This window comes from Embleya sp. NBC_00896 (assembly GCF_045207785.1).
Lineage (GTDB): Bacteria > Actinomycetota > Actinomycetes > Streptomycetales > Streptomycetaceae > Embleya.
Map to the genome: position 1 here is coordinate 6,470,444 of NZ_CP108776.1, position 115,343 is coordinate 6,585,786.

The 115,343-nt window shown below is 70.2% G+C and carries 65 protein-coding genes and 2 pseudogenes (2 of these 67 running past the window's edge); 32 read left to right on the forward strand and 35 right to left on the reverse strand.

What is annotated here, in order from left to right; translation table 11 throughout:
* Nucleotides 1-16,580, forward strand: partial view of a non-ribosomal peptide synthase/polyketide synthase gene (locus OG928_RS29185; RefSeq protein WP_406289191.1) — the 3' portion only. 9,370 nt of this gene lie to the left of the window's left edge; the window shows 16,580 of its 25,950 coding nt (coding positions 9,371-25,950); its start codon lies beyond the left edge, outside the window; the stop codon is at nt 16,578-16,580.
* The gene (locus tag OG928_RS29190) at nt 16,580-40,147 is read left to right on the forward strand and encodes a non-ribosomal peptide synthase/polyketide synthase (RefSeq protein WP_406289194.1); all 23,568 of its coding nucleotides are present in this window, start codon (nt 16,580-16,582) and stop codon (nt 40,145-40,147) included. The genes OG928_RS29185 and OG928_RS29190 overlap by 1 nt, the downstream gene beginning before the upstream one ends.
* A gap of 147 nt (nt 40,148-40,294) precedes the next feature.
* On the opposite strand, the gene dpgD is transcribed toward OG928_RS29190, so the two are convergent.
* The 8 genes from dpgD to OG928_RS29230 form a co-directional block, all read right to left on the reverse strand.
* On the reverse strand, nt 40,295-41,101 hold the full coding sequence (gene dpgD, locus OG928_RS29195) for an enoyl-CoA-hydratase DpgD (protein ID WP_406289197.1): 807 nt from the start codon (nt 41,099-41,101) through the stop codon (nt 40,295-40,297).
* Nucleotides 41,098-42,447 (reverse strand): (3,5-dihydroxyphenyl)acetyl-CoA 1,2-dioxygenase DpgC, encoded by a 1,350-nt coding sequence (gene dpgC, locus OG928_RS29200; RefSeq protein WP_406289199.1) that lies wholly within the window; start codon nt 42,445-42,447, stop codon nt 41,098-41,100. Before dpgC ends, dpgD begins: the two co-directional genes overlap by 4 nt.
* Nucleotides 42,444-43,106, reverse strand: a complete 663-nt coding sequence (dpgB, locus tag OG928_RS29205) for an enoyl-CoA-hydratase DpgB (RefSeq protein ID WP_406289203.1) — start codon at nt 43,104-43,106, stop codon at nt 42,444-42,446. The genes dpgC and dpgB overlap by 4 nt, the downstream gene beginning before the upstream one ends.
* 11 nt (nt 43,107-43,117) lie before the next feature.
* Nucleotides 43,118-44,287 carry a 3,5-dihydroxyphenylacetyl-CoA synthase DpgA gene (gene dpgA / locus OG928_RS29210; RefSeq protein ID WP_406289205.1) on the reverse strand — a complete coding sequence of 390 codons (1,170 nt, stop codon included), beginning with the start codon at nt 44,285-44,287 and terminating at the stop codon, nt 43,118-43,120.
* A 60-nt stretch (nt 44,288-44,347) separates the two neighbouring features.
* On the reverse strand, nt 44,348-47,011 hold the full coding sequence (locus OG928_RS29215; RefSeq protein ID WP_406289207.1) for an aminotransferase class I/II-fold pyridoxal phosphate-dependent enzyme: 2,664 nt from the start codon (nt 47,009-47,011) through the stop codon (nt 44,348-44,350).
* Nucleotides 47,008-47,139, reverse strand: coding sequence for a hypothetical protein (locus OG928_RS29220; protein ID WP_406289210.1), 132 nt, complete (start codon nt 47,137-47,139; stop codon nt 47,008-47,010). The genes OG928_RS29215 and OG928_RS29220 overlap by 4 nt, the downstream gene beginning before the upstream one ends.
* 550 nt (nt 47,140-47,689) lie before the next feature.
* Nucleotides 47,690-48,823 (reverse strand): transcriptional regulator, encoded by a 1,134-nt coding sequence (locus tag OG928_RS29225; RefSeq protein ID WP_406289212.1) that lies wholly within the window; start codon nt 48,821-48,823, stop codon nt 47,690-47,692.
* Nucleotides 48,824-49,470: 647 nt separating this feature from the next.
* Nucleotides 49,471-51,690, reverse strand: a complete 2,220-nt coding sequence (locus OG928_RS29230) for an NADP-dependent isocitrate dehydrogenase (protein WP_406289214.1) — start codon at nt 51,688-51,690, stop codon at nt 49,471-49,473.
* Nucleotides 51,691-51,903: 213 nt separating this feature from the next.
* Between OG928_RS29230 and OG928_RS29235 the strand changes: the two genes are divergently transcribed.
* Together OG928_RS29235 and OG928_RS29240 are read left to right on the forward strand one after the other, a co-directional pair.
* On the forward strand, nt 51,904-53,355 hold the full coding sequence (locus tag OG928_RS29235; RefSeq protein ID WP_406289216.1) for an aminopeptidase P family protein: 1,452 nt from the start codon (nt 51,904-51,906) through the stop codon (nt 53,353-53,355).
* Between the two features lie 93 nt (nt 53,356-53,448).
* On the forward strand, nt 53,449-55,473 hold the full coding sequence (locus OG928_RS29240; protein WP_406289217.1) for an NADPH-dependent 2,4-dienoyl-CoA reductase: 2,025 nt from the start codon (nt 53,449-53,451) through the stop codon (nt 55,471-55,473).
* 145 nt (nt 55,474-55,618) lie between these two features.
* Here OG928_RS29240 and OG928_RS29245 read toward each other — a convergent pair whose 3' ends face one another.
* From OG928_RS29245 to OG928_RS29265, 5 genes are all read right to left on the reverse strand, one after another.
* Entirely contained in the window at nt 55,619-56,740 is a 1,122-nt protein-coding gene (locus tag OG928_RS29245) for a glycerophosphodiester phosphodiesterase (protein ID WP_406289219.1), read from the reverse strand.
* Between the two features lie 210 nt (nt 56,741-56,950).
* Nucleotides 56,951-58,588: an alpha/beta fold hydrolase gene (locus OG928_RS29250; protein WP_406289221.1), complete on the reverse strand. Its 1,638-nt coding sequence runs from the start codon at nt 58,586-58,588 to the stop codon at nt 56,951-56,953.
* Between the two features lie 196 nt (nt 58,589-58,784).
* A complete protein-coding gene (locus OG928_RS29255; protein ID WP_406289224.1) occupies nt 58,785-59,513 on the reverse strand; it encodes a gamma-glutamyl-gamma-aminobutyrate hydrolase family protein in 729 nt (242 codons plus the stop codon).
* 120 nt (nt 59,514-59,633) lie between these two features.
* Nucleotides 59,634-61,028 carry an ethanolamine permease gene (gene eat, locus OG928_RS29260; protein ID WP_406291282.1) on the reverse strand — a complete coding sequence of 465 codons (1,395 nt, stop codon included), beginning with the start codon at nt 61,026-61,028 and terminating at the stop codon, nt 59,634-59,636.
* 237 nt (nt 61,029-61,265) lie between these two features.
* A complete protein-coding gene (locus OG928_RS29265; RefSeq protein WP_406291283.1) occupies nt 61,266-61,991 on the reverse strand; it encodes a FadR/GntR family transcriptional regulator in 726 nt (241 codons plus the stop codon).
* Nucleotides 61,992-62,146: 155 nt separating this feature from the next.
* Here OG928_RS29265 and OG928_RS29270 point away from each other — a divergent pair, with 155 nt between their 5' ends.
* Genes OG928_RS29270 through OG928_RS29285 form a run of 4 tightly spaced genes read left to right on the forward strand, consistent with a single transcriptional unit; the run spans nt 62,147 to nt 67,212 of the window.
* The gene (locus OG928_RS29270; protein ID WP_406289226.1) at nt 62,147-63,514 is read left to right on the forward strand and encodes a glutamine synthetase family protein; all 1,368 of its coding nucleotides are present in this window, start codon (nt 62,147-62,149) and stop codon (nt 63,512-63,514) included.
* Nucleotides 63,515-63,525: 11 nt separating this feature from the next.
* On the forward strand, nt 63,526-64,920 hold the full coding sequence (locus OG928_RS29275; protein WP_406289229.1) for an aldehyde dehydrogenase family protein: 1,395 nt from the start codon (nt 63,526-63,528) through the stop codon (nt 64,918-64,920).
* Nucleotides 64,921-65,706 (forward strand): 3-oxoacyl-ACP reductase, encoded by a 786-nt coding sequence (locus OG928_RS29280; RefSeq protein ID WP_406289231.1) that lies wholly within the window; start codon nt 64,921-64,923, stop codon nt 65,704-65,706. It begins immediately after the preceding gene.
* 42 nt (nt 65,707-65,748) lie between these two features.
* Nucleotides 65,749-67,212 (forward strand): NAD(P)/FAD-dependent oxidoreductase, encoded by a 1,464-nt coding sequence (locus tag OG928_RS29285; protein ID WP_406291285.1) that lies wholly within the window; start codon nt 65,749-65,751, stop codon nt 67,210-67,212.
* Between the two features lie 172 nt (nt 67,213-67,384).
* On the opposite strand, the gene OG928_RS29290 is transcribed toward OG928_RS29285, so the two are convergent.
* Entirely contained in the window at nt 67,385-69,088 is a 1,704-nt protein-coding gene (locus OG928_RS29290) for a flavin monoamine oxidase family protein (RefSeq protein WP_406289232.1), read from the reverse strand.
* Between the two features lie 192 nt (nt 69,089-69,280).
* Complete coding sequence (locus OG928_RS29295) at nt 69,281-69,976, reverse strand: TetR/AcrR family transcriptional regulator (protein ID WP_406289235.1); 696 nt, start codon at nt 69,974-69,976, stop codon at nt 69,281-69,283.
* A 128-nt stretch (nt 69,977-70,104) separates the two neighbouring features.
* On the opposite strand from OG928_RS29295, the gene OG928_RS29300 reads away from it, so the two are divergent.
* From OG928_RS29300 to OG928_RS29325, 6 genes are all read left to right on the forward strand, one after another.
* Nucleotides 70,105-71,790 carry an amidohydrolase gene (locus OG928_RS29300; RefSeq protein ID WP_406289238.1) on the forward strand — a complete coding sequence of 562 codons (1,686 nt, stop codon included), beginning with the start codon at nt 70,105-70,107 and terminating at the stop codon, nt 71,788-71,790.
* Between the two features lie 81 nt (nt 71,791-71,871).
* Nucleotides 71,872-73,524 carry an ABC transporter substrate-binding protein gene (locus OG928_RS29305; RefSeq protein ID WP_406289240.1) on the forward strand — a complete coding sequence of 551 codons (1,653 nt, stop codon included), beginning with the start codon at nt 71,872-71,874 and terminating at the stop codon, nt 73,522-73,524.
* The gene (locus tag OG928_RS29310; protein WP_406289241.1) at nt 73,521-74,528 is read left to right on the forward strand and encodes an ABC transporter permease; all 1,008 of its coding nucleotides are present in this window, start codon (nt 73,521-73,523) and stop codon (nt 74,526-74,528) included. The genes OG928_RS29305 and OG928_RS29310 overlap by 4 nt, the downstream gene beginning before the upstream one ends.
* A gap of 98 nt (nt 74,529-74,626) precedes the next feature.
* A complete protein-coding gene (locus tag OG928_RS29315) occupies nt 74,627-75,457 on the forward strand; it encodes an ABC transporter permease (RefSeq protein WP_406289243.1) in 831 nt (276 codons plus the stop codon).
* On the forward strand, nt 75,457-76,449 hold the full coding sequence (locus tag OG928_RS29320) for an ABC transporter ATP-binding protein (protein WP_406289246.1): 993 nt from the start codon (nt 75,457-75,459) through the stop codon (nt 76,447-76,449). Before OG928_RS29315 ends, OG928_RS29320 begins: the two co-directional genes overlap by 1 nt.
* Complete coding sequence (locus tag OG928_RS29325) at nt 76,446-77,321, forward strand: ABC transporter ATP-binding protein (protein ID WP_406289249.1); 876 nt, start codon at nt 76,446-76,448, stop codon at nt 77,319-77,321. Before OG928_RS29320 ends, OG928_RS29325 begins: the two co-directional genes overlap by 4 nt.
* Before the next feature lie 178 nt (nt 77,322-77,499).
* On the opposite strand, the gene OG928_RS29330 is transcribed toward OG928_RS29325, so the two are convergent.
* The gene (locus OG928_RS29330; RefSeq protein WP_406289251.1) at nt 77,500-78,555 is read right to left on the reverse strand and encodes a saccharopine dehydrogenase family protein; all 1,056 of its coding nucleotides are present in this window, start codon (nt 78,553-78,555) and stop codon (nt 77,500-77,502) included.
* A 212-nt stretch (nt 78,556-78,767) separates the two neighbouring features.
* Entirely contained in the window at nt 78,768-79,052 is a 285-nt protein-coding gene (locus OG928_RS29335; protein ID WP_406291287.1) for a hypothetical protein, read from the reverse strand.
* A gap of 65 nt (nt 79,053-79,117) precedes the next feature.
* Between OG928_RS29335 and OG928_RS29340 the strand changes: the two genes are divergently transcribed.
* Nucleotides 79,118-79,753 carry a hypothetical protein gene (locus OG928_RS29340; RefSeq protein WP_406289254.1) on the forward strand — a complete coding sequence of 212 codons (636 nt, stop codon included), beginning with the start codon at nt 79,118-79,120 and terminating at the stop codon, nt 79,751-79,753.
* On the forward strand, nt 79,750-80,631 hold the full coding sequence (locus OG928_RS29345) for a hypothetical protein (protein ID WP_406289255.1): 882 nt from the start codon (nt 79,750-79,752) through the stop codon (nt 80,629-80,631). The genes OG928_RS29340 and OG928_RS29345 overlap by 4 nt, the downstream gene beginning before the upstream one ends.
* 90 nt (nt 80,632-80,721) lie before the next feature.
* On the opposite strand, the gene OG928_RS29350 is transcribed toward OG928_RS29345, so the two are convergent.
* Nucleotides 80,722-82,200: an amino acid permease gene (locus OG928_RS29350; protein WP_406289257.1), complete on the reverse strand. Its 1,479-nt coding sequence runs from the start codon at nt 82,198-82,200 to the stop codon at nt 80,722-80,724.
* Nucleotides 82,201-82,629: 429 nt separating this feature from the next.
* Nucleotides 82,630-84,327: a PucR family transcriptional regulator gene (locus OG928_RS29355; RefSeq protein ID WP_406289259.1), complete on the reverse strand. Its 1,698-nt coding sequence runs from the start codon at nt 84,325-84,327 to the stop codon at nt 82,630-82,632.
* Nucleotides 84,328-84,514: 187 nt separating this feature from the next.
* On the opposite strand from OG928_RS29355, the gene OG928_RS29360 reads away from it, so the two are divergent.
* Genes OG928_RS29360 through OG928_RS29370 form a run of 3 tightly spaced genes read left to right on the forward strand, consistent with a single transcriptional unit; the run spans nt 84,515 to nt 86,038 of the window.
* Nucleotides 84,515-84,838 carry a hypothetical protein gene (locus OG928_RS29360; protein ID WP_406289262.1) on the forward strand — a complete coding sequence of 108 codons (324 nt, stop codon included), beginning with the start codon at nt 84,515-84,517 and terminating at the stop codon, nt 84,836-84,838.
* Between the two features lie 10 nt (nt 84,839-84,848).
* The gene (locus OG928_RS29365) at nt 84,849-85,490 is read left to right on the forward strand and encodes a nucleotidyl transferase AbiEii/AbiGii toxin family protein (RefSeq protein WP_406289264.1); all 642 of its coding nucleotides are present in this window, start codon (nt 84,849-84,851) and stop codon (nt 85,488-85,490) included.
* A 2-nt stretch (nt 85,491-85,492) separates the two neighbouring features.
* Entirely contained in the window at nt 85,493-86,038 is a 546-nt protein-coding gene (locus tag OG928_RS29370) for a DUF6461 domain-containing protein (protein WP_406289266.1), read from the forward strand.
* Between the two features lie 20 nt (nt 86,039-86,058).
* Here OG928_RS29370 and OG928_RS29375 read toward each other — a convergent pair whose 3' ends face one another.
* Both OG928_RS29375 and OG928_RS29380 read right to left on the reverse strand, forming a co-directional pair.
* Complete coding sequence (locus tag OG928_RS29375; protein WP_406289268.1) at nt 86,059-86,571, reverse strand: universal stress protein; 513 nt, start codon at nt 86,569-86,571, stop codon at nt 86,059-86,061.
* Nucleotides 86,572-86,658: 87 nt separating this feature from the next.
* Nucleotides 86,659-87,189, reverse strand: coding sequence for an HPP family protein (locus OG928_RS29380; RefSeq protein ID WP_406289271.1), 531 nt, complete (start codon nt 87,187-87,189; stop codon nt 86,659-86,661).
* Between the two features lie 360 nt (nt 87,190-87,549).
* Here OG928_RS29380 and OG928_RS29385 point away from each other — a divergent pair, with 360 nt between their 5' ends.
* Nucleotides 87,550-87,969, forward strand: a complete 420-nt coding sequence (locus tag OG928_RS29385; RefSeq protein WP_406289274.1) for a universal stress protein — start codon at nt 87,550-87,552, stop codon at nt 87,967-87,969.
* A 178-nt stretch (nt 87,970-88,147) separates the two neighbouring features.
* On the opposite strand, the gene OG928_RS29390 is transcribed toward OG928_RS29385, so the two are convergent.
* Nucleotides 88,148-88,480 (reverse strand): SHOCT domain-containing protein, encoded by a 333-nt coding sequence (locus OG928_RS29390; protein ID WP_406289275.1) that lies wholly within the window; start codon nt 88,478-88,480, stop codon nt 88,148-88,150.
* A gap of 225 nt (nt 88,481-88,705) precedes the next feature.
* Between OG928_RS29390 and OG928_RS29395 the strand changes: the two genes are divergently transcribed.
* On the forward strand, nt 88,706-91,402 hold the full coding sequence (locus OG928_RS29395) for a GNAT family N-acetyltransferase (RefSeq protein WP_406289277.1): 2,697 nt from the start codon (nt 88,706-88,708) through the stop codon (nt 91,400-91,402).
* 143 nt (nt 91,403-91,545) lie between these two features.
* On the opposite strand, the gene OG928_RS29400 is transcribed toward OG928_RS29395, so the two are convergent.
* The 4 genes and pseudogenes from OG928_RS29400 to OG928_RS29415 form a co-directional block, all read right to left on the reverse strand.
* Nucleotides 91,546-91,956 carry a pyridoxamine 5'-phosphate oxidase family protein gene (locus tag OG928_RS29400; protein ID WP_406289279.1) on the reverse strand — a complete coding sequence of 137 codons (411 nt, stop codon included), beginning with the start codon at nt 91,954-91,956 and terminating at the stop codon, nt 91,546-91,548.
* Nucleotides 91,957-92,058: 102 nt separating this feature from the next.
* Nucleotides 92,059-92,781, reverse strand: coding sequence for a DUF6544 family protein (locus OG928_RS29405; protein ID WP_406289282.1), 723 nt, complete (start codon nt 92,779-92,781; stop codon nt 92,059-92,061).
* On the reverse strand, nt 92,778-94,457 hold the full coding sequence (locus OG928_RS29410; protein ID WP_406289284.1) for a GAF domain-containing protein: 1,680 nt from the start codon (nt 94,455-94,457) through the stop codon (nt 92,778-92,780). The genes OG928_RS29405 and OG928_RS29410 overlap by 4 nt, the downstream gene beginning before the upstream one ends.
* Before the next feature lie 188 nt (nt 94,458-94,645).
* Nucleotides 94,646-94,813, reverse strand: a pseudogene (locus tag OG928_RS29415) (hypothetical protein); the annotation flags it as partial.
* Nucleotides 94,814-94,972: 159 nt separating this feature from the next.
* Here OG928_RS29415 and OG928_RS29420 point away from each other — a divergent pair.
* The 6 genes and pseudogenes from OG928_RS29420 to ppdK all read left to right on the forward strand — a co-directional run bounded on the left by OG928_RS29420 (nt 94,973) and on the right by ppdK (nt 101,954).
* The gene (locus OG928_RS29420) at nt 94,973-95,638 is read left to right on the forward strand and encodes a response regulator (protein ID WP_406289285.1); all 666 of its coding nucleotides are present in this window, start codon (nt 94,973-94,975) and stop codon (nt 95,636-95,638) included.
* A gap of 97 nt (nt 95,639-95,735) precedes the next feature.
* Entirely contained in the window at nt 95,736-96,770 is a 1,035-nt protein-coding gene (locus OG928_RS29425) for a zinc-dependent alcohol dehydrogenase family protein (protein ID WP_406289286.1), read from the forward strand.
* A gap of 202 nt (nt 96,771-96,972) precedes the next feature.
* The gene (locus tag OG928_RS29430; protein WP_406289288.1) at nt 96,973-97,452 is read left to right on the forward strand and encodes a CBS domain-containing protein; all 480 of its coding nucleotides are present in this window, start codon (nt 96,973-96,975) and stop codon (nt 97,450-97,452) included.
* Nucleotides 97,453-97,605: 153 nt separating this feature from the next.
* Complete coding sequence (locus OG928_RS29435) at nt 97,606-98,856, forward strand: acetate/propionate family kinase (protein ID WP_406289290.1); 1,251 nt, start codon at nt 97,606-97,608, stop codon at nt 98,854-98,856.
* A gap of 27 nt (nt 98,857-98,883) precedes the next feature.
* Nucleotides 98,884-99,163, forward strand: a pseudogene (locus OG928_RS29440) (alcohol dehydrogenase); the annotation flags it as partial.
* A gap of 100 nt (nt 99,164-99,263) precedes the next feature.
* Nucleotides 99,264-101,954 (forward strand): pyruvate, phosphate dikinase, encoded by a 2,691-nt coding sequence (gene ppdK, locus OG928_RS29445; RefSeq protein ID WP_406289292.1) that lies wholly within the window; start codon nt 99,264-99,266, stop codon nt 101,952-101,954.
* Nucleotides 101,955-102,004: 50 nt separating this feature from the next.
* Here ppdK and OG928_RS29450 read toward each other — a convergent pair whose 3' ends face one another.
* The 9 genes from OG928_RS29450 to OG928_RS29490 all read right to left on the reverse strand — a co-directional run bounded on the left by OG928_RS29450 (nt 102,005) and on the right by OG928_RS29490 (nt 110,356).
* Complete coding sequence (locus tag OG928_RS29450) at nt 102,005-102,706, reverse strand: CBS domain-containing protein (RefSeq protein WP_406289295.1); 702 nt, start codon at nt 102,704-102,706, stop codon at nt 102,005-102,007.
* 232 nt (nt 102,707-102,938) lie between these two features.
* Nucleotides 102,939-104,120: a serine hydrolase domain-containing protein gene (locus OG928_RS29455; RefSeq protein WP_406289298.1), complete on the reverse strand. Its 1,182-nt coding sequence runs from the start codon at nt 104,118-104,120 to the stop codon at nt 102,939-102,941.
* A gap of 64 nt (nt 104,121-104,184) precedes the next feature.
* On the reverse strand, nt 104,185-105,696 hold the full coding sequence (locus OG928_RS29460) for an FAD-dependent monooxygenase (RefSeq protein ID WP_406289300.1): 1,512 nt from the start codon (nt 105,694-105,696) through the stop codon (nt 104,185-104,187).
* A gap of 144 nt (nt 105,697-105,840) precedes the next feature.
* Nucleotides 105,841-106,974, reverse strand: coding sequence for a zinc-binding alcohol dehydrogenase family protein (locus OG928_RS29465; protein ID WP_406289303.1), 1,134 nt, complete (start codon nt 106,972-106,974; stop codon nt 105,841-105,843).
* An 83-nt stretch (nt 106,975-107,057) separates the two neighbouring features.
* A complete protein-coding gene (locus tag OG928_RS29470; RefSeq protein WP_406289304.1) occupies nt 107,058-107,996 on the reverse strand; it encodes a ketoacyl-ACP synthase III in 939 nt (312 codons plus the stop codon).
* A complete protein-coding gene (locus tag OG928_RS29475) occupies nt 107,993-108,241 on the reverse strand; it encodes a hypothetical protein (RefSeq protein ID WP_406289307.1) in 249 nt (82 codons plus the stop codon). Before OG928_RS29475 ends, OG928_RS29470 begins: the two co-directional genes overlap by 4 nt.
* A 50-nt stretch (nt 108,242-108,291) precedes the next feature.
* Nucleotides 108,292-108,540 (reverse strand): biotin/lipoyl-containing protein, encoded by a 249-nt coding sequence (locus OG928_RS29480; protein ID WP_406289309.1) that lies wholly within the window; start codon nt 108,538-108,540, stop codon nt 108,292-108,294.
* Nucleotides 108,537-109,517 (reverse strand): alpha-ketoacid dehydrogenase subunit beta, encoded by a 981-nt coding sequence (locus OG928_RS29485; RefSeq protein ID WP_406289312.1) that lies wholly within the window; start codon nt 109,515-109,517, stop codon nt 108,537-108,539. The genes OG928_RS29480 and OG928_RS29485 overlap by 4 nt, the downstream gene beginning before the upstream one ends.
* Entirely contained in the window at nt 109,517-110,356 is an 840-nt protein-coding gene (locus OG928_RS29490) for a thiamine pyrophosphate-dependent dehydrogenase E1 component subunit alpha (protein WP_406289314.1), read from the reverse strand. Before OG928_RS29490 ends, OG928_RS29485 begins: the two co-directional genes overlap by 1 nt.
* A gap of 789 nt (nt 110,357-111,145) precedes the next feature.
* On the opposite strand from OG928_RS29490, the gene OG928_RS29495 reads away from it, so the two are divergent.
* The 5 genes from OG928_RS29495 to OG928_RS29515 form a co-directional block, all read left to right on the forward strand.
* On the forward strand, nt 111,146-111,361 hold the full coding sequence (locus OG928_RS29495; RefSeq protein ID WP_349792142.1) for an MbtH family protein: 216 nt from the start codon (nt 111,146-111,148) through the stop codon (nt 111,359-111,361).
* 258 nt (nt 111,362-111,619) lie between these two features.
* Nucleotides 111,620-113,206, forward strand: coding sequence for an amino acid adenylation domain-containing protein (locus tag OG928_RS29500; protein WP_406289316.1), 1,587 nt, complete (start codon nt 111,620-111,622; stop codon nt 113,204-113,206).
* A 34-nt stretch (nt 113,207-113,240) separates the two neighbouring features.
* Nucleotides 113,241-113,471 carry an acyl carrier protein gene (locus OG928_RS29505; RefSeq protein ID WP_406289319.1) on the forward strand — a complete coding sequence of 77 codons (231 nt, stop codon included), beginning with the start codon at nt 113,241-113,243 and terminating at the stop codon, nt 113,469-113,471.
* Nucleotides 113,472-113,606: 135 nt separating this feature from the next.
* Nucleotides 113,607-114,794, forward strand: coding sequence for an NAD(P)/FAD-dependent oxidoreductase (locus OG928_RS29510; RefSeq protein WP_406289321.1), 1,188 nt, complete (start codon nt 113,607-113,609; stop codon nt 114,792-114,794).
* A 38-nt stretch (nt 114,795-114,832) separates the two neighbouring features.
* On the forward strand, nt 114,833-115,343 hold the 5' portion of the coding sequence (locus tag OG928_RS29515) for an amino acid adenylation domain-containing protein (protein ID WP_406289322.1). 7,271 nt of this gene lie beyond the right edge of the window; 511 of the gene's 7,782 nt are visible here — the first part of the coding sequence; its start codon is at nt 114,833-114,835; its stop codon lies off the right edge, out of view.

The following is a 115,343-nucleotide window of genomic DNA, read 5'->3' on the forward strand; positions in this document are numbered from 1 at the left end:
TGCGCCAATTCGTGGGCCGGCGGTTGCCGGACCACATGGTCCCGTCGGCGATCGTCGTGCTGACCGCGCTGCCGATGACCGCCAACGGGAAGCTGGACCGCAGGGCGCTGCCGGCCCCGCACTACACCCCGGGTACGGGTCGAGGCCCGGCCACCGCGCGTGAGGAGATCCTCTGCGGGGCCTTCGCGCAGGTCCTGGGACTGGAGGGCGTCGGGGTCGACGACAACTTCTTCGAGTTGGGCGGCCATTCGCTCCTGGCGACCCGGTTGGTGTCGCGGGTCCGTGCGGTGCTGCGCGTGGAGCTGGATATCCGAACCCTGTTCGAGGCCCCCACGGTGGCCGGGTTGGCCGCCGCCCTGGCTCGGTCGGGTGAGGCCCGGACGGCGTTGTCGGCACGGGAGCGGCCGGAGCGCATTCCGTTGTCGTTCGCCCAGCGGCGTTTGTGGTTCCTGGGCGAGCTGGAAGGTCGAAGCTCCACGTACAACTCCCCGAACGTGGTGCGACTGTCCGGACGAGTGGACCGCGACGCGTTGTCGGCCGCTGTGCGGGATGTCATCGGTCGGCATGAGGTGTTGCGGACGGTTTTCGCGGTGGAGGACGGTGAGCCGTTCCAGCGGATTCTTGGTCTCGACGAACTTGCGTGGGAGCTGCGGGTCGATCGGGTGGCGCCGGCGGAGCTTGCGGATGCGGTTGCGCGGGCGGCGGGTCATGCCTTCGATCTGGCGGCGGAGGTGCCGATTCGGGCGTGGTTGTTCTCGACCGGGCCCGAGGATCATGTGCTGGTCGTGGTGGTGCATCACATCGCGGGCGACGGCTGGTCGATGGGACCGCTCGGCCGGGACATCTCCACCGCCTACGCGGCGCGGTGCGCGGGTGGTGCGCCGGGTTGGGAGCCGTTGCCGGTGCAGTACGCGGACTATGCGCTGTGGCAGCGGGAATTGCTCGGTGACGAGAACGACCCGGACAGTGTGCTGTCCAGGCAAGTCGCCTATTGGCACGCGGAGTTGGCTGGTGCTCCCGAGGAGTTGGAGCTTCCGGTGGATCGCACGCGTCCGGCGGTCGCGAGCCACCGCGGTCACAGCGTTCCGCTGGATATCCCCGCCGATGTGCATGCGCGGTTGGTGGAGTTGGCGCGGGCCGAGGGCGTGACCGTGTTCATGGTGTTGCAGGCGGGGTTGGCGGTGTTGTTGTCCCGGCTCGGTGCCGGTACGGACATTCCGATCGGTGCCGCGGTGGCCGGGCGCACTGACGAGGGTCTGGACGATCTGGTCGGGTTCTTCGTGAACACGTTGGTGCTGCGGACGGACCTGTCCGGGGATCCGAGCTTCCGGGAGGTGCTGGGTCGGGTCCGTGACACGGGGCTCGGCGCGTTCGGGAACCAGGATGTGCCGTTCGAGCGCCTGGTGGAGGAACTCGCGCCGGCCCGATCCTTGGCGCGGCACCCGCTGTTCCAGGTGATGCTCACCCTCCAGAACACGAGTCGGGCCGCGCTGGATCTGCCCGGTATAGGAAGCGGCGCGCCGGCGGCGGAGGTGGCGGCTGGTTTGTCGGCGGCGCAGGCGGCGAAGTTCGATGTGGATGTGTCGTTGGCCGAGGTCTTCGACGACGAGGGGCGGCCGGCCGGGCTTCGGGGTGGGTTGGTCGGGGCGGTGGATCTGTTCGATCACGGTTCGGTCGAAGCGATTGCCGGGCGTTGGATCCGGGTGCTGGAGGCGTTGGCCACTCGTCCCGAGACCCGCCTGAGCGCCGTCGACCTTCTCGACGAAGCCGAGCGGTCGCGCGTGCTGGTGGAGTGGAACGACACCGCCGTCGCGGATACGACGGCGCTGACCGTGCCGGGGCTGTTCGGCGCTCAGGCCATGCGGACACCGGATGCGGTGGCGGTCGTTCACGACGGCCTCGAGGTGTCCTACGCGGAGTTGGAGGCGCGCGCCAATCAGCTGGCTCGGTACCTGATCGGTACGGGGGTGGGGCCCGAGTCGCTGGTGGGGCTGTGCCTGCCGCGTGGGATCGAGATGGTCACCGCGATTCTGGGCGTGTGGAAGGCCGGCGCGGCCTATCTGCCGATCGACCCGGAATACCCGCGTGAGCGGGTCGAGTTCGTGCTCACGGACAGTCGGATCGTCGCACTGATCAGCACACGCGAGTTGCTGACGCGGCTGCCGGACGGGGGCGTGCCGACGATCGCGCTCGACGATCCCGCTGTCGCGGCCGAGCCGGCAGCGACTGTCCGGACGGCCCCGGTGGTGGAGCCGGCTCCGGATGGGCTCGCCTATGTGATCTATACGTCGGGTTCGACGGGGACGCCGAAGGCGGTGGCGGGGACTCGGGCGGGGTTGGCCAATCTGGTCTCGGTATTCGCGCCGATGATGGGCAGTGCGCCGGGGACGGCCGTTTTGCAGTTCGCGTCGTTCAGCTTCGACGCGTCGGTTCTGGACTTGGCCGTGACGTTGTCCTTCGGTAGCACCCTGGTGGTCGCGAGCGCCGAGGAACGGACTCAGCCGGAACTGCTGCGGCGACTGGTGAGCTCCACGGACGTACGGGCGGCCAGTCTGGTGCCCTCGCTGCTGGGCGTCCTGGAACCCAAGGATCTCGCCGGGGTCCAGACCCTCTTGGTCGGCGCGGAACCCATCAGTGAGCAGCTGGCCCAGGCATGGTCCGCGGGTCGGCGGCTGATCAACACGTACGGGCCGACCGAGGCCACCGTGATGGTCGCGTCCACGCCCCTCGACCCACCCGTGGACAGGCCGATTCCGTTCGGTGCCCCGATCGCCAACACCCGGCTCTATGTGCTGGACGATCACCTCGGTCCGGTACCGCCCGGCGTGCGCGGCGAGCTGTACATCGCCGGTGCGGGATTGGCCCGCGGCTATCTCGGCCGGCCGGCCCTGACCGGTGAGCGGTTCGTGGCCTGCCCGTTCGGTTCCGGTGAGCGGATGTACCGGACCGGGGACCGGGCCCGTTGGACGCTCGACGGGCAGTTGGTGTTCGCGGGGCGTGCGGACGACCAGGTCAAGATCCGCGGTTTCCGGATCGAGCCCGGCGAGATCCGGACCGTCCTGGAAGCCCACCCCGACGTGGCTCAGGCCGCCGTGGTGACCCGCGACGACGCCCCTGCGGCGGACACTGGCGGAGACAAGCGCCTGGTCGCGTACATCGTCCTGCCCGAGGGCAGCGCCGCCGATGGGGTGAGCCTGCCCGAACCGCTCAGGCGGTTCGTGGCGCAGCGACTGCCGGACCACATGGTTCCGTCGGCGATCGTCGTGCTGGACATGCTGCCGCTGACCGCCAACGGGAAGCTGGACCACGCTGCCCTTCCCGCTCCCGACTACGCCACCGGCACGGGTCGCGGTCCGGCCACCGCGCGGGAGGAGATCCTGTGCGGGGCGTTCGCGCAGGTTCTCGGGTTGGACAGGGTCGGGGTCGACGACAACTTCTTCGACCTTGGCGGCCACTCCCTTCTGGCTACTCGACTGGTCTCCCGCGTCCGCGCGTTGCTGGGCGTCGAGCTCCGGGTCCGCGCCCTGTTCGAGGCGCCGACGGTGGCGGGGTTGGCCGCTCGGCTGGCCGCGCCGGGCGCGGATGTCACCGGAACGCGGGACGCGTTGTCGGTGTGGGAGCGGCCGGAGCGCGTGCCGCTGTCCTTCGCACAGCGCCGGCTGTGGTTCCTGGAGCAGCTCGACGGTCTGAGCACGACGTACAACCTGCCGGTGGTGGTGCGGTTGTCCGGTGGAGTGGACCGGGCCGCGCTGTCGACCGCGCTGCGGGATGTCGTGGGCCGGCACGAGGTGTTGCGGACGGTGTTCGCGGCCGAGGGTGGTGAGCCGTTCCAGCGAGTGCTCGACCTGGACGATCTGGACTGGGAGCTTCAGGTCGATCAGGTTGCGCCTGGGGAGATGGCCGGTGCGGTGGCGCGGGCAACGGGCCACGTTTTCGACCTGGCTGCCGAAGTACCCGTCCGGGCTCGGCTGTTGTCGTGCGGGGCCGAGGACCATGTGTTGGTCGTGGTGGTGCATCACATCGCGGGTGATGGTTGGTCGATGGGTCCGTTGGGTCGGGACATCTCGGCCGCGTATGCGGCGCGGTGTGCGGGCGAGGCCCCCGACTGGGCGCCGTTGCCGGTGCAGTACGCGGATTACGCGCTGTGGCAACGGCAGTTGCTCGGTGACGAGGACGACCCGGCCAGTGTGCTGTCGACTCAGGTGGCTTATTGGCGCGATGCCTTGGCCGGTGCTCCCGAGGAGTTGGAGCTGCCGGTCGATCGCACGCGTCCGGTGGTCGCGAGTCACCGCGGTCATCGTGTGCCGCTGGAGATCCCTGCCGATGTGCATGCGCGGTTGGTGGAGGTTGCGCGGGCCGAGGGTGTGACGGTGTTCATGGTGTTGCAGACGGGGTTGGCGGTGTTGTTGTCCCGGCTTGGTGCCGGTAAGGACATTCCGATCGGTGCCGCGGTGGCCGGTCGTACCGATGAGGGTCTGGACGATCTGGTCGGGTTCTTCGTGAATACGTTGGTGATGCGGACCGATCTGTCCGGGGATCCGACGTTCCGGGAGGTGCTGGGTCGGGTTCGTGAGGCGGGCATGGGGGCCTTCGAGAACCAGGATGTGCCGTTCGAGCGCTTGGTGGAGGAGTTGGCTCCGGCTCGGTCCTTGGCGCGGCATCCGTTGTTCCAGGTGATGCTGACCGTGCAGAACACCGGTCGGGCGTTGCTGGATCTGCCCGGTGTCGAAGTCGGCGCGCCGGCGGCGGAGGTGGCGGCTGGTTTGTCGGCGGCGCAGGCGGCGAAGTTCGATGTGGATGTGTCGTTGGCCGAGGTCTTCGACGACGAGGGGCGGCCGGCCGGGCTTCGGGGTGGGTTGGTCGGGGCCGTGGATCTGTTCGACCATGGTTCGGTCGAAGCGATCGCGGGGCGTTGGATCCGGGTGCTGGAGGCGTTGGCCACTCGTCCCGAGACCCGCCTGAGCGCCGTCGACGTTCTCGACCGGGACGAGCGGTCGCGCGTGCTGGTGGAGTGGAACGACACCGCGGTCGACGTATCGGCCGCGACCGTAGCCGAGATGTTCGGCGCCCAGGCCGCCCGCACGCCGGATGCGGTGGCGGTCGTTCACGACGGCCTCAAGCTGTCCTACGCGGAGTTGGCGGCGCGTGCCGATCAACTGGCCCGCCATCTCCTGGAGTTGGGCGTCGGGCCGGAGTCGCTGGTCGGGGTGTGTCTGCCGCGGGGCGTCGAGATGGTGACCGCGATTCTCGGTGTGTGGAGGATCGGGGCGGCCTATGTACCGATCGATCCGGAGTATTCGCGTGAGCGGGTCGAGTTCATGCTCACCGACAGCCGAGCCGGCACCTTGATCGGTACGCGGGAAACCCTGTCCGAGTTGCCCGTCGAGGGCGTGTCGACGGTCGCGCTCGACGATCCGGCTGCGGCGGCGGGGTTCGCTGCGGTGGGGCGGACAATGCCGGTGGTGGAGCCGGCTCCGGATGGGCTCGCCTATGTGATCTATACGTCGGGTTCGACGGGGACGCCGAAGGCGGTGGCGGGGACTCGGGCGGGGTTGGCGAATCTGGTCTCGGTGTTCGCGCCGATGATGGGCAGTGCGCCGGGGACGGCCGTGTTGCAGTTCGCGTCGTTCAGCTTCGACGCGTCGGTCCTGGATCTGGCCGTGACGTTGTCCTTCGGTAGCACCCTGGTGGTCGCGAGCGCCGAGGAACGGACTCAGCCGGAACTGCTGCGGCGCCTGGTCGGCTCGACCGAGGTACGCGCCGCGAGCCTCGTGCCCTCGTTGTTGGGCGTCCTGGAGCCGGCCGACCTGGCCGGCATCCAAACCCTGCTGGTCGGGGCCGAGGCGATCAGCGAACAGCTGGCCCGGACCTGGTCCGCGGGTCGGCGGCTGATCAACACGTACGGGCCGACCGAGGCCACCGTGATGGTCGCGTCCACGCCCCTCGACCCACCGGTGCACGGCCCGATTCCGTTCGGAGCTCCGATCGCCAACACCCGGCTCTATGTGCTGGACGATCATCTCGGTCCGGTACCGCCCGGGGTGAGCGGTGAACTGTACATCGGCGGAGCCGGACTGGCCCGCGGCTATCTCGGTCGGCCCGCCCTTACGGGTGAGCGGTTCGTGGCCTGCCCGTTCGGTTCCGGTGAGCGGATGTACCGGACCGGGGACCGGGCCCGTTGGAATGCCGCCGGTGAGCTCGTGTTCGCCGGTCGTGTGGACGACCAGGTCAAGATCCGCGGGTTCCGGATCGAGCCCGGTGAGGTCCGGAGCGTCCTGGAGGCCCACCCCGACGTGGCTCAGGCGGCCGTCGTGGCACGGGACGACGCGCCTGCGGGGGATCAGGCAGGTGGTAAGCGGCTGGTGGCGTACGTCGTCACCTCCGAGGGCGGCTCGGCCGCGGGTGCGGGCGGTCTGGCCGAGCAGCTCAGGCAGTTCGCCGCTGGGCGGTTGCCGGAGTACATGGTGCCGTCTGCGGTGGTTGTGTTGGATGTGTTGCCGTTGACGGTGAATGGGAAGTTGGATCGGGGTGCTTTGCCGGCGCCCGATTTCGTGGCTGGTGTGGGTCGTGGGCCGTCGTCGGTGCGTGAGGAGGTGTTGTGCGCGGCTTTTGCCGATGTGTTGGGTCTGGTGTCGGTGGGGGTGGACGACAACTTCTTTGCTTTGGGTGGGCATTCGTTGCTGGCGGTGACGCTGGTGGAGCGGTTGCGTGCGCAAGGGGTTTCGGTGTCGGTGCGGGCGTTGTTCGAGTCGCCGACGGTGGCCGGTCTGGCGGTGGCGGCGGGTCCGGTGCAGGTGCAGGTTCCCGCGAATCGCATTCCGGTCGGCAGCACGGTGATCACGGCGGACATGTTGCCGCTGGTGGATCTGTCGGATGCCGAGGTTGAGAACGTCGTCGGGTCGGTTCAGGGTGGGGCCGCGAATATCGCCGACGTCTATCCGTTGGCGCCGTTGCAGGAGGGCATCCTCTTCCACCACCTGATGGCGGGCGATCAAGAGCTCAACGTGTATGTGACGCCGTTCGTGCTGGAGTTCGATTCACGTGAGCGTCTCGACGGCTTCCTGTGGGCCTTGCAGCAGGTCATCGATCGGCATGACGTGTATCGCACCGCCATCGTCTGGGAGGGCCTCCACGATCCGGTCCAGGTGGTCCAGCGGCACGCGCCGCTGACGGTCCGCGAGATCGTCCTCGGTCCCGACGACACCGATCCGGTGGCCGAGTTGCTCGCCGTCGGCGGGCTGACGATGGACATCACGCGCGCGCCTTTGCTCGACGCCCACATCACAGCCGCGTCCGACGGCGAGAAGTGGCTGGGCATGCTGCGGGTGCATCACATGGTTCAGGACCACATCGGCATGGAGGTGCTGCTCGAGGAGGTGCGGGCGTTCCTGGCCGGGCGGGGCGACGAGCTCGTGCCGGCGCTGCCGTTCCGCGATTTCGTGGTGCAGTCGCGGGAGAGCTTGCGCCGCGGGAAGCACGAAGAGTACTTCGCCGAGCTGCTCGGCGATGTCACCGAGTCCACGGCCCCGTTCGGTCTCCTCGACGTGCGCGGTGACGGAACCGGGGTGCGGCGCGCCGAGTTGCCGGTCGAGGACGCGGTCGGGGCGCGGATCCGTGAGGTCGCCCGCCGGCTCGGCGTCAGTCCCGCGACGCTCTTGCATGTGGCATGGGCCCGGGTCCTGTCGGTGCTTTCCGGTCGTGACGACGTGGTGTTCGGGACGGTGTTGTTCGGGCGGATGAACGCCGGGGCGGGCGCCGACCGGGCGTTGGGCCTGTTCATCAACACCCTGCCCGTGCGCGTGCGCACCGATCGGCTGGGCGCGTTGGAGGCCGTCGCGGCGATGCGGGCCCAGTTGGCCGCGCTCTTGGAACACGAACACGCCTCCCTGGCACTGGCTCAGCAGGCCAGTGCCATTACCGGGGACGCGCCGCTGTTCACCTCCTTCTTCAACTATCGCTACAGCGGCGAGGGTTCCAGCCCGGATCCCGACGACCTCCAGGGCAGCGGAGACATGGAGGGGATCCGAAGCGTCTTCATGCGGGACCTCACCAACTTCCCGTTGGCCGTATCCGTCGACGACCTGGGTTCCGACGGCTTCGTACTGACCGTGGACGCCGTCGCGCCGGGCGACCCGCACGTGGTCACGAGCCTCCTCCACACCACCATCGAGAACTTCCTCGCCGCAGTGGTGGAGGGGCTCGACCGCGCCGACGACATCGGCGTCCCGCTCGGCGCGGTGGATGTGTTGGGTGGGGATGAGCGTCGGCGGGTGTTGGTGGAGTGGAACGACACTGCGGTCGGGTTGCCGGCGGTGATGGTGCCGGAGTTGGTGGCGGCGCAGGTGGTGCGGGTGCCGGACGCGGTCGCGGTGGTGTGTGGCGGTGAGCGGGTTTCGTTTGCGGAGTTGGATGCGCGTGCGGAGCGGTTGGCTCGGGTGTTGTGTGGGTGTGGGGTTGGTGCGGGGTCTGTGGTGGGTTTGTGTCTGCCGCGTGGGGTGGATTCGGTCGCGGGGATTTTGGGTGTGTGGAAGGCGGGTGCGGCGTATCTGCCGATTGATTCGGAGTATCCGTCGGAGCGGATCGCTTTCATGTTGGCGGACAGTCGGGCCGTGGCGTTGGTGAGTACGGAGGAGTTGCTTGAGGAGTTGCCGGCTGGTCGTTTGCCCACGGTGGCGATCGACGACCTGGATGCGGCCTCCGAGTGGGTGGCCGGTGGCGGTGCCGATGGCGGCGCGGTGGCGTCGGTGGATCCGGCCGAGTTGGCCTATGTGATCTACACGTCGGGTTCGACGGGGAAGCCGAAGGGTGTCGCGGTTACCCATGGTGGGTTGGCGAACTATGTGGTGTGGGCGGCGGATGCGTATGACGTCGGCTCGCTGGGTGGTGCGCCGCTGCATTCGTCGTTGGCCTTCGATCTGACCGTGACGAGCGTGTTTTTGCCGCTGGTGTCGGGTTCGGCGGTGGTGGTCAGCCCCGAGGGTGGTGCCGAGGGCCTCGCGGAACTGTTGGGGACTGGGGGTGGTTTCGACCTGGTCAAGGTTGTGCCGGCGCATCTTCCGCTGCTGGGCGAAGTGTTGTCGGGGGATGAAGTCGCCGGTGCGGCACGGCGGTTGGTGGTCGGTGGTGAGGCGCTGTCCGGTGCCGATGTGGGTGCGTGGTTGGAGCGGGCGCCCGGGTCGGTGGTGGTCAACGAGTATGGGCCGACCGAGACGGTGGTCGGGTGCTGTGTGTTCGAGGTGCGGGCCGGGGAGGAGATCGTCGGGCCGGTGCCGATCGGTCGTCCGATCGCCAACACCCGGCTGTTCGTGCTGGGGGAGGATCTGGGTCCGGTGCCGGTCGGGGTGATCGGTGAGTTGTACATCGCCGGTGCCGGTCTGGCTCGTGGCTACATTGCCCGCCCGGCTCTGACCGGTGAGCGGTTCGTGGCCTGCCCGTTCGGTTCGGGTGAGCGGATGTACCGCACCGGAGACCGGGCCAGGTGGACCTCGGATGGGCAACTGGTCTTTGTCGGCCGGGTGGACGAGCAGGTCAAGGTGCGTGGGTTCCGGATCGAGCCGGCCGAGGTCGAGGCTGTGTTGGTGGCTCATCCCGGGGTGGACCGGGCGGTGGTGATCGCCCGTGAGGATTCCCCTGGTGATACGCGGCTGTTGGCGTATGTCGTGCCTGCCGAGGGTGACGACGGTGACGACGGCTTGCCGGGGGTGTTGCGGGACTTCGCCGGTCGACGTTTGCCGGAGTACATGGTGCCCAGCGCGATCGTGGTTTTGGAGGCGTTCCCGCTGACGGCCAACGGGAAGCTCGATCGCGCGGCGTTGCCGAGCCCTGGCGGGGCGGGATCGGCGGATGCGGATCGGATCGCTTCGACGCCGCAGGAGGAGATCCTGTGTGGCATGTTTGCTCAGGTCCTGGGTCTGGACTCGGTCGGGGTGAACGAGAGCTTCTTCGAACTGGGCGGGCATTCGCTGCTGGCGACCCGACTGGTGTCGCGGGTGCGTGCGGTGTTGGGGATGGAGCTGGAGATCCGCGCCCTGTTCGAGACGCCGACCGTGGCCGGGTTGGCCGCCGCGCTGGCTCGGTCGGGGGAGGCCCGGAGGGCGCTGTCGGTGTGGGAGCGGCCGGAGCGGATTCCGTTGTCGTTCGCGCAGCAGCGGCTGTGGTTCCTGGGGCAGCTCGAAGGCCGGAGCACCGTGCACAACACCCCGACAGTGGTGCGGCTGTCCGGGACGCTGGATTCGGATGCGCTGTCGGTTGCGCTGCGGGATGTCATCGGTCGGCATGAGGTGTTGCGGACGGTTATCGCGGTGGAGGACGGTGAGCCGTTCCAGCGGATCCTTGGTCTCGACGAACTGGCGTGGGAGCTGCGGGTCGATCGGGTGGCGCCGGCGGAGCTTGCGGATGCGGTTGCGCGGGCGGCGGGTCATGCCTTTGATCTGGCGGCGGAGGTGCCGATTCGGGCGTGGTTGTTCTCGACCGGGCCCGAGGATCATGTGTTGGTTGTGGTGGTGCATCACATCGCGGGCGACGGCTGGTCGATGGGACCGCTCGGCCGGGACATCTCCACCGCCTACGTGGCGCGGTGCGCGGATGAAGCACCGGAGTGGGCACCCCTGCCGGTCCAGTACGCGGACTACGCGCTGTGGCAGCGGGAGGTCCTGGGCGCCGAGGACGATCCGGAGAGTCTGCTGTCGACTCAGGTGGCCTATTGGCGCGATGCCTTGGCCGGTGCTCCCGAGGAGTTGGAGCTGCCGATCGATCGCACGCGTCCGGCGGTCGCGAGCCACCGCGGTCACAGCGTTCCGCTCGATATCCCCGCCGATGTGCATGCGCGGTTGGTGGAGGTTGCCCGGGCCGAGGGTGTGACGGTGTTCATGGTGTTGCAGGCGGGGTTGGCGGTGTTGTTGTCCCGGCTCGGTGCCGGTAAGGACATTCCGATCGGTGCCGCGGTGGCGGGTCGTACCGATGAGGGTCTGGACGATCTGGTCGGGTTCTTCGTGAACACGTTGGTGATGCGGACGGACCTGTCCGGGGATCCGAGCTTCCGGGAGGTGCTGGGTCGGGTCCGCGATACCGGGCTCGGCGCGTTCGGGAACCAGGATGTGCCGTTCGAGCGCCTGGTGGAGGAGCTGGCTCCCGCTCGGTCCTTGGCGCGGCATCCGTTGTTCCAGGTGATGCTGACCGTGCAGAACACCGCTCGGGCGGCCCTGGACCTGCCCGGCATCCAGGCCGGCGCACCGGTGGACGGCAGCACGGCCGGCCTCTCCCTGGCCGCGAGGCTGGACCTCGAAGTGACCGTTGGTGAGGTCTTCGACGACCACGCCCATCCGGCCGGGATGCGCGGCGTGGTCACCGCAGCGGCTGATCTGTTCGACCCGGGGTCGGTTCGGACGATGACCGACCGGCTGGTGCGGGTGCTGCGGATGATGACCGCCGACCCGACGTCCCGGCTCGGTGCGGTGGATGTGTTGGACGCCGATGAGCGGTCTCGGGTGTTGGTCGGGTGGAACGACACGGCTGTCGATGTGGCGGCGGTGACGGTGCCCGGGTTGTTCGAGGCGCGGGTGGTGCAAGCGCCGGATGCGGTCGCGGTTGTGTTCGAGGGTGTCGAGCTGACGTACGCGGAGTTGGACGCGCGGGCGAATCGGCTGGCTCGGTATCTGGTGGGCCTGGGGGTGGGTCCGGAGTCGGTTGTCGCGGTGGTGATGGATCGTGGGATCGATCTGGTTGTTGCGTTGTTGGGTGTGTTGAAGGCCGGTGGGGCGTATTTGCCGATCGACCCGCAGTACCCGGCGGAGCGGATCGCGTTCTTGGTGGGCGATGCGGCACCGGCCTTGGTGATCACCGATCTCGGGTCGGCGTCGAGTGTCTCGGTGCCGGTGCCGGTGCTGGTCGTTGATGAGCCGGGCGTTACGGCGGAACTGGGTCGTCTCGACGGTGGGGCGCTGAGTGATGCCGAGCGCCGTGGTGCGCTGACGGGTTCGAGCCCGGCATATGTCATCTACACCTCGGGCTCGACCGGGGTACCGAAGGGTGTCGTCGTCCCGCACGCGGGGGTCGTGAACCGACTGGTGTGGATGCAGGACCGTCATCGCATCGGTGTCGGCGATCGGGTGATGCAGAAGACGCCGTTCGTCTTCGACGTGTCGGTGTGGGAGTTCTTCTGCACCCTGGCGGCGGGCGCGACGTTGGTCGTCGCTTCTCCCGGGGACCACAGGGATCCGCGTTGCGTCGCGTCGCTGGCGCGGGAACAGCGGGTGAGCGTCATGCACTTCGTACCGTCGATGCTGGATGCGTTCCTGCAGGAGCCGACCGCCGCGGACTGTGTCGACCTGCGGCAGGTGATCTGCAGCGGCGAGGCGCTCTCACCGGAGACGCAGAGCCGGTTCCTTGCCACCTTTACCGGTGTCGAGCTGCACAACCTCTACGGTCCCACCGAAGCTTCGGTGGACGTCACGGCGTGGCTGTGCCGTCCGGGCGGGGGCGAGGGTGGTTCGGTGCCGATCGGTGCGCCGGTCCACAACACCCGTGTGTTCGTTCTGGACGAGCGTTTGGCTCCGGTGCCGCCGGGGGTCACGGGCGAGTTGTATCTGGCCGGGGTGCAGTTGGCCCGTGGCTACATCGGCCGGCCGGGGTTGACGGGTGAGCGGTTCGTGGCGTGCCCGTTCGGTTCCGGTGAGCGGATGTACCGCACCGGAGACCGGGCCCGGTGGACGGTCGATGGTCAGGTCGTGTTCGCGGGCCGGGTCGACGACCAGGTCAAGATCCGCGGGTTCCGGATCGAACCCGCGGAGATCCAAGCCGTGCTGAGCGCTCATCCCGACGTGGCTCAGGCGGTTGTGGTCGCGCGGCGGGACGAGGCCACGGACACTCACCTCGTCGCCTACGTTGTCGGCGCCGGTGGAACCGGCGTCAGTGCTGAAGAATTGCCGGACGCACTACGGCAGTTCGCCTCGCGCAGCCTGCCGGAGTACATGGTGCCTGCCGCAGTGGTCGTGCTGGAGCGGTTGCCCCTGACGGTCAACGGCAAGCTGGATCGCAAGGCGTTGCCCGCGCCGGACTACTCCGCGGCCGGAGGTTCGGGCCGGGGGCCGACCGATGCGCGGGAGGAGCTTCTTTGCGGGGCGTTCGCGCAGGTTCTCGGCGTGGACAGCGTTGGTGTCGACGACAGCTTCTTTGCTCTGGGCGGGCATTCGCTGTTGGCGACCCGGCTGGTGTCGCGGGTGCGTGCGGTGCTGGGCGTGGAACTCGCGATCCGAACCGTGTTCGAGGCGCCGACGGTGGCCGGGCTCGCGGCACGGCTCGCGGACGACGGTTTGCGGCAGGCACGGGCGCCGTTGTCGGTGTGGGAGCGGCCGGAGCGGATTCCCCTGTCGTTCGCGCAGCGGCGGTTGTGGTTCCTGGGACAGCTCGAAGACCGGAACGCGACGTACAACCTGCCGGTGGTGGTGCGGTTGTCCGGGACGCTGGATGCCGATGCGCTGTCGGCTGCCCTGCGGGATGTCGTGGGTCGGCACGAGGTGTTGCGGACGGTGTTCGCCGTCGAGGGTGGTGAGCCGTTCCAGCGGGTGCTCGGTCTCGACGAACTCGATTGGGAGCTTCAGGTTGCTCGGGTGGCGCCCGTGGAGATTCCGGGGGCGGTCGCGCGGGCGGCGGGCTACGCGTTCGATCTGGCGGCCGAGGCGCCGATTCGGGCGTGGTTGTTCTCGGACGGGGCCGAGGACCATGTGTTGGTCGTGGTGGTGCATCACATCGCGGGTGATGGTTGGTCGATGGGTCCGTTGGGTCGGGACATCTCGGCCGCGTATGCGGCGCGGTGTGCGGGCGAGGCCCCCGACTGGGCGCCGTTGCCGGTGCAGTACGCGGACTATGCGCTGTGGCAGCGCGATCTGCTCGGCGACGCGGACGACCCGGAGAGTGTGCTCTCGGCTCAGGTGGCGTACTGGCGCGATGCATTGGCCGGCGCTCCCGAGGAATTGGATCTGCCGGTGGATCGGACGCGTCCGGCGGTCGCGAGCAATCGTGGTCACAGCGTTCCGCTCGTGGTTCCCGCCGATGTGCATGCGCGGTTGGTGGAGGTCGCGCGGGCCGAGGGTGTGACGGTGTTCATGGTGTTGCAGGCGGGGTTGGCGGTGTTGTTGTCCCGGCTCGGTGCCGGTACGGATGTGCCGATCGGTGCCGCGGTGGCGGGTCGTACCGATGAGGGTCTGGACGATCTGGTCGGGTTCTTCGTGAATACGTTGGTGATGCGGACGGACCTGTCCGGGGATCCGACGTTCCGGGAGGTGCTGGGTCGGGTTCGTGAGGCGGGCCTGGGGGCTTTCGAGAACCAGGATGTGCCGTTCGAGCGCCTGGTGGAGGAGTTGGCTCCCGCTCGGTCCTTGGCGCGGCATCCGTTGTTCCAGGTGATGCTGACCGTGCAGAACACCGGTCGGGCGGCACTGGACCTGCCCGGTGTCGAAACCGGTGCGTCGGTGGCCGAGGTGACGGCGGGTGTGTCCGCGACCCAGCCGGCCAAGTTCGACCTGGACGTGGCCCTCACCGAGGTCTTCGACGAGCACGGGCGACCCGCCGGGATGCGTGGTGTGGTCACGGCTGCGGCTGATCTGTTCGATCAGGGTTCGGTTGAGGTGGTGGCTGCGCGGTGGGTGCGGGTGTTGGGGGCGGTGAGTGCTGATCCGGGGGTTCGGGTCGGTGTGGTGGATGTGTTGGACGCGGATGAGCGTTCGCGGGTGTTGGTGGAGTGGAACGACACGGCCGTGCCGGCGGGTGATGTGTCGGTGGTCGATGGGTTCGGTGCTCAGGTGGTGCGGGCGCCGGATGCGGTCGCTGTGGTGTGTGATGGCGTCGAGGTGTCGTATGGGGAGTTGGATGCTCGGGCGAATGGGCTGGCTCGGCATCTGATCGGGTTGGGTGTGGGTTCGGAGTCGGTGGTCGCGGTCGTGATGGACCGGGGTCCCGAGTTGATGACGGCCCTGTTGGGCGTGCTTACGGCGGGTGGTGCCTATTTGGCGGTGGATCCGCAACTGCCTGCCGAGCGGATCGCGTTCATGCTCGCGGATGCCGCTCCCGCGCTGATCATCACGGACGCGGCCTGCGTGCCGCTCGTGCCCGCGCCGTGGTCCGATTCCGCGGGTTCGGTGCTGGTTCTCGATTCGCCGGTGGTCGCGGCCGCGTTGGAGGGCATGGCTTCCGGGCGGGTCGAGGACGATGAACGCCTGATGGCCCCGTCGGGGCAGCATCCGGCGTACGTGGTCTACACCTCGGGGTCGACGGGGCGCCCCAAGGGTGTGTTGGTTTCGCAGGCCGGGTTCGCGAACACGGCGGCGGCGGGACGGGCTCGGTTCGGGACGGGGGCGGACTCCAGGGTCGCGCAGTTCATGTCGGTCGGGTTCGACGTCTTCTGCCTGGAGTGGGCGCTGGCGCTGCTGTCCGGGGCGGCTCTGGTGATCGTGCCCGCGGAGCAGCGCCTCGGTGAGGATCTCGCCGGGTTCCTCGTCGACCAGGCGATCACGCATGCGTCGCTGCCGCCGGCTGTACTGGCCGGTCTGCGGACCGAGCAGATTCCGGCGCACGTCGTCCTGGAGGTGGGTGGCGAGGCGTGCCCGCCGGAGTTGGTGGCACGTTGGGCGCCGGGTCGGGTCATGTTCAACACGTACGGCCCCACGGAAACGACGGTGGATGCCTCGGCTTGGCGTTGCCGACCCGGGCTGGACGAGACGCCGATCGGCACCCCGATCGCCAACACCCGCACCTACGTGTTGGACGAGTTCCTCAAGCCCGTCCCGCCCGGGGTGACCGGCGAACTGTACGTCGCCGGCGCGGGGTTGGCTCGCGGCTACCTGGGCCGGGCGGCCCTGACCGGTGAGCGGTTCGTGGCCTGCCCGTTCGGCTCCGGGGAGCGGATGTACCGCACCGGGGACCGGGCCCGTTGGACCCTCGACGGGCAGTTGATGTTCGCCGGACGTGCGGACGACCAGGTCAAGATTCGTGGGTTCCGCATCGAGCCGGGCGAGGTCGAGGCGGCGCTGGTTGCGCATCCCGGAGTGGGCTGGGCGGCGGTGATCGCCGACGAGCAAACCCCCGGCGATACCCGACTGTTGGCCTACGTCGTACCGGTCGACGCAGGCTCCGATGGCGTCCCGAAGGACGAACTTCCGAAGCTGTTGCGCGACTTCGCCGGTCATCGGCTGCCCGATTACATGCTCCCGGCCGCGATCGTCGTGCTGGACGCCATCCCGCTCACCGTCAACGGCAAGCTCGATCGCGCGGCCCTCCCCGCGCCGAAGTACATGGGACGCCCGAGCCGCGAGCCCGCCACCGAACGAGAAGAAACGCTCTGCGGAGTGTTTGCCGAAGTCCTCGGCCTGGACACCGTCGGCGTCGACGACAACTTCTTCCACCTCGGCGGGCACTCGCTGCTCGCCATCCAATTGGTCACCCGGATCCGGGAAGTCCTCGGCACCGAGATTCGGATCAGGGATGTGTTCGAGACGCCCACCGTGGCCGGGCTCGCCGAGCACGTGGGAGATCAACCTTCAGCTAGGCCGCCGCTGCGGCCGATGCGCGGATCTGAGGAGTACTGATGATTCCCTTGTCGTACGCGCAGCGGCGGCTCTGGTTCCTCGGCCAGTTGTCGGGCCCGAACCCGACCTACAACAGCCCGGTGGTGCTCCGCTTGTCGGGGGACTTGAACCGAGAGGCCCTGGGCGAGGCATTACGGGACGTCATCGGCCGCCATGAAGTGCTGCGCACCGTCTACGCCATGACGGACGGTGAGCCGTATCAGCAAATCCTCGATCCGGACGCCACGGCCTGGGAGCTTCGGTACGAGGAGATCGGCTCGGGGCAGCTGGTGCAGGCGGTCGCGACGGCCACGGAATACGCGTTCGACCTCGCCCGCGAGATACCCATCCGAGCCTGGCTCTTCCGGTCCGACGGGGAGCATGTGCTGGTCGTGGTGGTGCATCACATCGCGGGTGACGGCTGGTCGATGCGGCCGTTGGGCCGGGACATCTCGACCGCCTACGCGGCCCGGTGCGCGGGCCACGCACCGGACTGGCCGCCGTTGCCGGTCCAGTACGCCGATTACGCGTTGTGGCAACGGGAGTTGCTGGGCAGCGACGACGACCCGAACAGCGTGGTGCACACACAGCTCGCCTACTGGCGTGCCGCGCTCGCCGGGATTCCGGTGGAGCTGGAGTTGCCGATCGATCGTTCTCGGCCGGCGGTCACCACCCACCGCGGACACGTCGCCCCGGTCGAGCTTTCGGCCGAACTGCACAGCAAGTTGCTGGAGTTGGCCCGGGCCGAGCGGGTCACGGTGTTCATGGTCCTGCAGGCCGGGTTGGCGGTGCTGCTGTCCCGGCTCGGAGCCGGCAGGGACATCCCGATCGGGACCGCGGTCGCGGGGCGTACCGATACGGCTATGCACGACATGGTCGGGTTCTTCGTGAACACGTTGGTGATGCGGACCGACCTGTCCGGGGATCCGACGTTCCGGGAGCTGCTGGGTCGGGTTCGTGAGACGGGTCTGGAAGCCTTCGAGAACCAGGACGTGCCGTTCGAGCGGTTGGTGGAGGAGCTGGCCCCGGCCCGATCCTTGGCGCGTCACCCGTTGTTCCAGGTGATGTTGACCCTTCAGAACACCGCGCGCGCGGCGCTGGATCTGTCGGGTGTGCGGACCGGGGGTGCCGTCGACGGCGTCGCGGCGCAGCTGTCGGCCGCCGCGGCGGCGAAGTTCGATCTCGACGTGACCGCCGGGGAAGCCTTCGACGGCCAGGGTGAGCCGGCCGGGATCCGCGGCTCGATCACCGCGTCGGCCGACCTCTTCGATCGGGGTTCGGTCGAGGGGATGGCCGCACGATGGGTGCGGGTGTTGGAGGCGTTGATCGCCGATCCGGGTGTCCGACTCGGCGCGGTGGATGTGTTGGGTGGGGATGAGCGTCGGCGGGTGTTGGTGGAGTGGAACGACACTGCGGTGGGGCTGCCGGCGGTGATGGTGCCGGAGTTGGTGGCGGCGCAGGTGGTGCGGGCGCCGGACGCGGTGGCGGTGGTGTGTGGCGGTGAGCGGGTTTCGTTTGCGGAGTTGGATGCGCGTGCGGAGCGGTTGGCTCGGGTGTTGTGTGGGTGTGGGGTTGGTGCGGGGTCTGTGGTGGGTTTGTGTCTGCCGCGTGGGGTGGATTCGGTCGCGGGGATTTTGGGTGTGTGGAAGGCGGGTGCGGCGTATCTGCCGATTGATCCGGAGTATCCGTCGGAGCGGATCGCTTTCATGTTGGCGGACAGTCGGGCCGTGACGTTGGTGAGTACGGAGGAGTTGCTTGAGGAGTTGCCGGCTGGTCGTTTGCCCACGGTGGCGATCGACGACCTGGACACGAGCACCGAATGGGTGGCCGGCGGCGGCGCGATGACGTCGGTGGATCCAGCTGAAGTGGCGTATGTGATCTACACGTCGGGTTCGACGGGGAAGCCGAAGGGTGTCGCGGTTACCCATGGTGGGTTGGCGAACTATGTGGTGTGGGCGGCGGATGCGTATGACGTCGGCTCGCTGGGTGGTGCGCCGCTGCATTCGTCGTTGGCCTTCGATCTGACCGTGACGAGCGTGTTGTTGCCGCTGGTGTCGGGTTCGGCGGTGGTCGTCAGCCCCGAGGGAGGCGCCGAGGGTCTGGCGGGGTTGGTGCGTGACGGCGGTGGTTTCGACCTGGTCAAGGTCGTGCCGGCGCACCTTCCGCTGTTGGGTGAGGCGCTTGCGCCAAACGAAATCGCGGGTGCGGCACGGCGGTTGGTGGTCGGTGGTGAGGCGCTGTCCGGTGCCGATGTGGGTGCGTGGTTGGAGCGGGCGCCGGGGTCGGTGGTGGTCAACGAGTATGGGCCGACCGAGACGGTGGTCGGGTGCTGTGTGTTCGAGGTGCGGGCCGGGGAGGAGATTGCCGGGCCGGTGCCGATCGGTCGTCCGATCGCCAACACCCGGCTGTTCGTGCTGGGTGACGATCTGGGTCCGGTGCCGGTCGGAGTGATCGGTGAGTTGTACATCGCCGGGTCGAGTCTCGCCCGCGGATATCTCGGTCGGGCCGGTCTGACCGGTGAGCGGTTCGTGGCCTGCCCGTTCGCGGTGGGTGAGCGGATGTACCGCACCGGAGACCGCGCCCGATGGACCTTGGACGGGCAGCTCGTGTTCGTCGGTCGGGTCGATGATCAGGTCAAGGTGCGTGGGTTCCGGATCGAGCCCGCCGAGGTCGAGGCTGTGTTGGTGGCTCATCCCGGGGTGGACCGGGCGGTGGTGATCGCCCGTGAGGATTCCCCTGGTGATACGCGGCTGTTGGCGTATGTCGTGCCTGCCGACGGTGAAGACGTCGACGACGGCTTGCCCGAGTTGTTGCGCGATTTCGCCGGTCGACGTTTGCCGGAGTACATGGTGCCCAGCGCGATCGTGGTTTTGGAGGCGTTCCCGCTGACGGCCAACGGGAAGCTCGATCGCGCGGCGTTGCCGAGCCCTGGCGGGGCGGGATCGGCGGATGCGGGTCGGATCGCTTCGACGCCGCAGGAGGAGATCCTGTGTGGCATGTTTGCTCAGGTCCTGGGTCTGGACTCGGTCGGGGTGAACGAGAGCTTCTTCGAACTGGGCGGGCATTCGCTGCTGGCCACCCGGCTGGTGTCGCGGGTACGTGCCGTACTGGGGATAGAGCTGGAGATCCGGGCCCTGTTCGAGACGCCGACCGTGGCCGGGTTGGCGGCGAGTCTTGCGGATGTACGGGCGGGTGAGGTTCGGGCGCAGTTGGTGAGCGGGGTTCGTCCGGAACGGGTTCCGTTGTCGTTCGCGCAACGGCGGTTGTGGTTCCTCGGTCAGTTGGAGGGGCCGAGTCCGAGCTACAACATTCCGGTGGTTCTTCGTTTGTCGGGGGATCTGGATCGCGCCGCGTTGTCGGCCGCTCTTCGGGACGTCATCGGCCGGCACGAGGTGTTGCGGACCGTCTTCCCGATGATCGACGGCGAGCCGTATCAGCGGATCCTCGATCCGGACACCCTGGACTGGGACCTCCAACAGCAGGAGGTCGCGCCCGCGGAGTTGGCGCAGGCCGTGGTGCGGGCGACGGAGTATGCCGTTGATCTCGCGGTGGAGACGCCGATCAAGGCGTGGCTGCTCTCGGCCGGTGTCGGGGAGCACATCCTGGTCGTGGTGGTGCATCACATCGCGGGCGACGGTTGGTCGATGGGCCCGTTGGGTCGGGACATCTCCACCGCCTACGCGGCGCGGTGCGCGGGTGATGTGCCGGAGTGGGCGCCGTTGCCGGTGCAGTACGCGGACTACGCGTTGTGGCAGCGGGAGTTGCTTGGCAGTGGTGACGACCCGGACAGCATGTTGTCGGCGCAGGTCGCCTATTGGCGGAGCGCGCTCGCGGGTATTCCCGAGGAACTCGATCTGCCCGTCGACCGTCCGCGCACGGCGCTCGCGGGCGACCTGGGGCGGGCGGCTCCGCTGCGGACTTCCGCCGAGCTCCACGCTCATTTGGTGGAGTTGGCGCGCGCCGAGGGCGTCACGGTCTTCATGGTCCTCCAGGCGGCCTTGGGGGTGCTGTTGTCCCGGTTGGGTGCGGGCACCGACATTCCGATCGGCACCACGGTCGCCGGTCGTACCGACGAGGATCTGGACGATCTGGTCGGGTTCTTCGTGAATACGTTGGTGATGCGGACGGACCTGTCCGGGGATCCGATGTTCCGGGACATGCTCGGTCGAGTCCGTGACACCGGGCTCGGTGCGTTCGGAAACCAGGATGTGCCGTTCGAGCGGCTGGTCGAAGAGCTCGCTCCCACTCGGTCGCTGGCTCACCATCCGCTGTTCCAAGTCATGCTCACCGTTCAGAACACCGCGAGGGCGGCGCTCGATCTCCAGGCTGTGCACATCGGCGCACCGGCCGCGGACCTCATGGCGGGCCTGTCGACGGGGGCGAAGTTCGATCTGGATGTCACGGTCGAAGAGGTCTTCGACGACGAAGGGCACCCCGCGGGGTTGCTGGGCGGGTTCATCGGAGCCGCCGACCTGTTCGATGCCGGCTCGGTCGAGGCGATGGCCGACCGATGGATACGGGTGCTCGAACAGGTGGTCGCGGACCCGCAGATGCACGTCGGTGCTGTCGACGTCTTCGACGAGGATGAGCGTTCGCGGGTGTTGGTGGAGTGGAACGACACGGCCGTGCCGGCGGGTGATGTGTCGGTGGTCGATGGGTTCCGCGCCGGGGTGGTGCGGGCGCCGGATGCGGTCGCTGTGGTGTGTGACGGCGTCGAGGTGTCGTATGGGGAGTTGGATGCTCGGGCGAATGGGCTGGCTCGGCATCTGATCGGGTTGGGTGTGGGTCCGGAGTCGGTGGTCGCGGTCGTGATGGACCGGGGTCCCGAGTTGATGACGGCCTTGTTGGGCGTGCTTACGGCGGGTGGTGCCTATCTTGCGGTGGATCCCCAGCTGCCTGCCGAGCGGATCGCGTTCATGCTCGCGGATGCCGCTCCTGCGCTGATCATCACGGACGCGATCTGCGCGCCGCTCCTGCCCGATTCCGGGAGTCCGGTGCTGGTCCTTGATTCGCCGGCCGTCATTGCCGAGTTGGCGGGTTTGGCGTCGGCGAGTGTCGACGACGGCGACCGACGGGTGCCTTTGTCGGGGCAGCATCCGGCGTATGTGGTCTACACCTCGGGTTCGACGGGGCGTCCCAAGGGTGTGCTGGTTTCGCAGGCGGGGTTCGTGAACACGGCGGCGGCGGGGCGTGCGCGGTTCGGGACTGGGTCGGGGTCCAGGGTGGCGCAGTTCGCGTCGGTGGGGTTCGACAACTTCTGCCTGGAGTGGACGCTGGCCCTGCTGTCCGGGGCCGCCTTGGTGGTCGTGCCTGGGGAACGGCGGCTCGGCGAGGACTTCGCCCGGTTCGTGGTCGACCAGCGGATCACGCATGCGACGTTGCCGCCGGCGGTGTTGGCCGGTCTGCGGGCCGAGGAGATTCCGGCGCAGGTCGTTCTGGAGGTGGGTGGTGAGGCGTGCCCGCCGGAGTTGGTGGCTCGTTGGGCGCCGGGTCGGGTCATGTTCAACACGTATGGGCCCACGGAGACGACCGTCGACGCGGTCGCCTGGCGTTGCCGGCCCGGGCTGGACGAGACGCCGATCGGCACCCCTATCGCCAACACCCGCGCCTACGTCTTGGACGAGTTCCTCAAGCCCGTCCCGCCCGGTGTGACGGGTGAGCTGTACGTCGCCGGAGCGGGGTTGGCTCGCGGCTACCTCGGCCGGGCGGCCCTTACGGGTGAGCGGTTCGTGGCCTGCCCGTTCGGTTCCGGTGAGCGGATGTACCGGACCGGGGACCGCGCCCGCTGGAGTGCCGCAGGTGAGCTCGTGTTCGCCGGACGTGTGGACGACCAGGTCAAGATCCGCGGGTTCCGGATCGAGCCCGGCGAGATCCGGACCGTCCTGGTAGCCCACCCCGACGTGGCCCAGGCCGCCGTCGTGACCCGCGACGACACCACCACGGATCAGGCCGCTGACAAGCGTCTGGTCGCCTACATCGTCCCTGCCCATACGGATGGTGAGGACGACAGGATCCTCGCGGATACCCTGCGTCGGTTCGCCGCTGGGCGGTTGCCGGAGTACATGGTGCCGTCTGCGGTGGTTGTGTTGGATGTGTTGCCGTTGACGGTGAATGGGAAGTTGGATCGGGGTGCTTTGCCGGCGCCCGATTTCGTGGTCGGTGTGGGTCGTGGGCCGTCGTCGGTGCGTGAGGAGGTGTTGTGCGCGGCGTTTGCCGATGTGTTGGGTCTGGTGTCGGTGGGGGTGGACGACAACTTCTTTGCTTTGGGTGGGCATTCGTTGCTGGCGGTGACGCTGGTGGAGCGGTTGCGTGCGCAAGGGGTCTCGGTGTCGGTGCGGGCGTTGTTCGAGTCGCCGACGGTGGCCGGTCTGGCGGTGGCGGCGGGTCCGGTTCAGGTGCAGGTTCCCGCGAATCGGATTCCGGTCGGCAGCACGGTGATCACGGCGGACATGTTGCCGCTGGTGGATCTGTCGGATGCCGAGGTCGAGAACGTCGTCGGGTCGGTTCAGGGTGGGGCCGCGAATATCGCCGACGTCTATCCGTTGGCGCCGTTGCAGGAGGGCATCCTCTTCCACCACCTGGTGGCAGGTGAACGTGAACGCGACGTGTATGTCACGTCGTTCGTCCTGGAGTTCGATTCGCGAGAGCGCATCGACGGTTTCTTGCGCGCGCTGCAACAGGTCATCGATCGGCACGACATCTACCGCACCGCCATCGTCTGGGAGGGCGTGCGCGAGGCGGTCCAGGTCGTTCAGCGGGATGCACCCCTGAGCGTTCGGGAGATCACTCTCACCCCTGCCAACGGTGACCCGGCCGGCGAGCCGGTCGCGCAACTCCTTGCCGCCGGCGGGCTGAGTATGGACATCACGCGGGCGCCCTTGATCGATGCCCACATCGCGGCCGCCCCCGAAGAGGGCAGGTGGCTCGGGATGCTGCGCGTGCATCACATGATTCAGGACCACACCGGCATGGAGGTCCTGCTCCAGGAGGTCCAGTCCTTCCTGGCCGGACGTGGCGACGAACTCGCGCCAGCGCTGCCGTTCCGCGACTTCATGGTGCAGTCGCGCGAGAGCCTGCGTCATGGGCGGCACGAACAGTACTTCGCCGATCTGCTCGGCGATGTCACCGAGCCGACGACACCTTTCGGTCTGGTCGATGTGCGCGGTGACGGGACCGGTGTCCACCGAGCCGATCTGCCGATCCGGGAGGAGGTGGGAACGCGGATCCGTACGGTCGCTCGTGAGCTCGGCGTCAGCCCGGCCACCATCCTGCACGTGGCCTGGGCGCGGGTGTTGTCGGTGTTGTCCGGGCGTGACGACGTCGTGTTCGGGACGGTGCTGTCCGGGCGGATGAACGCCGGCGCCGGCGGGGACCGGGCCATGGGCCTGTTCATGAACACGCTGCCGGTGCGGGTGCGTCTCGAGAGCGCCGGCACCCGAGACGCGATCTCGGCCATGCGCGATCAGTTGGCCGCCCTCCTGGAACATGAACACGCACCCTTGGCGGTGGCCCAGCAGGCCGCCGGAATCGCCGGGGACGCACCGCTGTTCACCGCCCTGTTCAACTACCGCCACAACGGGGTTCAAGGGGCCGGCGGCCGGGCTTCCGACAACCTCCAGACCAGCGGAGGCATGGACGGGATCCGCACGGTCTTCATGCTGGATCTCACCAACTTCCCGTTGGCCGTATCCGTCGACGACCTGGGCACCGACGGGTTCGCCCTGACCGTGGACGCGGTCGCTCCGGGCGACCCGCACGTGGTCACGCGTCTGCTGCACACCACCATCGAGAACGTTCTCGTCGCTCTGGTGGAGAGCCTCGACCGCGATGGGAACTTCGACATTCCGCTTGGCACCGTTGAGGTGTTGGACGATGCCGAGCGGTCGCGGGTGTTGGTGGAGTGGAACGACACCGGGGCCGAGGTCCCGGCGTCGACCGTGGCGGGGTTGTTCGCCGAGCAGGTGGATCGGACCCCGGACGCGGTGGCGCTTGTCGCTGCCGGCGCGCAGGTGTCGTACGCGGATCTCGCCGCGCGTGCCGATCGGCTGGCCGGATATCTGAGCGGTCTCGGCGTGGGGCCCGGATCTGTGGTCGCGGTCGTGATGGAGCGCGGTGTCGATCTGGTCGTGACGTTGTTGGCGGTGTTGAAGGCGGGTGCGGCGTATCTTCCGATCGATCCGCAGCAGCCTGTCGATCGGATCGCGTTCATGCTGTCCGACAGTCGGGCGGTGGCGTTGGTGGGTACGGAGGACGTGCTCGACGAGCTGCCGGTGCGCGGCGTGCTGACGGTTGCTCTCGATGATCCTCGGGTCACGGATGTTGTCGCGACACACGCACCTGCCCCGGTGGGGGTCTTCGGGTCGTTGGATGCGTTGGCGTATGTGATCTATACGTCGGGTTCGACGGGTCGGCCCAAGGGTGTGGGGGTTTCGCATCGTGGGGTGTCGAGTCTGGTGGTGGCGCAGGCGGATCGGTTCGCGGTGGATGTGGACAGTCGGGTTTTGCAGTTCGCGTCGATCGGGTTCGATGCGGCGGGTGCCGAGACGTGGGTGACGTTGTGCAGTGGGGCGACTCTGGTTCTTGCTCCGGCGGGTGATCTGTTGCCCGGGGCGGGTCTGGCGGAGGTGATCGCCCGGCACGGGGTCACCCACGCGACGTTGCCGCCGGCGGTGCTGAGTGTCCTGGGCGATCGAGACCTCGACACGGTGCGGACGTTGGTCTCCGCGGGCGAGGCTCTGAGCGCGGACCTGGCCGAACGGTGGGGTGTGGGGCGGCGGTTGATCAACGCTTACGGGCCGACCGAGACGACGGTCTGCGCGACCATGTCGGGGCCGTTGGGTTCGGGTATGGAGCCGGTGATCGGTGGTCCGATCGTCAACACCAGGGCGTATGTTCTGGACGATCGGCTGAGTCCGGTTCCGCCGGGTGTGACCGGTGAACTCTACGTTGCGGGAGCGGGGTTGGCCCGGGGCTATCTCGGCCGGGCCGTCCTCACGGGTGAGCGGTTCGTGGCCTGTCCGTTCGGTGCCGGTGAGCGGATGTACCGGACCGGGGACCGCGCCCGCTGGACCCCCAACGGACAGTTGGTGTTCGTCGGTCGGGTGGACGACCAGGTCAAGGTGCGCGGTTTCCGGATCGAGCCGGCCGAGGTAGAGGCCGTCCTCGTGGCCCATCCCGAAGTGGGTCGCGCGGTGGTGATCGCCCGGGAGGAATCGCCGGGCGACACCCGGCTGTCGGCGTATGTGATCCCGGCCGACGGGAACGGCGTCGAGGACGATCTCCCCGAACAGTTGCGGCAGTTCGCCGGGGTACGTTTGCCGGAGTACATGCTGCCCAGCACGATCATGGTCCTGGAGGCGCTCCCGCTCACCGCGAATGGCAAGCTCGATCGCGCGGCTCTTCCCCGCCCGGACCGGGCCGCTCCCGCTGCGGCGGACGGCGTTGCCTCGACGCCTCAGGAGGAGATCCTGTGTGGCATGTTCGCTCAGATCCTGGGTCTGGACTCGGTCGGGGTGAACGAGAGCTTCTTCGAACTGGGCGGGCATTCGCTGTTGGCGACCCGGCTGGTGTCGCGGGTGCGTGCCGTACTGGGGATAGAGCTGGAGATCCGGGCCCTGTTCGAGACGCCGACCGTGGCCGGATTGGTCGCCCGACTCGCGGATGTGCGAGCGGGTGAGGTCCGGACACCCCTGGCCAGAGGGCTTCGTCCCGAGCGGCTTCCCCTGTCCTTCGCGCAGCAACGGCTTTGGTTTCTCGGTCAGTTGGAGGGGCCGAACCCGAGCTACAACATTCCGGTGGTTCTTCGTTTGTCGGGGGATCTGGATCGCGCCGCGCTGTCGGCCGCTCTCCGGGACGTCATCGGCCGGCATGAGGTGTTGCGGACCGTCTTCCCGATGATCGACGGCGAGCCCTACCAGCGGATCCTCGATCCGGACGCCCTGGACTGGGACCTCCAGCACGAGGAGATCGGGTCCGGGCAGCTGTCGCAGGCGATTGCGGCGGCGGCCGGATACGCGTTGGATCTGGCGCGGGAGATCCCGATCAAGGCATGGCTCTTCCCGGCTGACGGGGAAAGCATCCTGGTCGTGGTGGTGCATCACATCGCGAGTGATGGGTGGTCGATGGGTCCGTTGGGCCGGGACATCTCCACCGCCTACGCGGCGCGGCGTGGGGGTGAAGCCCCCGACTGGGCGCCGTTGCCGGTGCAGTACGCGGACTACGCGTTGTGGCAGCGGGAGTTGCTCGGCAACGGTGACGACCCGGACAGCGTGCTGTCCGCGCAGGTCGCCTATTGGCGGAGCGCGCTCGCGGGTATCCCCGAGGAACTCGATCTGCCCGTCGACCGCCCGCGCGCAGCGGTCGCGGGCCACCAGGGAGAGGCTGCCTCGCTCGTGGTCCCCGCCGATGTGCATGCGCGGTTGGTGGAGGTCGCGCGGGCCGAGGGCGTGACGGTGTTCATGGTGTTGCAGGCCGGACTGGCGGTGCTGTTGTCCCGGTTGGGTGCGGGCACCGACATTCCGATCGGCACCACGGTCGCCGGTCGTACCGACGAGGATCTGGACGATCTGGTCGGGTTCTTCGTGAATACGTTGGTGATGCGGACTGATCTGTCCGGGGATCCGACGTTCCGGGAGGTGCTGGGTCGGGTCCGCGATACCGGGCTCGGTGCGTTCGGGAACCAGGATGTGCCGTTCGAGCGCCTGGTGGAGGAGCTGGCTCCCGCTCGGTCCTTGGCGCGGCATCCGTTGTTCCAGGTGATGCTGACCCTGCAGAACACCGCGCGCGCGGCGCTGGATCTGTCGGGAGTGCAGGCGGGAGCACCGGTCCATGAGGGCGCGGCACAGCTGTCGCCCGCGGCGGCGGCGAATTTCGATCTCGACGTGACCGCCGAGGAGGTCTTCGACGAGCAGGGCAGGCCCGCGGGGATCCGCGGCTCGATCACCGCATCGGCCGACCTGTTCGATCAGGGTTCGGTTGAGGTGGTGGCTGCGCGGTGGGTGCGGGTGTTGGGGACGGTGAGTGCTGATCCGGGGGTTCGGGTCGGTGTGGTGGATGTGTTGGACGCGGATGAGCGTTCTCGGGTGTTGGTGGAGTGGAACGACACGGCCGTGCTGGTGGGTGATGTGTCGGTGGTCGATGGGTTCGGTGCTCAGGTGGTGCGGGCGCCGGATGCGGTTGCGGTGGTGTGTGATGGCGTCGAGGTGTCGTACGCGGAGTTGGACGCTGGGGCGAATCGGTTGGCTCGGCATCTGATCGGGTTGGGTGTGGGGCCGGAGTCGGTGGTCGCGGTCGTGATGGACCGGGGTCCCGAGTTGATGACGGCCCTGTTGGGCGTGCTCACGGCGGGTGGTGCCTATTTGGCGGTGGATCCCCAGCTGCCTGCCGAGCGGATCGCGTTCATGCTCGCGGACGCGGCGCCCGGCCTGATCATCACCGACACGGTCTGTGCGCTGCTCGTAGCCGACTCCGAGAGTTCCTCACTGATTCTCGATTCGCCGGCGGTGATCGCCGCCTTGGAGGGCTTCGCGTCGGCGAGTGTCGACGACCGTGACCGGCCGACGGCCCTTTCGGGGCAGCATCCGGCGTATGTGGTCTACACCTCGGGTTCGACGGGGCGTCCCAAGGGTGTGCTGGTTTCGCAGGCGGGGTTCGTGAACACGGCGGCGGCGGGGCGTGCGCGGTTCGGGACTGGGTCGGGGTCCAGGGTGGCGCAGTTCGCGTCGGTGGGGTTCGACAACTTCTGCCTGGAGTGGACGCTGGCCCTGTTGTCCGGGGCCGCCTTGGTGGTCGTGCCTGGGGAACGGCGACTCGGCGAGGACTTCGCCCGGTTCGTGGTCGACCAGGGGATCACGCATGCGACGTTGCCGCCGGCGGTGTTGGCCGGTCTGCGGGCCGAGGAGATTCCGGCGCAGGTCGTTCTGGAGGTGGGGGGCGAGGCGTGCCCGCCGGAGTTGGTGGCTCGTTGGGCGCCGGGTCGGGTCATGTTCAACACGTACGGGCCCACGGAGACGACCGTCGACGCGGTCGCCTGGCGTTGCCGGCCCGGGCTGGACGAGACGCCGATCGGCACCCCGATCGCCAACACACGCGCCTACGTCTTGGACGAGTTCCTCAAGCCCGTCCCGCCCGGTGTGACGGGTGAGCTGTACGTCGCCGGCGCCGGGTTGGCCCGCGGCTACCTCGGCCGGGCCGCCCTTACGGGTGAGCGCTTCGTGGCCTGCCCGTTCGGCTCCGGTGAGCGGATGTACCGGACCGGGGACCGGGCCCGCTGGAGTGCCGCAGGTGAGCTCGTGTTCGCCGGACGTACGGACGACCAGGTCAAGATCCGCGGGTTCCGGATCGAGCCCGGCGAGATCCGGACCGTCCTGGAGGCCCACCCCGACGTGGCCCAGGCCGCCGTCGTGACCCGCGACGACACCACCACGGTTGACCAGGCGGCCGACCGGCGTCTCGTGGCCTATGTCGTCACGTCCGAGGGCGGCACCGCCGACGGTGTGGGCCTGGCCGAGCAGCTCAGGCAGTTCGCCGCCGGGCGGTTGCCCGAGTACATGGTCCCGTCGGCGGTGGTCCTGTTGGACGCGCTGCCGCTGACGGTCAACGGCAAGCTCGACCACTCGGCCCTGCCGGCCCCCGACTATGCGACCGGTGTCGGCCGTGGCCCCTCGACGGTGCGTGAGGAGGTGCTGTGTGCCGCGTTCGCCGACGTGTTGGGTCTGGCGTCGGTGGGCGTGGACGACAACTTCTTCGCTCTGGGCGGGCATTCGCTGCTGGCGGTGACGCTGGTGGAGCGGTTGCGTGCGCAAGGGGTCTCGGTGTCGGTGCGGGCGTTGTTCGAGTCGCCGACGGTGGCCGGTCTGGCGGTGGCGGCGGGTCCGGTACAGGTGCAGGTCCCGGCGAATCGCATCCCGGCCGGCAGCACCGTGCTCACGGCCGACATGTTGCCCTTGGTGGATCTCTCGGATGCCGAGGTCGAGCACATCGTCGCATCCGTCGAGGGCGGCGCCGCGAACATCGCCGACGTGTATCCCCTGGCGCCGTTGCAGCAGGGCATTCTCTTCCACCACCTGATGGCGGGCGATGAAGAGCGTGATGTGTATGTGACGCCGTTCGTGCTGGAGTTCGATTCGCGTGAGCGTCTCGACGACTTCCTGTGGGCCTTGCAGCAGGTCATCGATCGGCACGACATCTACCGCACCGCCATCATGTGGCAGGGCGTGCGCGAGGCGGTCCAGATCGTCCAGCGGGATGCGCCCCTGACCGTCCGGGAGATCACTCTCACCCCTGCCAACGGTGACCCGGCCGGCGAGCCGGTCGCGCAACTCCTCGCCGCCGGCGGGCTGAGCATGGACATCACGCGCGCGCCGTTGTTCGACGCCCACATCACAGCCGCGTCCGACGGCGAGAAGTGGCTGGGCATGCTGCGCGTGCACCACATCGTCCAGGACCACACCGGCATGGAGGTCCTGCTCCAGGAGGTCCAGTCCTTCCTGGCCGGACGTGGCGACGAACTCGCGCCGGCGCTGCCCTTCCGCGACTTCATGGTGCAGTCGCGCGAGAGCCTGCGTCATGGGCGGCACGAACAGTACTTCGCCGAGCTGCTCGGGGACGTCACCGAGCCCACGGCTCCGTTCGGACTCCTGGACGTACGCGGTGACGGAACGGGCGTCAGGCGCGCCGAGTTGCCGGTCGAGGACACGCTCGGGGTTCGGATCCGCGAGGTCGCTCGCAGCCTCGGCGTCAGTCCGGCCACCGTTCTGCACGTGGCCTGGGCGCGGGTCCTGTCGGTCCTGTCCGATCGCGACGATGTCGTATTCGGGACCGTGCTGTTCGGGCGGATGAACGCCGGGGCAGGCGCCGACCGGGCGTCCGGCCTGTTCATGAACACGCTGCCGGTCCGCGTACGCACCGACCGGCTGGGCGCGCTGGAAGCGGTCGGCGCGATGCGGACCCAGTTGGCCGCCCTGATGGAGCACGAGCACGCCCCCTTGGTCGTGGCCCAGCAGGCCAGTGCCATCTCCGGGGACATGCCGCTGTTCACGTCGTTCTTCAACTACCGCTACGGCGGCGGCCAAGAGACCGGTCCGCATGCCGACAACCTCCAGGGCAGCGGAGACATAGAGGGGATCCGAACGGTCTTCGCGCTCGAACTCACCAACTTCCCGTTGGCCGTATCCGTCGACGACCTGGGCGCCGAGGGCTTCGCGCTGACCGTGGACGCCGCCACCCCCGGCGACCCGCACGCCGTGACGCGCCTGCTCCACACCACCATCGAGAACCTCCTCGCGATCCTGGAGGAGAGCTCCGAGCGCGATCTGGACCGCAACCCCGATGGCGACCGCAACCCCGACGTGCCGCTCAATACCGTGGAAGTCCTGGGCAGCGACGAGCGAACCCGCATATTGGTGGAGTGGAACGACACCGCGGCCGAGATTCCGGCGGTGATGGTGCCGCAGTTGTTCGCCGCGCAAGTCGCGCGGACTCCGGACGCGCCCGCGGTGGTGTGCGAAGGCGTCGAGGTGTCGTACGCGGCCTTGGACGCGCGTGCGGAGCGGTTGGCGCGGGTGTTGCGCGGTCGCGGGGTCGGCGCCGGCGCGGTCGTGGGATTGTGCCTGCCCCGCGGGGTGGACTCGATCTCGGCGATCCTGGGTGTGTGGAAGGCGGGGGCCGCCTATCTGCCGATCGACCCCCAGTACCCGTCCGAGCGGATCGCCTTCATGCTCGCGGACAGCCGGGCCGCCACGCTGATCAGCACCGGGAAACTGCTCGACGAACTGCTCGAAGGATTGCTCGCGGAGCTGCCTGCCGGCGGGCTGCCGACCCTCGCGGTCGACGACCTCACCCCGACCACCGAAGGCGAGACCACGGCCGACGACACCACGCGGGTGCCCGCCGACCCGGCCGAACTCGCCTATGTGATCTACACATCCGGCTCGACCGGTAGGCCGAAGGGTGTCGCCGTGACCCACGGCGGGTTGGCGAACTATGTGGTGTGGGCGGCGGACGCGTATGACGTCGGTGCGCGTGGCGGTGCGCCGCTGCATTCGTCGTTGGCTTTCGACCTGACCGTGACGAGCGTGTTGTTGCCGCTGGTGTCCGGTTCGGCGGTGGTGGTCAGCCCCGAGGGAGGCGCCGAGGGACTGGCGGCGTTGGTGCGCGCGGGAGGCGGGTTCGACCTGACCAAGGTCGTACCCGCGCATCTTCCGCTGCTGGGCGAGGCGTTGGCGCCGGACGAAATAGCGGGCGCGACACGGCGATTGGTCGTCGGTGGCGAGGCCCTGTCCGGTGCCGACGTGGGTGCGTGGTTGGAGCGGGCGCCCGGGTCGGTGGTGGTCAACGAGTATGGGCCGACCGAGACCGTCGTCGGGTGCTGTGTGTTCGAGGTGCGGGCCGGGCAGGAGATCGTCGGGCCGGTGCCGATCGGTCGTCCGATCGCCAACACCCGGCTGTTCGTGCTGGGGGAGGATCTGGGTCCGGTGCCGGTCGGGGTGATCGGTGAGTTGTACATCGCCGGCGCCGGTTTGGCACGCGGTTACATCGCCCGGCCCGCCCTGACCGGTGAGCGGTTCGTGGCCTGCCCGTTCGCGGTGGGTGAGCGGATGTACCGCACCGGAGACCGGGTGATGTGGAACGGTGAGGGACAGTTGGTGTTCCTCGGGCGCGGTGACGAGCAGGTCAAGATTCGCGGGTTCCGGGTCGAGCCGGGCGAGATCGAGAGCACGCTCGGTGCGCACCCGCTGGTCGCCAGGTCGGTCGTGGCCGTGCGTGAGGACACGCCGGGCGACAAGCGACTCGTCGCCTACGTCGTCCGCAGCGGCACCGCCGGCAGCGGCGACGCGGCTGACAACGGCGGTACGGACGGCGGGTACAGCGCGGACGACGTGGACGCCAAGCGCCTTCCGGAAACGCTGCGTCGGTTCACCGCCCGGCGGCTGCCGGACCACATGGTCCCCTCGGCGATCATCGTGCTGGACGCGTTTCCGCTGACCGCCAACGGCAAGTTGGATCGCAACGCCCTGCCGGCTCCCGAGTACGTGACGGGCGTGGGCCGTGGCCCCTCGTCGGTGCGCGAGGAGGTCCTGTGTACGGTGTTCGCCGAGGTCTTGGGCTTGGCGTCGGTGAGCGTGGACGACAACTTCTTTGCCCTGGGCGGCCATTCGTTGCTGGCGATCACGCTGGTGGAACGGCTGCGCGCACGGGGAGTGTCGGTGTCGGTGCGGGCGCTGTTCGAGTCGCCGACGGTGGCCGGCCTGGCGATGGCCGCCGGTCCGGTGCCGGTACAGGTCCCGGCGAACCGGATCCCGGCCGACGTCGAGGTGCTCACGGCCGACATGCTGCCGCTGGTGAACCTGTCCGATGCCGAGGTCGAGCACCTCGTCGCGTCCGTCGAGGGCGGGGCCGCGAATATCGCCGACGTCTATCCGTTGGCGCCGTTGCAGGAGGGCATCCTCTTCCACCACCTGATGGCGGGCGAGCACGAACGGGACGTCTATGTGGCGCCGTTCGTGCTGGAGTTCGATTCGCGTGAGCGTCTCGACGGCTTCCTGTGGGCCTTGCAACAGGTCATCGATCGGCACGACATCTACCGCACCGCGATCGTCTGGGAGGGAGTCGCCGATCCGGTCCAGGTCGTTCAGCGGCACGCGCCCCTCAGCGTCCGGGACATCATCCTCGACCCCGAAAGTACCGATCCGGTGGCGGAGTTGGTCGCCGCCGGTGGCCTGAGCATGGACATCGGTCGCGCGCCCCTCATCGACACCCACGTCACCGCGACGTCCGGCGAACACCGGTGGTTGGCCCTGCTGCGGGTGCATCACATGATTCAGGACCATGTCGGCATGGAGGTGCTGCTCCAGGAGGTGCGCGCCTTCCTGGCCGGGCGGGGCGACGAGCTCGCGCCGGCGCTGCCGTTCCGCGATTTCGTGGTGCAGTCGCGGGAGAGCCTGCGCCGCGGGGGGCACGAAGAGTACTTCGCCGAGCTGCTCGGCGATGTCACCGAAACCACCGCGCCCTTCGGGCTGCTCGATGTCCGCGGTGACGGATCGGGGGTCCGACGCGCCGAGTTGCCGGTCGAGGACGCGGTCGGGGCGCGGATCCGTGAGGTCGCCCGCCGACTCGGGGTCAGTCCCGCGACGCTCTTGCACGTGGCATGGGCCCGGGTGCTCTCGGTCCTGTCCGATCGTGACGACGTGGTGTTCGGGACCGTGCTCTTCGGGCGGATGAACGCCGGGGCCGGCGCCGACCGGGCGTTGGGCCTGTTCATGAACACCCTGCCGGTGCGGGTGCGCACCAATCGGATGGGCGCCCCGGCGGCGGTCCGCGCGATGCGGGCCCAGTTGGCCGCTCTTCTGGAGCACGAACACGCCCCGCTGGCCCTGGCTCAGCAGGCCAGTGGCATCGCCGGGGACGCGCCGCTGTTCACCTCCTTCTTCAACTACCGCTACAGCGGCGACCAAGAGGGCGAACCGGATCCCGCCGACCTGCCGGGCGATCAGGGAAGGGACGGGATCCGCACGCTCTTCATGCAGGACCTGACCAACTTCCCCTTGGTCGTATCCGTCGACGACCTGGGTTCCGACGGCTTCGGCCTGACGGTGGACGCCGTCGCACCGGGCGACCCGCACCAGGTCGCGCGCATGTTGCACACCGCCATCGAGAACTTCCTCACCGCCTTGCAGGAGAGTCTCGATCGCGACGACGACACCGAGGTCCCACTCGGTGCGGTGGACGTGTTGGCCGCCACCGAGCGCTCCCGGGTGCTGGTGGAGTGGAACGACACCGCCGTGGACGTGCCGTCGGCGACCGTGCCGGAACTGTTCGCGGCACAGGTGGCGCGGACGCCGCAGGCGGTGGCCGTGGCAGGCGACGGATTAGAGGTGTCCTACGCGGAGCTGGACGCACGGGCCGACCGGCTGGCGTGCCACCTGGCCGGGGCGGGGGTCGGGCCGGAGTCGGTGGTCGCCGTGCTGATGGAGCGTGGCGTGGAGCTGGTGGTGGCCCTGCTCGCCGTGTGGAAGGCCGGCGCGGCATATCTGCCGATCGACCCGAAGCAGCCGGTCGACCGGATCATGTTCATGCTCACCGACAGCCGGGCGGCGGCGCTGCTGGGCATGGAGGAGATGCTCGAGGACCTGCCGCTCGGGCGGATCCTGACGATCGCCCTGGACGATCCCCAGGTGCGTACCGCGTTGGCGGTGACTCCGGCCGGGCCGGCCGAGTCGGCGGTGGTGCCCGACGGGCTGGCGTACGTGATCTACACGTCGGGATCCACGGGCACGCCCAAGGCGGTGCTGGTATCGCATGCCGGCGCGGTGAACCTCGTCGCGGCACGAGGACTGTCCCTGGACGGGAGCAGCCGGGTACTGCAGTTCGCGTCGGTGGGATTCGACGCCGCGACCTGGGAACTGCTGATGGCCCTGTGCTCGGGTGCCCGCCTCGTGGTGGCGCCGGCCGACGAACTCCTGCCGGGGGCAGGGTTGATCGAGGTGATCAGGCGGCACCGGGTGACGCATGTGCTGCTGCCGCCCACCGTGCTCGGGCTGCTCGACCCCGACGATCTCGCGTCGGTCTCGACGCTGCTGTCCGGCGGTGAGGCCCTGAGTGGGGACCTGGTGGCGCGGTGGGCACCGGGCCGGCGGTTGGTGAACGCGTACGGGCCGACGGAGATGTCCGTGGTGGCGACGATGTCCGCTCCGCTGCGGCCGGGCGACGAGCCGGTGATCGGCACGCCGATCGTCAACACCCGTACGTACGTGCTCGACGAGTACCTGACCCCGGTGCCGCCGGGCATGGTCGGCGAGCTGTACGTGGCGGGGGCGGGCGTCGCGAGGGGATATCTGGGCCGCCCCGGGCTCAGCGCGCAGCGGTTCGTGGCGGACAGGTTCGCCGCGGACGGGTCGCGCATGTACCGGACCGGGGACCGGGTCAGGTGGACCGACGACGGCCGGTTGGAGTTCGCCGGCCGCACCGACGACCAGGTCAAGATCCGCGGCTTCCGGATCGAGCCGGGTGAGGTCGAGGCCCTACTGGTCGAACACCCGCGCGTGGCCCAGGCCGCGGTGATCGCGCGAGAGGACGCCCCGGGGGACAAGCGTCTGGTCGCCTATGTCGTTGCGGCAGCCGGCGCGGCCGATCACGACGACTCGGGCTCGGGTTCGGGCTCGGGCTTGGGCTCGGCTTCGGGCGGGGAAGCCCTGCCCGAGCTGCTCCGGGAGTTCGCGTCCGAGCGGTTGCCGGAGTATCTGGTGCCCTCCGCGATCGTCGTCCTGGCCGCCCTTCCCCTGACGACCAACCGGAAGCTGGACCGCAAGGCCCTGCCGGCCCCGGAGTACACCGGCACCGCCGGAGCGGGCCGGCCGGCGTCCGACATCCGGGAGGAGATCCTCTGCGGAGTCTTCGCCCAGGTCCTCGGCCTGGAGACGGTCGGGGTCGACGACGACTTCTTCGAGCTGGGCGGGCATTCCCTCCTGGCGACCCGGCTGGTGTCCCGGATCCGCGCGGTGCTGGGAGCGGAGATCGCCATCCGGGAGCTGTTCGAGGCACCCACGGTGGCCGGGCTCGCGGCGCGGATCGCGGACGCGGGGACGGGCGAGCTGCGGCCGGCGCTGACGGTGCGCGAGCGGCCGGAACGCCTGCCGCTGTCCTTCGCCCAGCGGCGCCTGTGGTTCATCGAGCAGTTGGAGGGACCGAACCCGACGTACAACATCCCGGTCGTGGTGGGCCTGACGGGAGACCTGGACGTCGAAGCGCTGTCCGCCGCGCTGCGGGACGTCATCGGTCGCCACGAAGTGTTGCGCACGGTGTTCCCGGTGGCCGACGGCGAGCCGTACCAGCAGGTCCTCGACCCGAGTGGGCTCGGCTGGGAGCTGGAGGTGTGCCGGGTCGCTCCCGCGCGGTTGGCGGAGGCGGTCGGGCACGCGTCCGAGCACGCCTTCGACCTGTCGTCCGACGTGCCCATTCGGGCCTGGCTCTTCGCGTCCGACGAGGAGTCCGTGCTGGTGGCGGTGGTGCATCACATCGCGGGAGACGGTTGGTCGTGGGAGCCGTTGGGGCGGGACATCGCCCAGGCGTACGCGGCGCGGCGAGAGGGGCGGGCACCGGATTGGGAGCCGCTGCCGGTGCAGTACGCGGACTACGCGCTGTGGCAGCGCGAACTCCTCGGCAGCGACGACGACCCGGGCAGCGTGCTGTCGAGCCAAGTGGCCTACTGGCGCGACGCGTTGGCCGGCGTCCCGGAGGAACTCGCGCTCCCCGTCGACCACCCGCGCCCGGCCATCGTGACGCACCGCGGCCACAGCGTGCCACTGGAGATCCCGGCCGACGTGCACACCCGACTCGTGGAGTTGGCGCGGGCCGAGGGGGTGACGGTGTTCATGGTCCTGCAGGCCGGCCTCGCCGTGCTGCTGTCCAAGCTGGGCGCCGGCACGGACATCCCGATCGGTGCCGCCGTCGCCGGTCGTACCGATGAGGGCCTGGACGACCTGGTCGGGTGCTTCGTCAACAGCCTGGTGATGCGGACCGACCTGTCCGGCGACCCCACCTTCGGGGAGCTGCTGGGTCGGGTTCGCGACGCGGGACTCGGCGCGTTCGGCCATCAGGACGTGCCGTTCGAGCGGTTGGTCGAGGAGCTCGCGCCCACTCGATCCCTGGCGCGACACCCGCTCTTCCAGGTCATGCTCACCCTGCAGAACAACGCGCGAGCGGCACTGGACCTGCCCGGAGTACGGACCGACGCGCCGACAGCCGATGCCTCCGCGAACCTGTCGTCGGTGGCCAAGTTCGACCTGGACGTGACGGTCGCCGAGGCATTCGACCGGGAAGGACACCGTGCGGGGCTGCTGGGTTGGGTGACCGGAACAGCCGACCTGTTCGACCCCGACACCGTCGAGGCGCTCACGCGTCGGTTCGTTCGGGCGCTCGACGCGGTCACCGCCGATCCGACCGCCCGCCTCGGCGCGATCGACGTGTTGGACGATGCCGAGCGGTCGCGGGTGTTGGTGGAGTGGAACGACACAGCGGCCGAGGTCCCGGCGTCGACCGTGGCGGGGTTGTTCGCCGAGCAGGTGGCTCGGACCCCGGACGCGGTGGCGCTGGTGTCCGCCGAGGCGCGGGTGTCGTATGCGGAGTTGGCCGTGCGTTCCGATCGGCTGGCCGGGTATTTGGGCGGGTTGGGGGTGGGGCCGGAGTCGGTGGTCGCAGTGGTGATGGAGCGCGGTGTCGATCTGGTCGTGACGTTGTTGGCGGTGTTGAAGGCGGGTGCGGCGTATCTTCCGATCGATCCGCAGCAGCCTGTCGATCGGATCGCGTTCATGCTGTCCGACAGTCGGGCGGTGGCGTTGGTGGGTACGGAGGACGTGCTCGACGAGCTGCCCGTGCGCGGCGTGCTGACCGTGGCCCTGGACGACTTGAGCGTCGAGGCCGCGATCGCGACGCAACCCGCCCTTCCGGTGCGGGACTTCGGGTCGTTGGATGCGTTGGCGTATGTGATCTATACGTCGGGTTCGACGGGTCGGCCCAAGGGTGTGGGGGTTTCGCATCGTGGGGTGTCGAGTCTGGTGGTGGCGCAGGCGGATCGGTTCGCGGTGGACGTGGACAGTCGGGTTTTGCAGTTCGCGTCGATCGGGTTCGATGCGGCGGGTGCCGAGACGTGGGTGACGTTGTGCAGTGGGGCGACCCTGGTGCTTGCTCCGGCCGGTGAGCTGTTGCCCGGGGCGGGTCTGGCGGAGGTGATCGCGGGGCACGGGGTCACCCACGCCACGTTGCCGCCGGCTGTGCTGAGCGTGCTGGGCGATCGAGACCTCGACACCGTGGAGACGATCGTCTGCGCGGGCGAGGCTCTCGGTGCGGACCTGGCCGAACGGTGGGGTGTGGGGCGGCGGTTGATCAACGCTTACGGGCCGACCGAGACGACGGTCTGCGCGACCATGTCGGGGCCGTTGGGTTCGGGTATGGAGCCGGTGATCGGTGGTCCGATCGTCAACACCAGGGCGTATGTTCTGGACGATCGGCTGAGTCCGGTTCCGCCGGGTGTGACCGGTGAACTCTACGTCGCGGGAGCGGGGTTGGCCCGCGGATACCTCGGGCGGGTCGCCCTGACCGGTGAGCGGTTCGTGGCCTGCCCGTTCGGTGCCGGCGAGCGGATGTACCGGACCGGGGACCGCGCCCGCTGGACCCCCGACGGACAACTGGCCTTCGCCGGTCGGGTGGACGACCAGGTCAAGATCCGCGGCTTCCGGATCGAACCCGGTGAGATCCGGAGCGCCCTCGAAGCCCACCCCGAGGTCGCCCGGGCCGCCGTCACCACTCGCGAGGACACTCCCGGCGACATCCGCCTCATCGCCTATGTCGTCCCGACGGCGGACATCGATCCGGCCGGCGCGATCGACGCCGACGACCACGGCACCGGCGACACCAAGGACGATCTGTCCGACCTGCTGCGCGGGTTCATCGGTCGGCAATTGCCCGCGTACATGGTCCCCTCGGCGATCGTCGTCCTCGACGCGCTTCCACTGACCGCCAACGGCAAGCTCGATCGCAACGCCCTTCCCGCACCGGGGTATGGGGGAGCGGCGGCGACCGGTTCGGGCGCCGGTCGCCACCCGGCCACCACGCTCGAAGGCCTCCTGTGCGAGGTGTTCGCCGAGACTCTCGGCCTGGAATCGGTGGGCGTGGACGACAACTTCTTCGAGTTTGGCGGACACTCGCTGCTGGCCGTGACGCTGGTGGCGCAGCTGGCGGCGCGCGGAGTGTCGGTGCCGGTGCGGAGCCTGTTCGCGGACCCGACCGTGGGTGGGCTCGTCCGGCGGATGAACCTGTCGTCCGTCCAGGACGCCCTGGGGGTTCTGCTGCCGATCAAGACCCAGGGCAGCGGATCGCCGTTCTTCGCGCTGCCGCCGGGCGCCGGACTGAGCTGGTGCTACACGCCGCTGGCGCGGTACGTCGCGGAGGGCACCCCGCTCTACGGGTTGCAGGCCCCCGGCCTCGACGGATCCGGCGAGATCTCCCGCTCGGTCGGGGAGATGGCGGCGACGTACATCGAACAGATCCGCAGCGTGCAGGCCACGGGTCCGTACCACCTCCTGGGCTGGTCCTTCGGCGGGACCCTCGGGCACGAGATCGCCGTCCGGCTGCAAGCCGCGGGCGAGGAGGTGGCGGCTCTGGTGATCATGGATACGTACCCGCCGAGCGCCCCGGACGACCCCGAGGACCTGCGGGACACCGGGGGACCCGGGGACGAGGTCGCCGACTTGGCCGAGCGGATGCGGACGGTTCGTCAGGAGGCGGGCTTCGAGGGAGTGATCTCCGACGACGAGCTCACGCTCCTGGCTCGGATCTACCAGAACAACGGGGCGATCGGCGACGAGCACGAGTTCGGGCGATTCGACGGGAACGTCCTGCTCGTCGTCGCGGAGAAGGGCAAATCCGCGGAGTTCGCGGGCGCGGAGAGCTGGCGGCCGCACGTGTCCGGGGAGGTTTCGGAGCTCCGTCTCCCGTACGAGCACGCCGAGTTGGTGCACCCCGAAGTACTGGCCCAGGTCTGGTCGGCGGTGTCCGCCTGGCTGGAGTCGGCGGCGGCGTCGGATTCGGCGTAGCGGTACGGGCGTCGGGCGGGCCGGGACGCCGGCCCGCCCGACGCCCGGGCCCGGCGACCTCGGATCACGTCACCGGGCCGACGCCACCGCCCACCCCGCACATGCCGAAGACGGGCGGGCCATCGGCCCGCCCGTCCGGTGTTGTGCTCAGAGCCCGTGCCACTCCGGTTCGCGATGCTCCGCGAACGCCCGCGGTCCCTCGACGGCGTCCCGGCTGTGCCGACGCCTCTGCTCCCACTCGAACGGTGTCGTGAACGCCTGATCGAGCGGCATGTCCAGCGATCGCAGTACCGACTCCTTGATCGCCCGCACCGCCAACGGGGCACTGCGCAGCAGGTCGTCGGTCCATTCGGCGACGCAGGCGTCGAGCTGTTCGAGCGGTACGACCTCGTTGACCAGCCCCAGCCGGAGCGCGGCGTCCGCACTCATGCGGCGGCCGGTCAGCAGATGGCCCATGGCGATCTTCAAGGGGATCTGCCGGGCCAGCCTGAAGGCGCCCCCGGCGCCGGGAATCAGGCCGAGCCGCGCTTCCGGCAGCGCGAAGACCGCCTGGTCGCAGGCGATGATCAGGTCGCAGGCCAGCGCGAGTTCGAACCCGCCGCCCAGGGCATACCCGTTGACGCGGGCGATCACGGGCTTGGACAGGCCGAATCGTTCGGTCAGCCGCGGATAGCCCGGCAGGCCGCGGCTGCCGAAGGTCGACGGCGGTACCGCCTGCCGGTCGAGCCGGGCCCGCTCGCGCAGATCCTGACCGACCGAGAAGGACCGGTCGCCGGCCCCGGTCAGCACCGCGACCCGTACCTCGTCGTCGGCCTCGACGTCGTCCCAGATCGCGGCCAACTCCTCGTGCGTACGCAGGTCCATCGCATTGAGCACGGCGGGCCGATTCAGCGTGATGCGCGCGACGTGGTCCTTCTTCTCGTACACCACCCGCGGCTCCTCGGCGTCGCTCACCGCGACTGCACCTCCTTCTCGGCGGAGAAGCGGCCGACCTTGTGGAGCACGTCTTCGCTGTACGTGCGAAGGGCCTGTTGCAGCGCGAACTCGGCCATGTAGCGCCGGAATTCGTCCGGCGACTCCTCCGCCAGGTTCAGCATTCCCCGGTTGGCCGCCACGGCCGGACCCCGAAGGCGTCGGAGGCTGTCCTCGACGGCCTCGTCCAGCCGATCGGGATCGTGGACCTCGTCGACGAGGAGCCGGGCCTCCGGTTCGGTCGCCAGGATCCGGCGCCCTTCGAGGATGACCTGCCGGGACAGGCGCGGGCCGCCGAACCGGGTCAGCCGGAAGTTGGCCGCTCCGGGAATGATGCCCTCGCGCGCGGCCGGCAGGCTGAAGTAGGCGTCCGACGCGGCCAGCACGTGATCGAACACGAGCAGCAGCTGGGCGCCGCCGCCGATGGCGAAGGCGTCCACCGCCGCGACCCAGGGCTTTTGCACGGTGGGGGACCGCCAGGCCGCGTCATCCTCGACGAGCACACCCCGCAACAGCTTGTGGATGTAACCGAGTTCGCGCCGCAGGAGGAAGTCGACCAGCGAGATGTCGCCGGCGTCGAGGGCCTTGAGATTGATGCCGGCGCTGAACACCCGCTTGCCGCGGTAGCGGGGATGGGTCATCTCGCCCCCGCGCAGCAGACCCACCTCCACGTCCGGGTCGAGCAGGGCGAGATCGACCGCGGTCTCCATGTCGTCGACCTGCCGATCGTCCTCCGCGTTCAGGCAGTCGTCACGACACATGGTCAGCCGTGCGGCGCCGTCCCGTCGCTCGACGCGTACGGAGCCCAGATCGATCCGGCCGGTCGCGGTGAACTCCGGCAGCAGGCGCAGCGCCCGAGGGGTGGGCCGCAGCATCGTGTCGAGCAGGTGCGCACCGGCCGTCGCCGAGCGCAGAACCCTGCCGAAGAAGATGCCCTGGTCGATCTCGTGGCCGTCCTTGTGCGCCTGCGGCCGGCCGCGGTCGACGGCGAGCTGTTCGACGGTGGGGACCAGGCCGGGGAACGCCGCCGCGGCCGCCAGGGACAGCTCCGCGAGCCGAAGGCCGCGCGTTCGGCCGTGGGTGAGTTCGTCGTAGACCGCGTCCGCGTGGGTGTCCATGAACGCGCAACGCAGCGCCCGCGCGGCGTCCTTCGCGGCCTCGGCGGCGGCGCGCTGCACCGACGTCCGATGCTCGGGTTCGGGCAGGATCGCCAGCAGGTCCTCGGTGTGCTCCGCGGCCTGGGCGAGCGCCGACCGGGCCGAGGCCAGGTCGGCGCGGACGTCCCGGAGGTCCTCGCGCCACTCGGCCCGGACGTCGCCGCCGATCATGACGCCGCCGCGGCGGACGCCCGGCGCAGCACCCGGTCGCAGGCGGCCAGGTGCACGCCCAGCGCGTCCTCGAAGCTGGCGGTGCCCGCGTCGAACAACAGTTGCCGCCGGATGGCCAGCTCGAAACCGGTCGGTCCGCCGGCCGGTTCGGCCGCCGCCAGCGCGCCCGCCACGTCGTCCGTCAGCTCGTCGATCAGGTGCAGGGCCAGTGCCTGGTCGGCTTCGAGGGGCGTACCGAAGAGCACCGCCCGGCGGATCGCCGCCGTGCCCGCGCCCTTGTGGGCGAGCCGGTACAGCGCCATGCCGGGCCAGGTGACCCCCGCCTCCACGGGCACCATCAGCCGCACGGACGGGGTGGCGATGCGGTAGTCGGTGGCCAGGAAAGCGTCCAAGGCCAGGCCCCCGCAGCCGCCCTCGGCGACCGCGACCGTGGCCGCGGGCAGGCGTTCGAGCCGGCGCAACGCGCGTTCCCACTTGCTGACCAGCGCCACGGTCAGCCCGTCCGGCCGCGGGCCCTCGGGGGCGCCCGAGACACGGACCACCACTCTGCTGCGCCCACCTCGGTCCTCGGCGCTGTCGCATACGGCGCCCACGGCCGCGACCGCGTCGGCCGTCAGGGGCCGCGTGCCGTCGATCCGAAGCACCAGGTCGTCGTTCATGTGTTCCCCCATCACCACTGGACCAGCGCGGTCTCGATGGCCGAGCCGGGTCCCATGGTCATCAGTACGCCGTAGTCGCCGGACTTGATGACCTCCTCCCGGAGCAGTCGCTCGTAGGAGAACAGGAACGAACCGCTCGACAGGTTGCCGTAGTCGCGCAGCACCCCGGTGGTGTGCCGCACGTCGTGTCGGGTGAGGCCGAGGTTCACCCGGACCGCGTCGATGACCTTCTTGCCCCCGGAGTGCACCAGCCAGTGCCCGATGTCGCTGCGGCGCAGGCCGGCACCGGACAGCAGACGGTCGATCACCGATTCCGCGTGCGCGCCGACCACGTAGGGGACCTCGGGATCGAGGAAGAAGCTGAACTTCCCCTGCTCGTCGTCCCAGTCGTAGCGCATCGCGTCGATCGCGTCGGTGATGATGTGGCTGGCGAAGGACAGCACGCGCGGACTGCCCGCCGCGGCCGCCATGTCGTCCAGGGCTCGCGGGGCGTCGGGCGGACCGGCGGCGTCGAGCGGGTCGGCGGCCAGTGCGACGGCCGCGGCGCCGTCGCCGAAGAGGCTGTTCACGACCGAGGTGCGCATCGTGGCGTCGATGACGTAGGCCGCCGAGCAGGCCTCGGCGCACACCATCACGGCGACCTGTCCCGGGTGCGCCACCGTCCAGCCGACGACCGCGTTGAGCGCGTTCAGGCCCGCGTTGCAGCCCATGCCGACGACGTCCACCCGGCTGCTGTTCGGATTGATCCCCATGTCGCGGATGAGCAGCGCGCTCAGGCCGGGTGTGAGCAGGCCGGTCGTGGTGACGCAGCACAGGTAGCCGATGTCGGACAGCTCGATCCCGGCGTTCTCCAGGCAGTTCCGCACCGCCCGGGCGCCCATGGCGAGGGCGAGCCGCTTGTGCTTGGCGAGCAGTTGGCCCTGCGTCTCCAGGGTGATGGTGCCCGCTTCGTCCCGGGGCGGTACGGAGAGGAAGCGCCTTTCGATCGCGCTGTTGAGGAAGACGGAGCGGACCTTGGGGTCGGTGATCTCGAAGACGTCGAGCAACTCGCGCTGCGAGTAGGAGTTCTCGGTGACGGCCGTGCCGACGCCCAGGATCCGTGAGACGCCGGGGATGTTCTTTCGCTCGGACGCCGGCGGCGCCAGGAGGTCGGTGGCCGGCAGGTTCATGCTGAGGGTCATTGGAATGTCCATCCCCACATGCGTGGCTTGCTTCGGATGCGATGCACTGCTGTCGACACTTCAGTCGGCCTTTCGGTGCGGGTGGGTCGGTTCGGTGGGTGTGTGCGTGGGCCGGCTCGGGGTGACGGAGCCGGGCACGGGCCGGGACTCGGCCTCGGGCACGGACTCGGGCACGGACTCGGGCACGGACTCGGACACGGGCCCGGACACGGACCGGGACACGGATTCGGACTCGACGAAGCGGGCCAGCCGGGCGATGCCCTCCGTGATCTCGGCTCGGGTGAGGTAGCTGACGGAGAGCCGGAGACTGTGCTCCCCACCGCCCTGCGGGTAGAAGTAGGACATCGGGGTCCAGATGACCCCGAACCCTTCGGCCGACCGGGTCAGCGCGGCGTCGTCCGCGCGGAAGGGGACGTGCACGGTCAGGAAGAAGCCGCCGTCGGGCCGGTTCCAACGCACGGCCGCCGGCTCACCCGATGGCGCGGGCGGGAAGCACTCGTCGAGCCGGTCGAGGGTGGCGCGCATTGCCTCGCCGTAGTACGCGGCCGTCTCGACGTTCAGGTCCGCGGTCCGCCCGCCGGACGCGAGCAGCATGCCCGCCACCGCCGCCTGGCTCAGCGGCGAGGTGTTGACCGTCACCATGCTCTTGATCTTGGTGAGTTCGTCCGCCAGCAGACCCGTGCCGCCGACCCGGTCGACGACGACCTGGTCCGCCACGGCGAAGCCCACGCGGGCGCCGGGGAAGAGGGTCTTGGAGAAGGAGCCCAGGTGGACCACCCGGCGTCGGCGGTCGAGGGACTTGAGGGTCGGCAACTGCCGCCCGGGACTGACCATCCGGTAGGGGCTGTCCTCCAGGATCAGGATGTCCTCGCGGGCCGCCAGTTCGAGGAGCGCGTGTCGTTCCGCCAGGGGCATGGTGGCCCCGGACGGGTTCGAGTGGTCGGGCACCGTGTAGAAGGCGCGACAGCGGCGCCCGCGCGCCCGCTCCGCCCGGATCGCCGCCGCCAGGTCGGCGCAGCGGAAGCCGTCCGGTCCCTCTTCGACCGCGGTGGGCTCGACGTCGAGCAGCCGGGCGACACCGGTGATCCCCACGTAGCAGGGACTGGAGACCAGGAGCACGTCGTCGGGACCGGAGATCAGCGCGCGCACCGCGAGCAGCATCGCCTCCTGGCAGCCCACGGTGACCACGATGGATTCGGGCGGCACGTCGATGTTCTCGTCCCGGCGCAGCGAGTCGGCGATCAGCTCGCGGATCCGGCCGCCGGTCGGGCCGTACTGGAACATCGCGTCACGGATTCGGGCGGGCGAGTACCCGCTCGTTTCCAGGTGTTCGAGATAGCGGCGGATGTGCGTGAAGATCTGCTCGGTGTCGAAGAAGCCGTCGTACGGGCGGCCCGGCGCGAACGAGATGGCCTCGGGATAGCGGTGGGTGATCTCGTTGAGGAAGTTCATCGTGTCCAGCACCGGATCCGAGACGCTGCTGTGCAGTTCCGCCTTCGCGAGCGTGGCGGGGCCCGACATCGCCCGCGGGCCGACCGGTGGCCGTGGGTCGGCCGGCGGCTGTGCGTCGGCCGCTTGCGCGGGACGGCCACGCGGGTACGCCAGTTCGGGGCCCGCGTCGGTGACCGACCGGATCCCGGTGAGCGCCATGGCGTCCGTCAGTTCGTCGGTCAGCAGGTCCAACACCTGTGCCACGCCGTCCTGTTGCTCCACCGCGAGACCGTGCAGGATCGGCCGCCCGACGAGCACCGCGTCGGCGCCCAGGGCCAGTGCGGCCAGCACGTCGGCGCCTCGGCGGATGCCCCCGTCGAGCAGGACGGGGCAGGATCCCCCGACCGCCGACGCCACTTCGGGCAGCACCTCCAGGGTGGCCGGGACGCCGTCCCGGTGCCGGCCGCCGTGGTTCGACACGACGATGCCGTCCACGCCCGCGTCGAGCGCCCGGCGGGCGTCGGCGGCGGTGAGGATGCCCTTGACGAGCAGCGGCAGTGCGCTGATCGAGCGCAGCCACGCGATCTCGGACCAGTCGGGGGCCGGATCGAAGTCCGCGAGGGCATGCCCACCGGCCGCGGCGATCCCGGCTCCCACTCCGGTTCCGGTTCCCGTTCCCATTCCGGCTCCGGCTCCGGGAAGGTTGACCGGCGTGATCCCCGGTGGCAGCCGGAAGTCGCCGCGCGGGTCGCGTGTTCGGCGGCCGGAGTGGGGAGCGTCCACGGTGAGGACCAGCGCCTCGAAACCGGCTCGTTCCGCGCGGGAGATCAGCGCCCGCGTCGTCGCGCGGTCGCGGAAGCAGTACGTCTGCAGCCAGAGCGGGGCGGTGGCGGCCAGGGCGATGTCCGCGAAGGAGCGGCCCGCGAAGGCGCTCACGACGAGGGGGATGCCGACCGACCCGGCGCCGCGGGCCGTGGCGACCTCGCCCTCCGGGTGGATCAGGGTCTGGTAGGCCATCGGCGCGACGGCGATGGGGGCCGCCCAGGTGCGCCCGAGGATCCGGGTCTCGATGCCCGCCCCGCCGACGCCGCCCCGGCCGACGCCGGCCAGCACGCGCGGGCGCAGGGCGGTCCGGTCGAAGACCTCCAGGTTGGCGCGAAGTGTGCGCTCCTCACCCGCGCCGCCGGCCACGAAGTCCCAGAGCTCCGCGGCCATGCCCGCCCGCGCCACGCGCGCGTATTCGGCCAGGGTGGGCAGACCGACCGAGGCGATACCGGCGCCGCCGCGGCTCATCCGGCGGCCGGCCGATCGTGCTTCGCCGCCGCGTGCCGAGCGCGGCCGGCCGCGCGGTCGCATCCCCGGAAATCCCGGCGCCGGACGAGTTCGTGGAACTCGCCGTACGCGATATCTCGAACGGCCATGGAGTACCTCCCGCAAGGCGGTTGGGCAATACGACAGTCGGTGCCGATGAAGACGTCGGGTGGTGGCGGCACCCGCTTCGGCGGGCGGCACGGCTCCGCGTTCCGACGGCGGGTGCCGCCGGACGATTGCCGGCGCTTTTTCCGTCGACCGAACGGCCGGCCCGTGTTCCGCCCGGCGATATCCACGAGCCGGCCGTCGTGTGATTTCGGATTATGGCACCGATAGCCGGCGCGGGATATGCGCGCGGAGGGGATCCGCCCGCACACCAGGAGCCGGCCCGGAGAAATGGCAATGGCCCGAGGTGCACGGCGCGACCACGAACACGTCCACCGTCGCCGAATGGGTTCGGGTCGATCTCCACACACTCTGCGGAAATCGATACGAGGGGATACCCGAGGCGGCGATGCCTGCCTCCGGGTAACCCCTCGCAGAGGTGGCTGCCCGGTGGTGGTCCGTGCGTCCACGGCCATCCGGTGCAGCGTATTTCGGTGTCGGTGGCCGGTATTCCCGGCGCCGCGGCAACCCCTGGTACCGTTTAATTGCGGTCGTTCACATGCCGACCGCGCCGGTGGTGACGGACCGAACCCGCTCGTCCAGCTCCTGGGCGAATCCCAGCCACGTTTCGGCGTATTGCCGCGCGAGATGCACGACCAGGGCCCCGCAATGCGGTGGTACCGCGGCGGTCAATTCCGACCACTCGTCCAGCCCGATCGCGTTCTGCCGCAGCAGGCGCAGCAGGTGTCGCCCCTCCTCTTTGTGTCGCAGCGACGGATCTCGCAGCAACTTCTCGACCACCGACCCCGGATCCGCCTGCCACGGCCGCACGTTCCGCTCGCTCCTGGATCCGCCGGCCCGGTCCGACGCTGGCGCGCCGTCGCGGATGTCGGCCGCACCGGCCGGCACGGTCACCGGCTCCTCGCCGGATTCGAGGCGCTTGCGGACATCGCTCGCGGTCGCCGGCGAGATCCCCGCGAGCCGCGCTATCTCGCGCAGGGAAGCCTCCGGATGCTCGGCGATGACCTCGGCGGCCCGCCGTCGACCCTCGACACTGTTCAACGGACGGACCCTGCCGTCGCGGCCGATCCGGGCGTTCAACTGCGGCACCGCGTCAGCTGAACGGCGCCGGATGCCCGCCACGGTCTTGGCCCCGAGGCCCGCGATCCGCGCGATCGCCCGGTCGGACATGTGCGGGTGGGACGCGATGATCTTCGTGGCCGCGGCTCGACGGTCGGCTTGCGACAGGGGGAGGCCATGCCCCACATTCGCTTTGACGGCACGCAGGAAAGCTTCCTCGGGAGTGCCGACGAAAAGCTCGACATCGATCACCTCCCGCCCCTTCGATAAAGCGGCGAGCAGGCGATGGAATCCATCGATCACCTGCATGGTGTTTCGGTTGACGAGGATGGGTGGAAGTGGTTCCTCGACCTCGGCCAGTCGGGAGATATGCTCTTTGTCCTGCCCCTCCGAGCGCGGAGATTCACCAGGCAGCAACGATGCGATCGGAACGGTCACGATCTCTACGATGTGCTGTCTGGTAAAGGGTTGCTCGCTGGCGAGATCGGGAGCCGCCTCGCTGCGCGATATCTCAAGTGGCCTGGCGTCCGAATGTTTCATCTCGATCTCCCCCGTTGGATGAATACCCAGGATCTGATTCTCGCGAGATTTGCAATGGATTGAGCCCACGATGATGATCGTGTATCACGTTCGCTGGTCGAAATCCCCGGCCGGGGGTTTCGTCCCGTTTCGCGTGTGGCGACAACCAGGACCCCGCATCCGTCGTTGCCACGCGCGTAGTTCGAAATCTCAAAGACAGCCTGGGCGCCCCGAAACACCGTCGCCTCCTACCGTCCCCGACGTCGCACCGTACCGATCGGACCGATCCTGTCGGTGATGCGGTGGCGATCGCAGCGGAATCGGCTCGGCCGTCGCAATGAGCAGCCGTGAAGACAGTTGGGCAGCCGAATAGTTGCGCTCCCTTCAGTCGCCGCACCCACACTCATGGTTACTGTTCGGGAGGGTGCTGTCGAGACTCGCGCCCGGGTCATCGAGAGCGAGGCAACGTGTCGTACACGCCGTCGCCCTTGGTAGCGTCGGCTGCGTCCGGTTCGCAGGTTCGTTCGACCCGAGGTTCCTCGAATTGCGCATCTTTCGCTGTTGCGCCGCCGTCCGGGAACGGGTAAAGGCGCCGAGCCGGGCTCTGCCCGGATCAGCGCCTTCGACATCGTCGGGACGACGGGATCTCGTCCGCCGTCCCTCTACTCACCGGTTGGCTTGCGGCCCATCCGGGCCGGGCCCGGGAACGGCAAGCGTTCCCGGGCCCGGCGCCGGCGTCAGCCCAGGGTCGCCAGGGCCTCGTTGAAGGTCGTCGAGGGGCGCATGACGGCCGACGCCTTGGCGGCGTCGGGCCGGTAGTACCCGCCGATGTCGACCGGCGAGCCCTGCACCGCGATCAGTTCGCCGACGATCGTCTCCTGCTGCTCGGACAGCGTCCGGGCGAGTCCGGCGAACGCCTCGGCCAGACCCGCGTCCTCGGTCTGCTCGGCCAGCTCCTGCGCCCAGTACAGGGCCAGGAAGAAGTGGCTGCCGCGGTTGTCGATGCCGCCGAGGCGGCGGCTCGGCGACTTGTCCTCGTCGAGGAACGTGCCCGTCGCGCGGTCGAGCGTGTCGGCGAGGATCTGGGCGCGCGCGTTGCCCGTGCGCTGCGCGAGGTGCTCGAAGCTCACCGCGAGCGCGAGGAACTCGCCGAGGCTGTCCCAGCGCAGGTAGTTCTCCTTGACGAGCTGCTGGACGTGCTTGGGCGCGGAGCCGCCCGCGCCGGTCTCGAACAGGCCGCCGCCGTTGATGAGCGGGACGACGGAGAGCATCTTCGCGCTCGTGCCCAGCTCGAGGATCGGGAAGAGGTCGGTCAGGTAGTCGCGCAGCACGTTGCCGGTGACCGAGATGGTGTCCTCACCGCGGCGGATGCGCTCCAGGGAGAACGCGGTCGCCTCGACCGGCGACATGATCTCGATCCGCAGACCGTCGGTGTCGTGCTCGGGCAGGTACGCCCGGACCTTCGCGATCAGGTTCGCGTCGTGCGCGCGAGCCGGGTCCAGCCAGAACACCGCCGGGGCGCCGGTCGCGCGGGCGCGGGTGACGGCGAGCTTGACCCAGTCCTTGATCGGCAGGTCCTTGGTCTGGCACATCCGGAAGATGTCGCCGGCCGCGACGACCTGCTCCAGCACGACGTCGCCGGCGCCGTCGACGACCCGCACGGTGCCCGTGGTCGCGATCTCGAAGGTCTTGTCGTGGCTGCCGTACTCCTCGGCCTTCTGCGCCATCAGGCCGACGTTGGGCACCGAGCCCATCGTGGCCGGGTCGTAGGCGCCGTTCGCCCGGCAGTCGTCGATGACGACCTGGTAGACGCCGGCGTAGCTGCTGTCCGGGAGGACGGCGAGGGTGTCGGCCTCCTTGCCGTCCGGACCCCACATGTGACCGGAGGTGCGGATCATCGCCGGCATGGAGGCGTCGACGATGACATCGCTCGGTACGTGCAGGTTGGTGATGCCGCGATCGGAGTCGACCATCGCCAGCGCCGGGCCCTTGGCCAGCTCGGCCTCGAAGGACTCCTTGATCTTCGCGCCCTCGGGCAGCGACTCCAGGCCCTTCAGGATGCCGCCGAGGCCGTCGTTCGGGCTCAGGCCGGCCGCCGCGAGCGCCGCGCCGTGCTCGGCGAAGGTCTCCGGGAAGAAGGCGCGGACCGCGTGGCCGAAGATGATCGGGTCGGAGACCTTCATCATCGTGGCCTTCAGGTGCACCGAGAACAGCACGCCCTCGGCCTTGGCCCGGGCGACCTGCGCGGCGAGGAACTCGCGCAGCGGCGCCGCGCGCATCACGGAGGCGTCCACGACCTCGCCCTCGAGCACGGGGACCGCCTCGCGCAGGACGGTGGTGCTGCCGTCGTCGCCCGCCAGCTCGATGCGGAGCGAGCCCGCCTCGGAGATCACGGCGGACTTCTCGGTGGAGCAGAAGTCGTCGGCGCTCATGTGCGCGACGTTGGTCTTCGACTCGGGCGTCCAGGTGCCCATGCGGTGCGGGTGCGCCCGGACGTAGTTCTTGACCGACGCGGGCGCGCGGCGGTCGGAGTTGCCCTCGCGCAGGACCGGGTTGACCGCGCTGCCCAGGGCCTTGCCGTAGCGCGCCCGGACGTCCTTGTCCTCGTCGGTCTTCGGGTCGTCCGGGTAGTTCGGCAGTGCGTAGCCCTGCTGCTGCAGCTCGGCGATGGCCGCCTTGAGCTGCGGAATCGACGCCGATACGTTCGGCAGTTTGATGATGTTCGCCTCGGGCGTCCGGGCCAGCTCGCCGAGCTCGGCGAGCGCGTCGTCGATGCGCTGCTCCGCCGTGAGGCGCTCGGGGAACTGGGCGATGATGCGCCCGGCGAGGGAGATGTCGCGGGTCTCCACGCCGACCCCGGCCGTCGACGCGTACGCCTGGACCACCGGGAGGAGAGAGTAGGTCGCCAGCGCCGGCGCCTCGTCGGTGTGCGTATAGATGATGGTCGGGTCGGTCACAGGATGCTCCGTTCCATGTCCGCGAGATTGCTTGACATCAAGATATCCCGTGACGGATCCCATCTCGGCACGGCCCCGCCCGGCCGTGGCGTGGCCGTGCCCGTGCGTCCGGGCGGGTCGGGGGCGAGCGGGTCGGGGGCGAGCGGGCGGATCGGGAATGATGGGTGCGGACAAATGACCGAGAAGTGACCGAGTCGAGCCGAGGAGACCGTCGTGGGTGCCGAGAACGGGCAGTCCGAGCAGCAGGCGCAGCCGATCAAGCAGCGCAAGAACGGCCTGTACCGGGAAGTCTCGGAGGAGCTGGCGGCGAACATGCGTGCCGGCTGGGCCGACACCGAGCGGCGCGACCTCGCACCGATCGAGCAGGCCCCGAACGCGGCCCGGCGGCGGGCGGCGCTCTCGGCCCGGTTCCCCGGCGAGCGCCTGGTGATCCCCGCGGGCAACCTCAAGACCCGCTCCAACGACACCGAGTACCCCTTCCGGGCGTCGAGCGACTACGCCTACCTGACCGGCGATCTGACCCAGGACGGCGTGCTGGTCCTGGAACCCGCCGCCGACGGGCACGACGCGGCGCTGTACCTGCTCCCGCGCTCCGACCGGGAGAACGGCGAGTTCTGGCTGGACGGGCAGGGTGAGCTGTGGGTCGGCCGGCGACCGGGCCTGGCCGAGGGCGAGCTGCTGTACGGGCTGCCCTGTCGGGACGTGCGCACGGCCGCGGACGAGGTGTCACGGGCGACCGGGCCGGTGCGGATCGTGCGTGGACACGACGCGGGCCTGGAGGCCGCCCTCGGTGAACTCCTCGACGCCGAGCGGGACGAGGAGCTGCGGGTCTTCCTGGCCGACGAACGGCTGGTCAAGGACGAGTTCGAGATCCGCCAGCTGCAGGCCGCGGTGGACTCGACGGTGCGCGGCTTCGAGGACGTCGTGCGAGTCCTGGACCGGGCCGAGGCGACGTCGGAGCGCTACATCGAGGGCACCTTCTTCCTGCGGGCGCGGGTCGAGGGCAACGACGTCGGCTACGGCTCGATCTGCGCGGCGGGGCCGCACGCGACCAGCCTGCACTGGGTCCGCAACGACGGCCCGGTGCGCCCGGGCGACCTGCTGCTGCTCGACGCGGGAGTCGAGACGCACACCCTCTACACCGCCGACGTGACCCGCACGCTGCCCGTCACGGGCCGGTTCACGCCGTTCCAGCGCCGGATCTACGACGCCGTGTTCGCCGCGCAGGAGGCGGGCATCGCCGCCGTGCGTCCGGGCGCGAAGTACCGGGAGTTCCACGACGAGGCGCAGCGGGTGCTCGCCGAGCACCTCGTCGCGTGGGGGCTGGTCGAGGGACCGGTGGAGCGGGTGCTGGAGCTGGGGCTGCAGCGCCGATGGACGCTGCACGGCACGGGTCACATGCTCGGCCTGGACGTGCACGACTGCGCCGTGGCGCGCACCGAGTCGTACGTGGACGGTGTGCTGGAGCCGGGGATGTGCCTGACCGTCGAGCCCGGGTTGTACTTCCAGGCCGACGACCTCACGGTGCCCGAGGAGTATCGCGGCATCGGGGTGCGGATCGAGGACGACATCCTGGTGACGGAGGACGGCAACCGAAACCTGTCGGCCGGCCTGCCGCGCGGCGTGGACGAGATCGAGTCGTGGATGGCCCGACTCAAGGCCTGACGCGCCCCTCGGCGCAGGGGCCGGGCGCGGCCTCGGCCGTACCGCCCGGCCCCGCGGGCCACCATCTAATGCAACTTGTTGCATAATAATCTCATGAGCAACCACTACCCGCACCTGCTGAGCCCGCTCGACCTGGGCTTCACCACCCTGCCCAATCGGGTGGTGATGGGGTCGATGCACGTCGGTCTGGAAGAGGCCGCGAACGGCTTCGAGCGGATGGCGGCCTTCTACGCGGCCCGTGCCCGCGGCGGTGTCGGCCTGATCGTCACCGGCGGCATCGCGCCCAACGAGGCCGGGCGCCCCTGGGCGGGTGGCGCGGCCCTGACCACCGAGGCCGAGGCGGAGCGGCACAAGGTCGTGACCGACGCCGTGCACCGCGAGGGCGGCCGGATCGCGATGCAGATCCTGCACTTCGGCCGGTACGCGCACCACGCCGACCTGGTGGCCCCCAGCGCGTTGCAGGCCCCCATCTCGGCGCACGTACCGCGGGCCCTGACCGACGACGAGGTCGAACGGACCGTCGAGGACTTCGTGCGGGCCGCCGGGCTGGCTAGGCTCGCGGGCTACGACGGGGTCGAGATCATGGGCTCCGAGGGCTACCTGATCAACGAGTTCGTCGCCGCGGCCACCAACCGGCGCACCGACCGCTGGGGCGGTTCGTACGAGAACCGCATGCGCTTCCCCGTGGAGATCGTCCGGCGGGTGCGCGAGCGCGTGGGCGCGGACTTCATCCTGATCTACCGGCTGTCGATGCTCGACCTGGTGCCGGGCGGCTCCTCACTGACGGAAGTGGTCACGCTAGCCAAGGCGATCGAGGCGGCGGGCGCCGACATCATCAACACCGGCATCGGCTGGCACGAGGCCAGGATCCCGACCATCGCCACGTCGGTGCCCCGCGCGGCGTACACGTGGGTGACCAGGAAACTGATGGGATCGGTCACCGTCCCGCTGGTGACCACCAACCGCATCAACACCCCCGAGGTCGCCGAGCGGTTGCTCGCCGAGGGCTACGCGGACATGGTGTCGATGGCCCGTCCCTTCCTCGCCGACCCCGACTTCGTCGTGAAGGCGGGCGAGGGCCGGGGCGAGGCCATCAACACCTGCATCGGCTGCAACCAGGCGTGTCTGGATCACACCTTCAGCGGGAAGATCACCTCCTGCCTGGTCAATCCGCGGGCCTGCCACGAGACCGAGTTGGTGCTGACGCCGACCCGGCGGCGCAAGCGCGTCGGTGTGGTGGGGGCGGGGCCGGTGGGCCTGGCGTTCGCGGTGGCCGCGGCCGAACGCGGACACGCGGTGACCCTCTTCGACGCCGCGGACCGGATCGGCGGGCAGCTCAACGTCGCCAACAAGGTCCCCGGCAAGGAGGAGTTCGACGAGACCCTGCGCTACTTCCGGGTGCAGCTCGAACAGCGCGGCGTCGAGGTCAGGTTGAACACGCCCGTCACCAAGGACACCCTTGCGTCGGGCGGCTACGACGAGATCGTGGTGGCCACCGGAGTCACCCCCAGGGCCCCCGAGATCCCCGGGCTCGACCATCCGAGCGTGCGCACCTACCTCGACGTGCTGCGGGACGGCGCCCCGGTGGGGGAGCGCGTGGCGATCATCGGTGCCGGCGGCATCGGCTTCGACGTCGCCGAGTTCCTGACCGACGCCGGCGACTCGGCGAGCCGGGATCCCGAGACGTACTTCCGCGCCTGGGGCGTCGACACCGACTACCGCGCGCCGGGCGGGCTGCGGGTTCCCGAGCGCCCGAGGTCACCGCGCAGCGTCCACCTGTTGCAGCGCAAGGCGTCCAAGGTCGGTGCCGGTCTCGGCAAGACGACGGGCTGGATCCACCGCACCGAACTGAAGCAGCGCGGCGTCGTCATGGTGGCCGGGGTCGTGTACGACCGCATCGACGACGAGGGTCTGCACTTCACCGTGGACGGCACCGCCACGACCCTCGCGGTGGACACGATCGTGCTGTGCGCGGGACAGGAGCCCCGCCGCGACCTGTACGAGGAACTGCGCACCGGCGCACACCCGGTCCACCTCATCGGCGGCGCGGATGTCGCCGCCGAACTGGACGCCAAGCGGGCGATCCGCCAGGGCACCGAACTGGCCGCGGCCATCTGATCGCCCGCGGCCGGCGGGAAGACGTACAGCCCGCGACGTTCGCGACGCCGATGCCCCCGTGCGGGGGCGGCGCCGCGACGTCGCGGGCTGCGTCGCACTGCCTTGCCGGCTCGGCGAGACCGTGCGCGGGGCGCCGGGGCGTCGTCTAGGACGCGAGGCCGGCGCGGGCCGCGACCGCGGTGTCCGGCTGGTCGGCGAACAGGCCGTCGAGGCCGAGGCCGTAGAACAGTTCGTACTCGGCGGTGATGTCGCCGCGCGCGTTCGGGTCGGCGCCGAGGCGGAAGTCGGCCGGCAGGAACTGGTTCTCCGCGCGGAACGTCCAGGCGTGCACGATCAGTCCGGCGCGGTGCGCGTCCCGGATCAGCGTGGTGGGGGGCAGCAGCCTGCCCGCGGCGTCACGCGGGACGATCAGGTTCTTGTTGCTGCCGATCCCGTCCGCGTAGGTGCCGATCCACTTCAGGTTCTCGGGCCGGGTCAGATCCTGGTACGTGCGCGGGTCGTTCGCGACGGCGAAGTCGTACGGCCGGCCCGTCGCGTCGAGCAGCTGCACCAGCTTGACGTCGATCATCCGGTCGAGCTTGCGCAGGTTCGCGGTCTCGAAGGACTGGATGAACACCTTGTCCTTGCGGCCGGTGAGCCGGTTGTGCTTGAGGATCTGTACCAGCGGCTCCTCGAGCGGCAGCCCGATCGACTGGAAGTAGGTCGGGTGCTTGGTCTCCGGGTAGACGCCTATCGTCCGGTGCAGCCTGCGGCCCTCGGTCCGCGCCAGGTCGAGCACCTCCTGGAGGGTGGGCACCTCCAGCTTGCCGTCGAACGCGGTGTTGGTCGGACGGACCTGCGGCAGCCGCTCCTTCGCGCGCAGCGTCTTGAGCTCGGCGAGGGTGAAGTCCTCGGTGAACCAGCCGGTGACCGCGGTCCCGTCGATGGTCTTGGTCGCCTTGCGCGCGGCGAACTCCGGGCGCGTGGAGACGTCGGTCGTACCGGAGATCTCGTTCTCGTGCCGGGCGACGAGCGCGCCGTCCTTGGTGGCGACGAGGTCGGGCTCGATGTAGTCCGCGCCCATCCGGATCGCGAGGCGGTAGCTCTCCAGGGTGTGCTCGGGCCGGTAGCCGCTCGCCCCCCGGTGCGCGATCACGATGGGGTCGGCCGACGGCCGCGACGAACTGCGGGACGTGTCGTCCTGGGCCGCGGCCGCGGGGACCGCGATCACGGTCGCCAGCAGTACGCCGGCCACGCCGAGCGCGGGAAGGATACGTCGCAACGCCATCTCCTGTCGTCCTGACGCGGGGAAACCGCGCGCGAGCACGGAACGTGCACGTACGGCGAGTCAAGCGGCGGCAGGCGACGGGCCGTCAGGGCGGACCTGGCTCGGGGATGAACCTCTGGCGAATGTCCGGCGGTTCGGCGAGCGCTCGATGGGTCGGGGGAGCGGTCGGTCGGGCTGCCCGGTCCGGCGCGGACCGGGCAGCCGGGTCGATCAGCGCACCGGGATCTCCAGGTACGACGGGTCGTCGTCGGACGAGGAGACGGTGATGGTGGTGCCCGCTTCGGTGGCGTCGCCGTAGAACGGGTCCTTGGTGTCGAGGACGAGCATCAGCCGGTGCTTGTCCTTGATGTCGTAGCCGGTGGCCTGGAGTTCGATGTCCACGGTGACCGGCCGGCCGGCCTCGCCGCCGAGGTGGGTGAACGGCGCGTGCGTGATGATGCGCGCGAGGCCGAACACGTCGACGTCGAAGAGATGCGCGACGAGCGTCGAGTCCGCCGCGCCCGGGGTGTAGGTCAGCCGCAGCCGCGGCACGCCCCGCAGCCTCCGCCCGTCGGGCATCGGCGCGGTGACCCAGGCGCCGGCGTCGGATCGGTCGATCTGTCCGGTGCGATAGATCTTGGGCAGGCCGGCCATCTCCGCGTAACCGGACATGATGATCTTGTTCGCGACGGTGGCCGGGGTATCGGTCCCGGCCCGGAAGGTGAGCTCCCAGTCGCCGCCCGGCTTGTCGGCCAGCACGGCGCCGCCGCCGTTTTGCGCGCCGACCAGATAGAGCCGGTCGATGCGTTCGCCGATCGTGTCCCACGTGGGCCGGGATTCCAGCCCGCCGTCCCACATGACCTGACAGACGACCTGGTCCTCGGCGTCGATGCCGTTGTCGTCGCCGAGGAGGTGGTGGTCCAGCCAGCGGTGGGCGTCCGCCCAGATGCGGTTGGGCAGCCCGACGATGCCGGGCGATTCCGGGCCCGAGTGGTCGCCGATGGACATCAGCAGGCGCTTGGGACGGGTCAGCGCGTTGAACACCTTCAACATCTGATTGGTGGGGAACAGCGTCTCGTGCCAGGCGTTCGCGAACAGGATCGACACCGGGTTGCCGTTGAGGCGCTCGACGTGGGTGTACGGGGAGCGCGGCAGCGCCCAGGCGAGGGTGTCCTGGACGTTCCGGTTGGCCAGCACGTCCTCGAACGCCTGCCGGGTCCGCGCACTGAGCCGGGCCTTGGACGCGGCCCCCAACAGCGTCTGCACCGCGGCGACGTGCCGGGTGCTGTTCTCGAAGAACGCCTCGCCCAGGTCTCCCCACGTGCTGAGGGCGACGACCGCGTTCACCCGGTCGTCGTGTGCGGCGACCAACTGGCTGATGCCCGAGCCGTACGAGTCGCCGAGGAAGCCGACGCCCCTCACCTCGCCCTCGGTTCGGGCGGTGAGGAAGTTGAGAGCCAGGGACGCGTCCGCGACGTCCAGGGGACCGGCGACCTCGACCTCGCCGCCCGAATCCCCGAACCCGCGGGCCGTGTAGGCCAGGACGTTGTACCCCTTGAGCGCGAACAGGGTGGCCTGTGCCACGTACACGGCCCAGCCCAGGTCCACCCACGGCGACGGCATCACGATCACGGCGCGCGGCCCGCCGTCGGGGTGCCGCCACAGCGCCCCGTCCAGCTCGACCCCCTCCGCGCCGGGCACCTTGACCCTGCTGAACTCCACTTGGGCTCTGGCCTGTTCGACCTCTACGACCCTGGACGGGGCGAGCCGCGAGGTGTCTCCGGTCTCCAGTGCCCGGATGATCTGTACGAGCGTCGCCTCGTCCAGTTCCGGATACATGCTCACCGGCTGCGTCTGCTCTGAAGTCACGTCGGTTCCCTCCCACTTCGTCGCGGTTAACGAGTGGCGACCCGACTCCGATCGTGGCAGTCGGTATCGACATCAGAACAGACTGTCACCGCAGAACCTGTCGCGGTACCCTCCGGCGGTCGGGAATCGGAACCGGAATGTCTGCCTTTCGCTGACGACTACGCGTCGTGGAGTGGCGGTTCGTGGTGTGCCCGGGTCACCCGGCCGGCGCGGTGGCGGGCTTCGGGCAGTGCGCGGCGGCGACCAGCGCCTGCGCGATCCGCAGGTCCGTACCGGCCTCGGGGTGCCACTGCACGCCGAGGACGAACGCCGCGCCCGGCAGCTCGACGGCCTCGACGACGCCGTCCTCGGCCAGGGCGCCGGCCACCAGGCCGCGGCCGAGCCGATCCACGGCCTGGTGGTGATAGGTGGGCACCTCGGTCGGCTCGGCGCCGATCGCCGCGAGCAGTGTGCCCGGGACCGGCTCGACGACATGCCCGACGAGCCGGCCCGGCGGGCCGGTGTGGCCGCCGTGGCCGACCACGTCCGGCAGGTGCTGGATCAGGGTCCCGCCCAGGACCACGTTCAGGAGCTGCATGCCCCGGCAGATCGCCAGCAGCGGCGTGCCCGCCGCCAGCGCCGCCTCGATCAGCGCGGACTCCCAGACGTCCCGGGCCTCGTTCGGCGCCCCGGCCTCGGGGTGCGGCTCGGCTCCGTATCGGGAGGACCGCACGTCCGGACCGCCCGCGATCACCACCGCGTCCAGGCGCGCGACTGTCTCGGCCGCCGCTTCCGGCACGTCCGGCGGCAGCATGACCGCGAGGCCGCCCGCCCGCTGGACCAGGGTGGGATAGCCCATGGGGAGCAGGACCGCGGGCTGTTGCCAGACCCCCCAGTGGACGGATTCCTCGCTGTACGTGCTGATGCCGATCAGTGGCTTGTGCATGAAGTGCCGCTCGGTTCCTCTGGGTTCGGGTCGGATGGGCGCGGGACGGGCGGGACGGGCGGGACCGGTGGGTGGGGATGGGCCGGGGTGGACGGGGCGGCCGGCCGGGGAGTGGTGGATTCAGTCCCGGGCGAGTTCGGCCTCGGCCGCCGCGAGGGCCGCGAACTCCTCCTCCGGCGCGTTGGCCACCAGTCGGTGCCGGCTGTACAGCGCGAAGTAGGCGAGGGCGACGGCGTACACGCAGAGCGCGATGAGCGCCGCCTGCTTGTCCACCAGGAACGTCGCGACGAGCGCGGAGCAGGCGAGTACGAAGGCCACGGAGGATGTGGCTATGCCGCCGGGGGTCCGGTAGGGCCGGGGCAGTTCGGGCTCGCGGCGCCGCAGCACGATGTGCGACAGGGACATCAGGGCGTACGAGATGGTCGCGCCGAACACCGCGATGTTGAGCATCCGGGCACCGTCCCCGCTCCACGCGGCCAGCGCGAAACCGAGCGCGCCGGGCACGAGGAGGCCGAGGTAGGGAGCCTTGCGCCGGCTGGTCAGGGACAGGAAGCGGGGCAGGTAGCCGGCCCGGGACAGCGCGAACAGCTGTCGCGATCCGGCGTAGATGAGCGAGAAGAACGAGGCCACCAGGCCGGCCAGACCCGCGTAGTTCACGAAGCGGCTCAGCGGGGTCGGGTCGCCGTCGCCCTGGAGCGCGGTCACCAGCGGGTTGCCCGCGTCCACGATCGCGTTCGACCCGTGCGCCCCGGTCGCGGCCAGGAAGGTGAGCACGGCGAGCAGCAGCAGGATGCCGATCGACAGGCCCATCGCCCTGGGCAGGGTGCGCGCGGGGTCCTTGGTCTCCTCCGCCGCCAGAGGTACGCCCTCCACGCCCAGGAAGAACCACATGCCGAAGGGGAAGGCCGACCAGATGCCCAGCAGGCCGAACGGCAGCCACGAGTTGGAGCCCAGCGCGTCGTGGTCCACCGGTATGTCGTTGAGCCCACCGCCGTCGAACTCGGTGAACGCGCCGACCGCGAAGATCAGCAGCGCGGCGACGGCGATACCGGTGACGATGAAGCTGAAGCGCAGCGCCTCGCCGACGCCCCACAGGTGGATCCCGATGAAGATCACGAAGCACGCGAGGTAGACCGGCCACGAGGACTTCAGGCCGAACAGGTTGAGCGATTGGACGTAGTCGCCGATGAAGATGACGATGGCGGCCGGCGCCAGGACGTACTCGATCAGGATCGCGGTTCCGGTCAGGAAGCCGCCCCAGGTCCCGAGCGCGCGCCGGGCGAAGCCGTAGCCGCCGCCCGCGGCGGGCAGGATCGAGGACAGCTCGGCGAGCGAGAACACCATGCATGTGTACATCAGACCCATGAGCGCGGCGGCGATCGCCAGGCCGCCGAAACCGGCCTCGGCCAAGCCGAAGTTCCAGCCGGAGAAGTCTCCCGAGACCACATAGGCGACGCCCAGGCCGGTCAGCAACAGCCAACCGGCGCTGCCGCGGCGCAGTGCCCGCTTCTCCATGTAGGTCTCCGCCGCCTCGGCGGACGAGTCGCCGTCGCTCTTCGTCGTGCGCGCTTGGATGTCGTCGGCCACGAGCCGCTCCTGACGGGAGGGAGGGGAGGATTATTGGTTCGATCGCATACCTTTGCTCGTGTGTGGGCGTGGCGCAAGGCTTCGAGGTAAATCCGTTGTTACAACCGGACCCGGGCCGGGTTCGGCTTCGGGGCCGACTCGGGCGGTGTCGGGGTCGGGCCGGGCTCAGGACAGGAAGCCGCGCAACAGCGCCGCCGTGCCCGCGCAGTGTTCGCGCATGACCTCGGCCGCCGCGTCCGGATCGCCCTCGAGAATCGCCTCGACCAGGGCGGTGTGCTGATGCTGCGAGTGCTCCAGGTTGCGCACCAGCAGCGGGATGCAGTCCAGCAGATCGTTCACGGTGGCCCGGACCGCCGCGTACTGGGCGGCGAGCGACGGCGAGCCGCACAGCTGGGCGAGCGTCAGATGCAGCAGGGTGTCCCGTCGCCGGTACTCCGCGAGCGGCGCGTCCCGGGTGTCCGCGAGAGCCGCCCGCAGCCGCCCGGCCTGCTCGTCGTCCAGGCCCTGCGCCGCGCACAACCCCGCCGCGCCCACCTCCAGGACCTCGCGAAAGCGCAGCGTGTCCTCCACGTCCACCCTCGCGATCCGCCTGCGCAACTCGTCGCCGGCCCCGGCGCCGACCGGCCCCGGGCGCTCGCGCACGAACGTGCCGCCGTAGCGCCCCCGCCGGCTCTCCACGATGCCCTGGTCCGCCAGCACCTTGAGCACCTCGCGCAGCGTCACCCGACTGACCCCGAGTCGATCGGCCAGATCGCGCTCGGCGGGCAGTCGGCCGCCGTCGGACACCAGGCCCAGGCGGATCACCTGGAGGATCTGCTCCAGCGCCTCCTCGAAACCGTTGCCCGCGCGGACCGGGCGCAGCAGCGGTGACAGCCGATCCTTCGGGTCCAACTCGGATGACCCGTCCCGCCCGACGGACTCGGCTCGCCCGTCCGGCTCGACGCGCTCGTCTCGCTCGGCCACGATCTCTCCCTTCCAGCTCTTCCCAATCAATGGTTCGTGGTCATACCTTATGGCTTCCGGTTGGACCGACAGGAGGCTTTCCCTTGGTAGACCGAACGCCCCCGCTGTCCGTCGACGAGCTGCGCGCACACGTGGACACCGGGGAAATCGACACGGTAGTCCTGGCCTTCACCGACATGCAGGGCAGGTTGCAGGGCAAACGATTCGCCGCGCGCTTCTTCCTCGACGACGCGCTCGCCCACGGCACCGAGGGTTGCAACTACCTCCTCGCCGTGGACACCGACATGAATACCGTCGCCGGCTACACCATGTCGTCCTGGGAGCGCGGCTACGGCGACTTCGTCATGCGCCCCGATCTGGCCACGCTGCGCCGTACCCCGTGGAACCCCGGCACCGCAATGGTCAACGCGGACCTGCTGTGGCACGACGGCTCCCCGGTCGTGGCCTCGCCGCGACAGATCCTGCGCCGCCAGTTGGACCGGCTCGCCGACCGCGGGTGGACCGCCCACGCGGGCACCGAGCTCGAGTTCATCGTCTTCAAGGACACCTACGAGGCCGGCTGGGACCGCGCCTATCGCGGCATGACCCCGGCCAACCAGTACAACGTCGACTACTCGGTGCTCGGCACCGGGCGGGTCGAACCGCTGCTGCGCCGGATCCGCAACGAGATGGGCGCGGCCGGCATGACCGTGGAGTCGGCGAAGGGCGAGTGCAACCTCGGGCAGCACGAGATCGCCTTCCGCTACGACGAGGCGCTGACCACGTGCGACCAGCACGCCGTCTACAAGACGGGGGCCAAGGAGATCGCCGCGCAGGAGGGCATGTCGCTCACCTTCATGGCGAAGTACGACGAGCGCGAGGGCAACTCGTGCCACATCCACCTCTCGCTCCGGGACGCGGACGGCCGGCCGGTGCTTGCCGACGCGGACGGCCCGTACGGCATGTCCAAGACGATGCGGCACTTCATGGCCGGGCAGCTCGCCGCGATGCGCGAGTTCACCCTGCTGTACGCGCCGAACATCAACTCGTACAAGCGCTTCAGGCCCGGCTCCTTCGCGCCGACCGCCGTCGCGTGGGGCCCGGACAACCGCACGTGCGCCCTGCGCGTGATCGGGCACGGGCACTCCCACCGCTTCGAGAACCGCCTTCCCGGAGGCGACGTGAACCCCTACCTCGCGGTCGCGGGCATGGTCGCGGCCGGGCTGTACGGGATCGAGCACGAGCTCGAACCGGGCGAGGCGTGTACGGGCAACGCCTACACGGGCGACGCGCCGCATGTACCGGGCACGCTGCGCGAGGCCGCCGAGCTGTGGGAGCGGTCCTCGATCGCCCGGGACGCCTTCGGCGAAGAGGTGGTGGCCCACTACCTCAACATGGCGCGGGTCGAACAGGACGCGTACGACACGGCAGTCACCGATTGGGAGCGCTTCCGCTCCTTCGAGCGCATGTGAGGATCAGCCCGTTGTCCGAGCACCACGAACTGCACGAGCAGCACGAGCACGTCATTCTCGACCCGGCCACCGAGGAGGAGGTCGCGATCGTCGCGGCGACCTCGGCGCGCGAGGTCGACGCCGCCGTGGCGCGGGCCACCCGGGCCGCGGCGCACTGGGCGGCCCGCGCCCCGGGCGACCGGGCCCGTGTGCTGCGCCGGTTCGCCGTCGTCGTCGACGAGCACCTCGAGCAGCTGGCCCGCCTGGAGGTCCGCGAGGCCGGTCACCCGATCGGCAACGCCCGCTGGGAGGCGGGCAACGTCCGCGACCTGCTCGACTACGCCGCGGGCGGGGCCGAGCGACTGAACGGCCGGCAGATCCCGGTGGCCGGCGGCCTGGACGTGACCTTCCACGAGCCGCTCGGCGTGGTCGCGGTGATCGCGCCGTGGAACTTCCCGATGCCGATCGCCGCGTGGGGCCTGGCGCCCGCGCTCGCGGCCGGCAACGCGGTCCTGCTCAAGCCGGCCGAGACCACACCGCTGACCGCGCTGCGCCTGGCCGAACTGGGCCTGATGGCCGGCCTGCCCGAGGGCCTGTTCCAGGTGCTGCCGGGGGCCGGCCCGGTGACGGGCCGCGCCCTGGTGGAGCACCCGGGCGTGGCCAAGGTGGTCTTCACCGGCTCGACGGCGGTCGGCAAGGACATCATGGCCAGATGCGCGGCCGGCGTGAAACGGGTGACCCTCGAACTCGGCGGCAAGAGCCCGAACATCGTCTTCGCCGACGCGGACCTCGAGGCCGCCGCGGCCGCCGCCCCCGGCGCGTTCCTCGACAACACCGGGCAGGACTGCTGCGCCCGCACGCGCATCCTCGTGCAGCGCGACGTCTACCACCGATTCATGGACCTGCTCGAACCCGCGGTGCGGGCCTTCCGGGTCGGCGACCCGAACGATCCCGCCACGCAGATGGGGCCGCTGATCTCGGCCGCGCACCGCGAACGGGTGCGCTCGTACATACCCGAGGACGCCCCGGCCGCGATCCGCGGCGAGGCCCCGAGCGGCAAGGGCTTCTGGTATCCGGCGACCGTGCTGACCCCGGAGTCCGCCGACGACCGGGTCGCGGTCGAGGAGATCTTCGGCCCGGTCGCCGTCGTCCTGCCCTTCGACGACGAGGCCGACGCGATCCGGCTGGCCAACGGCACCGCGTACGGGCTGTCCGGGTCGCTGTGGACCCGCGACGTGGGCCGGGCGCTGCGCGTCTCGCGGGCCGTGCGCGCCGGGAACCTGTCCGTCAACTCGCACAGCAGCGTCCGCTACTCGACCCCCTTCGGCGGGTTCGGGCAGTCGGGCCTGGGCCGCGAACTGGGGCCCGACGCCCTCGCGGCCTTCACCGAGGTCAAGAACGTGTTCATCAGCACCGAGGAGAGTTAAGTGACCGAGCAGACCCCCGTGTGCCGCCGCCTCGTCGGCCGTACCGCCGTCGTCACCGGAGCGGGCAGCGGCATCGGCCTGGCCTCCGCGCGGCGCCTCGCCTCCGAGGGCGCGAACGTGGTGTGCGGCGACATCGACGAGGTCGCCGGCAAGGCCGCCGCGGCCGAGGTCGGCGGACTCTTCGTGGCCGTCGACGTCACCGACGCCGATCAGGTCGACGCCCTGTTCAAGGCCGCCTTCGACACATACGGATCGGTCGACATCGCGTTCAACAACGCCGGCATCTCGCCGCCCGACGACGACTCGATCCTGACCACCGGGCTCGACGCCTGGCGGCGGGTCCAGGAGGTCAACCTGACCTCGGTGTTCCTGTGCTGCAAGGCCGCGTTGCCCTACATGCAGCGCCAGGGCAGGGGCTCGATCATCAACACGGCTTCGTTCGTGGCCGTGATGGGCGCGGCGACCTCGCAGATCAGCTACACCGCGTCCAAGGGCGGTGTGCTGGCGATGTCGCGCGAGCTGGGCGTGCAGTTCGCCCGCGAGGGCATCCGGGTCAACGCGCTGTGCCCGGGCCCGGTGAACACCCCGCTGCTCAAGGAACTGTTCGCCAAGGACCCCGAGCGCGCGGCCCGCCGGCTCGTGCACATCCCCGTCGGCCGGTTCGCCGAGCCCGAGGAGCTGGCCGCCGCGGTCGCGTTCCTGGCCAGCGACGACTCGTCCTTCGTCAACGCCGCCGAGTTCCTCGTCGACGGCGGTATCGCGGGCGCCTACGTCACACCGATGTAGCTCTCCGACCTCCGCGGTTCGGCACACGCCGCCGGCCCGCGGATCCCACCGCCGCCGGTCCTTCGCGAATCCCCTACGCGAAGGGCCGGCGGCGGTCCGCGTTCACGGCCTCGACCGGATGTCCGGGGGCGCGCCGTCGACCAGACTGGGTCGGGTCGCGAGGCGGCCCGGACGAGCGCGGCGGCCCGAACGAGTCAGGAGAGCCGGATGAGCACGGACGTCGTGGTGGTCGGAGCAGGGGTGATCGGCTCGTCGATCGCGCTCGAACTCGCCCGGGCGGGTCGGCGGGTGACCGTGGTGGACAAGGCGGGCGGAGTCGGCCTCGGGTCGACCAGTGCGTCGAGCGCCATCGTGCGCTTCAACTTCTCCACCCACGCCGGAGTGGCGGCGTCGTGGGAGGCGCAGTTCTGCTGGCGGGCCTGGCGCGAGCACCTGGGCTGCGATGTCGCGGACCCGGTCCGCTTCGAACGCAGCGGTCTGGCCCTGCTCGACGTGGACGCGGCGCCGCGCACCGCCTACCTGCCGCTGTTCGACGCGGTCGGGGTGCCGTACGAGGAGTGGGACGCCGCCACCCTCGCGGCCAGGATCCCCGGCATCGACACCGGCCGCTACTGGCCGCCCAAGCGCCTCGACGACGACCGCTTCTGGGCGGACGCGCCCGACCGGCTCGGCGCGGTCCACACCCCGGACGCGGGCTACATCAGCGACCCGCAGCTGGCGGCGCAGAACCTGGCCGCCGCGGCGACCCGGTACGGGGCCGAGTTCCGGTTCCGGCGCACGGTCGTCGAGGTGCGGTCCACGGACAGCCGGGTGGCCGCCGTCGTGCTCGACGACGGCACCAGGCTGGCCTGCACGACCGTCGTCAACGCGGCCGGGCCCTGGTCCGGCCGGGTGAACGAACTCGCCGGAGTGGGCTCGGACTTCACCATCGGGGTGCGGCCGCTGCGACAGGAGGTCGCACACGTCCGCGCGCCCGCCGGCTTCAACCCGGGCGGGGCGGCGGGGATCACGGTGGCGGACCTGGACCTGGGCGTCTACGTCCGCGGTGAGGTCGGCGACGGGCTGCTCGTCGGCGGCACCGAGCCGGAATGCGACCCCCTCGAGTGGATCGACGACCCCGACGCGGCGAACCCGAACCCGACGCCGGCCGTCTTCGAGGCGCACGTGACCCGGGCGGCCCGGCGGCTGTCCGGCCTCGCGGTGCCCAACCGCGCGCGCGGCGTGGTCGGGGTCTACGACGTCGCCGACGACTGGACGCCGATCTACGATCGCACCGCCCTGGACGGCTTCTACGTGGCGATGGGCACCAGTGGCAATCAGTTCAAGAACGCCCCGCTGGTGGGGCAGTTGATGGCCACCCTGATCGACCGGGTCGAGAGCGGGGTCGACCACGACGCGCATCCGGTGCGGTTCGTCGGCAGGCACACCGGAGAGTCCATCGACCTGGGCGCCTTCTCCCGCCGACGCAGCGTGAACACCGCGAGCTCCGGGACGGTGTTCGGCTGACGACCCCGAAAGCCGCCGCGCCGTGTCGTGGCGGTCGCCCCTCGCGCGTGCGCACTCCTCACGCCGCCGACGGCGGGCGCGCAGGCTCGCCGCCCGCCCGCCGTCGGCGGATACCGGAGTTCCACCGGACCCTGGTGGCAGACCACCACGGCGCCGGAGCGCCGGATCGGCCTCAGATCTGGCAGGCGACCTCGTCCGCGGCGCGTTCGCCGGAGGCCACCGCCGCGTTCAGGGTGGAGTTGTCGACGTCGGTGTGTTCGCCCGCGAAGTGGATCCGACCCTCCTGGGCGCCCTCGTAGCCCGCGATCGAGGTGTACTGGCCGACCTTGTAGTAGTGGTAGGCACCCAGTGACCAGGGATCGAGCGACCAGTGGTCCTCGTACGCCTTGCCGTTGTAGGCGGCCGTGGTGCCGGGGTAGAGATGCTCGATCTGGCCGTGGAACCACTGCACGTCGGCGGTCGGGGCCGGGCCGTGGGCCGCTCCGGTGAGGGTGTTCCGGGCGGTGTTGCCGCCGGGGAAGTTGACCAGCAGCGCCGGTGCGCCGTTCGCGCCCAGGTGCACCGAGCCGTCCCAGGCGGTCTGGTAACCGTTGGGACCGGTGTTGGTGATGCCGTTGCCGCCGGCGGCGGGCCAGGTCTTGTGGGTGAGCTGGGTGACGATCTTCGCGTTCTGCCCCATGCCCTGCTCGCGAATCGCCTTCAGCTTGAGGGCGGACAACTGCGCCCCGGACAGGTCGACGTTGCGCAGCGTGCTGAACGGCAGGGCCAGCACGACGTGGTCGGCGCCGACGGAGACCGTGCTGCCCCCGTGGTCGAACGTGCAGGTGTAGCTGCCGTCGCCGTTGCGGCGCAGCGCGACGAGTTGGTAGCCCTGTTTGACGGTGCCGGCCGGGAGTTGCGCGGCCATGCCGCTGACGAGTTGGTCGTTCCCGCCCGCGAGGTGGTACTTCTCGTCGAAGCCGCCGCCGGCGAACACGTCGGAGGCGCCGAGGAAGCCGACCAGCCCCACCGCGGAGCACTCGCTCGGCTCGCCGCCGGACTGCAGTTGCAGCGACTGGATCAGTTGGCCGAGCCGGGAGCCGGCGGGCAGACCGATCTCGTCGAGGTAGTCCAGCGCGGACATCAGGTCGAGCCGGCGGGCCTCGGGCGTGAAGGCGTTGTAGCGCGGGGCGCCGACGGCGGCGTAGGAGGCGCTGAACGCGTCGTAGGCCTGCGCGATCCAGTCGTCCTGCTGCGCGACGCCGGTGTACACGGAGTTGTCGATCCAGGCGAGGTAGTCGCCGGTGGCCAGTGCGCCGCCGTAGGCGAACTCCTTCTGGATGTTCAGCTGGCGCGAGAGGCCGAGGATCGCGGTGTCGGTCGAGCTGATGAACGCGCCGCCGTGCTCGTGGACTTGGCCGCCGGAGAAGAATCCGCGCAGCGACCGGCAGCGGCCGCCGATGTGGGTGGTGGCGGCCTCGTACACGGTCGTCGCGACGGGGGTGCGCCCCGTCCACAATCGGTGCGCGCAGCGCAGTCCGGCCAGGCCCGCGCCGACCACGACCACGCGCGGCGCCGTGGCCGCCGACGCGCGGGACGGCGCGAGCGCTCCGCCGGGTATCGCGGCTGCGGCGACGGCGAGCGCGCCCGCCGCGCCGAGCAGCCGGCGGCGGCTGGGGCCGGAGGCGGCCTCGCGCTGCTCGGCCCGGCGGACCTGCTCGCGGCGGGCGGATTCGGCGCGCTCGCCGGCCACCTCGTCGACGGGCATGCCGCGGCGCCGGGCCTCGGCGTGGGTGGCGAACACGGCGCGCAGCGGGTGGGGGATACCCGCGCGGTCGATCGTCCTGGACGGGAAGGCGGGAGCGGAAGTACGTGGGCCGGAAGGTTCCTTGGGCATGAAATCCCTCGTCTCGGGATCGTGGCGACTGGGTCCCGGACCGGTCGGCGATCGAAGCGCGACCTGTGCGATGGGGGGAGTGAAGCGCCTGCGCATCACTGATGTCAACAGTGTTGCGCAGACGCTGCGCGAAGACCTTCGGACAGGGAGGGGGGTTCGGGTCGCGGTCGGGAGCCTTGGTCGTTCGCCGTATCAGGCCTCGCGAACGGCCGCCGCCCGCTGTTCGATCGCGGTGATCAGCGCCTCGACGCGGGTATCGAAGATCTCGTCGTGGGTGACCGCGGCCAGCTCGGCGCCCAGGCGGGTGATGTTCGGGAAGCCCCTGACGTCGACCAGGCGGTACTCGACGTTCCACGCGGACTCGTCCGACGCGCGAACCTCGGGATCGAACAGCAGGTAGGCGGCGCGCTGACCGACGAACGCCAGCAGCGAGTCACCGACCATCCGGTAGTGCAGCGCCGCGTCGGCGCCGACGAGCCCGGCCTCGGCGACCATGCCGAGGATGAGTTCGACGACCCGGAACTCGTTGGGGCGTCTGGTGGTTCGACTGGCCATGGTGGAGGCGACCACCGGGTACTTCAGGGCGACCGCGAGGGAGCCGGCGGCGAGCGCGCGCAGCCGCCCCTGCCAGTCGAGGCCGTCGGGGATGCTGTCGAGCACCTCCCCCAGGGTGCGGTCCGCGACGGACAGCAGGAGCTCGTCCTTGTCGCGGAAGTGTCGATAGATCGCGGTCGGGTCGGTGCCCAACTCCTCGCCGAGGCGGCGGATCGTGAACGCGTCGGCACTGCCTCGCGCCGCGATGCGCAGACTCGCGTCGATGATCGCCTCGGGCGTCAGCTGGGTGCCGGTGCGCTTGCTGCGGACTGGGGTTGCGGGTGGTTTCGGCATGGTGTGGCCAGTGTATCGATTGAGGAGCCAGTCAGCGCATCACTGTTGACAACGTTGTTGCGCTGCCGTTTCACTCCTCTTCAACACCACGCCATGCGGATCACCCCGCAGAACTTGAGGACGCGTTGATGGCGAGCACCATCCGGCCCAGGGCCGACACCGTTTTTGTGGGAGGCAGGGTCTTCACCGCGACCTCGCCGGCCCCGATCGACGCCGCCGTCGCCGTCCGCGACGGCCGCATCCTGGCCGTCGCCGACGACACCACGATCCGCGACCTCGTCGACGCGGACACGGAGGTCGTCGACCTCGCGGGCGGCCTGCTGATCCCCGGATTCCAGGACGCGCACGTGCACCCGGCCGTCGCGGGCGTACAGATGGGGCGCTGCGACCTGTCGGGGCAGCGCTCGGTCGAGGGCTACCTCGCGGTGGTCGCCGCGTACGCCGCCGCCCACCCCGAGGCGGAGTGGATCTGCGGCGGCGGCTGGTCGATGGACATCTTCCCGGGCGGCACGCCGACCCGGGGCATGCTCGACGCCGTGGTGGCCGACCGCCCCGTGCTGCTCACCAACCGGGACGGGCACGGCGCGTGGGTCAACAGCCTCGCGCTGGAACGCGCCGGCGTCGACCGCGACACCCCCGACCCCGTCGACGGCCGGATCGAGCGGGAGGCCGACGGCACCCCGGCCGGCACCCTCCAGGAGGGGGCCATGGACCTGGTCGGCGACCACGTGCCGGTCGCCACCCCCGACGAGGCGCTCGCGGGCCTGCTCGAAGCGCAGCGGCACCTGCACTCGCTCGGCGTCACCGCCTGGCAGGACGCCATGATCGGCGCCTTCCCCGGCAACCCCGACAACTACGACGTGTACCTGCGCGCGGCCGGCGACGGCTCGCTGACCGCCCGCGTGGTCGGCGCCCTGTGGTGGGACCGCGAACGCGGCCTGGAGCAGATACCCGACCTGGAGGAACGCCGCCGCACCGGCCGGGTCGGCCGCTTCCAGGCCACCACGGTGAAGATCATGCAGGACGGCATCGCGGAGAACTTCACCGCCGGAATGCTGGAGCCGTACCTGAACAAGTGCGGCTGCGCCACCGCCAACTCAGGGCTCAGCTTCGTCGATCCCGAGCTGCTCGCCGAGGCGGTGCGCGAGCTGGACCGGCTGGCCTTCCAGATCCACTTCCACGCGTTGGGCGACCGCGCGGTCCGCGAGGCCCTCGACGCGCTGGCCGCGGCGCGCGCCGCCAACGGCGCCAACGACAACCGCCACCACCTGGCCCACCTCCAGGTCGTCCACCCCGACGACGTCGCCCGCTTCGCGGACCTGGACGCGGCGGCGAACATCCAGGCGCTCTGGGCGGCACACGAACCCCAGATGGACGACCTGACGATCCCCTTCCTGGGACCGGAACGCGCCGCGCTGCAATACCCGTTCGGCGACCTGCTGCGCGCCGGCGCCCGCCTGGTCGCCGGCAGCGACTGGTCGGTGAGCAGCCCCAATCCGCTGTGGGGCATCCACGTCGCGGTCAACCGGATGGTGCCGCACGACGCGCCCAACGCGCCCGCCGACCGGGCGCCCCGCAAGCCGTTCTTCCCCGAACAGGCGCTCACGCTCGCGCAGGCCCTGACCGCCTACACCGCCGGCAGCGCGTGGATCAACCACCTCGACGAGGTCACCGGAACCGTCGAGACGGGCAAGTACGCCGACCTCGCCGTCCTGGACCGGGACCCGTTCGCGGGCCCGCCCGAGGAGATCGGCGCGACCCGGGTGCGGCGCACGTACGTCGAAGGCCGCCTCGTCTTCGCCGACACCGACTGAGCACGTTCCCAGCACGTTCCTCGCACGTCCCCCGCATGTCCCGAGCACCACCGCACGTCCCCGAAACCCTGGAGGAAGACGATGCCCGCAGCCCGCTCCAGACGACCCGGACGCCTTCGCCGCATCGCACTCGTCGGCGCCGTCACCGCGCTGTTCGCCGCGACCGCGTGCAACGGCGGCGGCAGCCCCGCCAAGTCCGGCGCCAACGCCTACGAGTTGACCGCCAAGACGCCGCCCGGCGCGCCGATCGACTCGTTCACCTGGTCGCTGTTCGCCGAACCCGCCTCGATCGACTACGCGTACGCCTTCGACTACCCGCCGAACCAGATCCTCGCCAACGTGTGCGAGAGCCTGCTGCGCTGGAACCCGGACCTGACCACGTCCCCGGGCCTGGCCAGCTCCTTCACCAACCCGACGCCGACGTCCTGGGTCTACGAGATCCGGGCCGGCGTGCGCTTCCACGACGGCACCGTGCTGACCGCGGACGACGTCGTCGCCTCGCTGCGCCGCAACCTCGACCCCGAGGTGGGCAGCTACTGGGCCCACCCGTACCGCAACGTCCAGTCGGTCGACAAGACCGGCCCGATGCAGGTCACGGTCACCCTGAAGACGCCGGACTCCACGTTCAACAAGTACCTCGCCGCGAGCCCGGGCACGGTCGAGTCCGCGGCCACCCTGGCCAAGGCCGGCAAGGACTACGGAAACCCGGCCAAGGGCGTCAACTGCACCGGCCCGTTCTCGTTCTCCTCCTGGACCGCCGGCCAGTCGCTCGTGCTCAAGCGCTTCGACGACTACTGGAACCCCGAGCTCAAGGCCAAGTCCGGACAGGTGAAGTTCGTCTTCCTGCCCGACGCCACCACCCGGGTCAACGCCTTCCAGACCGGCGAGGTCGACGGCGGCTGGATGGTCCCGGCCAACTCCTACGGGCAGTTGCGCAACACCCCGGCCGGCAAGCTCTACTTCGGCCAGAACACCACCGTCGCCGACGAGGTGGTCGGCAACCTCCAGGGCGCGCTCGGCGACGCCCGGGTGCGCCAGGCCCTGCTGATGGCCATCGACCGCAAGGGCATCGTCGACGCCGGCGTCGGCGGCGTCGGCGATGTCGCGAAGTCGCTGGTCACCGACAACACCTGGAACACCGCTCCGGGTTCGGTCCGGGAGGGCCTCGACAAGACGATCCCCGCCTACCCGTACGACGTGGCCAAGGCGAAGGCGCTCGCCACCGAGGCCGGAGTCAACGGCCAGAAGATCGTGATCGCCACCAGTCCGCTGGACTCGCAGACCACGATCATCACCCAGGCCGTCTCGCAGGCCGCCACCGCGATCGGCCTCAAGCCGGAGATCGAAACCCTCTCGCCGGAGAAGTACTCGACGCTGTTCACCGATCCCGCGGCGCGCAAGGGCATCGACCTGTTCCTGACCTTCTGGTACACGTCCATCACCGACCCGCTGGACATGTACGGCTCGCTGCAGACCGGCGCGTTCAGCAACTACGGCAGCTGGTCCAACCCGGAGTTCGACAACGTGGTGAACCAGGCCCTCGGCGCCCCCGACCCCGCGGGCCAGGCCGCCGCCGCGGCGCAGGCCCAGCAGATCGCGCTGCGCGAACTGCCCTGGCTACCCCTGTACACCTCACCGGTGAGCGTCTTCCTCGGCAAGCGGATCACCGGCGTCCAGCCCTCCATCGCCTACCTCTACTACCCGTGGGCCGCCGAGATCGGGGCGAAGAGTTGACCGTCGCATCCACGCCCGCCGCGGCGGTTCGCCGCGGCGGGCGCGCCCTGGCCGTCGCCACGGCCACGGTACGCAGGCTCGCCGGGATGACCCTGACCCTGTTGGTCACCTCCTTCCTGGTGTTCTCCTCGCTCTACCTGGCCCCGGGTGACCCGGTGAGCTTCCTGGTCAAGGGCCGCAGCGTGAGCCCGCAGGATCTCGCCGTGATCCGCGAGCAGTACGGCTTCGACGACCCCTTCCCAGTCCAGTACTGGCACTGGCTGGAGGGGGTGCTCCAGGGCGACTTCGGCCGCTCGTACCTCTTCCACCAGGGCGTCGGCGACGTCGTGTGGTCACGACTGCCGGCCTCGCTCCTGCTCATCGGCGTATCGATGCTGTTGATCGCCGTGTTCGGGGTCGGCGCCGGGATCGTCGCGGCGCTGCGCCGGGGCACCCGGGCGGACTCCACCGTCCTGCTCATGGTGACCGTGGGCGCCGCGGTGCCCTCGTTCGTCGCGGCGATCCTGCTGCGGTCGGTGTTCGGCGTCCAGCTCGGCTGGTTCCCGACGTTCGGGAACGGCGAAGGGGCGCTCGACCGGTTGCACCACGTCGTGCTGCCGGCGATCGCCCTCTCGGTGACGTTCACCGCCCTGGTCACGCGGGTGACGCGGACCGCGATGCTCGACGAACTGCGCCGCGAACACGTCGAGGTCGCGCTCAGCCGGGGGATTCCCCGGCGGAGCGTGATCCGGCGACACGTGTTGCGCAACGCCCTCGGGCCGATCGTGACCGTGTCGGCCCTGCTGGTGTCGGGGATGCTGGTCAGCACCGCGCTGGTGGAGACCGCGTTCGGAATGGCCGGGGTCGGCTCGCTGCTGGTCCAGGCGGTGAGCCAGCAGGACTTCCAGGTCGTCCAGGCCATCGTGCTGCTCGTGGTGGCCGCGTTCGTGGTGATCAACGCCCTGGTGGATCTGCTGTATCCGCTGATCGACCCGCGGGTCTCGGCACAAGGGAGCGCACGATGAGCGCCGTCACCGTTGGTTCTCCCGGTTCCGCCGGCTCTCCCGGATCCCGCGGTTCCGCCGATTCTCCCGGTTCCCCCGATTCCCCGCCGCGTCGCGACTTGCTGCGCGGGCTCCGCCGGGTCGGCGGTTCGTGGCTGGTGAACGCCTGCCTGGTGATCCTGGCCGGGTTCCTGCTCGTCGCGATCGCGGCACCGTGGCTCGCGCCGCAGGACCCCACCTTCGGGTCACTCTCGGAGTCCTTCGCCGACCCCGGTGCCGCGCACTGGCTCGGTACCGACCAGGGCGGACACGACACGTTCTCCGCGCTCATCGAGGGCACCCGCACCAGCCTGGTCGGGCCGCTCGCGGTGGTGGTCTTCTCCACCGTCGCGGGCATCGCCGTCGGACTGTTCAGCGCGTGGCGGGGCGGCTGGGTCGACGCCGCGATCGGGCGCGTGCTCGACATCCTGTTCGCCTTCCCGGCGCTGCTGTTGGCGATCCTCGCCGTCGCCCTGTTCGGCAAGGGGCTGACCGCGCCGGTGCTCGCGATGGCCGTCGCGTACATGCCGTACACCGCACGCCTGGTGCGCGGTCTGGCCACCGCCGAGAAGAGCCGGCCCTACGTGGCCGCCTACCGGGTCCAGGGTCACTCCCCGGTGTTCGTCGCCGTCCGCGGTCTGCTGCCGAACATCACGCCGACCATCCTGGCCCAGTCGACGGTGAACTTCGGCTACGCGCTGCTCGACCTCGCGGCGCTGTCCTTCCTGGGCCTGGGCGTGCAACCGCCGACACCCGATTGGGGCGCGATGATCAACCAGGGCCAGGCCGCCGTCCTCCAGGAGCGGCCGCTCTCCGCGATCGTGCCCGCCCTCGCGGTCGTGCTGGTCGTCGTCGCGTTCAACGTCGTCGGGGAACACCTCAGCGACCGCGTAGCGGGAAGGGACGCCTGATGGCACTGCTCGAAGTCGACGCCCTGAGCGTCGCACTGCCCGGGATGGCCCGCCCGATCCTGGACCACGTCGCGCTGACCGTCGCCGCCGGCGAGACCGTGGCCCTGGTCGGCGAGTCCGGCTCGGGGAAGTCGGTGACCGCCCGCAGCGCCCTGGGCCTGTTCCCGACCGGCGCCGACGTGAGCGGCCACATTCGCGTCGACGGGATCGACCTGGTCGGCGCGGACGCCGCGCAGTTGCGCACGGTACGCACCGGGGTCGCGGCGATGATCTTCCAGGACCCGCGCGCCGGCATCAGCCCGGTCCGGCGGATCGGTGACTTCCTCACCGAGGCGCTCCGCCTGGCCGGCGGTTGGTCCAAGGCGCGCGCGAACGCCCGGGCGGTGGAACTGCTCGCCGCTGTCGGGATGCCGGACCCGGCGCGGCACATGCGCCAATTCCCGCACGAGTTGTCCGGCGGGATGCTGCAACGCGTCATGATCGCCGCCGCGCTCGGCGGTGAACCCCGGCTGCTGCTCTGCGACGAACCGACCACCGCGCTCGACGTCGCGACGCAGGCCGAAATCCTGGCCCTGTTGGGGCAGTTGCGCCGCGAACGCGACCTGGGCCTGCTGATGATCACCCACGACATCGAGCTCGCGGCCGCCTCCTGCGACCGGATCTACGTGATGTACGCGGGGCGGATCGTCGAGACCGCCGGCGCCGGCGACCTGTTCGCCACGCCCCGGCACCCGTACACCGCCGGACTCCTCGGCTCGTCCCCGCCCCTGGACGGCCCGTTGGAGCGGCTCACCCCCATCCCCGGAGCGCCGATGAGCCTCATGGAGTCCGCGCCCGGTTGCGCGTTCGCGCCGCGCTGCCGCTTCGCCGAGCCGGGCCGCTGCGACCAGGCGCCGCCCGCGCTCGAACCGCACGGCTCCGGGCGGGTCGCCTGCCATCGTGTGGACGAACTCGCGCTCGCCCACTCCTCACCGGGTACGGAGGACCGTTGACCACCCACGCCACACCCCACGACGGACCGCTGATCGAGGTCAGCGGCCTGCGCAAGACCTACCGGACCGGGGCCACGCCGTTCGTCGCCGTCGAGGACCTGTCGTTCTCGCTGCCGGTCGGCGGGGCCCTGGGGCTCGTCGGGGAGTCCGGGTCCGGGAAGACCACCACGGCGCGGATGCTGGTCGGCATGGAACGTCCCGACGCGGGGCGGATCCTGGTGCAGGGCACGCCCCTCGCGGCCTCGGTCCGCGGCCGGGCGGCCCGGCTGGCCCGCGCCAAGGCGGTCCAGATCGTCTTCCAGGACCCCTACCTGTCCCTCGACGGCCGGCTCGGCATCGGCGCGATGCTCGACGGCGTGCTGCGGTTGCACGGGATGCGCGATCCCGCCGCGCGCGCCGAACGGATCGCCGAACTCCTGGCCCAGGTCGGCCTCGGCCCCCGCGAGGCGGCCGCCCGGCCCCGGCAGTTGTCCGGCGGACAGCGGCAACGAGCGGCCATCGCCCGGGCGTTGGCGGTCGAACCGGCCGTCCTGGTGCTGGACGAGGCGGTCTCGGCGCTGGACGTCTCCGTCCAGGCCCAGGTGCTCAACCTGCTCTCGGACATCCGCCGCGAGACCGGCATCGGGCTGATCTTCATCAGCCACGACCTGGCCGTGGTTCGCTACCTGTGCGACGAGGCGCTGGTCCTGCACCGCGGCCGCACGGTGGAACACCGCCCGGTCGCCGACCTGCTCACCGCACCCGAACACCCCTACACCCGCCTCCTCCTGTCCTCCATACCCCGCCCCGGCTGGGACCCGGCCCAAATCGCCGGCCAACGCCGCGCCCTCGCCGCCGCGATCACCAAGAGCGACGCGGAATCGATCGCGTAGCGGCCGGGGGAACGCCACGAGGGGCGAGCCGACCCGGACGTCGCTCGCCCCTCGCCCCTCGCCACCCCCACCGCGCGACGATTCGCGCATCGCCGACGACGCCCTTCCGCGGCCGACACCCGGGCCGGCACACGTGCCCGTTCGGCATCGTGATCACGCCGAGCCGCCGGTTGCGGGGTCAGATCTCCAGGCGGGTCAGGTGGTCGGGGGTGAGGGCGGTCAGGAAGCTTGTGGCGTCGAAGGTTTCGCCGGCCGCGACCGTGCCGGTTGTCGTGTAGCGCCCGGTGAGGATGCGTTCGGCCGCCTCCACGACGATCGGGGCCGTGATCGCGTAGATGTCGCGTCCGCCGGCCACCGCCCGGCGCTCTTGGCCGCCGTTGCGGACGATCGCCTCGACCACGAAGGTCTGCGCCGACCGGCCGCTGTCGTCGGCGGGGGTGGGTGCCGGAGTATCCGCGGAGCGGACGTCGTCGAGCGCCGCGACATTCATCACCGCGCGTACTTCCGGCGTGCGCACGTGGCGGGGGATGGTTACCTGGTCGGCCGTCGAGAATTCATTGACCTGCTGCTTTCCGAGCGGCGGCGCGAATTCCCACGCGGAGACCTCTTGTGAGTACGAGAAGGGGACCAGCCGACCCCCGGTGAAGACGAGATGCTGCCCCGCGTTGCTCGCACCGGTGAGCCGGGTGCCCTCGGTCGGCAACCAGCTGTCGAGTCCGAAGGCGAGGGTGATCTCGTCCGCGCTCGTCCAATCGCCGAGGGCCGCGGTGACCAGGAGATCACCCAGTCCGCCGTAGAAAGCCATGGCCGGTGCCACCACGAGACCCGCGTCCTTCGCGCGGTCGGTGTAGGTGTCGAAGAGGGTGATGGCGCTCGCCTGCTCGGCGGCGACGTCCAGGTAGTGCGCACCCGCACGGATCGCGGCGTCGGCGACCGGGAGCGTCGTCTCCAGGAAGGGACCGGCGCAGTTGATCACCGCGCCCACATCGACGAACGCCCGATCGAGCGACTCGGGGTCGTCGACGGAGGCGACCCGCACCGGCGAGTCCGGGTAACGGCGCCCGAATTCCCGGAGCTTGGCCTCATCCCGGCCGACGAGCACGACGGGGCGGCCTCTGCGGTGCAGCTCCGCGACCACGAAGCGCCCTGTGTGACCGTACGCCCCGTAGACGGCGATCGCGCCTTCCGGGCGTGCCGCAGCGGAATTCGGTGTGTTCGCGGTGGTGTCGGTCATCGTTTCCTCTTCCTGGAACCCTGCGCGGCCCTCGAACGGAGGGCCGCGTGGCTATCCTCCACGACGGTCGGACGCCTTGCCAGTGGCCGAAACGACAAGCCTCGTACACTTTCGGACACGGCAACCCGACCCGGCGCGCGATCGGCCGCGCCGCACCCACGCCCAGCCCGCCACGCCTCGCGGGGGGCACGCGTCAAGGGGCCAAGGCGGGGCTACCCCGGCAGGAGGCCGCGGGCGAGGGCGAAGGCGTAGGCCGACAGGGAGTAGGCGTCGGTGATCTCGCCCTTCAGGATCATGTCCCGGAACTCGTCGGGCGTGACGATCCGAATCCGGTCGATGCCTTCCTCGGCGCCACTGCCCGGGGGGTCGACCGGCAGGGTGGCGGCGTCGATGCGGGCGAGGTGGATGACGTCCCGGCCGCCGGACATGCCGCTGTCGGTGTTGATGGCGCCCAACCACAGCAACTCCGTGACGGTGCAGCCCACTTCCTCCCGCACCTCACGTGCGGCGGTAGCCTCGCCCGACGCGTCGCCCGGGTCGCCGAAGCCCCGGGGATCTCCCAGTGCCAACCGCGATCGGCGTGGCGGAAGTGGTTGATCAGCACGATGCGACCGTCGTCGAGGACCGGCAGCACCGCCGCCCCCGGGCCGGATCGGAAGCGCACGGCATCGCGGACCACCATGAGATACGGATCCCTGTAGACGATTCCGATGTCACCGCAGGATTCGCCGAACCCGGCGGCGACCGAGCGTTGCGCGACCTCGTCGGCGATGGCGTCCTGGGTGGGTCGGTCGAAGACGATCTCGAATGCGGCTCCGGGCGGATTGACGAAGAGTTCGGGTCGATCCGCCCCCAGTTCCTCATACGCGGTCAGTGCGGCCTCTCGGCGGCGTACGCGCAGGCCCGCGTGGGAGAGCGAACCGCCGTGCGGCGCCTGGTGGATCGCTGTGCCGACGAGCAGGGCTGGGTCCCGTACGACCTGGTGCTCCTGGCGGAGGACCGGCGCATCGCCGACCGCGTGCCGGTCACCCCCACCTACCCGCTGATGCGCGCCGGCTGGCAGACCTACGGCGCGACTGGTGGTCCGGCTCCGGACCATGATCTGGCGCACGGACTGCGCTGGGTCGCCTGGAGCACCGTCTCCTGTCGGGCCGCGCCGCCCGACGCGCCCGAATCCCTGTGGAGGATGACGCCATGACGCGATTGGTGTTCGTGCACGGACGCGCTCAGGAGGGGAAGGACCCCGACGCGTTGTGTCGGCTCTGGGTGGACGCGTTGACCGAGGGACTCGGCGTGCCGACGGCGCCGCCTGCCGTGGCTGCGGCGGCGATGCCCTTTTACGGGGACACTCTGGCGGAATGGGTCACCCGCGAGCCGCCGGCGCTCGTGGCGTACGGGGGCGGGGACGGACAGAGCCGCGAAATCTCGGCGTTCGCACAGGAGTTGGTCCTTGAGATGGCCACCGCCTACGACCTCACCGACCAAGCGGTGGCCGCCGAACTCCCCGCCGGCGCCCTCAAGGCATACGGCGTCAAGAACTGGGCTTGGGTACAGGCGGTGCTGGCCGCACTGGACCGAAAGGTTTCGTTCGCCGGTCGAGGAGTCCTGCGATTCGTCGCCGACGTGGAGGCGTATCTCCAGGCGCCTTACGTGGGCGAGGACATCCGCCAGATCGTCTCGGAGCCCTTGCGGCAAGCCGCGACGGACCATGAACCGGTCGTCGTGGTCGCGCACTCCTTGGGATCCGTGGTGGCGTACGAGATCCTGCGCGATCTGGTCCCGACCCTCGACGTTCCGCTGTTCGTCACAGTCGGCTCCGCCCTCGGCTTCGCCACCATCCAACGCCACCTCCGCCCACCCCCGCTCGCCCGCCCGGCCGGGGTCACCCATTGGCTGAACGTGTACGACCCGCGAGACCCGGTGTCCCTGCGCCGACCAGGTGCCAAGATCGCCGGTTTCCCCGGAGTCGACGACCACCTGGAAGTCCCGAACCCCCACAACGACGCACACGGCGTAGCGGGCTACCTGTCCCACCCCGGAGTCGCCGCCCGCATCGGGCACGAGGTGGACCGGTAGACCGACAGGGATGAGGGCCGCGGCGGCGGGTTGAACGCGTGGGGCCCTGTCCGGGTGTCCGGACAGGGCCCCACGCGTTCTTGTCTTGGGTCAGGAAGCGTCCGAGGTGGCGCCCGCGGGAACCAGGGGCACCGGGGTGGCCTCGGTCGTGGGGGCGTTCTTCGGGGCGCGCCTCTGGCGTACGAAGGCTGCGATCAGGACGATGGCGGCGGCCAGCAGGGAGAGCAGCATCTGCTTGCGTCCGGTGTCGTCGTACAGCATGTAGCCGATCACGAAGAGCAGGAACGCTGTGGTGCCGTACGTCAGGTACGGGAAGAGCCACATCTTCACGGTCAGCTTCTCGGGTGCCTCGCGCTCCTGGATGCGGCGCATGCGCAGCTGGGTGAGGCAGATCGACAGCCAGATGAACAGCGCGATGGCGCCGGACGAGTTCAGCAGGAAGTCGAAGACGGTTTCCGGCGAGGTGTAGTTGAAGAACACCGCGACGAAGCCGAAGACCACCGAGGCCAGGACGGCGTTGCGGGGGACACCGCTGCGGCTGACGGTGCCGAAGGCCCGCGGCGCGTCGCCGCGCTTGGCCAGCGAGAACGCCATGCGCGACGCGCTGTACAGGCCGGAGTTGAAGCACGAGAGCACCGCGGTGAGCACGATGACGTTCATGATCTGGCCGGCGGCCGGGATGTTCAGGTGGTCGAGCACCGCCACGTACGAGCTCTCGCCGACGGCACTGGAGTCCCACGGCATCAGGGTGACCACGATGAGGATGGAGCCCAGGTAGAACAGCGCGATCCGCCAGATCACGCTGTTGGTGGCGCGGGTGACCGCGCGGCGCGGGTCCTTGGACTCGCCCGCCGCGAGGGTGACGATCTCGCTGCCCATGAAGGAGAAGGCGACGAGCAGCATGCCGGAGAGGATCTGGCCCCAGCCGTTCGGCAGGAAGCCGCCGTGTCCGGTGAGGTTGGCCAGGCCGACGGGGTCGGTGTCCGGGAGCACGCCGAAGATCGCGAGGCCGCCGATCACCAGGAACGCGGCGATCGCGACCACCTTGATGCCCGCGAACCAGAACTCGAATTCACCGTACGAGCCCACCGAGATCAGGTTGGTCGCGGTCAGCAGCACCATCACCGCGAGGGTGAAGGCCCACTGCGGCACGGCGGTCACCCACCCGTGCAGGATCGCGCCGCCGGCGGTGGCCTCCACCGCGAGTACGACGACCCAGAAGAACCAGTACAGCCAGCCGACGGTGAAGCCCGCCCACCGGCCGAAGGCGCGGTCGGCGTAGGAGGAGAAAGAGCCACTCGTCGGGTTGGCCGCCGACATCTCGCCGAGCATGCGCATGACGAAGACGATCATCAGACCGGTGAGGGCGTAGGAGATCAGGATCCCCGGACCGACCTTGTTGACGCCCGAGCCGGAGCCCACGAAGAGGCCGGCGCCGATGACGCCGCCGATGGCGATCATCGACAGATGGCGGTTCTTCAGACCGCCACTGAGGCCCTGCCCGCCGGGAGACGTCGCCTCGACCTGGTCGGGCGGTGCGATCTTCCGTTCTGGGACATGGGTTGACATGCGGTAGCTCCTCGCGGTGGGGGCGTGCGACGTTCACCAATGCGAAACGAGACGCGGGGCCGAGCGGCGGCCCTGAGAGGGAGCAGCGACAGTGTGAGCTGCTCCTCACGAACTCGCAGGACGTTATGTCGCCTTTGACTACATGAGCAATACATTGATCGCTTGATGTGACTTATGCCATATTGCGATCCATGTTTCGATTCCGGATGGGCGCTTGCGCCGTCGCTGAACGTTAGGCCCGGGTGAACGCGAGGGGGCTTGTCCGTGCCGCCAACGTCGAGTGCGCAACGGTGTCCGCTCGGCCAGTGCGCCACGGACGCGAACGCGCGTCGAAACGCCGGAGCCGGGTTCGCGCGGTCCGGGTCCGCTCAGCCTCGGTTCGCTCGGTCCTGATCCGCTCGGTCCCGGTTCGCTCGGTCCCGGTCCGGCTCAGTCCCGGGTCGCGCGGCGCAGCAGCAGCATCGCGACCAGGCGGTGCTCCGGGTCCTCCAGGTCGAGGTCGACCAGGGACGATATGCGCCGCAGCCGGTGGCGCAACGTGTTCGGGTGCACGTGCAGCCGCTCGGCGACCGCCGCGACGTCGCCGAAGGCGTCCAGCCACATCAGCAGGGATCGGGCCAACTCGCTGCCGTGTTCGGCGTCGTACGCCACCAGTGCGTCCAGTGCCGGGTGCCGGATCTCGGGCCGGTCGGCGAGTGCCGCCAGGACTTCGGCCAGGACCATGCCCGCGCGTACGTCCGCGGAGACGGCCACCGCCCGCTCGGGCTCGCGGGTCATGGCGTCCAGGATCCGGTCGGCGCCGCGCCGGGCGGCCGGGACATCGGCGAGGCGTGGCGCGGCGTCCGCGACCGCGGCCTGTACGGGGGTGCCGAGCCGTCCGCGCAGTACCGACACCACGTCGGCCGTCCACCTGGACAGGGCGGCCGCCGGTTGTGGCCGGCTCGGCGGCCCGCCCGGCGTCGTGGATTCGGTCGTCGCGCCCGTCTCGGAGCCGAGCAGCAGGACGTAGATGCGGCCGTCGAGCTGGGTGACCAGCGCGTCCCGCCGGTAGGCGGCGGCGTGCACCGCCACCATCTCGGCGGCCTCGGCACGCCGCAGCTCTCGTTGGAGGCGCCCGCCGTCGCGAGGCGGCCCGTCGTCGCGCAGGTCCACCGCGATCACCTGGGCCGAACTGTCGGGGTCGACCCCGATGCTCCCGGCCAGGGAGCCGGCGGCGAGCCGCCCGTCGAGGAGGGCGGCGGCGCAGTCCTCACTCGGACCCGCGCTCCATCGGGCGTCGCCACGGTTGCGGATGAGGTGCGGCGCGGCCAGTCGGGCGGCGCCGCGCAGCGCCTCCACGGAGCAGTCGGCCAGCCGCTCGTGGCCCTCCTGGACCCAGATGCTGCCCAGGGTCCGGGTCCCGGCCTGTACCGCGCCGACGAGCCGGGCCCGGATGCCCAGCTCGGGGCGCGCATCGATCCGCACCACCTCGTCGCCTTGGCGCAGCCGCTGGAAGACGCCCCATTCGCGGAGCAGCGCGAGGTACTGCTCGGGACCGTTCCGGCCGAGGATGGTCAGCCTGCGCAGCTCGTCCACCTGGTCGTCGCAGCGGGAGTAGGCCAGGAGCCGGCTCGCGGAGTCCTCGATGCTGACGCAGCCACCGGTGAGGGTGGCGAGGGTCTGCGCGAGGGAGAACAGGTCGCCGCTCGCCGGATCCGCGTCCAGTTCGATCGCGGCGCTGTCCACGACGGCCCTGGCCAGCGCCTCGACCTGTTCCCATCGGGCCTGCGGGGACACCACCACCAGCGCCACGCCGGCGTCGGACGCGGCCTGTCGCAGCTGTTCGAAGCTTTGGTCGGGGGCGGCCTTGACGGCCACGGCGGCGGCGCCCTCGCGCCCTGCCGCGAGGACGGATCCGGTCGCGGCCGCGCCGCGCACGCCGATCACCAGCACCAGATCGCCGGTCTCGACCCCGGTGTCGCCGTCGGGCTCGGTGATCACCACGTCCCGCACCGGGACATCGTGTCCCCGAGGCGCCGCGACGAGTTCGGCGAGCGGCCCGCTGAGCACGGTGAGGACCTGCCGCAGCGGTGCCCCGATCATCGTCGACCCCGAAGGCGGCGCGGCAGTACCCGGGGCGTTCTCCATCCGGGCATATTAACCACGAAACGTCCACCCCAAAGCCGGCCCGCTCACCCAAACCACCCGATACACCCCCGTCGCGGCCCAAGCCCGACTCGGCGCCCGACGAAGGCGCAGCGGGCCTGCCGGGACAGCGATTCGCCCCGGTCATGGCCGAGCGCGGGTGGGGATGGTCCGTTGCCATACTGGGGGGATGGACGTGCGTGTGCGGTATGCGGATGTCCGGCCGTATGCGGTGCCGGAGACCTTCGCGGAGTTGGCCGGCCCGGCCGAGGGCGTCGTCGTGTTGCCCACGTCCTTGGATTGGACCCCTAAGCAGTCGTACGACCTGGCGGACGACGTCGATGTGCGTCTGCTGTACGAGACGGTGCTTCGTGAGGCGATGCATGCCGAGGAGCTCGGCCGCCACGTGAACGGGGACCTCTTGGCACGCGTGTGGTCACGGCTGTGGTTGCCCCTTCGCCTGCGGGCGATGTGGGAGTCGAAGTTCCCGGACCTGGCGTCCGTCGCCGCATAGCATTCCGGGCATGGATCCCCTGCACGCCAGGCTCGCCCGTGTCGGTCTCGCCGCCGCGGCCTCCTACGGTTTCGTCCTGGCGGGCGGCTACGCGGTCCAGGCCCACGGTTTCCTGGAACGCGGCTCGGACGATGTGGACCTGTTCACCGACATCACCGACCCCGTGGCGTTCGCCGAGGCGGTGAGCCGCGTGGCAGCGGCGTACCGAAGCGACGGATTCACGATCGACGTCGAACCCCTGGGGGACGTGTTCGCGCGCTTCGCGGTGATCGACGAGGCAGGACGCGAGACGAGGGTCGAGATGGGCTGCGACTGGCGATCCCGCCCGCCGGCCCAACTCGACATCGGCCCCGTTCTCCACCCCGACGACGCGGTCGCCAACAAGGTCACCACGTTGTTCGGTCGAGCCGCCCCGCGCGACTACCTCGATGTGGACGCCGCCCTCGCGTCCGGCCGCTACACCGCGGATCGCCTGCTCGAACTGGCCGAAGAACACGACGCCGGCTTCGACCGAGCCTATTTCGCGCAGGCTCTCCGGGCTGTGGACCGCTGGCCGGACCGCGAGTACGCGGTGTACGGAGTAAGCGAGCAACAGATCGCTCGGATGCGCGAGCGGTTGAAGAATTGGGCCTACCGGATCGACGGTTCCTGATCGTGGATCCGTCGACGTGGACCGTGATTCGTGATTACTCGTACGAGGGTGGATTCTTCGGCTTCGTGCGTGGCGTCGGACCGCAACAGGTCATCGATGCGGCAGGTGGTTCGGGGCGAGAAATATTCAGGACAACAGGCGACGAAGCCACGCAAATGGACGCGGATCTCTACGGTCGAGGACTGACGCTGCTTCGCGCAGGTGCGGTGGGGGAGTGGACGCTGTTCATGAACGCGCTCTCCGCCAACCTGTCATCCCGCTCGTTCTTTTCCGAGATCTCGCGAGACGGGGATGCTCTCGGGTTTTATTGGGACTCGATGGAATGGTTCACTTACGCCCGAAACGGATCGGTCGAGATACATTGTGATCCCCTATTCGGCATGCCCGAGTCCGGAAGTGATTCCGCACTGGCGCGAAAGCTGCGCCGGGCTGTTCCGGATCGATCCACGCTGGCGGAGTTCTTCGTCGTGTGCGAAGAACATTTCGGCATCTCGATCGGTCCCGAGGAAATTGCCGCGCCGATGATCTCGGTATGCCTCGATGTCTGACCGCTCCCAAATTTATCGGGTCACGCGTCCTGGGGCGGGACGAAAACCACGGGTGTGGTGCTGTGGCGTAGGCAGTAGACGCCGGTGGGGCCCGGGATGGTCGGGCAGTCGATGCCGCTGGTGCCGAGGACGAGGAGCCGGGCCTCGCGGGCGCGGGCGACCAGGACTTCGCCGGCGGGGCCGTGGAGCGGGGTGGCGACGATCCGTTCCGGCGGAATGGGAGCCCGGACGAGGGCGGCCAGGGCGTGTTCCAGGCGTTCGCGGGCCACCGACAGTGGGGCGTCGGGCCGGTCGAGGGTCGGGCGCGCGGGGTCGGCATCCATCCAGGCCGCGACGACGTCCAGGATCACGCCGAGTTCGGCCGCCTCACCCGCGGCCCAGCGCAGAGCTACCGCGGAACCGGACGAGCCGTCCAGGCCCACCACGATTCGGTCTCGCGACTGCGCCCTTGCGGTCTCGTCGGCGGGAACGGCCCCGGGCCCAGGGGACACGCCGGCCGTCTGCCGGTCGGAGTGGGTACCAAGGGTTTCCATGTCGAACTCCCTCTCGTTCGGTGTGGATTCGTGCCGAGGTGGTCCCGAGGGCGCGCCGAGCGTCGATGGCTCGGGCCCGTGATCCGATCAGGCCTCGCGGTTCGGCGGCAGCACCGGCTCCAGCCGGAAGAGCACCGGCCCGCGGTCCGTGAGGCCGTGCGGCGATGTGCGACCGGCCAACGCCGAGACCAGGTCGCGGGCGGTGACAAGGCCGATCAGGGCGCCGCTGTCGTCGGTGACCGCGAGCGCGTCGACCGCGTTGTCGGTCATCACGTCGGCGACGTCGGCGATTCGTGCGGAGAGCGGCACGTGTGGCTGGGAGCCTCCGGGCAGCAGGTCGCCCACGTAGCGCTCGGCGAGCGAGATCGCGGGGAGCGCGCAGGCCACCGCGAGTTCGCTGCGTTCGATCAGCCCCACACAGCGTCCCTCCTCGTCCACGACGGGGAGGTGGTGGAATCCGGTGCGCTGCATCAACTCCCAGGCCATCAAAAGGGATTCGTCGCCGGCGACGGTGAGCAACGCGGTGCTCATCACTTCGGCCACGTCCCGATCCTCCACCGACGCGTACTCATCCTTGGTCGTGCCGCCGGCCGGGGCGTGCTCGCCGGTCGTCCTCATCGCGCTCGCCTCCCGCGTGTTCGGGACCCGCCTCACGCGGATCGCCTCGCCTTCCACGATCGAGCTTGCGCAGACCTCGTCACAGGGCCGGTGGGGGTAGCGGGCCGGGACCTTCGGCCCGTCCCACCGGTACTGGGCGGCCCTGTGCCCGATGACGGAGCGCGCGCACGCTGAAGGTCACGGGCCGATCGGATCAGCGGTGCGGAAGTCGGTGTCACCACGACTCGGCAGTGCAGAAGTCACGACTCGGCGGTGCGGAAGTCGGTGGTCACCCCGACCGCTGTGACCGACGGTCGGTAAACGTCCGCCACCGCCGAGTCGGGCCGGCCGAGCGTCGCCGTTCGACGATTGGACAAGATCATGACTATCGGATCCCATTTCCCCGGCCTCGGTGTCCTGGTCGGCTACGACGGTTCGGCCGGCGGCGACCGCGCACTCACGTGGGGCGCTCGTGCGGCAGCCGAGGCGAAGGTGCCGTTGTACTTGGCGACGGCCGTCCCGCCCGGCGTTCTCGGCCGGCACGCACATTCGGTCGAGGTCCGCGAAGGTGCCCGCGTCATACTGGAACAGGCCGTCGACAAGACCCGCACGGCCCACCCGCACCTGGCGGTCGAGACGTCGCTGGTCGCGGGCCCGCCGGCGGACGTGCTCCTGGAGGCGAGCCGTCGAGCGGAGCTGGTCGTGGTCGGTACCCGAGGCCATGGCGGGTTCGCCGGGTTGCTGCTCGGATCGGTATCGCTGCGCGTGGCCGTCGTGCCCGTGCCCGCCACCGCGCCATGAACGAGTCGGGAAACAAGGCCGAGTCGAACGAGTCGGGAACCGAGGCCGAGTCGTACGCCCTCCATCCGACTACTCCGCGACGGCCCGGGGCCGACTCCTCCGCGACGGCCCGGGGCGACGATCGGGCCCGGTGCACCACCAAACGACGCGAGGGTCGTGCCCGTCCGGGAGACCGGCGCTAAGCGGAACCGCCTCCGGGCGCAGAGCCCGCCTCCGGCGGCGAAGTCGGAGGATCGGGCCTGTTTCGGTCGCGGGTCTTGCCCTCGTGGCGGGTTGTCGGCAGTGCGAGCAGGTTCGTCAGACGTTCGTGGTACTCCTCGGTGCCGATTTCCCCGCGGGCGTAGCGCTGAGCCAACACCTCGACGGCGGATGCGCCCGCTGCATCGGCGGAGCCGCGACCGGGTGCGGAATGCCGCAGGAGGAACCAGACGATGCCGATGATCAAAGCGACCATGAGCAACATCAGGATCGACCCCCACAACCATGTCCAGTCGTCGCCGTCGTCGTACATGTGTCCGCCGCGACGTGCCGGTGCCGCGGTCAGGACCGGAGAGAGTCTCATCGCCGTCACCTTCCTCCTGTCGCCCTTCAGTTGAACCCTGCTCGCTTCGAGGTGTGAGGAGACAGGGCCGTTCGGCCCGGGTCGCGGGTCCGGCCGGCCCTGCCTCGCGCTCGCGGTGGGCGACAGGCTGGCGGCGAGCGGCGCGGACGCGCCACGGCCGAAGGGGATGAGTCCATGACCGCCACCGGGACACCGCCCGAGATCTGGGCTCTTGCCGCCGACGGCGAGACGATCCTGCTGCGCCGCCCTCGTCCGGACGACGAAGGTCTGATCCTGGCGATGCACCACGGCATGTCCGCGGAGAACCTGCACCTGCGGTTCTTCGGGATATCGGACATCTCCGTGCGGGAGACCGCCAAGCGCGTCGGCACCCCGGACCGTCCGGGGTGTGGCGCGTTGCTCGCGCTCACACACGACGAGAAGACGGTGATCGGCGTCGCCGAGTACAACGCGGAAGACATGCCCGATGAGGCCGAGTTGGCGCTCGCCGTGGCAGACGCGTGGCACGGTCGCGGCGTCGGCACGCTCCTGATCGAGCATCTGATCGCGATGGCGCGCGCGGACGGTATCCGCACGCTGCTGGCGGACACCCTGCCGTGGAACCGGCCGATGCTCCGGGTGATCGAGGACATGGGGTTGCCCGGCCGCAACCGCTTGGTGTCCGGCGTGGTGAACTGTGCGATCGACCTGGACACCGACGACGTCTCGACCGAGCGGTACCTGACGGCCATGGCCGTCCGGGAGGCCCACGCCGATGTCGCCGCTCTCGTGCCCCTGTTCACGCCGCGCTCGATCGCGGTCGCCGGGGCCGGTCATCGCGCGGACTCCGTCGGCCGGGCACTGTTGCGCAACCTCAAGGCGGCGCACTACACCGGTTCCGTCGTGGCGCTGCACCCCACGGAGACCGAGGTGGACGGTGTACCGGCGTACGCCACTCCTTCGTTGCTGCCGGTCGTGCCGGATCTGGTCGTCGTGGCAGTGCCGGCGAGCGCGGTACCGGACCTGGTCGAGGAATGCGGGCGAGCAGGCGTGCGCGCGCTCCTGGTCGTCACCTCGGGCTTGACACCCGAGCAACGCCTCCGGGTACGGACCTCCTGCCGGCGGCACGGGATGCGCATGGTCGGCCCCAACTGCCTGGGCATTGCGCAGACCGATCCGGCGACGGCCCTGAACGCGACCTTCGGCTGGGTCGTGCCCGCTCCCGGCAGCGCCGGGGTGGCGGTGCAGTCCGGCGGGGTGGGGATCGCGTTGATGGAGCAGTTGAACCGGCTCGGGATCGGGGTGTCGACCTTCGCGTCGCTCGGTGACAAGTACGACGTCAGCGGCAACGACATGCTCCAGTGGTGGCAGGCCGACGCCCGCACCACGATGGCGATCCTGCACCTGGAGTCCTTCGGTAATCCGCGCAAGTTCTCCCGCATCGCGCGCACCGTCGGTCGCACCAAGCCGGTGCTGACCGTGGACGCGGGGCGCTCCGCCGCCGGACGCCGCGCCGCCGGATCGCACACGGCCGCCGCGGTCACCCCGACGGTGGCGCGCGGGGCCCTGTTCCGCCAGGCCGGGGTGACCGCCACGCACACACTGGGCGATCTGGTCGCGGTCGCGGCCCTGCTGCACGCGCAGCCGCTGCCGGACGGGGCCGCGGTCGCGGTGATCGGCAATGCGGGCGGCGCCGGTGTGCTCGCCGCGGACGCCTGTGTGGACGCGGGGTTGGTCGTACCGCGCTTCGGGGCGGATCTCGAAGGCGAGCTGCGTGCGTTGTTGCCCGCCGGCGCCGCTTGTGCCAATCCGGTGGACACGACCGCCACCGTCGACGGCGAGACGCTGCGGCGGTGCGTGGACCGGGTGTTGGCGGCCGGCCACGTGGACGCGGTGGTCTTGGCCCTCGCCCCGACCGCACTCGGCGACCCGCTGGGCGACCTCCTGACGGGCCCCGCCGTCCGCGAGCGGCCGGTCGTGGTGGTGGCCCCCGAACGCGCCGCCGCCGTCGAACTGTTGCCCGCGGTCGGCGGGGCGGTGCCGGTGTACTGCGACGCGCGCACCGCCGCCGTCGCGCTCGCCCACGCACACGAGCGCGCGATGTGGTTGACCCGACCTCGTGGCACCGTGCCGCCGCTGGTCGACGTCGACCGCGCCGGAGTGCGTTCACTCGTCGCCGAGTTCCTGGCTCGCGAGTCCGAGGGCGGCTGGTTGCCCCCGAAGGCGTGCGCGCGGATCCTGGCCGCGTACGGGATCACGGTCACTCCCTGGCGGCAGGCGTTCGACGCCGAGGAGGCGGTGGCGATGGGGCGCGAACTCGCCCCGCTGGGTGCGGAACGCGCGGTCGTACTCAAGGCATGCGGCCCCGAGATCGTGCACAAGAGCGATGTGGGCGGGGTGCGGCTGCGGCTGGTGGGCGACGACGCGGTGCGTGCGGCGTTCGCCGATCTGGCCCACCGCATAGGGGCGTTGATGGAGAGCGTGGTCGTGCAGCCGATGGCTCATTCCGGAGTCGAGTTGATCGCCGGGGTGACCCAGGACGAGGTGCTGGGGCCCCTGGTGGTGTTCGGACTCGGCGGAGTGGCCACCGACGTGCTCGGCGACCACGGCGCGCGGCTGACCCCGCTGACCGACCTGGACGCGCACGCGCTGCTTGCCGGCTCGCGGGGCGCGCCGCTGCTGTACGGCCACCGAGGCGCGCGTCCCACCGACACAGCCGGCATCGAGAACATCCTGCACCGGTTGTCGCGACTCGCCGACGACGTTCCGCAACTGGTCGAGGCCGACCTGAACCCACTGATCGCTCGCCCCGACGGCGTCACGGTCGTCGACGCCCGGATCCGGCTGGCACCGCGTACCGGTCACGACCCATACCTGCGCCGACTCCGCTGAGTGGAGGGCGGCGGGAGGTCATGGCCGCCGATGGGTGCGTTCACCCGACGGCAAGGTCATGGCGGGTCGGCGTCGACACCCCGCGTGCCTGTGCGGAGCAGCGACCGCGTCGTTTGTGGGCCGCAGGTTCGCCATGCCCGTGCTCAGGCACGCTGCGCGAGGTGGCCGGTGACGAAATCGGCGGTGACCCGGAACCACACCGGTTCCACGTCGACGTTGTCGATGTCGGGCAGCAGGCGATCCAGACGCGCGATGGTCGACGGGTCTCGCACGGCGGACGACTGGCCGGTGACGGTGCCGGTCCACCCGGTTCGGGCCGCCTGGTCGACGTCGTCTGCCTGGAACGCGACCACGGTGTCGTTCACGGCCTTGGCCAGGGGCGAGCCGACCGGCGCCCGAAAGACCACACACTCGCGGTCGAAAGCGAACGCCACCAGGTAGACGGCCGGAAGAGCACCCTCGCTCACGACGACGCGTCCCAGCGACGTACCCGCCATGAGCTTCAGCGTCTCGCGGCGGTCGAGGGGGCGTCTCGTCACGGTGTGGTCGCTCATTTCTTCACTTTCGAATCCCGGCGGGGCCTTGACCAGGGCCGAACGGCCCTGTGATCGTCGGGCACGCCGAAATCTCCCGTCCGGAGGAACCGATGCGCCGACTCAGTGGTGCGTGGCGGTGTCGATGTCGTAGTGGATGAACTCACCGGTGGCGTCCCAGCCGGCGTGGATCCCGGTGGGCAACAGGAACCCATCCCATGTCGCCTCGCCGTCGAACGAGGCGACGAAGCGGTGTTCGCGAAACGGTCCTCCGTCCGGATTTCCCCATCGAGGCAGGGAAACCGACGCCAGGGCACCCGAGGGAGTCACCGTCACGGTCACTTCCTGCGGATACCCCGCGACGGTGAAGCGGGCGGTGGCCCCCGTGTCGTCCAGGGGTTCCCAACGGACGTCGGGGCGCAGCGCGAAGGCCGGCATCAGCACGGCCTCGCCGGCCAGACGGCCCGCCGCGCTGCGGGTCACATCGGGCCCGGTCGCGCCGATGAAGGGCAGCACGCCGAACAGGCGCCACACCATCCGGCCGCCTTCCGGATCGAGTCGGTCGAAGCCGACGATCCGTACGCCGCCCGGCCCGCGCACGCGCGCGTCCCAGCGGAAGGCGGTGGGCGGGGTCAGGGTTTGGCGTGCCTCGAACGGGCACCACCATCGACGCACCCGGATCCGCCCGTGCATGCGCAGCTCCAGCGAATGCGGGGCGGGTACGCCGATGGGTACCGCGTGGGCGAGCCAACGCCGTACCGGTTCGGGCAGGTCAGCCGGTGGTTCACGAGTCGATTCCCGGTCGGAACCGGCTGGTTCGGGGGTTTCTTCCGAATGCCCGGTCACGTCGATCGACTCAGCGGGACGTGCCAGTCCAGTACCGCGCCGCCGTCGGGTGCCGCGGCCAAGGAGCAGGAGCCGCCGAGGGATTCGGCTCGCTCGCGCAGGTTGTCCAACCCGCTCCGCCGGGTGATCTCGGCAGGCGGGCCGACTCCGTTGTCGCGGACCCGCAGGCGCACCTGTTTCTCGTCCGTTTCCGCGTGCACCTCGACGCGACTCGCGTGTGCGTGTCGGGCCGTGTTCGCGAGTGCCTCGCGCAACACCGCCACGACGTGTTCGGCGATGGGCTCGGGAACGAGCGTGTCGAGGAGACCGTCCACCCGCAAGGTCGGTGCGAAGCCCAGGACTTCGGTCATCGCGTCCACCTCGTGCAGGCACCGCGAACGCAGACCGGTGTCGGTGCCGCGGCTGCGCGCCTTGAGCGAGAAGATCGTCGAGCGGATCACCTTGATCGTCTCGTCCAGCGCGTCGACCGCCGACTCGACCCGTTCCAAGGCTTCGGGGTGGTCGATGAAGCGGGTCGCGCTCTGCAGCGTCATGCCGGTGGCGAAGAGCCGCTGAATGGCCAGGTCGTGCAGATCGCGCGCGATCCGGTCACGGTCCTGAAGCACCGTCAGGAGTTCCGCGTCGCGCCGTCGTTCGGCGATTTCCAGGGCCAACGCCGCATGGTCGGCGAAGCCGGCGACCATCCGCACGACCGCGTCCGACAGCTGTGGCCGTCCGGAGACATTGGCGATCTGGAGCACTCCGCGGATGCGTTCGCGCGTACCCAGTGGCAGCAGGAAGGCCGAACCGAGTTCGATTCCCGCCGCGATCGCGACGACCGCCCGCGGGTCATTGCTCAGATCGGTGCTCGTGATCGTCTCGCCGGAACTGAAGACCTTGCCCATCAACGTGTTCTCGCCCGACAGCACCAGCCCGCGGACTCGATCCGCGAGTGAGCCGTCGGCGGCCTCGACGACCAGATCGCCGGTGTCCGCCACCGGCAGTGCCAAGGTCACCAGGTCGGCATCGCTCATCTCGCGGATCGTGGCGGTGAACGATCGTAGGACATCGGTGGGCGCGTCGCCGGAAAGCAGACTGCGGGTCAGGTCCGAACTCGCCGCCAGCCAATGCTCGCGGCGACGGACGTCGTCGTACAGGCGCGCGTTGTCGATGGCGACGCCGGCCGCGGCGGCGAGGGTGCGCAGGACCGCCTCGTCGTCCTCGTCGAAGTCGGCGCCGCCGCGTTTCTCGGTGAGATAGAGGTTGCCGAAGACCACCTCGCGGATCCGGATCGGTACACCCACGAAGGACTTCATCGGCGGATGACCGTCCGGAAAGCCGAACGAGTCGGGGTGCTCGGTCAGATCGTGGAGGCGCAGTGAATGGGGGTCCCGGATGATCAACCCCAGGATGCCGCGCCCGGTCGGGAACGGCCCGATCCGCAGGATCGTCTCCGGATCCATCCCCACCGGCAGGAAACGCGCGAGTTGATCCTCGTCGCCGATCACGCCGAGCGCGCCGTACTCGGCGTCCACCAGGCTCGTCGCCGACTCGACGATCCGGCGAAGCACGGTCTCCAGGTCCAGATCGCTGCCTACCGACAACACTGCTTCGAGGAGGCCGCTCACTCGGTCCCGAGTGGAGCGGACGACCTCCACATGCGCTTGGAGCTCGTCCAGGAGCTCGTCCAAGCGCATGCGCGGAATTGCCGGTCGGGCGTCCGGCGCCACGGGCCCCTCCAACGTTCGGTGACTCGTCGGGACGTTCCTTGGCTCCATCGTGCCAAATGTGGCGGCCGACGTCTCCTGCTCACCCGATCAAGGCAGCCGCGTTCCGTTTGTCGGGGACGCCCGAGGGCCGGCGGGCCGCCGGACGCCCGGATCGATCATCGGGGATCGACGGAGGACGACCAGACCCAGTCTCGGACCTCGGGCAGGTCCTCGCCGTGTTCGACGATCCAGGCACGGTGCCGGGTGCGGGCGTCGAGCATCGACTGACGGACGAGTGCGGCCTTGGGGCCGAGGCCCGGGACGCGGTCGATGACGTCGATCAAACCGCCAGATAATTCGCGGCTCGCCACCACGCGTCGACGGCACTCGGATCCATGCCACTCGGCCGACGTTCTCCTCGGGCCGCACCGTCCCACTCGGTGAGAGGCGCGGACGCCTCGAGCGTTCGACAATGGAGTCATGACTGACTCCGGAGGAGGGCCGTGTCGACATCACCCATTCGCGTGTTCCTGTTGGACGACCACGAGGTGGTCCGCAGGGGCTTGGCCGACCTGCTCGGCGGGGAGCCCGACATCGAGATCGTGGGCGAGTCGGGCTCCGCGGCCGAGGCCGCGCGGCGCATTCCGGCGCTGCGCCCGGACGTCGCCATCCTGGATGGGCGGCTGCCGGACGGCAGCGGCATCGACGTGTGTCGCGAGGTGCGTTCGCGCTTCCCGGAGATCAACGCGTTGATCCTGACCTCGTACGACGACGAGGACGCCCTGTTCGCGGCGATCATGGCGGGCGCGGCCGGTTACGTGCTCAAGCAGGTGCGCGGGCAGGACCTGATCGCGGCCGTGCGCGCGGTGGCCACCGGGCAGTCGCTGTTGGACCCGGCCGTGACCACGTGCGTGCTGGACCGGGTCCGCAACGGCCCCGCCGCCGAACCGGGCACCGCCGGACTCAGTGAACGCGAGAAGCAGGTCCTGGAGCACATCGCGCGGGGCCAAACCAATCGAGAGATCGCCGAGAGCCTGGGCCTGGCGGAGAAAACCGTCAAGAACTACGTCTCGGCGGTGCTGAACAAGCTCGGCCTGGAGCGCCGCGTGCAGGCGGCGGTCTACGCGACCGAACTCCACCGCGACAGCGAGCATCACCACCTCCTTTGATACGAGTGGAAGCGAGTGGACGGTGGACGCGAGTTGCTACGAGTGATCCACCACGCGCCGCGACCTCTGGTGGTTGTCCCCGAAAGGATGGCGCGTCATGAACGTGGACGCTTCGCCGAACGGGCGCGCGGGGCGCTCGTGGGCGGTGGTGCGTCCCGGGCCGATCGACACCCACCCCCTCGCACTTGTCGAACGCGAGCAGGCGGCGCCGGGCCCGGGCGAAATCCTGGTGCGGGTGGAGGCCTGTGGCGTCTGTCGCACCGACCTGCACCTTGCGGAGGGTGATCTGGCGCCACACAGAGCGAACGCCGTTCCCGGACACGAAGTGGTGGGCGAGGTCGAGATCGCCGGGTCGGGCTCGACGCGCTTCGCCCCCGGCGATCGGGTCGGCATCGCGTGGCTTCGCCACACCTGCGGGCAGTGCCGCCACTGCCGGGCCGGTGCGGAGAACCTGTGCCCTGGCTCGACGTACACCGGTTGGGACGCCGACGGCGGGTTCGCCGACCGGACTTTGGCGCCCGAGGACTACGCCTACGCACTGCCCGCCGATCGTGACGCCGAGTACCTGGCGCCGCTGCTGTGTGCCGGGATCATCGGCTACCGCGCGTTGCTGCGGGCCGATCTGCCGCCCGGCGGCAGGCTGGGCATCTACGGCTTCGGCGCGTCCGCCCACCTCGCCGCACAGGTCGCGCTCGCGCGAGGTGCGTCCGTCCACGTCATGACCCGGTCCGAACAGGCCCGCCGACTGGCCCTGGAACTCGGCGCCGCCTCCGCCGGCGACACCTACGACGCACCACCCGAACCACTGGACTCCGCCATTGTGTTCGCGCCGGTCGGCGAGGTCGTGCCGGCCGCCCTGGCCGCGCTCGATCGAGCCGGGACCGTGGCTGTCGCGGGCATCCACCTGACCGACATTCCGCCGCTGAACTACCAGCGGCACCTGTTCCACGAACGCAACCTGCGCAGCGTCACCGCCAACACCCGGCGCGACGGCGTCGAGTTTCTCCGCCTGGCGACGGAGATCGACCTCCGGGTGACGACGACGCGATACCCGATGAGCCGTGCCGACCGGGCGCTCGCGGATCTCGCCGCCGACCGCGTTCGCGGCGCGGCGGTCCTGATCGCCGATTGACCGGGCGAGCGGAGAAGCCGTCGTACCCGTCACTCCTCGGCGCCGTCGGGAACCGGTCGTCGATGTCGCGTTCCACCGGACAGGGCCGAACGGCCCTGCCGAATCGGGTCTCCGAGGGCTGATCGACTCTGGGCACCGCTCGCCCGACGACCGAACCTGGAGTCGTCGACAACCGAGAACACGTGATCAGAGCCGGTGAACCATGTCCACGACACGCACACACCCAGGGGAATCGACGCACATTCCGACGGCTCGCGAGGTGATGCACGGCCCGGTCGTCGCGGTCGCCGCCCGGGACACCTTGTGGCAGGCGATGGATTGCATGCTCACGGCCCACCTGCGCCACGTCGCCGTCGTCGAGGAGGGCCGTGCCGTGGGTCTGCTGAGCGACCGCGATCTCGCATCGGTCTGGGCCCTCGACCCACTGGGGCTGAAGCACCGCACACCGCGCGACGTGCTCGGATCCGAGCGTCCGTTCGTCGCCCCGGAAGTCGACGTGATCGGCGCGAGTGAGCGCCTTCTCGAGTTCGGGATCGACGCCCTCCTCGTCGTGGACGCGACGGATCGCGCCGTCGGGGTACTGACCGACCACGATCTGTTGGGAGTACTGGTGAACCTGTACCGGGATCGGGACGCCGACAGGAACCAAGGCGTCCGGCATTCGAAGATGGTGCCCGACTGATCTACGGGGAGGGACGTCGATGTCGACCGTTTCGGATGGGCAACGCACGTGCCGTTCGGCCCTGTTCGCGCCGCCCGGTCGCGCGGCACTGTCGGAGGCGACCGCGGCTGCGTACACCCGTCGGAGCGAGACCATCGCGAGGGAGCACACACCATGAGCCCGATGAGCCCGAATCGGATCCTCGTCGTCAACGCCGGATCGTCCACCGTGAAACTGTCCGTACTCGACCCGCACGACACCGTCGTGTGCGCGTCGACCATCGAGTGCGCGGACTTGATTCCCGAAGGCGCGGTCTCCGGGTTCCTGCGCGGCGCCGGGCCCGTCGATGCCGTCGGACATCGGGTCGTGCACGGCGGAGCGGAGTTCACCGGCCCGACCCGGCTCGATCCGGAGGTGTTCGCGCGGATCGCGGGCCTCGCCTCGCTGGCACCCTTGCACCAGAGCCGGGCCCTCGCGGGAATCGACGCCGTTCGTCAGGCACTGCCGGGCGTGCCCGCGGTCGCCTGCTTCGACACGGCCTTCCACCGCACACTGCCGGCGGAGGCGAGTACGTACGCCCTGCCCGAGGTGTGGCGCACGACATGGGGTCTGCGCCGCTACGGCTTCCACGGCCTGTCACACGCGTACGCGGCCCGCCGCGCCTGCGAACTGGCCGGCTTCGACCCGGCTTCGGCTCGCGTGGTCAGCTGCCACCTCGGCGCGGGGGCATCGCTGGCCGCCGTGCGCGCGGGCGAGTCCGTCGACACCACCATGGGCTTCACCCCGGCCGAAGGGCTCGTCATGGCGACCCGGGCGGGCGACGTGGATCCCGGCCTGATCCTGTGGCTCCAGCGCCAAGGTGTCACGGTCGACGAACTTGAAGAGGCACTGGAACACGGAGCCGGCCTCGTCGCACTCGCCGGCCATGGCGGCGACATGCGGGCCATTCGCGCGGCGGCCGACGCGGGCGATCGACACGCCCGGTCCGCCCGCCGCGTCTACGCCTACCGGCTCCGGACCAAGATCGCCTCCATGGCCGCCGCGATGGGTGGCCTGGACGTCCTCGCCTTCACCGGCGGAGTGGGTGAACACGACGACGCGATCCGGGCCGACGCCGTCCGCGAACTCGCCTTCCTGGGTGTGCGTCTCGACCCACGCGTCAACGCCGAGGCCCGCGGCGATGCCGACGTGAGCGCCGACGAAAGCCCCGTTCGCACCCTCGTCGTCACCGCGCGCGAGGACATCGAGATCGCCCGCGAAACGCGCGCACTGGTTGCCGCGAAGCAACGTCGGACGGTGGGCGCGACCGTGTCCGACGGCCCACTCGCCCGGGCCACTCGGCCCTACGGCGGCCCCCCACATCGGCGCGACGCTGATGACGCAGGCACTCTCCGCCCCCGCTCGACGAAAGGCAGGACGCCATGAAGGCCCTGACGGCGTCCGCAACGGGACGTACACCCCGGCGACACCGTCGTCGTCGTGGGAGCAGGCCCCATCGGACTGGCCGCCATCACCACCGCCCGCCTCTTCGATCCGCAACCTCACCATCACCACCGGCCTGGTCGACACCACCAGCACACCGCTGCTCCTGGACCTGCTCGCCGAGGGCCGACTCGGCACGGAGGGGATGATCACCCACCGGTTCGACCTCGACGACATGCTCGGCGCCTACGGCACCTTCTCCCGCGCGGCGGAGACAGGCGCGCTCAAGGTCGCCCTCTTCCGCCGGTGAATCGCCCCTACCCCAGCCGCGTTCCACGAGATCCGAGGAGGGCCCCGTCGCCGCCCGACTCCGATCGAGTCTTCACCCAGCGCGCAGGAAGGGCACGAGCATGGCCACCGCGTACGTGTACGAATTCACCGAGGGATCGCGTGAACAAGCGGGATTGCTCGGCGGCAAGGGCGCCAACCTGGCCGAGATGACCCGGCTCGGTCTGCCGGTTCCGCCGGGATTCACGGTCACCACGGACGCGTGTCGGGTGTTCCTGCGCACGGGGTCGACCCCGGAGGGGCTGGACCGGGAGATCGCCGGTCATCTGACCCGCCTGGAGCAGGTCACCGGGCGCCGCCTCGGCCAGGCCGACAACCCGTTGCTGGTGTCGGTGCGCTCGGGTGCCCGCTTCTCCATGCCCGGGATGATGGACACGATCCTCGACGTCGGACTCAACGACGCCTCGGTGATCGGCCTCGCCGAGAGCACCGGCCGCGAGCACTTCGCCTGGGACTCGTACCGGCGCCTGGTCCAGATGTACGGCGCCACCGTGCTCGGCATCGACGGCGCCCGTTTCGAGGAGGTCCTCACCCGGCGTCGACGCGAGCGGGGGGTCACCGACGACGTGTCCCTCGAAGCGCGGGAACTCGCGGAGATTGTGCGGGAGTTCAAGTCGATCATCCGTGCGGACACGGGCGAGGAGTTCCCGCAGGATCCGCGCGAGCAGCTCGACCGTGCCGTATCCGCGGTGTTCCACTCGTGGAACGGTGAACGGGCCCGCGTCTACCGCGGGCGCGAGCACATCCCGGATGACCTGGGCACCGCGGTGAATGTGCAGGCCATGGTGTTCGGCAACCTGGGACCGGACTCGGGTACCGGGGTCGCCTTCACCCGCGACCCCGGCACCGGCCGCGCCGGCGTCTACGGCGACTACCTCGCCGACGCGCAGGGCGAGGACGTCGTGTCCGGCGTCCGCGACGCACTTCCGCTCCAGGAACTGGAACGGCTGGATCCGGACTCGTACGCGCGGCTGGGCGAGTATCTGCGCACCCTGGAGACGCATTATCGGGACCTGTGCGACGTCGAGTTCACGATCGAGCGCGGCCGGCTGTGGGTCCTGCAGACCAGGGTCGGCAAGCGGACCGCCGAGGCCGCCTTCCGGATCGCCTGTGCGCTGGTGGACGAGGGTGTGATCACCTGGCCCGAGGCGTTGGCCCGGGTCGACGGGGAACAGCTCGACCAGTTGACGTTTCCGCGATTCGACGCGCACGCGGACACCATGCTCCTGGCACGCGGGATACCCGCGGCGCCGGGCGCGGCCGTCGGCGCCGTCGTGTTCGACGTGGCCGAGGCCGTGCGCCGGGCCGGGGCCGGCGAGCGCGTGGTCCTGGTCCGCCACGAGACCAGCCCGGACGACCTGCCCGGCATGATCGCCGCCGAGGCCGTGGTCACGGGCCGCGGCGGCAAGACGAGCCACGCCGCGGTGGTCGCGCGAGGCATGGGCAAGGTGTGCGTGTGCGGGGCGGCAGAGCTGGACATCGACACTCGCGGACGGCGCCTCACGGCCGCGGACGGCACCATCGTCGAGGAAGGCGCGGTCGTCTCCGTGGACGGCACGGCGGGCACGGTACATCTGGGCTCCCTGCCACTGGTGGCCTCGCCCGTCACGCGGTACCTGGAGACCGGAACGCGATCCCCCGGCGTCGTCGAAGCGGTCGCCCGCTGTCTGGAACAGGCCGACGAGATCCGCCGGATGGACGTCCTGGCGAACGCGGACACTCCCGAGGACGCGGCGCGGGCCCGTCGCTACGGAGCGGGCGGAATCGGCCTGTGCCGCACCGAACACATGTTCCTGGGCACACGACGCCACTTCGTCGAGGACATGATCCTGGCTCGCACGGATGCCGAACGGCGGCGCGCGTTGGACGCCCTCCTGCCGCTGCAACGCGAGGACTTCACCGGAATCCTCTCGGCCATGGACGGCCTGCCCGTGACCATCCGCCTGATCGACCCGCCCCTGCACGAGTTCCTCCCCGACGACACCGAGTCCGCGATCCGACTCGCCGTGGCGCGGGCCACCGGCAGGGAGCCCGACCGCCGGGAAGTACGCGTACACGAGGCCCTCGAAGTCCTCCGGGAGGAGAACCCGATGCTGGGTCTGCGTGGCGTGCGCCTGGCACTGACCGTGCCGGGGCTGATCGCGACCCAGGTGCGTGCCATCGGCGAGGCGGTCGTGGCCCGCATCCGTGCCGGCGGGGATCCGCGCGCGGAGATCATGATCCCGTTGGTCGCCACCGTCAAGGAACTGAGTCTCGTTCGAGCCGAAGTCGAGCGGGTTCTCGCGGACGTCGAAGCGGACACCGGGGTGCCCGTGCGCTGTCCGGTGGGCACCATGATCGAACTTCCCAGGGCCGCGCTGACCGCCGGGGCCATCGCGCCGGTGGCGGACTTCTTCTCGTTCGGTACCAACGATCTGACCCAGACCACCTGGGGCCTGTCCCGCGACGACGCGGAGGCATCGTTCCTCGCCGCCTACCTCGATCGGGGAATCATCGAGGTCTCACCTTTCGAGCGCATCGACCGCGCCGGCGTCGGCCGGCTGATCCGGATCGCGATCGACGAAGGCCGCCGGGGGAAGCCCGGCCTGCGGATCGGCGTCTGCGGCGAGCACGCCGGGGATCCCGACTCGATCCGCTTCTTCCACGACGCGGGCGTCGACTACCTCTCGTGTTCCCCGTACCGGCTGCCGAGCGCACGTCTGGAAGCAGGCCGGGCCGCGGCCTCGACCACGACCGATGCGGACACGCGTTGATCCGCGTGGCGGCCGGCCGTTGATCGGTCGGCCCGGGCGCGACGTACTCCTCAGCGGCCGGGCGGGCGGCGGGTGAAGTGCGCCGGGCCGGGCCTGATGTGACTGTCGTCGAAGTCCCACGCGAGGATGTGGGAGACGCTTTCGACGCCGTCGACGGCCCGACACAGCCGGAGCACGATGTCGATGAAGCTGCGGTTGTCGACCCGTCCGGACAACCGCACCACCGCGTCGCGGACGTCCACCTCGATCGTGCCGGGCTCCAGCCACAGCGTGGTGCCCAGTACGTCGTGCTCGATCTCGGTACGGATCTCCGTGTCCGGGCGCAGGAACGTACGCAACAGGTCGCAGCGACCGACGATGCCCACCAGGTGACCGGAGGTGTCCACCACCGGGAGGCGCTTGACGTGGTGGCGGTCCATCAGACGTGCGCCCCGCAGCGTGCTCGACGCGGGTTCCACGGTCACCACGGGTGAGGTCATCAGGTCGCGCGCGGTGTGCCCCTCGCCCCTGGTGTGCCCAGGCGTACGCCACCGCAGGCCGGACAGCAGGTGCTCGTCCTCGGCCGGCTCCACCCGGGCGGGCAGCAGGTCGGCCTCCGAGACGATGCCGAGTACGCGGTGCTCGTCGTCGACAACCGGCAGGGCGCTGATTCGTCGCGCGTCCAACGAGGCGACGATGTCGTCGAACCCGGTGCCGGAGCCGACGGTGGCGACGTCGCGGGTCATGACGTCCTCGATCTTCCGGTGCCACATGCGAACCCCCTGGGACCGTGCGACGCGTTGCCGATGGCGTCGAGGGGGACGCACCCGGCCGGACACCCTGAGTCTTTCGCCGATCCGGGCGATCCGGCAGGGCCGCACTGCCCGATACACCGGGCCGTTCGGCCCGGCGGCCCACGCGCCGGCCGCACAACGCCCCGGGGGATCCCGCCCGGGCCGGGTTTTGGTGTCGTGGCCGGGGGAGGGGGCGTTGTCGTGGCCTGCCTCAGCGTGAGCGGGAAGGCGTGTCGCAGTACTCGGCGTTCAGGATCGGGAGGATGGTCTCCGCTCCCCAGGTGCCGTTGTAGTTGAACGCGAGTTGGTGGCGGCCGTCTTCGGTGGTGGCGACCATGGAGATCCACCCCACGGCGCCTCCGTCGTGGTACCACAGGGTGATGCCGCAACCCAGGGTGAACCGTTCGATGCCGAGCCCGTAGGCCGCGCCCGGGAAATCGGGGTTGTCGACGGTCGTCAACATCGCCCTCAGCTGTCGCGGCGGCAGCAGTTCCCCGCGCATCAGGGCCCTGTAGAACCGGTTCAGATCGTCTGCGCTGGAGATGATGTCGCCGTTGCCCCAGCCCTGTGACCCGTTCATCTCGGTGACGTCGTCGATCCGGTCCGGTGCCGACGGGAACAGTTTCGAGTAGCCGCGGCTGCTCGGCTTGGGCAGGCGGATGCTGTGGCCGGGGTTGGACGTCGCCTTGAGCCCCAGGGGTTTGATGATGCGGTCGCGCACCTCGTCCTCGTACGGCCTGCCGCTGGTCTTCTCGATGATCAGCGCGGCCAGGACGTCGTTGGTGTTGGAGAACGCGTGCCTGGCGCCGGGCTTGAACAGCGGCTCGTGGGAGAGGGCCACCTTCACGCGCTTCTCGGGCGTCAGGGTGTCGTACCGGTGCCGGAGGTAGCCGTCGCCCTCCATGTACGTCTCGCTGTACTCCTTGTCGGCGAGGTAGTCGAACAGGCCGCTGGTGTGGTTGAGAAGCTGCCGAACGGTGATCTCGCGGCCGGCGTTGCCATTGCCCCTCACCAAGCCGGGCAGCCGGCGCTCCACGGTGTCGTCGAGACCGAGTCTCTTCTCCGCCTCCATCTGGAGGAGGACGGTCGCCACGAATGTATTGGTGATGCTGCCGACGCGGAACCGGTCGTTCCTGCCGCGCGGCGCACCCGTCTTCAGGTTGCCCGCGCCCGATGCCGACTTCCAGACGCCGTCGGCGTCTCGTGCCTGGGCGGTGATGCCGGGGACACCGGCCTGCACGGCCGCGTCCATCGCGCGCTGCGTCGCCCGGTGGTCGACCGCCGCGGGCGCCGTGTCCCGCGACGCCTGGGCGGGACCCGTGAAGGCGGTGGCCGCCATCGCGACCGCCGCCAAGCCGACCACGCAGGCCCGCCGGCTCTTCCGTATCGTCATTGCCCGCTCCTGGGAGTCGTCTGTACCGGGTGTCGACGGTGGTGTGGCTGATCGATGTCGTGTCTCATCCCCGCAGGGCCGGGCCGAACCAGGTGCCGAGGGCGGTCCGGAGCCCGGAGGTGTCGGGCGCGCCGCCGGCGGCCCACGCGACATGGCCGTCGGGGCGGATCAGGAGCGCGGCGGGAGCGGGGATCTCGCCGAGGGCCGGGACGGGCCAGTGGTCGTCCTCGCTCCGCGCCTCGACGAGGTCGACGCGATCGGCCCAGCCCTCGACGGCCGCCGCCACCTCGGCGCTGCCGCGCAGGTCGAGCAGGACGGGGCGGGCGGCGTGCAGCAGCTCGTAGACGCGGGTGACGCCGTCAGGCGTCTTGAGGTCGGCGTCGGGGACCCGGCGGCCCGCCAGCGGGTGGTTCCCGTCGACCGGGTACCGGATGTCCAGTGCGGAGATCATGCCGCGCAGATATTGGTTGACCTCGTCGAACACGATGAGCGAGCCGAACACCTCGCGCAGCGCGTCCATCTGGGCGCCGGGGCGGGCCAGGGCCGCCTGCGCCCGGGTGTTCTGCAGAACGCGCTCCCCGACGAGGTGGCGCTCGGTGTGGTAGCTGTCCAGCAGGCTCTCCGGCGCCCGGCCGCGCACCACCGAGGCGAGCTTCCAGCCGAGGTTGACCGCGTCCTGCACCCCCATGTTCAGCCCCTGTCCGCCGGCCGGGTAGTGGATGTGCGCCGCGTCGCCCGCGAGCATCACCCGGCCCTCCCGGTACCGGGCGGCCTGCCGTGCGGCGTCGCCGAACCGGGAGATCCACTTGGGGCTGCGCATGCCGAAGTCGGTGCCCGCGAGCCTGATCAGCGACTCCCGGAGCTGCTCGAACGTCGCGGGTTCGTCGCGGTCCGCGACGTGGTCGTACTCGGAGGTGATCACCCGGTGCCAGCCCGGCTCCAGGGCGAACGCCGAGAAGTGGCCGTCCGGACAGCGCCGCATGAAGATGAAGTCCTCGGGCAAGTCGGGGAGTTCGACGTCGCCGAGCAGCGCGGTCATGGTCGCCGGAGTGCCGGGGAAGGCGATGCCCGACAGCTTGCGCACCGTGCTGCGCCCGCCGTCGCAGCCCACGAGGTAGCGGGCGCGCAGCGTCGTGGGTGCCGCCTCGGCCGTACGCAGCTCGACCGTCACGCCCGCCTCGTCCTGGTGGATCCCGCTCACCTCGGACGACCAGCGCACCCGCACGCCGAGTTCGGCGGCCCACTCCTCCTGCACCCGCTCGAAGGTGGACTGCAGGAGCATCAGCGGGTGGGGGTGCCTGGACTCGAACCCGTCGAAGTCCAGCCAGATCCCGGAGAAGTGGCCCACCGGCGTCAGTTCGCCCACCGCCAGGAAGCGGTCCAGCACTCCGCGTTGGTCCAGCACCTCCAGGGTGCGGGAGTGCATCCCGCCGGCTCGCGACTCGCCGCTGCGCTCCGCGAGCCGCTCGACCACCACCACGTCGACGCCCGCCAGCCGCAGCTCGCAGGCGAGCATCAAGCCCGTCGGCCCGGCGCCCGCGATCACCACGTCCGTGTCCATGCCGGTGTGTCCCACGTCGCTTCCCCCTCATTCCACTGCGCCTGTGACGTCGTCAAATCACCTCCAAGTGCACGGAGGTGGATCAAAGCGAACCCGTCGTCCCGGTCGGGTACTCCTGCGGCGGGCGGACCGCCGACGCGGCGTGACCCGTCCGGCCGGTCAGAGCGGGTTCACGCGGTACATCGGGAAGTACGACCCGATCCTGGCGTTCGCGTAGTCGTCGGCCAGCTCCGGCACCCGGTCGAAGTCGTAGATCACGTCCGACCCCTTCGGCGCGATCCAGCCCTCGGCCTCCTGGAAGTCCCGGATGCCCGGTGAGTCCGGCAGCCGCCACACGTGCGTGTTCACGTGCAGGTGCCGGCTGATGGACTCGGCGCCGCGCAGATGCGACAGGCGCATCCCCGCCTTCCAGCCGCACGTGGTGACGACCCCCTCGCGGGCCAGGGCCGTCAGGGTGACGTCGTACAGGGGCTCGCCGATGTTGTCCACGAAGATCGCGACCCCGTGGCCGTCGCTGAGGTCCCGGACGACACCCAGGAAGTCCTCGACCGACGTCCGGCGCCGCTGGTGCCGGTCCCGGTCCGCCCGTTCCTGCCGGGTGGGCAGCGACAGGGCGGGGAACCGGCGGCGGTCCACCGCGGTGATGCCGTTCTCCCGCAGGAAGGCGACCCGCTCGTCCGAGCCCGCCGTCATCGCCACCCGGAACCCGGCCCGCTTGGCCAGCATCAACTCGGCGAAGGCCACGCCGCCGCCCCACCCGAACACCAGGTGGTTCGCCGGATCGTCGTCCGCGATCTGCGTCCGCCAACACCCGTACGCCTTCTGCCAGTTGTCCCAGGCGGTGAAGTACCGCCCGTACGTGGCCCACTGGGGCAGCGAGTACGCCGTGCCGTCCGGGATCGGCAGCAGCAGTCGGGCGTCCATCTTCGTCCGCTCGGCCAGCAGGCCGATGGTGCCGGGGGCGTCGTAGGCGTAGGCGAGTTCGGCGTAGTCGAAGCGGTCGAGCCTGCCGAACGGCAGAAGCAGACACAGGTCCCCTTCCCGGACCCGGACCTCCCGGCTCCCCGCGTTCACCTTGAGCACGCGCACCACGCCCAGGTTGCCGAGGACCACCGCGTCCTCGCCGCGGCTGCTGCACACGTCGATGGGTGAACGGGTCAGCGCGTGGTCCATGTTGGCCTCCCAGGAGCCGAGGATCGGCTCCACCAGCGCCTCACCCTCCTCCAGCGGGCCGAAGGCGAACCGATCGCGTCGCAGCGCACTCCCGGGTCCGCCGTCCTGTGGGCCGGCCACCGCACCGGAGCGCAGGACCCAGGCTTGTGGTGAATAGATGACAACCTCCTGTGATCGTCTGCGTTCCCGGGTTCCGAGCGCGGTCAGGGGGCCGTGACGGCCGGTACCCGGTAGTCCACCGAGACACCGCCCCACGCCTCACCGGCGCCGTAGGCCACGGCCCCGAGCCGTCCGGCGGCGGGGAGGGAGCCGGCGTCCAGCTCCTCGGCGAACGCCAGCGGGATCGAGGCGGACGACGTGTTCCCGGAGTTCTCGATCCGGTTCACGAGGGGCACGCCGAGATGGGCGGTGAAGCCGCGGACCTGTTCCAGGATGCGGCCGTTGGCCTGGTGGCCGACCAGGACGGTCGGCGCGGGGCCGTGGTCGAAGAGGTACTGCGCCGACTCCGACATCCGGCGCACGGCGCGGTCGTACACCTGCATCCCGTCGAGATGGATGCCGCCCGCGTCGGTCTCCCGCATCAGCGCCTCCTGGGCACCGTCGCAGCCGGCGACCTTGCAAAAGCCCGCGAACTCCGCGCGGTCCTCCAGCAGGACGGCCGCGGCGCCGTCGCCGAAGAGACACGCCGTCTGCCGGTCCGTGCGGTCCACCAGCCGGGACATGGCCTCAACCGAGCACACCAGGACCGACCGCGCCTGTCCGGCGTCGCAGAGCGAGAGCCCGGTGACCAGCCCGTAGACGAAGCCGCAGCAGGCCGCGTTCATGTCGAAGGTCAGCACCGAGGGCCCCAGCCCGGCGAGTTGTGCCACCTTCTGCGCGATGCCCGGGACGCGCTGCCGCACCGAGGTGCTGACGACGATCAGGGCGCCGATCGAGGAGGGGGCGTGCATCCTGGTCACGATCGGCGCGCAGGCCTCCGCCGCCACCTCCGCCAGCGGGGTCTCGTCCGGCAACCAGGAGCGGGCTCCGATGCCGCTGCGGCGCCGGATCCACTCGTCCGTGAGACCGATCGACGCGAAGTGGTCGTTGTCGATCGTCCGGCCCGGCTTCGCGGTGGCGATATCGACGATGCCGGCGCTCATCCCCGGCTCGCCAGCTTCACGAAATAGGTGCCGAAGTCGTCCAGGAAGGCGAAGCCCGCGGTCTCCTTCAGGTCGCCCTTGACCTGGAGCTCCGCCTCCAGCTGCTGGTGCAGCTCGACCAGGTCGAGGGAGTCGAGGTCGAGGTCGGCGACCGGTCGGGCGAGGTCGCCGGGGCCCAACGACGGGTCGCGCTCGCGGAGTTTGGCCAGCATGGTGTCCGCGATACGGCGTTCGATGTCGCTCATGTTCCTTCTCCGTTCAAGTGACCCGATCCGTGGAACTCGGGACGTGGGGACTAATCGGCCGCCAACTGGTACAGCACCTCACCGGACTTGAGGATCGTGCCGACCGTCGCGGAGTGGGCCGTGACCCGTCCGCCGCGCTCCGCCACGACCTCCGTGCTCGCCTTGTCGGTCTCGACGACCGCGATGACATCCCCCCGCTCGACCCGGTCGCCGACACCGGCGACCCACTCGATCAACAGGGCCTCGCCGAGGCCGTGCCCGAAGCCGGGAAGGTGCATGTCCACGAGAGAGTCGCTCACTTCGTCATCACCAGCACCTCGTCCTTGATCTCCTGCACACCGATCAGGTAGTCCTTCTCGAAGTTCGCCGGGGGATAGGTGCGGCGGTCGGGTGCCAGCCGGCGGACCGGGCCGCGGAGCATGTCGAAGCCGTGCTCGGCCACCGACGCGGCGATTTCGGCACCGATGCCGACGTCCTTGGACCCTTCATGCACGATCAGCAGCCGCCCGGTGCGGGCGACGGACTCCAGGACCGTGCCCATGTCGAGCGGGGCCACCCAGCGCAGGTCCACCACCTCGACGTCGACATCGGGGCCGAGCGCGTGCGCCGCCTCCAGCACGTCGTGGGTGATCGCGCCGAACGTGGCGATCGTCAGATCGGTGCCACGCCGCACGACCCGGGCCGCGGTCGGCGACCTCGCCGGCTCGGGGTCCCGGGCGGGCGTGCTCCGCTGCCAGTACAGGCGGATCGGCTCGTACATCACCACGGGCGAACCGAGCGTCACCGCGTACCGCAGGATCTGGTCGGCGTCCTCGCCCGTGGAGGGACACGCCACCGAGATTCCCGGGACGCGGGCGAAGAGCGCCTCGTTGGACTCGCTGTGGTGCTCGACGCCCCGGAGCCCGCCGCCGGTCGGGATCCGCACCACCAGGCTCGGGCTGACCTGCCCGTTCCACCGGTCGCCGATCCGGGCCGCCTGGGTCACCAGCTGATTCACCGCGGGATAGGTGAACCCGTCGAACTGGATCTCGCAGACCGGCACCAGCCCGCTCATCGCCATGCCGACGGCCTGGCCGACGATGGTGGACTCGGCCAGCAGCGAGTCGCGCACCCGGTCCGCGCCGAAGCGTTCCCGCAGACCCCGGGTCACCCGGAACACGCCCCCCAGGCGTCCGATGTCCTCGCCGAGCAGCAGCAGTCTCGGATCCTGTTCGAGCAGGTCGGCGAGGGTCGCGTTGATCGACTCCGCCAGGCCGGCGGACCGCACGGTGCTCATCACGCGTACTCCTTCATCAACCGCTCGCGCAGCTCCAGCACTTCCGCGTCGACGGCGTCGAGCCACGCGGTGTCCACCAGACCCAGGTCGCTCAGCCGGGCCGCGTAGGCGGTCACCGGATCCGCGGCCCTGGTCCGCGCGATGTCGTCGCGGCTGCGGTACACCTCCTGGGCGTCGGAGGTCGTGTGACCGTTGATGCGTCCCACCTGGATCTCGACGAGATAGGGCGCCCGCTCCCCGCGGACATGGGCGGCGGCCCGGGAGCAGGCCGAGAAGACGGTCTCCGGGTCCTGACCCGGGACCCGGACGGACTCGATCCCGAAACCGCGGGCGCGTTCGGCCAGCGAGGTGCGCATCTGCTCCTCGGCCGGTTTCGAGATGGCCCAGCCGTTGTTCTGGCAGACGAACAGCACGGACGCCGACTCGACGGCGGCGAGGTTCATCGCCTCCGACATGTCGCCCTCACTGGTGGCGCCGTCGCCTATGTACACGACGACGAAGTCCTCCAGCCCCTGGAACCGCTGTCCGATCGAGTAGCCGACCCCGTGCAGCGTCTGTGCGGCCAGGACCATCGTGTAGGGGAAGAACCGCACCCGACGCGGGTCCCATCCGCAGAACGTGCGGCCGGCCCACTGCGCGAACAACTCGTCCGGTGTCACGCCGCGCAGGAGGGCGACCGCGTGCTCGCGGTAGCTGGGAAAGACGGTCGGGGCCGGGCCCACGGCGAGCGCGGAGCCCACCTGCGCGGCCTCCTGCCCCTGGCAGGACGGCCAGAGCAGGAGCGCGCCCTGCTTCTGGAGCTGATGGGCCTCCTCGTCGACGCCTCTCGCCACCAGCATGTGGCGCAACAGCAACCGTCGTGTGTCGTCGTCTGGATCTGTTTCGTACTCGGATTCTGACTTCAAGACCATTGATCACCAGTCGCAGGTTCGTCGATGAGCTTTCTGTCGTCGTGCCGCACGGAACAGCCCGAGGGCCCGCTACGCGGCCGGGTACTCGCCCGGCACGTCCTCCCGGTCCGGTTCGTCGGGCGAAGCACCCGCGAGCACGGCTTCGGCCCATGCGTCCATCAGGAATTCCTTTGCCCTCGTTGCGGCGCAAGAGCAGGCGCCGCTGCGCGACGATGTTCGGCTGAGGTGGGGCTTTTCCGGCGTTTCTCCACTGGGGAGACCACGACTTGGCGAGCCGGCCGCGCAGGTCCGTAATCGACTGCGCGCTCTCGATCGCCGCGGCGGGAGGAGATTGGCTGAACCCGAATTCGAGCAGGCCCGTCCACGGGCCAATGCTCGGTCATGGTGGCACAGAACTCGGTGGGGAACAGGTCCGGGCGGATGACCGGGAGGTCGGCGATCCTGCCGCCATTGTGGCCTCGGCGGTCGAGTCCTACGGTGAGGCGTCGGCACTCCGGTGCGGCTGTGGATGCCGGGTGTCCTGTCGACAGGACGACGCCGAACGGCGAACCCGCGCCCGGCCCCGGCGATGTGCAATTCCGAGTTGCCTCGTGACGGTCAGGGGTCGCCCGGACCCCGGCGAATTGCAATCCTGAGTTGCCCCGTGAGGTCAGGGGTCGCTCAGTCCTGGCGTTTTTCAATCCCGAGTTGACGTCGTGACGATTAAGGACGGTGCCAGTGAGCACGAACCCCTTCGATGACGAGGACGGCCGATTCCACGTCGTGGTCAACGACGAGGAACAGCACTCCCTGTGGCCGGTGTTCGCCGAGGTGCCCGCAGGCTGGCGGGTGGTCTTCGGCGAGGCGGCCAGGGCCGAGTGCCTGGAGTACGTCGAGCGGAACTGGACCGACTTGCGCCCGCGGAGCCTGCGGGAGGCCATGGCGGCCGACTGAACGCTCGGCCACGGCACCAGCGAGACGCGGGACCGGGTGTGCGGCCACTTCGCCCAGGAGGGGTCCGGCAGGCAGCGGGAGACCGCGGAGTACACGAGCAGGCCGACCGAAGTGGAACGACAGTGATCGCCGCCCGGGTGCCCGGTCGAGCCATCGGTGCGCCCGGGCGAACACTCCGGCGGGGTGCCGAACCAGCCCGTTCCCCGTGGTGCGCCGGCGGCTCGCCCGACCGGACACCCGTCACATGGGAGTCAGTTGATGATCCTTCAGGGAAAGCGGGTCGCCCTGCCCTCGGCGCCCGTCGTCCACAGGCAGTTCGAGGCGCACGCGAGAGCCACCCCCGACGCCGTCGCCGTCTTCTGCGCCGGACGGCAGGTGACGTACGCGGAACTGAACGCGAAGGCCAACGGGTTCGCGCACTTCCTCACCGCGCGCGGACACGGCCGAGGCGCGAAGGTCGGCGTCTGCCTCGACTACTCGATCGACATGGTCGTCGCCATCCTCGGCACGCTGAAGGCGGGCGCGGCCTACGTACCGCTCGACCCGTCCTACCCGGCGGCGAGACTCCGGCTCCTGCTGGGGCAGGTCCCCGACCTCGCCCTGATCGTGGCCTCCCCGGCCACGGCCGGGCTGGTCGAGTCGGCGGCCGTCGAGGTCATCGACCTCGAGCAGCTGTCCGATCACCTGGCGGATCTGCCGGCGACCGATCCCGACGTCCCGGTCACCGGGGACGACGTGTGCTACGCGGTCTTCACGTCCGGGTCGACCGGTACGCCGAAGCTGACCGCGGTGCGGCACGAGGGCTGGTTCAACCTGTTGAACTGGCTGATGCTCGAGTACGGCCTGCATCCCGGGTCGAACAACCTGGTCGTCAGCGCGTTCGGGTTCGACCTCTCCCAGCGCAGCCTGATGATGCCGTTGTTCTGCGGTGCCGGCCAATTCCTGATGGCGAGTCGGAACTTCGACGCCGCGATGGCCTACCGCATGCTGACCCGGCACGAGATACGCACGGTGCACTGCGCCTCCAGCACGCTGTACCTGCTGGTGGACTGGGAGACCGCCCGCGGAGGTGAGGCGCTCACCCGGCTGGACTACGTGCTCTTCGGCGGGGAGCCGCTGCACATCGAACGGATCGCGAACTGGGCGCGGCGCGCGGGGAACACGTGCACCCTCCTGCACCAGTACGGCGTCGCCGAGTGCACGGATGTCGCGTCGTCGTACGACCTCGCCGAGTACCGGCCCGGCGAACACGACATCGCACCGGTCGGCAGGCCGGCCTACAACACCGACCTGCACATTCTCGACGAGCGGATGCGCGGTGTCGGGGCGGGGGAGTACGGCGAGATCTGCATCTCCGGGACCGGCGTCGGCGCCGGCTACCTCAACGGCACGGGCCCGGAATCCGAGCGGTTCACGACGATCGTGGTCGACGGCGAGCCGCGCAGGCTGTACCGCACGGGCGACCGCGGCCACGTGAACGAGGCCGGGGACCTCGTCGTCGCCGGCCGGATGGACGCGCAGGTGAAGGTCCGAGGCATGCGCATCGACCCCACCGACATCGAACGCGCGCTCGGCAGGCTGGCCGGGGTCAGGCAGGCCGCCGTGGTGACCGCGTACACCGACTCCGGCGACGCCGAGCTGATCGCGTTCATCGTCCCGAAGGGCGACGATCTCGCCGAGAACGACGTGCGCGCCCGCCTCCTGGAGACGCTGCCGCGGAACATGGTTCCGGCCCGGTTCATCGACATCCCGCACATTCCGTTGAGCCCGCACGGGAAAGTGGATCGGGCAGCGCTGGTCGACGCGTTCCGGAACAAGTACGCCGACAGCGGCGCATCGGCATAGTCGACGGACCTTGATGACAACCGAGAGGACTGTGATGATTGCCGAAAGCGTACGCACCATCTGGTGCCGGGAACTCCAGCGCGATGACATATCGGTCGACGACAACTTCTTCGCCCTGGGCGGCCAGTCCGTGATTATGGCCAGGATCCAGGGTGCTTTCATCGAGGAGTTGGACGTCGAGGTCCCGGCGGACCAGATGTTCCTCAATCCGACGGTGGCATCGATTTCTGCGTACATCGAATCCCTGGGCGCGGCAACCCCGTAGCGTCGGACGATTGACATCACCTTCGTATTCGGCAGTGATTGTTCCGTCCGCTGCATCGACGGTGCGCTCGACCCGGCGGAATTTCCGGCTGCGGCCGCTTTGTGATCCAAAAACCACCTGGTAGGAGAGGCGGCCATGTACGACGTAATTGTCATAGGTGCCCGTTGTGCGGGTTCGCCGACGGCCATGTTGTTTGCTCGGCAGGGATATCGCGTTTTGCTCCTGGAGAAAGCGCGGTTCCCGCAGGACACACTGTCCTCGCATTACATCCACCAGCCGGGCATGGCGCTGCTCGGTCGGTGGGGGCTGGTCGACGCGCTCCGCGACGCGGGCTGCCGGCCGATCGACCACGAGAGCTACGAGGGGCTCGGGGTCCGGCTGGACGGCTTCTCCCTGCCGGTCGACGGCTACCGGACGACCTATGCGCCGAGGCGGTTCGTGCTCGACCCGATCCTCGCGGGCGCCGCCGTGGCGTCCGGTGTGGAGTTCCGGGAGTCCTGCGCGGTCACCGATCTGGTGTTCGAGGACGACCGGGTCGTCGGGGTGCGGTACACGACGCCCGGCGGCGCCGAGGCGAGCGACCGGGCGCGGCTGGTCGTCGGCGCGGACGGCATGCGATCGCTGGTGGCCCGCAAGGTCGGTGCGCCGAACGTCGTCGAGCACCCGCGGATGACCTGCGTCTACTACAGCTACTGGGCCGAGGTTCCCTCGCACTTCGAGCTGTACGAGCGGCCGGGGCGCTGGATCGCCGCCGTCCCCACCAACGACGACCTCACGCTGATCATGACCTACTTCCCGCAGGACGAGTTCTCCGGCGTCCGCACCGCGGTGGAACCCGCCTACCTCGAAGCCGTCCGCACAACGACCCCCGACTTGTTCGAGCGGATGTCGGCGGGCAAGCGCGTCGAGCAGATGTACGGCACGGGGCACCAGGAGAACTACTTCCGCAAGGCATACGGGCCCGGGTGGGTGCTGCTCGGTGACGCGGTGCACCACAAGGACTCCATCACCGCCCGCGGTATCACCGACGCCTTCATCCAGGCTCAGTCGCTCACCGACCACATCGGCGAGCGACTGCACGACGACGCCGCGCTCAAGGCGGCGCTGAGGCGCTACGAGAAGGACCTGACCAACGACTTCCTCGACCTCTACCAGGGCGTGCTCAACGTGGCCGAGCTCAAGCCCGAGGGGCGGACGGAGATGCTGCGGAAACTGGTCGGGCACCAGGTGCTGATCGACCGGTACTTCTCGACGGTGTCGGGCGCGTGTTCCCTCGACGACTTCTACAACGCCGAACTCTTGACGGTACTCGATCAGAGCTGAGTGGCGGATTGCTCCGGTAGTTCTGCCGATTTGGAGACATGATGATCCCGTTGTCGTTCGCGCAGCGTCGGCTGTGGTTCGTGGACCGGTTCGAAGGCCCTTCGCCGACCTACAACGGCGCTTTCGCCCTGCGGCTGACCGGTGAGCTGAGCGTGGGTGCGCTGGAGTCGGCGCTCCGCGATGTCATCGACAGGCACGAGGTCCTGCGCACGGTGATCGTCGAGGACGACGACGGCGTCCCGCACCAGCAGGTGCTGCCATCCGCTCGGAAGCCGTTCGACCTGCCGGTCGTCGAGGTCGCGGAGGAGGGGCGGGCGGCGGCGGTCGACGAGGTGGCCACCGAGATCTTCGACCTGGCCGCCGACATGCCGATCCGCGCCAGGCTGGTGCGGTGCGGACCGCGCGAGCACACCCTGGTGCTGGTGGCGCACCACATCGCCGTGGACGGGGAGTCCTTCGGGCCGCTGTTCCGCGATCTCACCACGGCCTACGCGGCGCGCAGAGAGGGCAGGGCCCCGGCGTGGGAGCCGCTCCCGGTGCAGTACGCGG

What these genes read in the sequence shown, in the direction of transcription:
- OG928_RS29190 (WP_406289194.1), top strand. Translation starts at nt 16,580, where the DNA reads ATGATTCCCTTGTCGTACGCGCAGCGGCGGCTCTGGTTCCTCGGCCAG.
- dpgC (WP_406289199.1), bottom strand. Translation starts at nt 42,447, where the DNA reads ATGATCGGCGGCGACGTCCGGGCCGAGTGGCGCGAGGACCTCCGGGAC.
- dpgB (WP_406289203.1), bottom strand. Translation starts at nt 43,106, where the DNA reads ATGAACGACGACCTGGTGCTTCGGATCGACGGCACGCGGCCCCTGACG.
- dpgA (WP_406289205.1), bottom strand. Translation starts at nt 44,287, where the DNA reads ATGACCCTCAGCATGAACCTGCCGGCCACCGACCTCCTGGCGCCGCCG.
- OG928_RS29215 (WP_406289207.1), bottom strand. Translation starts at nt 47,011, where the DNA reads ATGAGCCGCGGCGGCGCCGGTATCGCCTCGGTCGGTCTGCCCACCCTG.
- OG928_RS29220 (WP_406289210.1), bottom strand. Translation starts at nt 47,139, where the DNA reads ATGGCCGTTCGAGATATCGCGTACGGCGAGTTCCACGAACTCGTCCGG.
- OG928_RS29240 (WP_406289217.1), top strand. Translation starts at nt 53,449, where the DNA reads ATGAGCAACCACTACCCGCACCTGCTGAGCCCGCTCGACCTGGGCTTC.
- OG928_RS29245 (WP_406289219.1), bottom strand. Translation starts at nt 56,740, where the DNA reads ATGGCGTTGCGACGTATCCTTCCCGCGCTCGGCGTGGCCGGCGTACTG.
- OG928_RS29255 (WP_406289224.1), bottom strand. Translation starts at nt 59,513, where the DNA reads ATGCACAAGCCACTGATCGGCATCAGCACGTACAGCGAGGAATCCGTC.
- eat (WP_406291282.1), bottom strand. Translation starts at nt 61,028, where the DNA reads ATGGAGAAGCGGGCACTGCGCCGCGGCAGCGCCGGTTGGCTGTTGCTG.
- OG928_RS29290 (WP_406289232.1), bottom strand. Translation starts at nt 69,088, where the DNA reads ATGCCCAAGGAACCTTCCGGCCCACGTACTTCCGCTCCCGCCTTCCCG.
- OG928_RS29295 (WP_406289235.1), bottom strand. Translation starts at nt 69,976, where the DNA reads ATGCCGAAACCACCCGCAACCCCAGTCCGCAGCAAGCGCACCGGCACC.
- OG928_RS29300 (WP_406289238.1), top strand. Translation starts at nt 70,105, where the DNA reads ATGGCGAGCACCATCCGGCCCAGGGCCGACACCGTTTTTGTGGGAGGC.
- OG928_RS29305 (WP_406289240.1), top strand. Translation starts at nt 71,872, where the DNA reads ATGCCCGCAGCCCGCTCCAGACGACCCGGACGCCTTCGCCGCATCGCA.
- OG928_RS29320 (WP_406289246.1), top strand. Translation starts at nt 75,457, where the DNA reads ATGGCACTGCTCGAAGTCGACGCCCTGAGCGTCGCACTGCCCGGGATG.
- OG928_RS29330 (WP_406289251.1), bottom strand. Translation starts at nt 78,555, where the DNA reads ATGACCGACACCACCGCGAACACACCGAATTCCGCTGCGGCACGCCCG.
- OG928_RS29345 (WP_406289255.1), top strand. Translation starts at nt 79,750, where the DNA reads ATGACGCGATTGGTGTTCGTGCACGGACGCGCTCAGGAGGGGAAGGAC.
- OG928_RS29350 (WP_406289257.1), bottom strand. Translation starts at nt 82,200, where the DNA reads ATGTCAACCCATGTCCCAGAACGGAAGATCGCACCGCCCGACCAGGTC.
- OG928_RS29355 (WP_406289259.1), bottom strand. Translation starts at nt 84,327, where the DNA reads ATGGAGAACGCCCCGGGTACTGCCGCGCCGCCTTCGGGGTCGACGATG.
- OG928_RS29360 (WP_406289262.1), top strand. Translation starts at nt 84,515, where the DNA reads ATGGACGTGCGTGTGCGGTATGCGGATGTCCGGCCGTATGCGGTGCCG.
- OG928_RS29365 (WP_406289264.1), top strand. Translation starts at nt 84,849, where the DNA reads ATGGATCCCCTGCACGCCAGGCTCGCCCGTGTCGGTCTCGCCGCCGCG.
- OG928_RS29375 (WP_406289268.1), bottom strand. Translation starts at nt 86,571, where the DNA reads ATGGAAACCCTTGGTACCCACTCCGACCGGCAGACGGCCGGCGTGTCC.
- OG928_RS29380 (WP_406289271.1), bottom strand. Translation starts at nt 87,189, where the DNA reads ATGAGGACGACCGGCGAGCACGCCCCGGCCGGCGGCACGACCAAGGAT.
- OG928_RS29385 (WP_406289274.1), top strand. Translation starts at nt 87,550, where the DNA reads ATGACTATCGGATCCCATTTCCCCGGCCTCGGTGTCCTGGTCGGCTAC.
- OG928_RS29390 (WP_406289275.1), bottom strand. Translation starts at nt 88,480, where the DNA reads ATGTACGACGACGGCGACGACTGGACATGGTTGTGGGGGTCGATCCTG.
- OG928_RS29395 (WP_406289277.1), top strand. Translation starts at nt 88,706, where the DNA reads ATGACCGCCACCGGGACACCGCCCGAGATCTGGGCTCTTGCCGCCGAC.
- OG928_RS29400 (WP_406289279.1), bottom strand. Translation starts at nt 91,956, where the DNA reads ATGAGCGACCACACCGTGACGAGACGCCCCCTCGACCGCCGCGAGACG.
- OG928_RS29410 (WP_406289284.1), bottom strand. Translation starts at nt 94,457, where the DNA reads ATGCGCTTGGACGAGCTCCTGGACGAGCTCCAAGCGCATGTGGAGGTC.
- OG928_RS29425 (WP_406289286.1), top strand. Translation starts at nt 95,736, where the DNA reads ATGAACGTGGACGCTTCGCCGAACGGGCGCGCGGGGCGCTCGTGGGCG.
- OG928_RS29430 (WP_406289288.1), top strand. Translation starts at nt 96,973, where the DNA reads ATGTCCACGACACGCACACACCCAGGGGAATCGACGCACATTCCGACG.
- OG928_RS29435 (WP_406289290.1), top strand. Translation starts at nt 97,606, where the DNA reads ATGAGCCCGATGAGCCCGAATCGGATCCTCGTCGTCAACGCCGGATCG.
- ppdK (WP_406289292.1), top strand. Translation starts at nt 99,264, where the DNA reads ATGGCCACCGCGTACGTGTACGAATTCACCGAGGGATCGCGTGAACAA.
- OG928_RS29450 (WP_406289295.1), bottom strand. Translation starts at nt 102,706, where the DNA reads ATGTGGCACCGGAAGATCGAGGACGTCATGACCCGCGACGTCGCCACC.
- OG928_RS29455 (WP_406289298.1), bottom strand. Translation starts at nt 104,120, where the DNA reads ATGACGATACGGAAGAGCCGGCGGGCCTGCGTGGTCGGCTTGGCGGCG.
- OG928_RS29470 (WP_406289304.1), bottom strand. Translation starts at nt 107,996, where the DNA reads ATGAGCGCCGGCATCGTCGATATCGCCACCGCGAAGCCGGGCCGGACG.
- OG928_RS29475 (WP_406289307.1), bottom strand. Translation starts at nt 108,241, where the DNA reads ATGAGCGACATCGAACGCCGTATCGCGGACACCATGCTGGCCAAACTC.
- OG928_RS29485 (WP_406289312.1), bottom strand. Translation starts at nt 109,517, where the DNA reads ATGAGCACCGTGCGGTCCGCCGGCCTGGCGGAGTCGATCAACGCGACC.
- OG928_RS29490 (WP_406289314.1), bottom strand. Translation starts at nt 110,356, where the DNA reads ATGCTGGTGGCGAGAGGCGTCGACGAGGAGGCCCATCAGCTCCAGAAG.
- OG928_RS29500 (WP_406289316.1), top strand. Translation starts at nt 111,620, where the DNA reads ATGATCCTTCAGGGAAAGCGGGTCGCCCTGCCCTCGGCGCCCGTCGTC.
- OG928_RS29505 (WP_406289319.1), top strand. Translation starts at nt 113,241, where the DNA reads ATGATTGCCGAAAGCGTACGCACCATCTGGTGCCGGGAACTCCAGCGC.
- OG928_RS29510 (WP_406289321.1), top strand. Translation starts at nt 113,607, where the DNA reads ATGTACGACGTAATTGTCATAGGTGCCCGTTGTGCGGGTTCGCCGACG.